The sequence below is a fragment of the Loktanella agnita genome, assembly GCF_046640325.1.
Taxonomy (GTDB): domain Bacteria; phylum Pseudomonadota; class Alphaproteobacteria; order Rhodobacterales; family Rhodobacteraceae; genus Yoonia; species Yoonia agnita.
Genome location: NZ_JBJMBF010000004.1, coordinates 171070 through 283998, shown reverse-complemented (window position 1 = coordinate 283998; position 112929 = coordinate 171070). Strand labels below are relative to the sequence as shown.

The 112929-nt window shown below is 58.2% G+C and carries 105 protein-coding genes, 1 tRNA gene and 3 pseudogenes (1 of these 109 only partly in view); 49 read left to right on the top strand and 60 right to left on the bottom strand.

What is annotated here, in order from left to right; all coding sequences use genetic code 11:
* Window positions 1–74: 74 nt before the first annotated feature.
* Window positions 75–332 carry a TRAP transporter small permease gene (locus tag ACJ5NV_RS06545; RefSeq protein WP_411642836.1) on the bottom strand — a complete coding sequence of 86 codons (258 nt, stop codon included), beginning with the start codon at window positions 330–332 and terminating at the stop codon, window positions 75–77.
* A 76-nt stretch (window positions 333–408) separates the two neighbouring features.
* Between ACJ5NV_RS06545 and ACJ5NV_RS06540 the strand changes: the two genes are divergently transcribed.
* The gene (locus tag ACJ5NV_RS06540) at window positions 409–573 is read left to right on the top strand and encodes a DUF3237 family protein (RefSeq protein WP_411642825.1); all 165 of its coding nucleotides are present in this window, start codon (window positions 409–411) and stop codon (window positions 571–573) included.
* A 129-nt stretch (window positions 574–702) separates the two neighbouring features.
* Here ACJ5NV_RS06540 and ACJ5NV_RS06535 read toward each other — a convergent pair whose 3' ends face one another.
* From ACJ5NV_RS06535 to ACJ5NV_RS06495, 9 genes and pseudogenes are all read right to left on the bottom strand, one after another.
* Window positions 703–1623 (bottom strand): SMP-30/gluconolactonase/LRE family protein, encoded by a 921-nt coding sequence (locus ACJ5NV_RS06535; RefSeq protein WP_411642824.1) that lies wholly within the window; start codon window positions 1621–1623, stop codon window positions 703–705.
* 79 nt (window positions 1624–1702) lie between these two features.
* Entirely contained in the window at window positions 1703–3496 is a 1794-nt protein-coding gene (locus tag ACJ5NV_RS06530; RefSeq protein ID WP_411642823.1) for an IlvD/Edd family dehydratase, read from the bottom strand.
* A 140-nt stretch (window positions 3497–3636) separates the two neighbouring features.
* On the bottom strand, window positions 3637–4587 hold the full coding sequence (locus ACJ5NV_RS06525) for an ABC transporter permease (protein ID WP_411642822.1): 951 nt from the start codon (window positions 4585–4587) through the stop codon (window positions 3637–3639).
* Window positions 4584–5627: an ABC transporter permease gene (locus ACJ5NV_RS06520; protein ID WP_411642821.1), complete on the bottom strand. Its 1044-nt coding sequence runs from the start codon at window positions 5625–5627 to the stop codon at window positions 4584–4586. Before ACJ5NV_RS06520 ends, ACJ5NV_RS06525 begins: the two co-directional genes overlap by 4 nt.
* Entirely contained in the window at window positions 5624–7138 is a 1515-nt protein-coding gene (locus tag ACJ5NV_RS06515; RefSeq protein WP_411642820.1) for a sugar ABC transporter ATP-binding protein, read from the bottom strand. The genes ACJ5NV_RS06520 and ACJ5NV_RS06515 overlap by 4 nt, the downstream gene beginning before the upstream one ends.
* A 67-nt stretch (window positions 7139–7205) precedes the next feature.
* Window positions 7206–8336: a sugar ABC transporter substrate-binding protein gene (locus tag ACJ5NV_RS06510; protein ID WP_411642819.1), complete on the bottom strand. Its 1131-nt coding sequence runs from the start codon at window positions 8334–8336 to the stop codon at window positions 7206–7208.
* 67 nt (window positions 8337–8403) lie between these two features.
* Window positions 8404–9120 carry a FadR/GntR family transcriptional regulator gene (locus tag ACJ5NV_RS06505; RefSeq protein ID WP_411642818.1) on the bottom strand — a complete coding sequence of 239 codons (717 nt, stop codon included), beginning with the start codon at window positions 9118–9120 and terminating at the stop codon, window positions 8404–8406.
* A gap of 631 nt (window positions 9121–9751) precedes the next feature.
* Window positions 9752–9910 (bottom strand): annotated as a pseudogene (locus ACJ5NV_RS06500) (acyl-CoA dehydrogenase family protein); the annotation flags it as partial.
* A gap of 118 nt (window positions 9911–10028) precedes the next feature.
* Window positions 10029–10463, bottom strand: coding sequence for a hypothetical protein (locus tag ACJ5NV_RS06495; protein ID WP_411642817.1), 435 nt, complete (start codon window positions 10461–10463; stop codon window positions 10029–10031).
* Window positions 10464–10679: 216 nt separating this feature from the next.
* Here ACJ5NV_RS06495 and ACJ5NV_RS06490 point away from each other — a divergent pair, with 216 nt between their 5' ends.
* On the top strand, window positions 10680–11135 hold the full coding sequence (locus ACJ5NV_RS06490) for a CreA family protein (protein ID WP_411642816.1): 456 nt from the start codon (window positions 10680–10682) through the stop codon (window positions 11133–11135).
* Here the strand turns inward: ACJ5NV_RS06490 and ACJ5NV_RS06485 are convergent.
* Together ACJ5NV_RS06485 and ACJ5NV_RS06480 are read right to left on the bottom strand one after the other, a co-directional pair.
* Window positions 11117–12337: a DegT/DnrJ/EryC1/StrS family aminotransferase gene (locus ACJ5NV_RS06485; protein ID WP_411642815.1), complete on the bottom strand. Its 1221-nt coding sequence runs from the start codon at window positions 12335–12337 to the stop codon at window positions 11117–11119. The two genes, ACJ5NV_RS06490 and ACJ5NV_RS06485, sit on opposite strands and share 19 nt — an antisense overlap.
* Before the next feature lie 81 nt (window positions 12338–12418).
* Window positions 12419–13081: an HAD-IA family hydrolase gene (locus ACJ5NV_RS06480; protein ID WP_411642814.1), complete on the bottom strand. Its 663-nt coding sequence runs from the start codon at window positions 13079–13081 to the stop codon at window positions 12419–12421.
* Window positions 13082–13205: 124 nt separating this feature from the next.
* On the opposite strand from ACJ5NV_RS06480, the gene glmU reads away from it, so the two are divergent.
* Genes glmU through ACJ5NV_RS06465 form a run of 3 tightly spaced genes read left to right on the top strand, consistent with a single transcriptional unit; the run spans window position 13206 to window position 17056 of the window.
* A complete protein-coding gene (glmU, locus tag ACJ5NV_RS06475) occupies window positions 13206–14549 on the top strand; it encodes a bifunctional UDP-N-acetylglucosamine diphosphorylase/glucosamine-1-phosphate N-acetyltransferase GlmU (protein WP_411642813.1) in 1344 nt (447 codons plus the stop codon).
* A 3-nt stretch (window positions 14550–14552) separates the two neighbouring features.
* On the top strand, window positions 14553–16376 hold the full coding sequence (gene glmS / locus ACJ5NV_RS06470) for a glutamine--fructose-6-phosphate transaminase (isomerizing) (protein WP_411642812.1): 1824 nt from the start codon (window positions 14553–14555) through the stop codon (window positions 16374–16376).
* On the top strand, window positions 16373–17056 hold the full coding sequence (locus ACJ5NV_RS06465; RefSeq protein ID WP_411642811.1) for a DNA alkylation repair protein: 684 nt from the start codon (window positions 16373–16375) through the stop codon (window positions 17054–17056). Before glmS ends, ACJ5NV_RS06465 begins: the two co-directional genes overlap by 4 nt.
* A 97-nt stretch (window positions 17057–17153) precedes the next feature.
* On the opposite strand, the gene ACJ5NV_RS06460 is transcribed toward ACJ5NV_RS06465, so the two are convergent.
* Window positions 17154–17600 (bottom strand): D-galactarate dehydratase, encoded by a 447-nt coding sequence (locus tag ACJ5NV_RS06460; protein WP_411642810.1) that lies wholly within the window; start codon window positions 17598–17600, stop codon window positions 17154–17156.
* A gap of 86 nt (window positions 17601–17686) precedes the next feature.
* Here ACJ5NV_RS06460 and moaA point away from each other — a divergent pair, with 86 nt between their 5' ends.
* The 4 genes from moaA (at window position 17687) to ACJ5NV_RS06440 (ending at window position 21776) form a co-directional block, all read left to right on the top strand.
* The gene (gene moaA, locus ACJ5NV_RS06455; RefSeq protein ID WP_411642809.1) at window positions 17687–18691 is read left to right on the top strand and encodes a GTP 3',8-cyclase MoaA; all 1005 of its coding nucleotides are present in this window, start codon (window positions 17687–17689) and stop codon (window positions 18689–18691) included.
* 251 nt (window positions 18692–18942) lie between these two features.
* Window positions 18943–20859 carry an outer membrane protein gene (locus ACJ5NV_RS06450; RefSeq protein ID WP_411642808.1) on the top strand — a complete coding sequence of 639 codons (1917 nt, stop codon included), beginning with the start codon at window positions 18943–18945 and terminating at the stop codon, window positions 20857–20859.
* A 177-nt stretch (window positions 20860–21036) separates the two neighbouring features.
* Window positions 21037–21564 carry a TylF/MycF/NovP-related O-methyltransferase gene (locus ACJ5NV_RS06445; RefSeq protein WP_411642807.1) on the top strand — a complete coding sequence of 176 codons (528 nt, stop codon included), beginning with the start codon at window positions 21037–21039 and terminating at the stop codon, window positions 21562–21564.
* Window positions 21459–21776, top strand: a complete 318-nt coding sequence (locus ACJ5NV_RS06440; RefSeq protein ID WP_411642834.1) for a TylF/MycF/NovP-related O-methyltransferase — start codon at window positions 21459–21461, stop codon at window positions 21774–21776. The genes ACJ5NV_RS06445 and ACJ5NV_RS06440 overlap by 106 nt, the downstream gene beginning before the upstream one ends.
* On the opposite strand, the gene ACJ5NV_RS06435 is transcribed toward ACJ5NV_RS06440, so the two are convergent.
* Genes ACJ5NV_RS06435 through argE form a run of 3 tightly spaced genes read right to left on the bottom strand, consistent with a single transcriptional unit; the run spans window position 21773 to window position 25478 of the window.
* Window positions 21773–22936 carry a M20 aminoacylase family protein gene (locus ACJ5NV_RS06435; protein ID WP_411642806.1) on the bottom strand — a complete coding sequence of 388 codons (1164 nt, stop codon included), beginning with the start codon at window positions 22934–22936 and terminating at the stop codon, window positions 21773–21775. The two genes, ACJ5NV_RS06440 and ACJ5NV_RS06435, sit on opposite strands and share 4 nt — an antisense overlap.
* A gap of 44 nt (window positions 22937–22980) precedes the next feature.
* Window positions 22981–24321, bottom strand: coding sequence for an NAD(P)/FAD-dependent oxidoreductase (locus tag ACJ5NV_RS06430; protein ID WP_411642805.1), 1341 nt, complete (start codon window positions 24319–24321; stop codon window positions 22981–22983).
* Window positions 24318–25478: an acetylornithine deacetylase gene (gene argE / locus ACJ5NV_RS06425; protein WP_411642804.1), complete on the bottom strand. Its 1161-nt coding sequence runs from the start codon at window positions 25476–25478 to the stop codon at window positions 24318–24320. Before argE ends, ACJ5NV_RS06430 begins: the two co-directional genes overlap by 4 nt.
* 212 nt (window positions 25479–25690) lie before the next feature.
* Between argE and ACJ5NV_RS06420 the strand changes: the two genes are divergently transcribed.
* The 6 genes from ACJ5NV_RS06420 (at window position 25691) to yghX (ending at window position 32563) form a co-directional block, all read left to right on the top strand.
* Window positions 25691–26695, top strand: a complete 1005-nt coding sequence (locus tag ACJ5NV_RS06420) for an ABC transporter ATP-binding protein (RefSeq protein ID WP_411642803.1) — start codon at window positions 25691–25693, stop codon at window positions 26693–26695.
* Window positions 26688–27746, top strand: a complete 1059-nt coding sequence (locus ACJ5NV_RS06415) for an ABC transporter ATP-binding protein (protein ID WP_411642802.1) — start codon at window positions 26688–26690, stop codon at window positions 27744–27746. Before ACJ5NV_RS06420 ends, ACJ5NV_RS06415 begins: the two co-directional genes overlap by 8 nt.
* Entirely contained in the window at window positions 27743–29473 is a 1731-nt protein-coding gene (locus ACJ5NV_RS06410) for a peptide ABC transporter substrate-binding protein (protein ID WP_411642801.1), read from the top strand. The genes ACJ5NV_RS06415 and ACJ5NV_RS06410 overlap by 4 nt, the downstream gene beginning before the upstream one ends.
* A 116-nt stretch (window positions 29474–29589) precedes the next feature.
* Entirely contained in the window at window positions 29590–30597 is a 1008-nt protein-coding gene (locus tag ACJ5NV_RS06405) for an ABC transporter permease (RefSeq protein ID WP_411642800.1), read from the top strand.
* Window positions 30590–31579, top strand: a complete 990-nt coding sequence (locus ACJ5NV_RS06400; RefSeq protein ID WP_411642799.1) for an ABC transporter permease — start codon at window positions 30590–30592, stop codon at window positions 31577–31579. The genes ACJ5NV_RS06405 and ACJ5NV_RS06400 overlap by 8 nt, the downstream gene beginning before the upstream one ends.
* Window positions 31580–31675: 96 nt before the next feature.
* Window positions 31676–32563 carry a YghX family hydrolase gene (yghX, locus tag ACJ5NV_RS06395; protein ID WP_411642798.1) on the top strand — a complete coding sequence of 296 codons (888 nt, stop codon included), beginning with the start codon at window positions 31676–31678 and terminating at the stop codon, window positions 32561–32563.
* 428 nt (window positions 32564–32991) lie between these two features.
* On the opposite strand, the gene ACJ5NV_RS06390 is transcribed toward yghX, so the two are convergent.
* Window positions 32992–35331 (bottom strand): hypothetical protein, encoded by a 2340-nt coding sequence (locus ACJ5NV_RS06390; RefSeq protein ID WP_411642797.1) that lies wholly within the window; start codon window positions 35329–35331, stop codon window positions 32992–32994.
* Between the two features lie 653 nt (window positions 35332–35984).
* Window positions 35985–36542 (bottom strand): annotated as a pseudogene (locus ACJ5NV_RS06385) (NAD(P)(+) transhydrogenase (Re/Si-specific) subunit beta); the annotation flags it as partial.
* Between the two features lie 101 nt (window positions 36543–36643).
* Between ACJ5NV_RS06385 and ACJ5NV_RS06380 the strand changes: the two are divergent.
* A complete protein-coding gene (locus ACJ5NV_RS06380) occupies window positions 36644–37222 on the top strand; it encodes a nitroreductase family protein (protein WP_411642796.1) in 579 nt (192 codons plus the stop codon).
* The gene (locus ACJ5NV_RS06375) at window positions 37219–37911 is read left to right on the top strand and encodes an EI24 domain-containing protein (protein WP_411642795.1); all 693 of its coding nucleotides are present in this window, start codon (window positions 37219–37221) and stop codon (window positions 37909–37911) included. The genes ACJ5NV_RS06380 and ACJ5NV_RS06375 overlap by 4 nt, the downstream gene beginning before the upstream one ends.
* A 20-nt stretch (window positions 37912–37931) precedes the next feature.
* Here ACJ5NV_RS06375 and ACJ5NV_RS06370 read toward each other — a convergent pair whose 3' ends face one another.
* Both ACJ5NV_RS06370 and mce read right to left on the bottom strand, forming a co-directional pair.
* A complete protein-coding gene (locus tag ACJ5NV_RS06370; RefSeq protein WP_411642794.1) occupies window positions 37932–38219 on the bottom strand; it encodes a DUF1467 family protein in 288 nt (95 codons plus the stop codon).
* Window positions 38220–38331: 112 nt separating this feature from the next.
* Window positions 38332–38736: a methylmalonyl-CoA epimerase gene (gene mce / locus ACJ5NV_RS06365; RefSeq protein WP_411642793.1), complete on the bottom strand. Its 405-nt coding sequence runs from the start codon at window positions 38734–38736 to the stop codon at window positions 38332–38334.
* 131 nt (window positions 38737–38867) lie between these two features.
* On the opposite strand from mce, the gene ACJ5NV_RS06360 reads away from it, so the two are divergent.
* Complete coding sequence (locus tag ACJ5NV_RS06360; RefSeq protein WP_411642792.1) at window positions 38868–39584, top strand: response regulator; 717 nt, start codon at window positions 38868–38870, stop codon at window positions 39582–39584.
* 13 nt (window positions 39585–39597) lie between these two features.
* Here the strand turns inward: ACJ5NV_RS06360 and ACJ5NV_RS06355 are convergent, their stop codons facing one another.
* Together ACJ5NV_RS06355 and aspS are read right to left on the bottom strand one after the other, a co-directional pair.
* Window positions 39598–40080, bottom strand: coding sequence for a DUF1993 family protein (locus ACJ5NV_RS06355; protein ID WP_411642833.1), 483 nt, complete (start codon window positions 40078–40080; stop codon window positions 39598–39600).
* Entirely contained in the window at window positions 40077–41861 is a 1785-nt protein-coding gene (gene aspS, locus ACJ5NV_RS06350; RefSeq protein ID WP_411642791.1) for an aspartate--tRNA ligase, read from the bottom strand. Before aspS ends, ACJ5NV_RS06355 begins: the two co-directional genes overlap by 4 nt.
* Before the next feature lie 237 nt (window positions 41862–42098).
* On the opposite strand from aspS, the gene ACJ5NV_RS06345 reads away from it, so the two are divergent.
* The 3 genes from ACJ5NV_RS06345 to ACJ5NV_RS06335 all read left to right on the top strand — a co-directional run bounded on the left by ACJ5NV_RS06345 (window position 42099) and on the right by ACJ5NV_RS06335 (window position 47594).
* Window positions 42099–42695, top strand: coding sequence for an SDR family oxidoreductase (locus tag ACJ5NV_RS06345; protein WP_411642790.1), 597 nt, complete (start codon window positions 42099–42101; stop codon window positions 42693–42695).
* Between the two features lie 234 nt (window positions 42696–42929).
* The gene (gene carB / locus ACJ5NV_RS06340; protein ID WP_411642789.1) at window positions 42930–46292 is read left to right on the top strand and encodes a carbamoyl-phosphate synthase large subunit; all 3363 of its coding nucleotides are present in this window, start codon (window positions 42930–42932) and stop codon (window positions 46290–46292) included.
* A gap of 183 nt (window positions 46293–46475) precedes the next feature.
* Window positions 46476–47594, top strand: coding sequence for a beta-ketoacyl-ACP synthase III (locus ACJ5NV_RS06335; RefSeq protein ID WP_411642788.1), 1119 nt, complete (start codon window positions 46476–46478; stop codon window positions 47592–47594).
* Window positions 47595–47727: 133 nt separating this feature from the next.
* On the opposite strand, the gene ACJ5NV_RS06330 is transcribed toward ACJ5NV_RS06335, so the two are convergent.
* The gene (locus tag ACJ5NV_RS06330; protein ID WP_411642787.1) at window positions 47728–48177 is read right to left on the bottom strand and encodes a hypothetical protein; all 450 of its coding nucleotides are present in this window, start codon (window positions 48175–48177) and stop codon (window positions 47728–47730) included.
* Window positions 48178–48324: 147 nt separating this feature from the next.
* Between ACJ5NV_RS06330 and ACJ5NV_RS06325 the strand changes: the two genes are divergently transcribed.
* Complete coding sequence (locus ACJ5NV_RS06325) at window positions 48325–48921, top strand: thymidine kinase (protein WP_411642786.1); 597 nt, start codon at window positions 48325–48327, stop codon at window positions 48919–48921.
* Here ACJ5NV_RS06325 and ACJ5NV_RS06320 read toward each other — a convergent pair.
* Both ACJ5NV_RS06320 and ACJ5NV_RS06315 read right to left on the bottom strand, forming a co-directional pair.
* The gene (locus ACJ5NV_RS06320) at window positions 48918–50462 is read right to left on the bottom strand and encodes a methyl-accepting chemotaxis protein (RefSeq protein WP_411642785.1); all 1545 of its coding nucleotides are present in this window, start codon (window positions 50460–50462) and stop codon (window positions 48918–48920) included. The genes ACJ5NV_RS06325 and ACJ5NV_RS06320 overlap by 4 nt on opposite strands.
* 82 nt (window positions 50463–50544) lie before the next feature.
* The gene (locus ACJ5NV_RS06315) at window positions 50545–52737 is read right to left on the bottom strand and encodes a primosomal protein N' (RefSeq protein ID WP_411642784.1); all 2193 of its coding nucleotides are present in this window, start codon (window positions 52735–52737) and stop codon (window positions 50545–50547) included.
* Window positions 52738–52821: 84 nt separating this feature from the next.
* On the opposite strand from ACJ5NV_RS06315, the gene fsa reads away from it, so the two are divergent.
* The 5 genes from fsa to ACJ5NV_RS06290 all read left to right on the top strand — a co-directional run bounded on the left by fsa (window position 52822) and on the right by ACJ5NV_RS06290 (window position 57188).
* Window positions 52822–53475, top strand: a complete 654-nt coding sequence (gene fsa / locus ACJ5NV_RS06310; protein WP_411642783.1) for a fructose-6-phosphate aldolase — start codon at window positions 52822–52824, stop codon at window positions 53473–53475.
* A gap of 521 nt (window positions 53476–53996) precedes the next feature.
* On the top strand, window positions 53997–54539 hold the full coding sequence (locus ACJ5NV_RS06305; RefSeq protein ID WP_411642782.1) for a glycine-rich domain-containing protein: 543 nt from the start codon (window positions 53997–53999) through the stop codon (window positions 54537–54539).
* 298 nt (window positions 54540–54837) lie between these two features.
* On the top strand, window positions 54838–55533 hold the full coding sequence (locus tag ACJ5NV_RS06300) for a DUF484 family protein (RefSeq protein ID WP_411642781.1): 696 nt from the start codon (window positions 54838–54840) through the stop codon (window positions 55531–55533).
* A complete protein-coding gene (locus tag ACJ5NV_RS06295) occupies window positions 55530–56444 on the top strand; it encodes a tyrosine recombinase XerC (RefSeq protein WP_411642780.1) in 915 nt (304 codons plus the stop codon). The genes ACJ5NV_RS06300 and ACJ5NV_RS06295 overlap by 4 nt, the downstream gene beginning before the upstream one ends.
* Window positions 56445–56489: 45 nt before the next feature.
* The gene (locus ACJ5NV_RS06290) at window positions 56490–57188 is read left to right on the top strand and encodes a CDP-alcohol phosphatidyltransferase family protein (RefSeq protein WP_411642779.1); all 699 of its coding nucleotides are present in this window, start codon (window positions 56490–56492) and stop codon (window positions 57186–57188) included.
* 58 nt (window positions 57189–57246) lie between these two features.
* Here the strand turns inward: ACJ5NV_RS06290 and ACJ5NV_RS06285 are convergent, their stop codons facing one another.
* Both ACJ5NV_RS06285 and ACJ5NV_RS06280 read right to left on the bottom strand, forming a co-directional pair.
* A complete protein-coding gene (locus tag ACJ5NV_RS06285) occupies window positions 57247–57693 on the bottom strand; it encodes a methylated-DNA--[protein]-cysteine S-methyltransferase (protein ID WP_411642831.1) in 447 nt (148 codons plus the stop codon).
* On the bottom strand, window positions 57693–58130 hold the full coding sequence (locus ACJ5NV_RS06280) for a PaaI family thioesterase (RefSeq protein ID WP_411642778.1): 438 nt from the start codon (window positions 58128–58130) through the stop codon (window positions 57693–57695). Before ACJ5NV_RS06280 ends, ACJ5NV_RS06285 begins: the two co-directional genes overlap by 1 nt.
* 58 nt (window positions 58131–58188) lie before the next feature.
* Here ACJ5NV_RS06280 and ACJ5NV_RS06275 point away from each other — a divergent pair, with 58 nt between their 5' ends.
* Window positions 58189–59217 carry an LLM class flavin-dependent oxidoreductase gene (locus ACJ5NV_RS06275; protein WP_411642777.1) on the top strand — a complete coding sequence of 343 codons (1029 nt, stop codon included), beginning with the start codon at window positions 58189–58191 and terminating at the stop codon, window positions 59215–59217.
* A gap of 133 nt (window positions 59218–59350) precedes the next feature.
* On the opposite strand, the gene ACJ5NV_RS06270 is transcribed toward ACJ5NV_RS06275, so the two are convergent.
* The 3 genes from ACJ5NV_RS06270 to ileS all read right to left on the bottom strand — a co-directional run bounded on the left by ACJ5NV_RS06270 (window position 59351) and on the right by ileS (window position 63845).
* Entirely contained in the window at window positions 59351–60136 is a 786-nt protein-coding gene (locus tag ACJ5NV_RS06270) for a hypothetical protein (RefSeq protein ID WP_411642776.1), read from the bottom strand.
* 374 nt (window positions 60137–60510) lie between these two features.
* Window positions 60511–60852, bottom strand: coding sequence for a hypothetical protein (locus ACJ5NV_RS06265; protein ID WP_411642775.1), 342 nt, complete (start codon window positions 60850–60852; stop codon window positions 60511–60513).
* 20 nt (window positions 60853–60872) lie between these two features.
* Window positions 60873–63845, bottom strand: a complete 2973-nt coding sequence (gene ileS, locus ACJ5NV_RS06260; RefSeq protein WP_411642774.1) for an isoleucine--tRNA ligase — start codon at window positions 63843–63845, stop codon at window positions 60873–60875.
* 411 nt (window positions 63846–64256) lie between these two features.
* Here ileS and ACJ5NV_RS06255 point away from each other — a divergent pair, with 411 nt between their 5' ends.
* Both ACJ5NV_RS06255 and ACJ5NV_RS06250 read left to right on the top strand, forming a co-directional pair.
* Window positions 64257–65324 (top strand): aspartate-semialdehyde dehydrogenase, encoded by a 1068-nt coding sequence (locus ACJ5NV_RS06255; RefSeq protein ID WP_411642773.1) that lies wholly within the window; start codon window positions 64257–64259, stop codon window positions 65322–65324.
* A 42-nt stretch (window positions 65325–65366) separates the two neighbouring features.
* Window positions 65367–66554: an FAD-dependent oxidoreductase gene (locus tag ACJ5NV_RS06250; RefSeq protein ID WP_411642772.1), complete on the top strand. Its 1188-nt coding sequence runs from the start codon at window positions 65367–65369 to the stop codon at window positions 66552–66554.
* Here ACJ5NV_RS06250 and ACJ5NV_RS06245 read toward each other — a convergent pair.
* The 5 genes from ACJ5NV_RS06245 to rpsD all read right to left on the bottom strand — a co-directional run bounded on the left by ACJ5NV_RS06245 (window position 66542) and on the right by rpsD (window position 71870).
* The gene (locus tag ACJ5NV_RS06245) at window positions 66542–67468 is read right to left on the bottom strand and encodes an extensin-like domain-containing protein (RefSeq protein WP_411642771.1); all 927 of its coding nucleotides are present in this window, start codon (window positions 67466–67468) and stop codon (window positions 66542–66544) included. The genes ACJ5NV_RS06250 and ACJ5NV_RS06245 overlap by 13 nt on opposite strands.
* Window positions 67465–68388, bottom strand: coding sequence for a prephenate/arogenate dehydrogenase family protein (locus ACJ5NV_RS06240; protein ID WP_411642770.1), 924 nt, complete (start codon window positions 68386–68388; stop codon window positions 67465–67467). Before ACJ5NV_RS06240 ends, ACJ5NV_RS06245 begins: the two co-directional genes overlap by 4 nt.
* Window positions 68385–69473 (bottom strand): histidinol-phosphate transaminase, encoded by a 1089-nt coding sequence (gene hisC / locus ACJ5NV_RS06235; protein ID WP_411642769.1) that lies wholly within the window; start codon window positions 69471–69473, stop codon window positions 68385–68387. The genes ACJ5NV_RS06240 and hisC overlap by 4 nt, the downstream gene beginning before the upstream one ends.
* 187 nt (window positions 69474–69660) lie before the next feature.
* A complete protein-coding gene (locus ACJ5NV_RS06230) occupies window positions 69661–71079 on the bottom strand; it encodes a homospermidine synthase (protein ID WP_411642768.1) in 1419 nt (472 codons plus the stop codon).
* 170 nt (window positions 71080–71249) lie between these two features.
* Window positions 71250–71870 carry a 30S ribosomal protein S4 gene (gene rpsD / locus ACJ5NV_RS06225; RefSeq protein WP_411642767.1) on the bottom strand — a complete coding sequence of 207 codons (621 nt, stop codon included), beginning with the start codon at window positions 71868–71870 and terminating at the stop codon, window positions 71250–71252.
* A gap of 411 nt (window positions 71871–72281) precedes the next feature.
* On the opposite strand from rpsD, the gene ACJ5NV_RS06220 reads away from it, so the two are divergent.
* From ACJ5NV_RS06220 to ACJ5NV_RS06205, 4 genes are all read left to right on the top strand, one after another.
* Complete coding sequence (locus ACJ5NV_RS06220) at window positions 72282–72665, top strand: hypothetical protein (RefSeq protein ID WP_411642766.1); 384 nt, start codon at window positions 72282–72284, stop codon at window positions 72663–72665.
* Between the two features lie 12 nt (window positions 72666–72677).
* Window positions 72678–73145 carry a DMT family transporter gene (locus ACJ5NV_RS06215; RefSeq protein ID WP_411642765.1) on the top strand — a complete coding sequence of 156 codons (468 nt, stop codon included), beginning with the start codon at window positions 72678–72680 and terminating at the stop codon, window positions 73143–73145.
* Window positions 73142–73591 (top strand): DMT family transporter, encoded by a 450-nt coding sequence (locus ACJ5NV_RS06210; RefSeq protein ID WP_411642764.1) that lies wholly within the window; start codon window positions 73142–73144, stop codon window positions 73589–73591. The genes ACJ5NV_RS06215 and ACJ5NV_RS06210 overlap by 4 nt, the downstream gene beginning before the upstream one ends.
* 94 nt (window positions 73592–73685) lie before the next feature.
* The gene (locus ACJ5NV_RS06205) at window positions 73686–73949 is read left to right on the top strand and encodes a hypothetical protein (RefSeq protein ID WP_411642763.1); all 264 of its coding nucleotides are present in this window, start codon (window positions 73686–73688) and stop codon (window positions 73947–73949) included.
* A gap of 42 nt (window positions 73950–73991) precedes the next feature.
* Here ACJ5NV_RS06205 and ACJ5NV_RS06200 read toward each other — a convergent pair whose 3' ends face one another.
* The 8 genes from ACJ5NV_RS06200 to infA all read right to left on the bottom strand — a co-directional run bounded on the left by ACJ5NV_RS06200 (window position 73992) and on the right by infA (window position 82334).
* Window positions 73992–74828: an NAD-dependent epimerase/dehydratase family protein gene (locus tag ACJ5NV_RS06200; protein WP_411642762.1), complete on the bottom strand. Its 837-nt coding sequence runs from the start codon at window positions 74826–74828 to the stop codon at window positions 73992–73994.
* 325 nt (window positions 74829–75153) lie between these two features.
* Window positions 75154–76359 (bottom strand): NAD(P)/FAD-dependent oxidoreductase, encoded by a 1206-nt coding sequence (locus tag ACJ5NV_RS06195; protein WP_411642761.1) that lies wholly within the window; start codon window positions 76357–76359, stop codon window positions 75154–75156.
* Complete coding sequence (locus ACJ5NV_RS06190; protein ID WP_411642760.1) at window positions 76356–78038, bottom strand: hydantoinase B/oxoprolinase family protein; 1683 nt, start codon at window positions 78036–78038, stop codon at window positions 76356–76358. The genes ACJ5NV_RS06195 and ACJ5NV_RS06190 overlap by 4 nt, the downstream gene beginning before the upstream one ends.
* A complete protein-coding gene (locus ACJ5NV_RS06185; protein WP_411642759.1) occupies window positions 78035–80110 on the bottom strand; it encodes a hydantoinase/oxoprolinase family protein in 2076 nt (691 codons plus the stop codon). Before ACJ5NV_RS06185 ends, ACJ5NV_RS06190 begins: the two co-directional genes overlap by 4 nt.
* Window positions 80111–80210: 100 nt before the next feature.
* Window positions 80211–80396, bottom strand: coding sequence for a DNA gyrase inhibitor YacG (locus ACJ5NV_RS06180; RefSeq protein WP_411642758.1), 186 nt, complete (start codon window positions 80394–80396; stop codon window positions 80211–80213).
* Entirely contained in the window at window positions 80393–81430 is a 1038-nt protein-coding gene (locus tag ACJ5NV_RS06175) for a ribonuclease E/G (RefSeq protein ID WP_411642757.1), read from the bottom strand. The genes ACJ5NV_RS06180 and ACJ5NV_RS06175 overlap by 4 nt, the downstream gene beginning before the upstream one ends.
* Window positions 81427–82032 (bottom strand): Maf family protein, encoded by a 606-nt coding sequence (locus ACJ5NV_RS06170; RefSeq protein ID WP_411642756.1) that lies wholly within the window; start codon window positions 82030–82032, stop codon window positions 81427–81429. The genes ACJ5NV_RS06175 and ACJ5NV_RS06170 overlap by 4 nt, the downstream gene beginning before the upstream one ends.
* Before the next feature lie 83 nt (window positions 82033–82115).
* Complete coding sequence (gene infA / locus ACJ5NV_RS06165) at window positions 82116–82334, bottom strand: translation initiation factor IF-1 (RefSeq protein WP_007205486.1); 219 nt, start codon at window positions 82332–82334, stop codon at window positions 82116–82118.
* 250 nt (window positions 82335–82584) lie between these two features.
* Here infA and ACJ5NV_RS06160 point away from each other — a divergent pair, with 250 nt between their 5' ends.
* From ACJ5NV_RS06160 to ACJ5NV_RS06120, 9 genes are all read left to right on the top strand, one after another.
* Complete coding sequence (locus tag ACJ5NV_RS06160; protein WP_411642755.1) at window positions 82585–82869, top strand: STAS domain-containing protein; 285 nt, start codon at window positions 82585–82587, stop codon at window positions 82867–82869.
* Window positions 82869–83237, top strand: a complete 369-nt coding sequence (locus ACJ5NV_RS06155; RefSeq protein WP_411642754.1) for a response regulator — start codon at window positions 82869–82871, stop codon at window positions 83235–83237. Before ACJ5NV_RS06160 ends, ACJ5NV_RS06155 begins: the two co-directional genes overlap by 1 nt.
* Before the next feature lie 2 nt (window positions 83238–83239).
* On the top strand, window positions 83240–85354 hold the full coding sequence (locus ACJ5NV_RS06150; RefSeq protein WP_411642753.1) for a chemotaxis protein CheA: 2115 nt from the start codon (window positions 83240–83242) through the stop codon (window positions 85352–85354).
* A complete protein-coding gene (locus ACJ5NV_RS06145) occupies window positions 85338–85805 on the top strand; it encodes a chemotaxis protein CheW (RefSeq protein WP_411642752.1) in 468 nt (155 codons plus the stop codon). Before ACJ5NV_RS06150 ends, ACJ5NV_RS06145 begins: the two co-directional genes overlap by 17 nt.
* On the top strand, window positions 85802–86713 hold the full coding sequence (locus ACJ5NV_RS06140) for a CheR family methyltransferase (protein ID WP_411642751.1): 912 nt from the start codon (window positions 85802–85804) through the stop codon (window positions 86711–86713). Before ACJ5NV_RS06145 ends, ACJ5NV_RS06140 begins: the two co-directional genes overlap by 4 nt.
* Window positions 86710–87096, top strand: coding sequence for a response regulator (locus ACJ5NV_RS06135; RefSeq protein ID WP_411642750.1), 387 nt, complete (start codon window positions 86710–86712; stop codon window positions 87094–87096). The genes ACJ5NV_RS06140 and ACJ5NV_RS06135 overlap by 4 nt, the downstream gene beginning before the upstream one ends.
* Window positions 87093–87476, top strand: a complete 384-nt coding sequence (locus ACJ5NV_RS06130) for a hypothetical protein (RefSeq protein WP_411642749.1) — start codon at window positions 87093–87095, stop codon at window positions 87474–87476. The genes ACJ5NV_RS06135 and ACJ5NV_RS06130 overlap by 4 nt, the downstream gene beginning before the upstream one ends.
* A 310-nt stretch (window positions 87477–87786) precedes the next feature.
* Window positions 87787–88779, top strand: a complete 993-nt coding sequence (locus ACJ5NV_RS06125; RefSeq protein ID WP_411642748.1) for a chemotaxis protein CheB — start codon at window positions 87787–87789, stop codon at window positions 88777–88779.
* Between the two features lie 137 nt (window positions 88780–88916).
* Complete coding sequence (locus ACJ5NV_RS06120; protein WP_411642747.1) at window positions 88917–89303, top strand: chemotaxis protein CheD; 387 nt, start codon at window positions 88917–88919, stop codon at window positions 89301–89303.
* A gap of 120 nt (window positions 89304–89423) precedes the next feature.
* On the opposite strand, the gene ACJ5NV_RS06115 is transcribed toward ACJ5NV_RS06120, so the two are convergent.
* The 6 genes from ACJ5NV_RS06115 to ACJ5NV_RS06090 all read right to left on the bottom strand — a co-directional run bounded on the left by ACJ5NV_RS06115 (window position 89424) and on the right by ACJ5NV_RS06090 (window position 96685).
* The gene (locus ACJ5NV_RS06115) at window positions 89424–90296 is read right to left on the bottom strand and encodes an NAD(P)-dependent oxidoreductase (protein WP_411642746.1); all 873 of its coding nucleotides are present in this window, start codon (window positions 90294–90296) and stop codon (window positions 89424–89426) included.
* A gap of 33 nt (window positions 90297–90329) precedes the next feature.
* Window positions 90330–92216 carry an acyl-CoA synthetase gene (locus ACJ5NV_RS06110; protein ID WP_411642745.1) on the bottom strand — a complete coding sequence of 629 codons (1887 nt, stop codon included), beginning with the start codon at window positions 92214–92216 and terminating at the stop codon, window positions 90330–90332.
* A 204-nt stretch (window positions 92217–92420) separates the two neighbouring features.
* The gene (locus ACJ5NV_RS06105; protein ID WP_411642744.1) at window positions 92421–94211 is read right to left on the bottom strand and encodes an ABC transporter transmembrane domain-containing protein; all 1791 of its coding nucleotides are present in this window, start codon (window positions 94209–94211) and stop codon (window positions 92421–92423) included.
* A 100-nt stretch (window positions 94212–94311) separates the two neighbouring features.
* A tRNA-Gly gene (locus tag ACJ5NV_RS06100) sits at window positions 94312–94385 on the bottom strand.
* 174 nt (window positions 94386–94559) lie between these two features.
* Window positions 94560–95120, bottom strand: coding sequence for a flavin reductase family protein (locus ACJ5NV_RS06095; RefSeq protein WP_411642743.1), 561 nt, complete (start codon window positions 95118–95120; stop codon window positions 94560–94562).
* A 155-nt stretch (window positions 95121–95275) separates the two neighbouring features.
* On the bottom strand, window positions 95276–96685 hold the full coding sequence (locus ACJ5NV_RS06090) for a styrene monooxygenase/indole monooxygenase family protein (RefSeq protein WP_411642742.1): 1410 nt from the start codon (window positions 96683–96685) through the stop codon (window positions 95276–95278).
* A 183-nt stretch (window positions 96686–96868) separates the two neighbouring features.
* On the opposite strand from ACJ5NV_RS06090, the gene ACJ5NV_RS06085 reads away from it, so the two are divergent.
* Window positions 96869–97840: an AraC family transcriptional regulator gene (locus ACJ5NV_RS06085; RefSeq protein WP_411642741.1), complete on the top strand. Its 972-nt coding sequence runs from the start codon at window positions 96869–96871 to the stop codon at window positions 97838–97840.
* Window positions 97841–98022: 182 nt separating this feature from the next.
* Here the strand turns inward: ACJ5NV_RS06085 and ACJ5NV_RS06080 are convergent.
* Window positions 98023–98349: pseudogene (locus tag ACJ5NV_RS06080) on the bottom strand (TonB-dependent receptor plug domain-containing protein); the annotation flags it as partial.
* A gap of 173 nt (window positions 98350–98522) precedes the next feature.
* The gene (locus tag ACJ5NV_RS06075) at window positions 98523–98840 is read right to left on the bottom strand and encodes a DUF2218 domain-containing protein (protein WP_411642740.1); all 318 of its coding nucleotides are present in this window, start codon (window positions 98838–98840) and stop codon (window positions 98523–98525) included.
* A gap of 175 nt (window positions 98841–99015) precedes the next feature.
* Between ACJ5NV_RS06075 and ACJ5NV_RS06070 the strand changes: the two genes are divergently transcribed.
* Genes ACJ5NV_RS06070 through ACJ5NV_RS06055 form a run of 4 tightly spaced genes read left to right on the top strand, consistent with a single transcriptional unit; the run spans window position 99016 to window position 102569 of the window.
* Complete coding sequence (locus ACJ5NV_RS06070) at window positions 99016–99933, top strand: siderophore ABC transporter substrate-binding protein (protein ID WP_411642739.1); 918 nt, start codon at window positions 99016–99018, stop codon at window positions 99931–99933.
* A 2-nt stretch (window positions 99934–99935) separates the two neighbouring features.
* The gene (locus ACJ5NV_RS06065; RefSeq protein ID WP_411642738.1) at window positions 99936–100874 is read left to right on the top strand and encodes an ABC transporter permease; all 939 of its coding nucleotides are present in this window, start codon (window positions 99936–99938) and stop codon (window positions 100872–100874) included.
* Entirely contained in the window at window positions 100867–101817 is a 951-nt protein-coding gene (locus ACJ5NV_RS06060) for an iron chelate uptake ABC transporter family permease subunit (protein ID WP_411642737.1), read from the top strand. Before ACJ5NV_RS06065 ends, ACJ5NV_RS06060 begins: the two co-directional genes overlap by 8 nt.
* Window positions 101814–102569: an iron ABC transporter ATP-binding protein gene (locus ACJ5NV_RS06055; RefSeq protein WP_411642736.1), complete on the top strand. Its 756-nt coding sequence runs from the start codon at window positions 101814–101816 to the stop codon at window positions 102567–102569. The genes ACJ5NV_RS06060 and ACJ5NV_RS06055 overlap by 4 nt, the downstream gene beginning before the upstream one ends.
* A gap of 89 nt (window positions 102570–102658) precedes the next feature.
* On the opposite strand, the gene ACJ5NV_RS06050 is transcribed toward ACJ5NV_RS06055, so the two are convergent.
* The 6 genes from ACJ5NV_RS06050 to scpA form a co-directional block, all read right to left on the bottom strand.
* Window positions 102659–103540, bottom strand: a complete 882-nt coding sequence (locus tag ACJ5NV_RS06050; RefSeq protein WP_411642735.1) for a hypothetical protein — start codon at window positions 103538–103540, stop codon at window positions 102659–102661.
* Between the two features lie 352 nt (window positions 103541–103892).
* Window positions 103893–104267: an AAA+ family ATPase gene (locus ACJ5NV_RS06045; RefSeq protein WP_411642734.1), complete on the bottom strand. Its 375-nt coding sequence runs from the start codon at window positions 104265–104267 to the stop codon at window positions 103893–103895.
* Between the two features lie 36 nt (window positions 104268–104303).
* Window positions 104304–105302 (bottom strand): endonuclease/exonuclease/phosphatase family protein, encoded by a 999-nt coding sequence (locus ACJ5NV_RS06040; RefSeq protein WP_411642733.1) that lies wholly within the window; start codon window positions 105300–105302, stop codon window positions 104304–104306.
* On the bottom strand, window positions 105299–105979 hold the full coding sequence (locus ACJ5NV_RS06035; protein WP_411642732.1) for a TerB family tellurite resistance protein: 681 nt from the start codon (window positions 105977–105979) through the stop codon (window positions 105299–105301). The genes ACJ5NV_RS06040 and ACJ5NV_RS06035 overlap by 4 nt, the downstream gene beginning before the upstream one ends.
* A gap of 197 nt (window positions 105980–106176) precedes the next feature.
* Window positions 106177–106767, bottom strand: coding sequence for a VOC family protein (locus tag ACJ5NV_RS06030; protein WP_411642731.1), 591 nt, complete (start codon window positions 106765–106767; stop codon window positions 106177–106179).
* 39 nt (window positions 106768–106806) lie between these two features.
* Window positions 106807–108933, bottom strand: coding sequence for a methylmalonyl-CoA mutase (gene scpA / locus ACJ5NV_RS06025; RefSeq protein WP_411642730.1), 2127 nt, complete (start codon window positions 108931–108933; stop codon window positions 106807–106809).
* Between the two features lie 90 nt (window positions 108934–109023).
* Here scpA and ACJ5NV_RS06020 point away from each other — a divergent pair, with 90 nt between their 5' ends.
* Window positions 109024–109497, top strand: coding sequence for a DUF4174 domain-containing protein (locus tag ACJ5NV_RS06020; protein WP_411642728.1), 474 nt, complete (start codon window positions 109024–109026; stop codon window positions 109495–109497).
* A 10-nt stretch (window positions 109498–109507) separates the two neighbouring features.
* On the opposite strand, the gene ACJ5NV_RS06015 is transcribed toward ACJ5NV_RS06020, so the two are convergent.
* From ACJ5NV_RS06015 to ACJ5NV_RS06005, 3 genes are all read right to left on the bottom strand, one after another.
* The gene (locus ACJ5NV_RS06015; RefSeq protein ID WP_411642830.1) at window positions 109508–110746 is read right to left on the bottom strand and encodes a Y-family DNA polymerase; all 1239 of its coding nucleotides are present in this window, start codon (window positions 110744–110746) and stop codon (window positions 109508–109510) included.
* 75 nt (window positions 110747–110821) lie between these two features.
* A complete protein-coding gene (locus tag ACJ5NV_RS06010; protein WP_411642727.1) occupies window positions 110822–112819 on the bottom strand; it encodes an acetyl-CoA carboxylase biotin carboxylase subunit in 1998 nt (665 codons plus the stop codon).
* Window positions 112819–112929, bottom strand: partial view of a hypothetical protein gene (locus ACJ5NV_RS06005; RefSeq protein ID WP_411642726.1) — the final stretch only. It continues 531 nt past the right edge of the window; 111 of the gene's 642 nt are visible here — the last part of the coding sequence; the start codon falls outside the window, past its right edge; its stop codon occupies window positions 112819–112821. Before ACJ5NV_RS06005 ends, ACJ5NV_RS06010 begins: the two co-directional genes overlap by 1 nt.

The following is a 112929-nucleotide window of genomic DNA, read 5'->3' as shown; positions in this document are numbered from 1 at the left end:
ATATCTGCGCCAAGCATAGGGAATCACATCATACGTGATCTGGGAATCCTGAATCTGAAAGCCCGCGACACGCTCTAGTGGGAGTGTTTTTGCTTGGCGCTTTCACCGGTGGTGACCAAGCGCCACAGCCGATCCAGAATGAACACAAGGTGCACCGCAACCGCCGCCGCAAAGACAAGCGAAAGCAACTCCGCCGCCATTTGCCCTTTCGGCCCGAACTGATCATACAGAACATCAACGTGAATGTGCTGCGCACGTTGTTCGATCCTGGCGATACCCAAGAGGACCGCCCAGACCAAAAGAAAAACGCAAACCTCGAATACCCAATTCAGCTGAACCTACGGCGGCACCAAACCCCAGCGGATTGGGTAGCGCGCGGCGACATTATACACCGGCAGCACAAAGGTGATGGCCAATGCCGCGCGCCGATCCAGCCGTTCAAAGGATCAGAGGATCAAGGAATGCGACGGCACGGTTCTTGCCGGCGGTGCAAACCGGCAAGTGCTGCGTCCTGACGGGATCAAGGAGCTTGATGCACTCTATGAAATGCAAACCAAAGACGGAACAATCTAAACCATCACAACCGTATCATCGTGGAGGAGACGCGCGAAACCGACCGATATGCCATGTCGGTCATCTCGGTCACCGCCCCGGCGGGACCCTGTGCATGTAAGCGGACGTACCAACGCCTTAGCTTTCTCATCAATGGGTCCAGCGTTCTGCGCCCTTAACATTCACAAAAATCTGAAAGACGGATGTAGTGGAGGTGATAAACATGCGATGCCCATCGCTGCCCCCGAAACACAGGTTTGAAACCGTTTCCGGCAAGAAGATTTTACCAAGCAATGTGCCGTCAGGCGCAAAGCAATGCACGCCATCACCAGCCGAAGACCAAAGGTTGCCCGCCGTATCAATCCGAATACCGTCAGGGATACCGCGATCAATGCTGGCAAAGACGCCGCGATCCGTCAGTGACGCACCAGCAACGTCGAATTGGCGAATGACAGCAGGCACATCGGGGTCATGGCTGGCGCCGCTTTCCGTGATAAACAGCCGCGTTTCATCGCCAGAAAACGCAAGTCCATTGGGTTGCACAAAGTCAGACACAACTGGCGCAACCTGCCCTGTGATTGGATCAATGCGAAAGACGTGGTGGGCCGCCTGTTCGGGCTCCGATTTGTAGCCTTCGAAATTCGACATGATCCCGTAAGTCGGATCCGTGAACCAGACCGCCCCATCCGAAGAGACCACAACATCGTTAGGGGAATTCAGGCGTTTGCCGTCATAAGATGACGCAAGCACGGTGAGGTCGCCGTTCACCTCGGTGCGCACAACATCCCGTGTGCCGTGACGACAGCCAACCAGCCGCCCCAAATGATCGCGCGTGTTGCCGTTGTTAAAGGCAGAGGGGCTGCGAAAGATAGAAACCCCATGTTGCGCGCTCCACCGTATCAGGCGCTGCGATGGGATGTCAGAGAAGATCAAACAATCATGATCCCCGAACCAAACTGGGCCTTCGACCCAGGTGAACCCATCGGCAATTTTGGAAAGCTGTGCAACGGGATGGACCAATTGCAGGAACCGGTCGTCACGAACGTCTAAATGCGCAGGCATCGTTTTCATAATATCTCCAATCTAAGTGGCCGCATGCGACCTGTCATAAGCAATGCAATCCCCTGCCCCACGACAGGCAGATCGGTCATCAGTGGCTGTCGCGCGGCAGGGCATTCCGCAGCCTGTGGAATTTCGTGGCAAAGTCGAAACATCCGCCATCGGCCAATTGACCAACGTGATTGCGGTAGAGCTCTTCCCAAGGTGTCTGGTTTTCAAGTTCCGGCGGGGTCCAATTGTCTTTTCGCCGTTGCCATTCATCGCGATCAACCACCGCGTTGAGCGTACGCAGGTTCAAATCCAGCTTCACCTGATCGCCATTTTGCAAATAGGCCAAGCCACCGCCAACGACAGATTCAGGTGATGCATTCAATATGGACGGGCTTTCTGATGTGCCAGACTGGCGACCATCCCCGACCGTTGGCAAATGGGTGACGCCCGCTTTGACCAAAGCATCAGGCGGCTGCATGTTCACCACCTCAGCAGAGCCGGGAAAGCCAACGCAACCTGTGCCACGGATGAACAAAATGCAGTTTTGATCAATGCCCAGCGCGGGATCATTTAGAGTGGCGTGGTAATGCTCTGGCCCGTCAAAAACGATCGCGCGTGCGATAAATGTGTGTTCCGCACCGGGGGTCGATAGAAAGCGCTGGCGAAAGTCGTCTGATATGACGGACGACTTCATCAATGCGCTGTCAAACAAATTGCCCGATAGCACAAGGAAACCTGCCTTTTCACGCAGAGGGTCCGCAACGCTGCGGATCATTTCTGTATCTGCACTGCGTATATCGGCCAATGTATCACCCAACCGCATGCCCGAAACCGTCAGCACCTCGGTGTTGAGGTAACCCGCATGCATCAATTCCCCCATCACCGCAGGGACACCGCCTGCGCGAAAGAACCGTTCGCCCAGATATTTTCCGGCGGGTTGCATGTTGACCAACAGCGGCAGGTCAAATCCATAATCTTGCCAGTCCTGCATATCCAGTTCGACACCCACGTGACGCGCGATGGCTTGAATATGTGGCGGCGCATTGGTTGATCCCCCCAAAGCGGTCGCCACACGAATAGCATTTATAAAGGCATCCCGAGTTAACACTTTAGACGGGGTCAGGTCTTCGTGGACCATGTGAACAATGCGCTTACCCGTTTCATAGGCCATCGCCATGCGTTCGCGAAACGGCGCTGGAATGGCCGCACAGCCGGGCAAGCTCATGCCCAGCGCTTCGGCCATCGCGTTCATCGTACTTGCCGTGCCCATCGTGTTGCAGTGCCCCAATGACGGCGCAGAGGCGCAGGCACGACGAATAAATTCATCGTAGTCAATCAGCCCTTCAGCCAGTAATCGGCGGCTTTCCCAGATGATCGTGCCAGACCCGGCAAGTTCCCCCTTCCACCACCCGTCCAGCATCGGGCCACCGGATAAAACGATGGCTGGCAGGTCTACCGTTGCCGCCCCCATCAGCATGGCAGGCGTTGTCTTGTCACACCCCGTTGTCAAAACCACACCGTCCAGCGGATAACCGTGCAGAACCTCCACCAACCCCAAATAAGCCAGATTACGATCAAGCGCGGCCGTCGGGCGTTTGCCGTTCTCATGCAAAGGGTGGATCGGGAATTCGATGGGAATGCCACCAGCATCACGAATGCCCGCCTTGATACGCTCTGACAGAAACAGATGGATCTTGTTGCAGGGCGCAAGCTCGGACCCGGATTGCGCGATCCCGATAACCGGCTTGCCGGACTGAAGCTCTTCGGCCGTATAGCCGTTGTTCTGATACCGCTCCAGATAGAGCGCGGTCATGGCCGGATTATTGGGGTTATTAAACCACTCCTCCGAGCGCAGCTTACCATTTGCTTTGAATTTGGAGCGATAATCGGTCATGGGGCGACACCTCTTTTGTTCATCTGGCGAATGGCGCGTGGGTCAGGTGATCAGGAAGCCACGCACAGCATCCACGCACGACCAATCCAAGCGGCAGGCAGTAGCAGGGACATTAGGTTGCATTTCCATCTGCTGCTTCCTCAGTTTTGTTTGTTGCGCCCGTAGGCCAGCAACATGGTGACAATGACCACGCCGTAGATGATTTGACGGTAGGACTCTGGCATCTGCATGATCGACAAGACAGAATTCAAAAACACGATGAGAGTCGCACCAATCAGCGTGCCCAGATATCGGCCCCGACCGCCCAGAATATGGGTCCCGCCCAGCACCACCGCCGCAATCGCCGGCAGCAGATACGGTGTGCCCATGTCCTGATAGGCTTTAGCGGAATACCCTGCCAAAAGTATGCCTGCGGTCGCAGCACATAAAGACGACGCCACGAAAGACCCGACAATGACCCTGCGTGTCCGAATGCCCGAAAGATATGCCGCGCCTTCTTTGACGCCCACGGCATAGATCGACTTGCCAAACCCGGTGCGGGCCAAAATCGTCGCAATCACGACCGATACAAAAGCCCAAACAAAAATGGCGACAGGTATGCCCAAAATGGTATCCGCCGCCAGAAAGCGCATCAGGGGGGAGGCTTCGGTTTGCGGTGCGAACCCGCCGGTATGGGCCACCATCAAGCCGCGCAAAACGGAATCCACGCCCAAGGTAAAGATCATCGAGGGAATGCGCAGAACCGACACGCCAAACCCGTTCAAAAGCCCAACGGCCAGCCCAACCGACAACCCCGCCGGAATGGCCCACACGCCCCCCACCGTGGTTGCCATCATGGCAGCAGCGGTCATCGTCCACGGTATGGAAAGATCAATATGGCCGAGCAGTACAACCATCATCATGCCCGCCGCACAAATTCCCAAAAACGACCCGATCTGTAACTGTTGCAACAGATAGGATGGCGTAAATAGCGGCGCAGTCCCTTGCGTGCTTAGGGTATATCCGGTGCCAACCAGCAGAATTGCCAAGGTGGTCACCAGCGAAATCAGCAGCGGCCGGTCCGACGGGTTCGCGAAACGCAGGGTTTTCATCGAAACAGCTCCAGCTTGTTTTTGACGCGGAATGTCCGCAGCGCGCCAAGACTGACCGCAACCAACAGCACAACCCCTTCGATGAGCGGTTGCAGCAGCGGATCAATCGATAGGATGCGGAAAAAGAAGGATATGATGCGCAGGATGAACGCGCCGATCATCGACCCAATCGGCCCGCCGCTCCCCCCCATCAATGAGGTGCCACCAAGCACGACAGAGGCGATAGAGTTCAGCGTATACGTCCCCGCTTGCGTAATATCCGCATTGCCCGACGAAGTTTGCACCGCCAGATACAACCCGCCGCAAGATGCAAAAAAACCAGAAAGCGTAAAGGCCGCAATCTTGGCGCGCGCGATGGGCAAGCCAGACAAATGCGCCGCACTCTCGGCGCTGCCAATGGCGTAGATCGTGCGGCAGGTCACCGTGCGCTTGAACGGCAGCCAAACCCCAAGCACGATCACCAGCAAGATAATCAGCGGCACCGGGATATTGACAAAGGGCTGTATCCACGCGGCATTGCCATCATCGGCAAACCCATAGGTTTCGGCCAAATCAAACACCGCGTTTGTTGCCGCCCAATTCAGGTCACCGTCAATGTCGCCGCCAGGGGACGGGCGCAAAATCAAAGCCAAACCGATAGCAATCGCCCCTGTGGCCAGCGTCGCAATGATCGGCTGGATACGACCGTAAACGATGATCACACCATTCATCGCGCCGAATGCCGTGCCCGTTGCCAAGGTCAATAGCGCGCCCAGCAGCATTTGCAGGGGCGTGCCCGTAACGACATGCGACGCAACCGTATTTGTCAGTGTCATCACAGCCCCCACCGACAAATCCAGCCCGCCCATCAGAACAGGTATGGTTTGCGCGATGGCAACAAATGCTAGGGCAACAACTTCGTTTGAATTTTGCACCAAAACCGCCGTGGAAAATCCGCGCGGATGCATTGATTGATAGGTGATAAATAACACCGCAAACAAGATGAAGGCGCCGGTAAATCCACGGTTTCGTAACACGGCGGCTTTGGCTTTATGCATCATGCCACCGCATCCTTGTGGATATTCAAAGAGGCCGCGACGATGGCCTCTTCCGTCAGTGCATCGCCTTCAAGTTCTGACACAATGCGGCCATCATACATGACGCAAACCCGGTCGCAGCAGCCAATCAGTTCCGCATAATCGGTCGAATAAAACAGCACCGATTTCCCTGCCGCGACAAGGTCGCGCATCAGAAGATAGATCTCTTGCTTAGTGCCCACATCAATCCCGCGGGTGGGGTCATTCAACAGGATCACATCAGGGTTCAGCATCAACCACTTAGCGATAACGACCTTTTGCTGATTGCCGCCTGACAGGGTTTCGACCGGATCATCGGCACTTCCGACTTTGATCTGCAATAGCGCGATGGCCTTTTTGATCGCCGCACCCGCCTTGGCACTGTCAATCACCCCTGCTGTGGACACGCCCGCATAGTTGGGCAACAACAGATTATCGCCAATGGACATTTCCAGCATAAGGCCTTCGGTCTTGCGATCCTCAGGGACCAGTGCCAGGCCTTGCTGCTTAGACCGCGCAGGCGACGCGGGCTTGAACGGATGCCCCTTCAACGTCGCAGCACCTGCGACACCACGAAAAGCGCCAAACAGCCCCAGCAACAGCTCTTTATGGCCTTGGCCATCCAGCCCGCCCAAGCCTACAATTTCGCCTGCGCGCACCTCGATATCGACGCCGTTCAAGCTATCTTCCCACCGCAGATCAGAGACCGACAATGTGGTTTCGCCAAGCGCCTTGCACCGCTTTGGCGGGAATTGGGCCTTGATTTCACGACCAATCATCAGCTGAACGATTTCCGCCTCGCGCAACGCACCCTTGTCAAAGGTCTTGATATGCTGCCCATTGCGAAAGACAGACAGGCGGTCGCAAAGCACATCAACCTCTTGCATACGGTGGCTGATAAAGATGCAGGCCACCCCTTTGGCGCGCAGGTCGGCCATCAGCTCATAAACCGTTTGCACATCATTGCTGGTCAGCGCCGAGGTCGCCTCGTCCAAGATCAAAACACGCGGATTTTTGATCAGCGCTTTGGCGATCTCGATCATCTGACGGCGTGACAGGCTCAACTCTCGGATAGTGGCATCAGGGTCAACATCTTCGCATTTGATCCGCGCAAGGATGTCTTTGGCCATCTGGCGCTGTTTGCGAGTGTCGATCATGCCAAAGCGGCGGGGCGGGTTATTGATAAAGATATTTTCAGCAACTGACAGGTCAGGAACCAACGACAACTCTTGGAAAATGCAGACGATACCGTCTTCGGTCGCCTCGGCGGTGGAACGGTAAGACACAGCACGGCCATCAAAGGCAATCTGCCCTTCGCTCGGTTCAAGCACGCCGGACAATATCTTGATCAGCGTCGATTTTCCGGCGCCATTTTCACCAAGAATGCCGTGAATACTGCCCGCCCGGCACGAAAAATCTACCTTATCCAGCGCCGTGACACCGCCAAAAAAGCGCGAAACACCGTGCAGCTGAACAATCTCTGTGGATGTGTTCATGATTTATTTCTGAGTAAGAAAGAAAGGGTAACGGGCCGCCCGCCAAGAGGCCGCCCGGCGGATGATCTTAGTTCAAATCCGTTTCGTCCTGCGCCATAATGTCCGGACCAGAGATATTCACACCGCATGGTGGGAACTCATTGACGGTAAAGAAATTGTCGGGAAGATCGCTCCAAAAGTTCTTACCGTCTTCCAGCTCATCATGTGTCGCGACCGGTAATGGGACCGAGATTAGCTGCGGCATCACGTTGCCTTCCAGCGCGGACACCGCCGCTTTCATTGCGATGGCAACAAGACCCGGCGATTGTCCAATGGAAATCCCCGCCAACCCATCATCGGAATATTCCGACAACGCCTTGCGAAATCCATTCTCGGCCTCACCAGAGACCGGCACCCACGGATGACCGCTGTCCTGAATGGCTTGGATCATCCCGTTTGTGCCGCCTTGCGCAACAATAGCCGCGAATTCACCGTGCACCGCAATTGCATCAGCGACTACTTTCTGCGTGGAGCCATCGTCCCACATGCCAACAACCGACACCATCTCCCAGTCACCATCATGGGCGTCAATGACCTCATTGATCCCGATAGAGCGGTCCCGGTCGACAGAGTTCCCCGGCAGGCCGCGTACCTCAAGGATTTTACCCCCGGTCACGCCGTTCGCATCAAGTTCGCCAAGGACAAATTCAGAATACATCCGTCCCATCGCAAGCTGGTCTTCATTGATCTGCATCACTTTGTCCGTGTCCAACACGTTGTCAAACGGGACAAGAACCACATCGTTGCGATCTGCCAGTCGAATAACCCGATCAAAGCCATCCGGGCTCACGGCAATCGTGATGATCGCGTCATAACCTTGGTTGATAAAATCCTCGATCGCACCCAATTGGGCCGGGGCATCTGTGCCCGTCGAAACCACTTTGAACTCTGAAATCTGGTCAGCAATGGATGGGTCTTCGGCGAACGCTTTTGCCGTTTTGATCATTTGAATACGCCAGGTGTTGCCGACAAACCCGTTCACGACCGCAATACGAAACGGACCTTCGCGCGCCTCCCACTGCATAAAGCTTGTCTCGTCGCTCCATGGTGCAAAGCAAGCGGGATCAACGCCCGGGCCCTCCACGATTTCGGGACCAGCAAGCGCGGTACCCGCCAAAAGAACGGCACATGCCGTCATTGCTGCAAAAGCTCTCATCATAATTTCCTCCCTGGAAAGATAAATGTAGCGGCGGCTCCTTATCGGGTAGCTTCTTGAAAATTCTTGTTTAGCTCTGCTCGTCACACGTATTGAATTGCGATAACCCCATTTCGAGATGCGTCTTCATCCGATATTGATAGGCAAGACGATCACGCGCCTCCAACGCATCGATCACGCCTTCATGCTCATGAAAGGTGGCCGTTTTAAATGTATCACGGGTCTTGCCGTTCTTCATGATCCGCAAGATCACCGGCTTCATCAGCCCATAGACATCCAGAATGGCCTTATTACGCAGCACCCCGATCAGACGGGTATGAAATGCAAAGTCATATTCGGATGCAACATCAATTTCGCTGGGCTCTTTGAGCATGGCATTGATCCGTCGCAGGTCAGCAATGTCATCATCGGTGATCTTATCAAACACCGCCTCGACAGAGGACACCTCAAGAAGACTGCGAAATCCCTGAATATCGGAAAACGTCTCACGCGAAATGCTCATCACATTAAAAGAGAACATCTCAATCGCCGACGACATTCTGTTATCAACAATCGTGGCACCGACTTTTGGCCGCACTTCCACAACACCGTAGGTCTTCAGAATGCGCATGGCCTCCCGGACGGTATTGCGCGAGGCGCCAAAGGTATCACAAAGCTCCTTCTCGGTCGGAAGCTGATCCCCCACGGTCAGCCCCTGATCACCAATAAGCTGACGCATCTGCGCGACAACCTCATCAACAGCAGACCGACCCGTCGCCGATTTAAGAGAGCTATCCAACACAGTCACAATTGCCGTTCCTTACCCTGCCTGCACGAGATGAGCGATCACGAACACCCGATCACTCCTCGGTCATTCTTAACCTTTTGAGCAATTTTGTCCAACAAATAGAGTCGAAATCGGTTAAATATATTAATTTTGCTAATTTGAGTGGGTATTATACCAACAATTTAAAATCCTTCAGCCTCCTGTCCATTGCAAGCAAAGTAGATCAGCGCTGCCTTGAACGGGCAGAAAAACAGCGACGCCGGACCGTTGACACAAGGCCGCACGACGAAATCCGCCCCAGCGACACCCAAAGGAATGGCCACATCACAGCGTTACGCCCAGCCCCCAAACTACGTTCCGTAATCGCCGCCCTCGAAAAACATGTGTACTGGTCCCGTTACAGCCCGGAATCACAATTCGAGATGCCGCACATGGCGGGTCGTGAGGGTTACTTCCCATATGTCGCAACTGCAGAATCGGGGGGAATCTGGCCTTCGCTACAACTTAAAATAAGGGCGCTTGAGACTGGAACTGCGTACAGTTCCATTTCGCGTTCTAAGACACCAAGAATTTCATCTTGCACTATTTGGCGGGTGATCTCAGATCGTTTTCTTCCGCCCCAGAAGCCAGACAAAGAACACACCGCCGACTAGACCTGTAACGATGCCATCGCCCCCATCTCAGGCCAGTGTTCGGGTGGAAAAGCGTTCGTGCTATCAATCGCGGCTGCCATCGGCTTCACCCGAGTCTGCGCCCAGTCATGTACCATGTCGCGCAGGGCGTTCACATCCTCGCCCAGATCAAATGTCATCGACGCATGACGGAAGGAAAACCAGCTTAATAAGGTGATCGACACGAAAAGCACGCCTGACATCTGTGGTGCAAATGCCAGACGTGCGGATAATGAATAAGAAACGAAATCTAAAGGATCAGCCTTTGGTATATGTCACATGAGCTTTGAACGACCATGAAGGGGTCCCCGGCCCCGTAACTGGGAATTGGCCGATCAAGTTGTTGTTGTGATCATAAAATGACACACTGCCACCGAACAATCCGCCAGACGCCTTGACTGTGCCCGGCTTGCCAGCAAACTCACCCGGAGGCGGCAATTGCGCCAATGCTGAAGCATGAACGCCTGCAAAAAGACCTGTGTGTTCTATCAAATCTTCACTCTTGATGTGAACTTTCCCATATCCGTTGTCGATATAGGTAAACCAGCCGTCCAGATGCCCACCTTCGGGCCCAGTGGAAAGACTAATCGCAACAAACGCTGGGGTATGCGCACTACTCAAACTTGTATCGGACTCTTGAATAGATTTAACAGTCCGCTCGAGTGTATCGGTCATTTCTGTTGTCGCTTCCATTTTTATTTGCTCCATTAAAATTGAGCCGATCTTCCCTTGATCGACACGGACAATTAAAAACAGTCAGGCAGAACAAGTACTGAAAGCCGCCCGAAAGTATTCCGAAACTTTCGTGTAGATACGAAATAAAAAGGAAATCCACCCTCACCCTCCAATCCCGTTCAGCAGAAAATACCGCCCAGCGGAACCAAACCGCCGCCGGGGCGTTATCAGCCCATGAAATACTTACAACTTGCCGCCGCACTCGTCCTGACCCCCACACTCACCCTTACTGATGAAGTCGGCAAGGTGGGGGTCGACTGGGTCGGCAATGATATCGTAATCGAAGCCATTGCCGACCCAGAGGTACAAGGCGTCACCTGTCACCTCGCCTATTTTGACCGCTCGTTTTTTGACCGGGTGTCAAATGGCAATTGGTTTGAGGACCCATCGAACGCCTCCATCGCCTGCCGCCAGACCGGGCCGATTGTCATCGGCGATATCGACCGTGGCGAAGATGGCGAAAACGTTTTTCGCGAGCGTCAGTCGATCATCCTCAAATCGATCCGCGTCAAACGCATCTTTGATGAAGCCAACAACACACTGATCTATCTGGCCCACGCGACGGAGCTGACCGAAGGGTCGGCCAAAATGTCGATCTCAACCGTGCCGCTTTACACGCCCGCGGAGTGATCTGCCGCCGCAGACCTCTGCCAAACTGCGCTGACCTCTGCCCGAATGATCCGGGCGATCAGCGCGCAGTCTTCCAGCGAAAATGTCAGCGGCAAACGCATGTCCACGATCCCGGCCAGCACCCTGTCCGACGCGGGCATCGGCTCTGACGGCGCATAGCGCCAGCTGTCATAGCGCGAGGTAAAGCCGACAGGCTCTGCCCCGCCGAACCATTTCAGCTCCACCCCGCGCGCGGCGCAGCGACGCAATACTTCGGCCACCGCCGCGCCAGACCAATCCAGCAGCAGGAACTGAAACGATGAGGCGACGAATTGTTCTTTTTCAGCGCGCGGGATCAGATGCAGGCCGGGGGTTTCCGCCAGACCATTTTCCATCACCCTGTAACGCTCATTCCAGCGCTGCGCCTGCGCGGGCAAATCCCGCAATTGTGAGCGCAACACGGCAGCACGCAGATTATCCATCCGGCCAGAGATATTGGGCGTCTCATATTTAATCCGGGTAAAAACCTCCGGCGGGGGGGCAGCCCGATGCTTTTCAAACAGCATATAGCTGCCCGACAGCATGATCGCGCGGGCCATATCCTCTGCCCCGTCCCCGATCAGCAGACCGCCCTCGCCGGAATTTATATGCTTATAGGTCTGGGTGGAAAAACAGCCAAACCGGCCCCGGCGACCGCTCGGCACACCATTCCAGGCCGCCCCCATGGTATGGGCACAATCTTCGATCACCGTCACACCCGCCGCATCACACAGCGCCATCAGCCGATCCATATCGCAGATATGGCCACGCATGTGGCTGAGCAAAAGCACCTCCGCCTGATCCAGCTTGCTCGCCAGATCGTCCAGATCAATCACAAGATCCCCGGTCACGCCCACAAACACCGGCACCGCACCCACGGCGGCAATCGCGCCGGGCACGGGGGCGAGCGTGAAGGCATTGGTTAACACCCTGTCGCCATGCCCGACCCCGCAGGCCCGCAACGCGGTTGTCATCGCATAGCCGCCAGACGCCACGGCGAGGCAATATTTGCTGCCTGTCGTAGCGGCGAACTCCTCTTCCAGCAGCGCCGTTTCCGATATCTCGCCCGGCGCCGTGTTATAACGGTGCAGCCGCCCGTGTTGCATCACCTCCAGCGCTGCCGCGATGCCCGCATCGGGGATCGGCTCCTGTTGAGTGAAGCTGCCTTTGAATATTTCTGTCATGGGCGAACTCTGAAACTGGAAACCCCGCGCGTCAATCAGTCTGTTCCCGCTTTTCGAAACACCAAAGGTTCAGTTGTCAAATTAGCCAATCAGCCGGGTCACAACGGCAGGCAGTTCGTCATAATGATCTATCACCGCCTCCGGTTCCAACCCCTGCACCGCATCGCGACCGGGGCCAAAGGTCACAAGGACAGACGGCACCCCCGCATTGCGCGAAGTTTCGCGATCCGTCACCGTATCGCCCACCAAGAGCGACCGGGCAGGGTCGCCCCCGGCGCGGCGCACCGCCTCAAAATGATGCTCCGGATCGGGCTTGCGCACCGGCAGCGTATCCGCCCCCACCAGTGACCCAAACGCATCGCGGACACCCAGCGTCTGCAACAGTGTCTCAGCCAACCCTTCAGGTTTGTTGGTGGCAATGCCCACCGCATAGCCCGCCTCGGTCAGCCCTGCAACCGCTTCCATCGCGCCGGGATAAAGCAGTGTGCGGCTGGCGATGTCGCCTGCATAAGCCTCCAGCAGAACCGGATATTGGCCATCAACATACGTTTGACCAAAGCCTTCCACCCGGGAAAATCCCAGCGTCAACATCGCACGCCCGCCACGCAGCGCGGTCCCCGCATCCAATGTCGGGTCCAGCAGATCACCCAGCCCCAACCCGCGAAAGCACTGGTTCGCCGCAGCAATCAGATCGCCACTTGTATCGGCCAACGTCCCATCAAGGTCAAAAATCACTGTCCGCATGGCGCACCTTTTTCCAATCACTGCCACACCGTCTGTAACGCCCTGAAAACTGATGTGAAGCCCCTGCCCTTGTGATAATGCAAAACCCCGGTAGAAGTCAGGTAAACAAACGATTGAGGCATCAATGGCAACCGCACTGATTATCCTTGCCGCAGGCATGGGCACGCGCATGAATTCCGACCAGCCCAAGGTGCTGCACCAGATCGCTGGCGCGCCGATGCTGGTGCATGCGATGAAATCCGGCGCGGCACTGGACCCCGATCATACGGTGATCGTCGCAGGGCATGGGGCTGATGCGGTGGAAAAGGCCGCAAAAGCGCATGACCCAGAGGTGACCGTCGCCTTGCAAGCCGAACAGCTGGGCACCGGCCATGCGGTGGCCCAAGCACGGGGCGCGCTGGACGGGTTCGATGGGGACGCCATCGTACTTTATGGCGACACACCGTTCATCCGGCTCGAAACTCTTGCCGCGATGGCGGCCGCGCGGCTGACCCATGATGTGGTCGTGCTGGGGTTCGATGCGGCTGATCCGGGGCGCTATGGGCGGTTGATCATGAAAGATGATCAGCTTGACCGGATCGTGGAATTCAAAGACGCCAACGACGAAGAACGCGCCGTCAGCCTCTGCAACAGCGGGGTGGTTGCGGCGAAATCCAGCACCATGTTTGAACTGATCGACGCAGTCGGCAATGACAACGCAGCGGGCGAATATTACCTGACCGACATTATCAGCATCGCCCGGTCACGGGGGCTCAGCGCGACAGTCGTGCGCTGTGATGAGGCTGAAACCATGGGCATCAATTCCCGCGCCGAACTGGCCGGGGCCGAAGCACAGTTTCAGGCCCAGGCCCGCGCCGCAGCGCTGGATGACGGGGTGACGCTGACCGCCGCTGACACAGTCTTTTTCGCCCACGACACGGTGATTGGACGCGACACGGTGATTGAACCCCATGTGGTCTTTGGATCCGGTGTCACGGTCGAATCCGGCACCACCATCCGGGCCTTCTCGCATCTCGAAGGCTGCCATGTCTCGCGCGGCGCGGTTGTCGGCCCCTATGCGCGGCTGCGCCCCGGCGCGGAACTGGCCGAGGATGTGAAGATTGGCAATTTCGTCGAGGTCAAGAATGCCCAAATCGCCGAAGGGGCCAAGGTCAACCACCTGTCCTATATCGGCGACGCGGAAATCGGCGCGCGGTCCAATATCGGGGCGGGGACAATAACCTGCAACTATGACGGCGTGTTCAAACATAAAACTACCATCGGGGCAGATGCTTTCATCGGGTCCAACACCATGCTTGTGGCGCCGGTGAACATAGGCGATGCGGCGATGACAGGCTCTGGCTCTGTCATCACCCGCGATGTGGCGGCAGGCGATCTGGCCATCGCAAGGGCGCGGCAGGATAACAAAGCCGGATTGGCGGTAAAGCTTTTCGCCAAGCTGCGCGCTCTCAAAGCAAAAAGGACATAAACCATGTGTGGCATTGTTGGCATATTAGGCAATCACGAGGCCGCACCGACCTTGGTCGAAGCATTGAAACGGCTGGAATATCGCGGCTACGACAGCGCCGGGATCGCCACGATCAATGATCAGCGGCTGGACCGCAGGCGGGCCATGGGCAAGCTGGTGAACCTGTCCGATCTGCTGGTCCATGACCCGCTGGCGGGCAAGGCCGGGATTGGGCACACCCGCTGGGCCACCCATGGCGCGCCCAATGTCGGCAACGCCCACCCGCATCAGGCAGGCAAGGTCGCCGTGGTCCATAACGGGATCATCGAAAATTTCCGAGAACTGCGCGAGGAACTCGCAGGCCACGGCATCAGCTTTGTCACCGAAACAGATACCGAAACCGTCGCCCTGCTGACGCAGCATTATATGGATCAGGGGCTATCTCCGCGCGATGCCGCCGCACAGACAATTGCAAGGCTCGAAGGGGCCTATGCTCTGTGTTTTCTCTTTGATGGGGAAGACGATTTGCTGATCGCCGCGCGCAAAGGCTCGCCCCTTGCGATCGGCCATGGGGTGGGTGAAATGTTCGTGGGCTCCGACGCCATCGCGCTTGCCCCGATGACCGACAAGATCACCTATCTGGAAGAGGGCGACTGGGCCGTCGTCACTCGTACCTCTGTCGAAATCCGCGATCATGCGGGCAATATCGCCAACAGGGCAGTCAAGACCATCCAGATCAACACCGCGAGTGTTGATAAGGCGGGTTACAAACACTTCATGGCCAAGGAAATCGCCGAACAGCCCACTGTGCTGCAAGGCGCGCTGGCCCATTACATCAACGCCGATGCCACCGGCATCACCCTGCCCGAACCGGGGCTGGATTTCACCCAGGTCGAACGGATGACCATGGTCGCCTGCGGCACGGCCTTTTATGCCTGCCTCGTTGCGAAATACTGGTTTGAACAGATCGCCGGTATCCCGGTTGAGGTCGATGTCGCCTCCGAATTCCGCTACCGTGAGCCGCCCGTCACGCCGGGCACCGTGGCGCTTTTCGTCAGCCAATCTGGCGAAACCGCCGACACGCTCGCCGCGCTGCGCTATATGGAAGGCAAAGCCGACAAAATCGTCTCGGTCGTCAACGTGCCCGAAAGCTCCATCGCGCGGGAAAGCGACCTGCCGCTGCCAATCCTTGCAGGCACCGAAATCGGCGTGGCCTCGACCAAAGCTTTCACCTGCCAGCTTACCACAATGGCGATCCTCGCCCTGCAAGCCGCCCATGTGCGCGGACGGATTGATGATCAAGAGTTAGCGGATAAGCTAAGCAACCTGCGCGCCCTGCCGGGTGTCCTGAACCTCGCACTCGGGATTGAAGGTAAGACACAAGAAGTCTCGCGCAAGCTCGCCGAAACACGCGATATCCTGTTTCTGGGGCGCGGGGCAATGTATCCGCTGGCACTCGAAGGGGCGCTGAAGCTCAAAGAAATCAGCTATATCCACGCCGAGGCCTATGCCTCGGGAGAACTGAAACACGGGCCTATTGCGCTGGTCGACAAACATGTGCCAGTGATCGTCATGGCCCCGCGCGATGCACTATTCGACAAGACCGTTTCGAACATGCAAGAGGTCATGGCGCGCGGCGGCAAGGTGCTTTTGGTAACAGACCGCGAAGGCGCGAAAACGGCGGGTGACGGTGTCTGGGACACAATCCTGATGCCCGAAATCGACCCGTTCCTTGCGCCGATCCTCTATGCGGTGCCCGCCCAACTGCTCGCCTATCACACGGCCGTGGCCAAAGGGACCGATGTGGACCAACCCCGCAACCTTGCCAAATCGGTGACGGTCGAATGACCCCGAAAGCCGCCACCGCCCTGCTGCGCGCCGCCGGGGATCCGATCAAAGCAGGCGAGATGCACCGCTATCACAAGATCGACCGCCCTTATCTGGGCCTCGCCAACCCGCAAATCGACGCTTTCGTCAAAGAATGGCGGGCGGAGGTTGATCTTGATGCACGGCTGGCACTGGCCAAAGGGCTGTGGAACGGCAACACGCATGAAGGGCGGATTGCCGCCGCAAAACTGCTCACACAGGCGCGTATCCGGCCTGATGACAGCGGCGCATGGGATTTGATCAGCAGTTGGGTCCCTGATTTCGACGCATGGGCGATTGCTGACCATGCCAGTATCGCGGGGCAAAAACGGCTGGTGGCCGATCCATCCCGGCTCGACGCGGTGGAAGGCTGGACGCAGTCAGATCACATGTGGACCCGGCGCGCCGCACTTGTGATGACCCTGCCCTGGACCAAACAAAACCACCCCAAGCCAGCAGATCTGGCAATCCGGGACAGGGTGCTGGACTGGGCGGCATCTTATGTCAATGATCACGATTGGTTCATCCAGAAAGCCATCGGCTGGTGGCTGCGTGAACTGTCAAAGCATGACCCTGACCGGGTACGCGCCTTTCTGGATGCGCATGCAGACGCGATGAAACCCTTTGCAGTGAAAGAAGCAGGGCGCAAACTGCCCAAGTAAGGTGGATCAAGATCCACCTTACGGTTTGAAACCACAGCGTGCCGCTGCACCTTTTTCGGAAACAGACAAGTCACCGTAAGGTGGGTCTTGACCCACCCTACTTCGCAAACACAGTGATCTCTGGCAGCCCCGTCAACGGGGCGTCCAGCAAGCGCATCGCGGCCAGGCTGATCTGGCTGCCCGCCCCGGCCGCACCGCCCGAAGGGCGCAGCTCAACATTGATCGACTTGCCCGCAAAGGTAATCCGCCCTTCAGTCAACACATCAACCAGCGGTGTCTTCAACCAAATACCAGGCTCCGTCGGCGGCCCAAGCGAGGCGACCGTCACACCCAACGGCGCATCAGCACCGCCTGTCTCTGCAGCCGCCGCCGCCGCGCGCTCGGCCTCCGATGTTGTATCGAACTGCTCGACCGTTGTGGCCGTTGTAGGCGGCGGCGGCGTGGCATTCAGCGTCGGCGCAGGCGCGGCCCCGGGGGCCTGCAACGCGGGTGAGGTACAACCAGCAATCGCCAGCACGGGGAAGATCAGGATAAGATGTTTCATAACCGCAGACCTAGGCCGCACCCCGCTGTCATTCAATAGCAGCCTCGCCGCTTGCGCATATCAGCGCCCGGTCTTACCTTCACCCTATGACCGCACCACTGATTGACCCTTTCGCCCGCGCTATCTCTTACCTGCGTGTCTCTGTCACGGACCGCTGCGATTTTCGCTGCGTCTATTGCATGTCAGAAAACATGACCTTTCTGCCCAAGAAAGAATTGCTGACGCTGGAAGAACTGGACCGCATGTGCTCTGCCTTCGTCCGGCTGGGGGTGCGCAAGCTGCGGATCACCGGGGGGGAGCCATTGGTGCGGCGCGACATCATGACATTTTTCCGGTCCATGTCCCGGCATCTGGACAGCGGCGCGCTGCACGAACTGACGCTGACAACCAACGGCAGCCAGCTCGAACGCTTCGCCGATGAACTTTATGCAGCCGGTGTGCGGCGGGTGAATATCTCGCTCGACACGCTGGACGAGGCAAAGTTCGCCCAGATCACCCGCTGGGGCCGCCTGCCCCAGGTGCTACGCGGGATCGACGCGGCACAGCGCGCGGGGCTGCGGGTCAAGCTGAACACCGTCGCCCTGAAAGGCTTTAACCAAGATGAACTCTTCCCCCTCACAGACTGGTGCGCCGCCCGCGACATCGACCTGACCTTTATTGAGGTCATGCCCATGGGCGATCTGGGGAATGAGGACCGGCTGGGCCAATATTGGTCGCTAAAAGACCTGCGCGCACAACTCGAAACGCGCACGACCCTGACCGATTTGCCCGAAAAAACCGGCGGACCCGCCCGTTATGTGCGGCTTGAAAGCACCGGCCAGAAAATCGGCTTTATCACCCCGCTGAGCCATAATTTCTGCGAAAGCTGCAACCGGGTGCGGATCACCTGCACCGGCGAAATCTACACCTGTTTGGGTCAGGAAGGGCATTCAGACCTGCGCGGCCCCCTGCGCGGATCCGAAAGCGACGCAGAGCTTGAATCCGCTATCCGCGCGGCCATTGCACGCAAACCCAAAGGGCATGATTTCGACTATTCGCGCCAGCAGATCGACGGGCAAGTCAGTCGGCATATGTCCCATACGGGCGGGTAGACGCGAACGTTAGCGCCAAGCATCGAAACCTGCGTGACGCATCAAATTCATGCAGCTGCGTAACTTAATTGCGTAAAATGTGATTGAAAAACCACATGTCGCAAGCCAACCAACAAGCCTCCAACAGTTCCCTTGCGTAAGCCATTAACTATTGTAAATGGGATAACGTGTTGCTTTCGTGTGAAGTTTCCAATGTTTTGGAAACATTTGAAGGCAAATCGTTAACTAGTATTAAAGTAGAAGGTAACAAGGTGAGAAACACATTACTGTGCGCAACCAGCGCACTGGCCCTGTCTGCAGGCGCGCTTTCAGCGCAAGAAAACCAGCACACTTGGCACGGGCCCTATGTCAGCAGTCAGATTGGCCTGACACAGCATGCCGCCACATATGAAGATGTCGACTACGACTGGTATGGGAGCACGCTTGACCTGCTGTCGCAGGGTGGCTCCGCCGGTATCGGCCTTGGCTACAACTTCCAGTCACAAAACACGCTGATGGGCGTACAAGCCGACGTCAGCGCTCTTGGCAACTCAGAAGAGACGATCTTCGCCGCTGACGTTCAGATCCAAAATGATCTGGATTTGGTTGTAAAGCTACAAGGCCGGGTTGGTCATGCGGTCGACAACACCGTGATTTACGCGTCGGCAGGCCTTGCATACGCCAATTTTGAACGGTCCTGGATCGAATTTAATGATGTACCAGACAGTTGGCCTGATCTGGGTGACGAAAAAATTGGCGTCGCCCTTGGGTTTGGCATTGAACGCGCCATCAATGAACGCTTTTCCGTCAGCGGTGCTTTCACAAGCAGTCTTTTCGGTGAAAACACAAGCGTGAATGAAAACGACTTTCCGTTGCGTATCAATGACAAGATTGATGAACTGACGTTTGCCATAAACTACAAGCTGGGGAACGTCGGCAACGCGGCAGACAGCGTGACGCTCGCAGGGTCACCGGCGAGTTTTGCCGGTGCTTACGGCGGCGCACGCATTGGCGGTGGCTTTGCCGATATTGCGACCAGCGACATCGAATACGATGAACACGGTGGCACCTATGATATCGGCAACACCGGTGGGTTGGCCGCGGTTTCTGGCGGTTACAGCTGGCAACTTGGCGCAACCGTTGTCGGGGTTGAGACGCAGCTGACATTCTCCGATCTCGCAGAAAGTTATGAGGTCGATTCTGTTCTTGCTGAAACCGCGATGGAACAAAGCGCAAGCATTCGCACCCGTGCGGGTATGGCCGTTGGCGATACCATGCTCTACGTGCTGGGCGGCATCACGGCAGCAGATGTTGAAAGCATGAATGGCGGTGACACCAGCGGCACATATACAGGGTTGACCGTCGGTGCGGGTGTCGAACAATTCTTCACGGATCGCATGTCATGGACAGCCGAAGGCACATATACGCTTTTTGATGGTCAGGACGATGCCGATACGACCGATAACGGTTACTATAGCACGGCCGATCTCACCACCGTAGCCGCTGGCGTAAACTATTATTTTGGTGCGCAGCCTCGCAAAACCGGGTCCGGTGCCATGGCGGCGGCGCATGATTGGTCAGGTGGCTACTACGGTGCCGATATTGCAGCGCTCGCAAACGTAGGCAGCGTGCAAGACAGCGATTATTATGATTTCGGTGGTTCGTTTGATGTTGTCTCGCTTGGTGCCGGTTTGGGTGGCCACGCAGGCTATAACTGGCAGAACGGATCATTTGTGTATGGGGCCCTGCTCGATATTGCCGCCTATGCGAATGATGAGTCGCAAACGGCTGACAATTACCGCGAAGTTGCATCTTCGATTGCAGCGATGGGCACATTGCGCGCCCGTGCCGGTATCGCATCAGGCAATAGCCTGCTTTATACAACAGCAGGCCTGGGGGTGGTTCAGTCAGACCTGAGCTACGAATACCTTCCGACACCGAACGCCAGTAGCTTTGACCTAAGCGAAACGCGGCTTGGCGTCGTCGTCGGGCTGGGCCTGGAGCATGCGCTGTCAGACCAGATGAGCTTTAAGGTGGAAACCTTGTATTTCAGTTCCGATGCGGATGACTATGCACAAGATCCGGTCCAAACCTGCGGCGGCCCCGACGGGTTCGACGGTGGCGACTGCGAAATGACGGGTCAGGATTCCAACGTGTCCGTCAAGGCAGGTCTGTCCTTCAAATTCTGATCTGATACCAAAAGTAAAAAGCCCGCACAGAAATATCTGCTGCGGGCTTTTTTATGCCATCGATCACTTTCCAGCACTCCGCTGCATTTTTCATGATCGCTTTTGCGCAAACGTGGCGTAGACTCCTTTGTATTTCAAAGAACAGATTCAACCGGGTCATCATCAACGGAGATTCCATTGGATAATACATATGTCGCCACCCTATTCGCAGGGTGGAGCCCAAAGCCCCCCACCCGCAGCATGCGACTTTTCAACAAACTCTTTCGCCGGCTCGGCCTGTCGGTGCAGTTGCACCCACCAATCCAGACTGGCCGCATGATGAGCCTTGAGCAGCGCATCAACATGTATCACCTGATGAATCTAGTGCTGAACAACAAGGTCCCCGGCAGTTTCTTGGAACTGGGCTGCGCCAAGGGGCAATCAGCGGTAATGATGCAAAAGATTATGACCGATCAGGGCGACATCCGTGATCTGCATGTCTATGATAGCTTTACATGGGGCGGTCCGGGTGATCCGCCCGCGCCGGGACGTGAACCACCTGCCCAGATCAGGGCGGCGCTAATCGCGCATTTCGACATGCACGGTTTGCCCCGCCCCATATCCACGAAGGCTGGTTTCACGAAACCCTGCCCGCCACGATCCCCGATCAGATCGCCTTTGCCCATTTGGACGCGAATTATCCTGAGTCGACCAAGATCGGATTAGAATACCTCTACCCGCGGCTGGCCAAGGGCGCGATATGCCTGCTGGACGATTACGCCGACACAACGGTTTTTCAATCCGTCGACTTTTTCAAAGGCGTGAAACAGGCCTGCGATGCCTACTTGGCCGACAAACCCGAAGAGGTCACGCTGCTTTACGGCGGCTATGACAGCATCCACGGGTTTGGCAGTCATGGGTATTTCATCAAACGTTAAGCCGCAGGCATCCGTTGTTCCACGATCTCTGCCCACCAACTACAGCCCGCCGGGATGGCATCATCGTTGAAATTGTAATGCGGGTTATGCACGTCAGCGCTGTCGCCATTGCCGACAAGAATATAGGCACCGGGGCGTTCTTCCAGCATGAACGCGAAATCTTCGCCGCCCATGACCAGCGGGGCGTCCTCACAATCGCCTGACACCGATTTGGCCACATCCGCGGCAAAGGCCGTCTGGTCATCGTGGTTCACCATGCAGGGGTAGCCGCGATAATAGGTCACCTCTGCCTTTGCGCCGAATGTGGTGGCCGTGCCTTCGGCGATGGCGGTCAGGCGGGCCTCTGCCAGATCACGCATCTCCTTTGACATGGTGCGCACCGTGCCTTTCAGGTGGACCCGCTGGGCAATCACGTTGAACGCTTTAGAGGACGATTCAATCGACGTGACCGACACAACGATCTGATCCACCGGGTCCGCATTGCGGCTGGCGATGGATTGCAGGGCGGTGACCACATGGGCGGCGACCACAACCGAATCCACCGTCTGATGCGGCTTGGCCGCATGGCCACCCAGACCCTCGACCGTGATATCAAACTGATCGGTCGCGGCAAAGAACGCACCAGGGCGGATCGCGAAAGAGCCAACAGGGCGGCCCGGCCAATTGTGCATGCCGTATACCTCTTGGATACCCCAGCGTTCCATCATGCCGTCTTCGCACATCTCACGGCCACCGCCGCCGCCCTCTTCGGCGGGCTGAAAGATCACCACAACCTTGCCGTCGAAATTGCGGGTCTCAGCCAGATATTTCGCAGCGCCCAGTAGCATCGCGGTATGGCCGTCATGGCCGCAGGCATGCATCGCGCCATCTGTCTTGGATTTATACTCAAGGCCCGTCTGTTCATGGATGGGCAGCGCATCCATATCAGCGCGCAGCCCGATCACCTTGCCCGAAGTATCGGATTTGCCATTAATCACACCTACAACGCCAGTGCGGCCGATCCCGGTCACGATCTCATCACAGCCGAATTCTTTCAGCTTTTCCGCCACAATGGCCGAGGTCCGATGCGTCTCAAACAGGATTTCAGGGTTTTCGTGCAGATCACGTCGCCACGCGGTGATTTCAGGTAAAAGCTCGGCGAAACGGTTTTTGACTGGCATGGGTATCCTCAGGTTTTTCGGGTTCGGTCAGGTTTCCGGCATTGCTACAGACTGGGGCCTTGCACCAGCTTGCTGCCATCGGCGAACCGTGACAGCCGGAAACGAGTCAGTTCATGGCCGGCATCCTGCCCTGTCGCGAGCCGGGCCGCAATGCGCCCCATGCCCGGACCAATGCCAAAGCCGTGACCGGACATGCCAGTGCAAATGGTAACGCCCGGTAAAGCGGCACAGTGATCCACCACCGGCACAACATCAGGCATTGTGTCAATCATCCCGGCCCATGCAGTGGCGATTTCAACCGTCCCAAGGCTTGGAAAAGTGGCGCAAAAATCGCGGGCAAGCCGGGCGACACGGGCGTTGTTCGGGGTGGGATTCAGCACGCGCATCCGTTCAAACGGGCTGATCTGATCCCCCGACCAGCGGCGCGATGTCAGCCAGCCATCAGGATAGCCGCGCGGCGCGGCGGGCAAATAGCGCGTGCCCAAAGGATCGCCCATCAGCTGCGGCAGATATTTCGGCAGGGCGCGGAAGGCGTCGGGGCCGATGAACAACTCATGAAATCCTGACGGGGCAAGGGTATAGCCCCCGTCCTCACGTCTGCGCCACGCCAGTCTGCGGTCAACGGCTCCGCCAGAATGCACCTCTGGCAAAGGCGCGGTACGCGCCACGGTCGCCCGGACAGACAATTGCGGCAGCCACACACCATGCCTGCGCAACAGCAGTGACGACCACGCCCCGCCCGCTAGCACAACCGCCTGCGCCTTGATAATCCCCTTTTCAGTGACAACGCCAATGACACGCCCGCCTTCCATATCCAGCAAACGAACCGCGCAATCCTCGATGATTGTGGCCCCGGCGCGGGCGGCGGCAGCGGCACAGGCGGGCACGGTCACCCAAGGCTCTGCCCGCATATCACTGGGCGTATAAAGCGCGCCTTTCCACCGATACGCAGCAGCGGGCATGAGCGCGGCCACATCCGCCGAAGACAGCATACGGCTGCTCACGCCAAAGGGGGCCGCCTGCCCCAGCCAGTCCTGATAGCGCGCCAGATCAGCATTGCTTTGTGCCAGATACAGCGTCCCGGTCTGGCGCAGCCCGATATCCCCCGCCTCTGCGGCGATCCGGGGCCACATGTCTTGGGCTTCCAGCATGATCGGCAATTCAGCCATGTCGCGGCCCTGCGCGCGGATCCAGCCCCAATTGCGCGAGGACTGCTCACCCGCGATGCGGCCTTTTTCCAGCAGCACAACCGGGATACCCGCGCGGGCCAGTTCCCACGCGGTCATCACACCGATGATACCACCGCCGATCACCACCACCTCGGTTTTATCGGGCAGAGCCCCATTAAATGCGGCGGGCTGCGCCGCGCTGATCGGGAACGTCATGCGGCCAGCAAATCCACAAGACGCTTGATAAACAGCTCCCCCTGTCGGAACTGATCGACCGTAATGAATTCATTCGGCTGATGGGCCTGCGCAATATCACCGGGGCCACAGATTACAGCGGAATAGCCGCGTTCCTGAAACTGCCCGGCCTCCGTGCCATAGCTGACCACATCCGTGCCATTATCGCCGGTGATCTGACGGACCAGCGCCTCTGCCTTGCCGTCGACCTCCGGGCGCAGACCGGGCACACTGAAATATTGGGTCGCCGTGATACCCGCCTCTGGGCGGACCACTTTCATTTCGGCCTCAATCTCGGCCAGCTTGGCGGTAAAACGGACCTGCCATTCTGCAATATCTTCACCCGGCACAATCCGGAAATCGAACCCAAAATGGCAATCCTTTGCGGTGATATTATGGGCGGTGCCACCATGTATCGTGCCGACATGCAGCGTCGTATACGGGGGAAAAAATTCAGCCGCGACGGGCCCCGGCGTCATGGCCGCGTTTTCGGCGTTCACCTCATTGGCCCAGTTAATCAGCTTGGCCGCCATCATGATCGCGCTGACACCCGTGGGGGCAAGCGAGGAATGCACCTCGAACCCACGAAAATGCACCTTATAGCCAATCCCGCCTTTATGGCCGGTCACGATCTTCATCATCGACGGCTCGCCCACCACAACCGTATCGGCGCGGGGCAGCCCGTGGCTGACCATGTGATCAATCATCGGCGGGGCACCGATGCAGCCGACTTCCTCATCATAGCTCAGCGCGATCTGCAACGGGCGTTTAAGGCCCCGCTCCAGCGCCAGCGGCACGGCGGACAAGGCCAGCGCATCAAACCCTTTCATGTCGCAGGTACCGCGACCAAACAGCTTGCCGTTCTTTTCGGTCACTACAAACGGGTCCGTATCCCAAGCCTGCCCATCCACAGGCACAACATCCGTATGACCGGACAGCACAACACCGCCATCAACCTCAGGTCCGATATGGGCATATAGGGCCGCCTTTGTGCCTTCCTCATTTGGCACGCGAACCGTACGAGCGCCAAAGCCCGACAGGTATTCTTCTGCAAAATCAATAAGATCAAGGTTGCTGTCGCGGCTGACTGTCGGAAAGGCCACCAGCCGGTCCATCAGGTCTCTTGCATTCAATGTCATTCAATGTCCTTCGTGATTTGCCGCAAAATTCGCCTTCGCTTCAGACAACTGCGCAATGCTGCGGCATCTGCATAGTGGCGCGGCATTCGTGACCGGGCAAACAGGAATCGGCTTGCGGGTTCGGATTTTAATGCTACCGTCCGGGCAAATGCCGCAAAAATGCGCAAAGCAGCGGCTAAAAAACAAAAAACGAACCACCTGGGAGGTTCCATATGCCCGATGGGGCGCTGCCCGTCCTGGATGTCCGGGACCTCAAAACTGTTTTCAAGACGCGCGCCGGGGAAGTGCACGCCGTGAACGATGTCAGCTTTTCGCTGAAGCCTGGTGAATTGTTGGGCGTCGTTGGCGAAAGTGGCTCCGGCAAATCCGTCACCATGATGTCGCTTCTGGGGCTGCTGCCCTCGCCACCTGCTGACGTGCGCGGCGGGACCGTCGCCTTTGACGGCAAGGACCTGCTCAAGGTAGACCGCGAAACCCTGCGCTCTGTGCGCGGCGGCAAGATCGGCTTTGTCTTTCAGGACCCGATGACCTCGCTCAACCCGGTGTTCACTGTGGGGCAGCAGATTGCCGAACCCCTGCGCAAGCATATGGGGATGAACAAAAAACAAGCGGCTGCGCGGTCGCAGGAACTGCTGGAATTGGTCGGCATCCCCGACGCAAAGCGACGGCTGGCCGACTACCCGCACCAGTTTTCCGGCGGCATGCGGCAACGGGTGATGATTGCCATCGCGCTCGCCTGTGATCCGCAAGTGCTGATCGCCGATGAACCCACCACCGCGCTCGATGTGACGATCCAGGCGCAGATCCTTGAACTGATGAAAGAGCTGCGCAGCAAGCTGGGCATGGCCGTCATCTGGATCACCCATGATCTGGGCGTGATCGCTGGGATCGCGGACCGGGTCATCGTCATGTACGGTGGACAAATCGCCGAGCACGCGCCGGTACGCGAGCTTTTCGGCAATCCACAGCATCCCTACACCCGCGCGCTGCTCAAAACGATCCCCACCATCCACGGCGAACGGGCCGCACGGCTGACGGTGATCGAAGGGCAGCCGCCCCTGATGGTCGGCCCACCCGTCGCCTGTCCGTTCCGGGACCGTTGCGATGTGGCGTTCGAGCGCTGCACCCGCGAAAACCCGCCCCGCTATGACGTGGGGCCGGGCCATGATGCCGCCTGTTTTTACGATGCCAATACCGGGGCGCCCCGCGATGCTTGACGATCCCAAAGAACCGCTGGTCAGCGTCCGCGACCTCAAAATGCACTTTCCCATCTACAAAGGTCTGTTCCGCCGGCGCGCGGGCGAGGTGAAAGCCGTCGATGGCGTCAGCTTTGACGTGATGGAAGGCGAAACACTGGGGCTCGTCGGGGAATCCGGCTGCGGCAAATCCACCTGCGGCCGGGCCGTGCTGCGGCTATATGACATCACATCCGGCGCGATCAGCATCGACGGCAAGGAAATCGGCAATACGGCGCAGTCCAAGCTGCGCACAATGCGGCCCACCATGCAGATGGTGTTTCAAGACCCGCAAGCCTCGCTTAATCCGCGCATGACGGTCGAGGCGATCATCAAAGAACCGCTCGACGAACACACGAAACTGTCCGAAAAAGAAAAGCGCGACAAAGTGGGCGAGCTGATGGACGCGGTCGGGCTGAACCGGAAATTCGCCAAACGGTACCCGCACGCCTTTTCGGGCGGTCAGCGACAGCGGATCGGGATCGCACGGGCGCTGGCGCTGAATCCCAAATTTATCGTCTGCGACGAACCGATTGCGGCATTGGACGTGTCCATTCAGGCGCAGGTGGTCAACCTGCTGGAAGACCTGCAAGAACAATTCGGGCTGACCTATCTGTTCATCAGTCACGACCTGTCGATGGTGCGGCACATCGCAACGCGCGTCGCAGTCATGTATCTTGGCAAAATCGTCGAACTGGCCCCGCGCGAGGCGCTCTATGCGGACCCGCTGCACCCCTACACACAAGCACTGCTGTCCGCCGTGCCGGAACCGGACCCAAGCCTTGCAAGCCGGACAGAGCGGATCATCCTCAAAGGCGACGTGCCCTCCCCTTCAAACCCGCCCGAAGGCTGCAATTTCTGCACCCGCTGCCCGGCGGTCATGGATATCTGCAAGCGGATCGAACCAGACTACCGCGAGGTGAAGCCGGGCCATTTCACGGCCTGCCACCTGTATAACGACCCAAATGACACTGCCGAATTCACGGCAGGTCACGAGGCAAAAAAGAGCACCAACAAGGAGAGAGTAACATGAACATCAAAACAGCCCTACTGGGCGCTGTTGCGACTGCTTCACTTGCGCCAATGGCTTTTGCCGACGCGCATGAAGGCGAGCGGGGACGCGACGGCGAAGTCAAAATCATCTATTGGCAAGCCCCATCAATCATGAACCCCTATCTGTCCGGCGGGACCAAGGATATCGAGGCGGCCAGCCTCGTGCTTGAACCGCTGGCCCGCTATGACGAAAACGGAACAATGGTGCCATTCCTGGCCACCGAAATCCCCACCGTCGAAAATGGCGGCGTGTCCGAGGATCTGCAATCCATCACATGGACCATCGACCCTGATGTGACATGGTCTGATGGCACTGCCGTGACCGCCCGTGACGTTCAATTCACCTTTGAATACTGCACCGCCGAAGGCGGCGGCTGTGCGCAGGGCGCCAAGTTCGGCAACGTCGAAAGCGTCGAAATCATTGACGACAAGACGGTCAAGGTTAATTTTGACGGTCCGGCTCCGAACCCCTATCAGGCATTCGTCGGTCAGGAATCGCCGATCATTCAGGCCGCACAATTTGCCGAATGCCTTGGCCCGCGCGCACCTGAATGTACTGACGCGAACTTCCAGCCGATTGGCACAGGACCGTTCGTTGTCACCGATTTCCGCGTGAACGACGTGATTCAGTTTGCGGCGAATGAAAGCTACCGCGTTCCGAACAAACCCGCCTTTGCCACGGTGACGCTAAAAGGTGGCGGTGACGCAACCGCAGCCGGTCGCGCCGTGCTGGAAACCGGCGAATTCGATTACGCCTGGAACCTGCAACTGGCCCCCGATGTGATCGCATCCATGGCCGAAGCAGGTCAGGGTACGCCCGTATCGGCCTTCGGGACATTGGTCGAACGGATCGAAATGAACCTGACCAACCCGTCGCCCGATGTGCCCGAAGGTGAACGGTCAACCGTCGCCGCGCCGCACCCATTCCTGTCTGATCCCGCCGTGCGCGAAGCGCTGTCCATCGCGATCGACCGTGATCTGCTGGTGGAAATCGGCTACGGTCAGGCCGGTCGGCCCACCTGTAACCTTGTCCCTGCGCCTGTGCTTTATGCCTCTGACAACACCGCGTGTCTGACGCAAGACATCGACCGGGCCAATGCGCTGCTTGATGAAGCGGGTTACATGGACACCGATGGTGACGGCGTGCGTGAAACGCCCGATGGTTTGCCGCTGTCGATCCTCTACCAGACCTCGACCAACGCCGTACGTCAGGATTTCCAAGCCCTGATCAAGGAATGGTGGACCGAAATCGGCGTGGAAACCGAGCTGCGCAACATCGACGGGTCGGTCTTCTTTGGCGGTGACCCAGGCTCGCCCGACACGTTCCAGCGCTTCTATGCGGATGTGGAGATGTATGCCAACAACTTCCCCGGCACGGATCCGCAGGCCTATCTTGGCGCCTATCTCTGCGACAACATCCCAAGTCCGGACACACAGTGGCAGGGCGAAAACATCAACCGGTTCTGTGATCCGGAATATGATGCGCTTTGGGCTGAAATGGCAGCGACGGCCGATCTGGATGAACGTGGCCGTATCGGCAAACAGCTGAACGACATGGTCACCAAAGACAGCAACGTGATCGTGCCATTGGTTGATCGTGGCCGGGTCTCTGCCCACTCCAACACGCTGGGCGGCGTGATCCTGAACACATGGGATTCCGAGCTTTGGAATGTCGCCGACTGGTATCGGATCGGCGATAACCGCTAAGTGTACCGCAGCCCCGGACCACGATCCGGGGCCTCGCGGACAACCAAGAGGTCCCGGGTCAGGCCCGGGACTGCCTCCCTCTTTTTCTCCAAGCTATCAACTAAGGCGCCGCCGCAATGCTGACCTACACGCTTCGCAGATTGCTTATGTCGATCCCGACGCTTTTGTTCATCGCTTTTGTGATCTTCATGCTGCTCGAACTCGCCCCCGGCGATCCGATGGCCAGCATGCCGCTCACCATCCCACCCGAGGTTAAACAACAAATGCGCGAGGCGCTGGGACTGGGTCAGCCGTGGTACGTGCGCTTTCCGCTTTGGCTGAACCAGTTCTTCATCGTTGAACCGCAATACTGGTTTGATAATACTTTCGGCACCAACTTTGCTGATGGCGCACAGCGGATCATCAGCTTTCAGTCGCGCGCACCGGTGTTCGACGTGATCGCCGAACGGATTCCCCAGACGCTATGGGTGGTGGGCATGTCCTATGTGGTCGGCGTGCTAATCGCGCTGCCCATCGGGATCATCTCGGCCTACAAACAATATTCCGTCTTCGACCAGTCGGGGACCTTTATCACCATGATTGGCTTCTCGATCCCGCCGTTCTTTACCGGGCCGCTGCTGATCGTGATCTTCGCGGTCCAGCTCGACTGGCTGCCCTCAATCTATGACACAACGCATCAGGTGGTGGACTGGGAAACCTTCAAATTCCAGATGTGGCAGATGGTCCTGCCGGTGATGGTGCTGGCCCTGCAAACCACGGCCCAGATCGCACGTTACATGCGCGCCTCCATGCTGGATAATCTGGGGCAGGACTACGTGCGCACAGCGCGGGCCAAGGGGCTAACGGAAAGCGTCGTGGTCATGAAACACGTGCTGCGCAATTCGATGATCCCAGTGATCACCGTGATCGCCCTGGGTATTCCGTCGATCTTTGGCGGGGCGATCATCACCGAACAGGTGTTCAAGGTGAACGGGCTGGGCCAGCTTTTGATCCTTGCCCTGCAGGGGTCCGACATTCCGATGGTGATGACCATCACCTTCCTTCTGGCCGTATTGATCGTGCTGATGAACCTGATCGCCGATGTGCTCTACGGCGTCTTTGATCCGAGGATCCGCTATGACTAAGCGTGCCCCGCAAGCCTCTGCCGACAATCTTCTGCCCGCAGGCGACCCGGTCGCCCCGGCCCCAGCACCTGCCCGCAATCAGTGGTGGGATGTCTGGGACCAGTTCAAAACCCACAAAGGCGCGCTGATCGGCTTGGGCTTTTTGATCTTCATCACGCTTTTCGTGTTGATCGGGCCACTGCTCTGGGATGTGGACCCGACCAAGACCGATATCCGCAACAAGGATTACCGGCCAATCTACACCGCCCTCTGGGACAGCAGCGCCAAGACTGGCTGGCACAAACCGCTGGGCTCCGACAATCTGGGCCGCGACATCTTGGCCAACATGATGCAAGGCGGGCGGATCAGCCTTGCCGTCGGCTGGACCGCGATGATCTTGGCTGTCTTCCTTGGCACGCTGATCGGGGTCATGGCGGGCTATTTCCGCAGGCTCGACGGGCTTCTGATGCGCTTCACCGATCTGGTGCTGGCGCTGCCCCTTCTGCCACTCTTGCTGGTGATGATGCTGCTCTTCCGCGACCCGCTGCGGGCGGCATTCGGGCCGGAAAACGGGATCTTCATCCTGATCGTGATCGGCATCGGCATCACCAGCTGGATGCAAACCGCACGGATTGTACGCGGTGACGTCATGGCGCTGAAAGAGCGGGAATTCGTCCTCGCCGCACGCTCCATCGGAACACCGGCGCGGCGGATGATCACCCGGCACCTGCTGCCCAATGTGCTCTCCCCGATCATGGTTTCCGCCACGCTGGGGCTGGCCACAGCCATCATCACCGAAAGCGCGCTGTCCTTCCTCGGGCTCGGCTTCCCGCCCGATTTCGCCACCTGGGGCAAGATCCTGAACGACAGCGTACCGCGCATGGTGCAATTCCCCGAACGGGTCATCCTGCCCGGGCTCGCCATCTCGCTGACGGTGCTATCGGTCAACTACATCGGCGACGGGCTGCGGGACGCGCTCGACCCCCGGATCAGAGGGCACTGACGACCCGCGCAATTGTGATAAGTGAAAGGCCACCACAAACCGCATTCCCTGCTATGGTTAACGCGCGTCACGTCACATCAACGAATGGAGCCGCCGATGACCCGCATGACCGCCAAGGACTTCGATCAGGAACTGCTCGACCTCTACGACTACTACGCCCATGGGAAAATCTCGAAACGGGAATTTCTGGACCGGGCGGGGAAGTTCGCCATCGGCGGGGTCACCGCCGCCGCACTGCTCAGCATGCTCAGCCCCGATTACGCACTGGCCGAGCAGGTCTCCTTCAACGACCCCGACATCACGCCCGAATACATCACCTACCCCTCCCCCAACGGGCATGGAGAGGTGCGGGGCTATCTGGTCAAACCCGCCAACGCCACCGGCCCCCTGCCCGCCGTGCTGGTCGTGCATGAAAACCGGGGACTGAACCCCTATATCGAAGACGTGGCGCGGCGGGTGGCCAAGGCAGGCTTCATGGCGCTGGCACCGGACGGGCTGACCTCGGTCGGCGGCTATCCGGGGAATGACGCGGAAGGGCGAGACCTGCAACGCAGCGTCGACAGCACCAAACTGATGAATGACTTCTTCGCAGGCTTCGAACACCTGATGACGCGCGCGGACAGCACCGGCAAGGTTGGGGCGGTCGGCTTCTGCTATGGCGGCGGGGTCTGCAACGCGCTGGCCGTGGCCTATCCCGAAATGGGGGCGTCAGTGCCCTTCTACGGGCGGCAGGCAGCGGCAGAAGACGTCCCGAAAATCCAGGCCCCCCTCCTGCTGCAATATGCGGAACTGGACGAGCGCATCAACGCCGGCTGGCCCGCCTACGAGGCCGCGCTACAGGCCCATGACAAGACCTACGAGGCGCATATCTACGAAGGGGTCAACCACGGCTTCCACAACGACAGCACCCCCCGCTATGACGAGGCCGCGGCCGAGCTGGCCTGGACCCGCACCATCGACTGGTTCAACACACATCTGACATGATGGCAAAGGATGGGTGACATCACCCATCCGTCACGCCGTGTGGGAGGCGGGGAACAATTATGAGGGACAGAATTTAAGCGAAGCCAATCCCCCGATGGGTGTCGTATTTTGACATCTTTAGCGGAAAGACACTCCCTCGCTAAAGCGGTACAGGTCCAGACATCTGCCGATATCTACTTCGGACCAGCAGAACAAACCTTGAAACCGAGAGAGGAGATCAAAAGGAAAAACCATGACCAGGCCGCGCGCGCACCATCAAACCGAAAACGCATAAACTCAAGTAAAGGATGAGCCAGAGCCACCAATCCGAAAATGCACAGCTGTCCCAAACTATCTTACGACGAAAACTCTTGCGTGTTCATCAACCCGCTTTTTATTTTTTCTATAAACTCATTCATTTTTAATCCTATCGCTTGGCGTTATTATACTCATGTAACCACACACACTTCAGCAGGATCGCCGCCTGTGGTGTAGAAGTCGCCCGCGACCAGCCCACCAGCAATAGCGGCTGCGTTGTTAGCGTAAGTAGAAAGCGTTGCCGCCACCCCGCCTTTAATCAGCACGTCACCGCCAACGGTCAGCGGGACCGCCTTGATTTCGACCTCATCAATCATGCAAGCGCCCGGTGCAACGCCGCCAACTTGGAGTGTGATAAACAAGACCTCAGTTTCCGCAACAAGTGTTGTCTCGTAGCGCGTCCAAGACGCATTGTTGAGCGCAACAAACGTGCCGCCGGTGTAGTACCCATCAGCAAAGGTTGCCTTGCTGAGAAACAGCCTAGACGGGGCTGTCCCGTTCTTAAAGAAGATCGAAACGTTGTACTTCTTGCCTGTATCCACAGCAAGCCGCTGCCTACAATACCCTTGCGGGGCACCTATGCGCGTAATCTCAAGCGCATTACCTACCTGCCCGCCCGCGACAATCTCAAGCATTGTGGAACCGTTTACGTTGTCCCAGCCATCGGTTGATTCACAGTCGCCATCAATAACTATATTCTGGCCATCAGACAACAACAGCGCAGATTCGTTAATTCCGGTGATTGTCCCGGTGCCCGCCTCCAACGCAGCCGTTCCTAGCGTTTGTATTTCGCCGATTATGTTTATTTCGCCCCTGGCCAGTAAATGCCCAAAACCATCCGTCTCAGAACGTGGGTTCAGCAATTCAAGAGATCCGCCAGCGTTTGCGCGGAATGAATATTGCCTTGCATCAGTGAACTCAGCATCAATAAGGCGGATGTGGTGGCTATCTAAGGCATATGCTCCGGCCAGCGGGTTAGTCCCGCGCGCGTTGTAAACAGTGTTGCTTGACGTGCCCACGCCGTTGCCCAGAATGCAATAGCTATAGCATTCATTGATGGGGCCAAGGCAGTGAAGCGTGTTGTTCTCGCACGCAAAGCCAGACAGGGCATAGAACTCCCAGCCGTTAATTAGACCAAAAGACCCATCAATTGAAATGACATTGCCTGTGCAGTCCGCCGTTGCCGCCTCAAGACGCCCCGCATTTTGTTGGTATTGCGTGCGATCCGTTACAACAGGCGCGGTATGCTCAAAGTTCACTGAACGCAGAAAGTGTACTCGGTTGTCATTGGCAGCCGAATAGTTCTCAGACTTTAGCAAGCCCTGACCATACTTAAAGCACCGCTCGACCTTAACCGCTGCATATTCGCAATTGGATGATTTCAGCACCCACCCCGCACCGCCGAGGATCGTGCGGAACACACCGTGACAGATTGCGCCATCGTCATTTTCCAGCAAGGCTGCGTGCACATCTGACACATCGCCCGGGTCGGTGGGGTCCCAAAAACCGGGGCGACGTCCAGTGCCCTTACAAAGGATCAGCGCATCGCCCCGGTTTTTGCCCCCGATGCGTGGCGGCTCGTCTCCAATGGTAGGATATGCCGCGTACCCTGCATTATAGCGGTTGATCGAAATAAGGCCCTCTTGCGCCTCGCCGCCGTTGTTGGCAGCGCACCAATCAACCCCAACATCAATGCAAAGGTTCTGCCAATTGAAGTTGTCAGCGGCAAAGAACAATGACCCTTTCCAGATTGACCCATTCACCAAAGCTGTTGGGGTGTTTTCATCATTAACCTCACCCATCTTTTCGAAGATCAGGGTAATGTTGTCATGCGTCATTACAGGCGGTTCATCGAAGTAGCCTTCACCTTCTGGGGGGCGGTATGGGCTGTCATATTCGCCAATAGAGAAATATATTTCACCGCCGCCGCGCGCACCTACCCAGTCAAAGCAACGTTCAACTGAGTCAGCGTCTGTGCCGCCAAAGTGTTGCGGCCGGGGCGTGCCGTAAGGCACAATGCCATTTACGCCCTGAAAGTTGCGTGCGCTCAGCGCGCCGGTCGCCGTGCTGTCAACAAGATAGGCGACACCGGCAAGTGTACCGATTGTGCCATCTGGCAGGGCTGCAAGCTGGGTTGCCCCATACGCTGTATCCGGGAATGGTTCAATGCCGCGCGAAACCGCATCGTATGAAAGCGCCGTGAAAACCAACTCATCGGCAGATGTGCGCACCGTGATCGAAAATGGACCATCCGTAAATATTTCAGCCGCGCTTGACCCGCTGGCCGGGTAGCCTGAAATCGTGCGAATGGGCTGCGCCGCAGGTGACGACAAGTTCGCGTCAAAAAATACGGCCTTCGGATTACTTTCCGGGTCTTGCCCGTAATCACCGATGTATATTTTGCCGTTTTCAAGCGGCGCGCCATCAAGGCCCGCGAAAAACGAAAGTGGATTTAATACTCTATTCGCCATTTTCTTTGCCTTCCAATCCGTTGTTTGTCACTGTAATAGCCACACCTTTCATGGGGTTCGGCTGTGAAATTTTGTCTGTCGTCATATAAAGCTGGGTGTCAGAGCGGCTTGAATATTTGAATCTCTGGCCCGATTGTGTATTTGATTATGCCGCCTGTTTTTAATGTTGCAAGCGACGTTGTGGATTGTCCGCAGAGTGTGAGTTCGAGTGGGTCAGAATTTCGGCAGTACTGCCAATCTCTGCAAGGCACGCTGCGACCGCAGCATCTTGAACGGTAGGTTTTGGCCAATAATACCCAATTTTTGCAACCGACATCGCATAGAGATCACAACATATCCCCCGTGCGAACCACGGATGCCCTTGCCCGACACCAATCCGACCAAAATCCCCTCATATCCCCCACTACACACCGACCTGCCACCGGGGCGGCCCGGGGGCCACACCGCGTGTTAACCCGCCTGCCCCAGTGTCTTTCCTAACAAAACGCTGCGGCATAGCCCGTTGGGGTCCGACGCAAGTCCGACAACAGTCCGACCGGAAAAGCACCACCAAGGCACTGAAAGAACACTCTTTTCAGAACCCGCGTGCAAAACAAGAAAAAACCGCCCGCGCGGCGGCGCGGGCGGTGGGGTCAGACCTTGTTAGGAGCCGCTCAGTCGATCTTGGGCAGCAGCGCGTCCAGCGACGCCTTCGCATCCCCATAGAACATCCGTGTATTTTCCTTGAAAAACAACGGGTTCTCGATGCCCGAATAGCCCGTCCCCTGCCCGCGTTTGGACACGAAAACCTGCTTGGCCTTCCAGCATTCCAGCACCGGCATCCCCGCAATCGGGCTGTTCGGATCATCCTGCGCGGCAGGGTTCACGATATCATTGGACCCAATGACAATGGCGACATCCGTATCCGGAAAATCTTCATTGATTTCATCCATTTCCATCACAATATCATAAGGCACCTTCGCCTCTGCCAGCAGCACATTCATATGCCCCGGCAGTCGCCCCGCAACCGGATGGATCGCGAATCGCACGGTCTTGCCCTTCGCCCGCAACTTGCGCGTCAGCTCCGCCACAGCCGATTGCGCCTGCGCCACAGCCATCCCGTATCCGGGGATAATAATAACGCTATCCGCCTCATTCAGCGCCGTCGCGACACCATCAGCATCAATCGCCACCTGCTCACCTTCCACGGCCATCTGTTCACCCGCCGGGCCGATTTTCTCTTTCCTTCCCCCTCAACACCCCTTCCACATCCCCCGTTGTCTCCACCCCTGTCTCTGCATATTTATCAGGGATCATAGTGAAGGACCTGCCGATGCCCGCTCCGAACCAAGCTGCTCTTGATTTTCTGCTCACCCGCCGGTCGCGCCCGGCCAAGACCCTTGCGGCGCCGGTGCCCGACCGGGCCACGTTGGAAATCCTATTAACGGCAGCAGCGAGAACCCCGGATCATGGCAAGCTGGAACCCTGGCGCTTCGTCGTATTGGCAAAACCGGCCCTGACCCGACTGGCCACCCTCGTGGCCGCGCGGGGCGCGGCATTGGACATCGCCCCGGACAAGATCACAAAATCGCAGGCTGAATATGCCAATGCCGATCTGGCCGTCGCAGTGATCAGCAGTCCGAAACCATCCGAGAAAATCCCCGAAATCGAACAGGTCTACTCCGCAGGCGCGGTCTGTCTTGCGCTGCTGAACGCAGCCCTCGCCGCAGGCTGGGGGGCGAACTGGCTGTCCGGCTGGCCCAGTCATGACCGGGGGTTTATCCGTGACGGGCTGGGGCTGGCAGACCATGAAACCGTCGCCGGGCTGATCCATCTAGGCACCGAAACCTGCGCCCCGCCCGAACGCCCCCGCCCCGATCTGGCCAGCATCACCACCTGGATCGACACATGATCCTGTCCGATTTCGCCAAGGCGCTGGCACAACTGCCCGACCCGCGCTTCCGCTCCGTGCTTTGGCGCGGGATCGGGCTGACCATTGCGCTGCTGGTCGGCGTCTATGCAGCCCTACTGTGGCTGATTGATTGGCTCACCGCCGATCAGATCAGCCTGCCCGGCGTGGGCGAGGTCACATGGATCGGCGATCTGCTCAGTTGGGGGTCACTTGGGTTGATGATCCTGCTGTCGGTCTTTCTGATGATCCCTGTCGCCTCTGCCATCACATCGCTCTTTCTGGATGAGGTCGCAGACGCGGTTGAGGACAAGCATTATCCCGCCCTGCCCCCTGTCCCGTCGACCAGCTTCGCAGATGGGTTCCGCGACACCGTGAACTTTCTTGGCGTTCTGATGGGGGCCAATATCGCGGCGCTGATCCTCTATCTGATCTTCCCCTTCGCCGCGCCGTTTATATTCTACGGGCTGAACGGCTATCTGCTCGGGCGGGAATATTTTCAACTGGCCGCATCAAGGCGCGAAGGGCGCGCAGGCGCGCGTGCACGCTGGAAACAGCATAAAGGCACGGTCTGGGCGGCGGGCTGCCTCATGGCGCTGCCGCTGTCCTTTCCATTGCTCAATCTGTTCATTCCAATTCTGGGGGCGGCAACATTTACCCACCTATATCATCGGCTCAGCGCGCGAGGGTAATCCCCCGAAACCGCTTATGGTCAGTCCGCGCTCACCTCTGGCGTTGCCATCCGGTGAAACCAGTCAAGGTCGCGCACCGACAACATCCCTGACAGGATCACCCCGGCAATCACTACCCAGATCGGGACAGCCCATAGTGTCGTGATCTTGGCTTTTTTCCTGAGGTTGAAATCAGCCGGGGCCGACGCATGTGTGCCCGGCACCACCTCCCCCGTGTCGCCTTGGGTCGTCAGGCGCAGCGGCAGAACGATGAAAAACACCATGGACCAGATCACGGCAAGCAGAACGAGAGCGGATACAGGACCCATAAGATTTCCTTTCGATGCGATAGCCCCTACATACGCCTGCCGCCGGGGCTGACAAGTACGCGCGACAATGCGCCCCGTTCACGCGGCATCTGCAAAGGGTGACCTTGCGGCGCTAGACCTGTTCCAACTCGATCAGACAGCCGTTGAAATCCTTGGGATGCAGGAACAGCACCGGTTTGCCATGGGCGCCGATCTTGGGCTCACCGCCGCCCAACACCCGCGCGCCTTCGGCCAGCAGATGGTCACGGGCCGCCAAAATATCATCCACCTCATAGCAGATATGATGAATGCCGCCCGACGGGTTTTTGTCCAGAAATCCCTGAATGGGTGAGGCATCGCCCAAAGGATAAAGCAGTTCGATCTTGGTATTGGGCAGTGTGATGAAGACCACCGTCACCCCGTGATCCGGCTCATCCTGCGGCGCCCCGACATCAGCCCCCAGCATAGTGCGATACTGCGCGCTGGCGGCGTCCAGATCAGGCACGGCAATGGCCACATGGTTTAATCGTCCGATCATCTTTCTCTCCCCTTTTTTTTGGCAGAATGAGCACGCGTGGCCAAAGATGCAACGGCGACAACGATTAAGAAGCTGTTCACCTTGTCGTGCTTTGATCAACAGCAACTGCCACCAACCGGGGATAACTTGCCATGGACTCGCTGAACGAACTAATGATGTCGCGCGCACCGACCGCGCACAGACCCCTGCTAGGGTTAACACTGCTCGTCGTGGAAGATAGCCGTTTTGCCTGCGAGGCGATGCGCCTGCTTTGCATGCGCTCTGGCGCGCGGATCAGACGGGCTGACAGCCTTGAACATGCGCGACGGCATCTAAGTGTCTATCGCCCCTCGGTGATCTTGGTTGATGTGGGGCTGCCTGACGGGTCAGGGCTCGATCTGATTGGCACGTTGACCGGACTATCCCCGCGGATCGAGGTGATCCTTGGTATTAGCGGCGACACGGCGGTAGAGCCTGATGTCATGGCCGCAGGCGCAGACGGCTTTATCGCAAAGCCGATCCAAAACCTTAGCGCATTTCAATCCGCGATCCTGCGCCACCTGCCCGCCGAGCGGCAACCGGCCGGCCCGCGCCCCGTTACCGAAGAAGACATCAGCCCCGACCCGATCGCCTATCAGGATGATCTGGCCCACATCTCGCAGGTGTTGGAAAACAGCGTATCGGGGGACGAGATTGACTATGTCACCCAGTTCCTCGGCGGTGTGGCCCGCTCTGCCCATGATCACGATCTTGATCAGGCGGTCACGCGGCTTGCGAACCGGCGGACGACCGGCGCAAGTATAAAGCCAGAAATGGCTGCGCTATCGGAAATGGTGCAGATGCGGATCGCGGCAGGCGGGCTGCTCTAACACTGGCGGGCTGCTAATCCACCCAGGAAAATCCGGGTGGATATGCATGCAGCCTGTCGAAATCCGCCTTGCCAATATCGGCCCCTTGCTGACGCATGATGGCGAAAGCCATGCACAAGTGAAACCACAGGTTTGGCAGTGCAAAATGCTGCAAATACTCCTGCGCTGACTGATCCAGATCAGCAAATCCGGCACGATGCGCAATGCTCTTGGTCTGCGCATCGGTAAAATCAGCCTCGGTCAGGGACAACAGCGCATCGCGTGCGGCCTCCAGCGCGTGGCGCGGGTCACCTTCCGGCAGGTTAGGGGAGGTCTTGCCTGTCAGGGGAAAGCTCGCGCGCAAGGCAAAACCGGCAACCGTATGAAACTGTGCTGCACAGTCCAGTATGCCCGCCCGCAACTGCGTTGACAACATGGCGGGCGTGGCGTGATCTAACAGCGCCAGCGCCCGATCCAACGCCTGTAGCGCAACGGGGACTGACTGATCATACGTCAGCTTTCGGGCGGCAGGACCCGCAGGCGCAGCTCGCGCAACTGCTCATTCAATGGCTCGCTCGGCGCGTCCATCATCAGATCTTCGGCGCGCTGGTTCATCGGGAACATGATGACTTCGCGGATATTCGCCTCATCTGCCAGCAGCATCACAATCCGGTCGATCCCGGCAGCACAGCCCCCGTGCGGCGGCGCGCCATATTGGAACGCGTTGACCATACCGCCAAAACGCTTTTCGACCTCATCCTTGCCATAACCGGCCAGTTCAAACGCCTTGAACATGATCTCGGGCTTATGGTTCCGGATCGCGCCCGACACCAGCTCATAGCCGTTGCAGGCCAGATCATATTGATAGCCCAGCACATCCAGTGGATCGCCGTTCAGCGCATCCATCCCGCCCTGCGGCATGGAAAACGGGTTATGTTCAAAATCAATCTTGCCGGTTTCTGCGTCCTTTTCATAGATCGGGAAATCCACGATCCATGCAAAGGCAAAACGGTCCTTATCGGTCAGGCCCAGTTCATCACCGATCACAGTACGGGCCTTGCCCGCTACGCCTTCGAATGTCTTGGGCTTACCGCCAAGGAAAAACGCCGCATCACCAAGGCCAAGTCCTAGCTGCTGGCGGATCGCCTCGGTGCGTTCCGGCCCAATATTCTTGGCCAACGGTCCCGCAGCCTCTAACCCCGCACCCTGATCGCGCCAGAAGATATAGCCCATTCCGGGCAAACCCTCTTTCTGCGCGAAGGCGTTCATACGGTCGCAGAATTTGCGCGAACCACCACCGGGCGCCGGAATGGCGCGGATTTCCGTGCCGTCCTGCTCCAAAAGCTTTGCGAAAATCGCAAAGCCGGAATCGCGGAAATGGTCAGAGACCACTTGCATTTTAATCGGGTTCCGCAGGTCAGGCTTGTCGGTGCCATACCACAGGGCCGCATCACGATAAGAAATCTGCGGCCACGCGTCCGGCGCGTCGACCTTGCGGCCACCGGCAAACTCTTCAAACACACCGGCCAGAACAGGGGCAATCGTGTCAAACACATCCTGCTGCTCAACGAACGACATCTCCAGATCGAGCTGATAGAAATCCGTAGGCGAACGATCCGCACGCGGGTCTTCATCGCGGAAACAAGGCGCGATCTGGAAATACTTATCGTATCCGCTAACCATGATCAGCTGCTTGAACTGCTGCGGGGCCTGCGGCAGCGCATAGAACTTTCCCGGATGCAGGCGAGACGGCACGAGGAAATCGCGCGCACCTTCGGGGCTGGACGCCGTGATAATCGGCGTCTGATATTCGCGAAAGGCTTTGTCCCACATGCGCTTGCGCATGGACGCCACAACATCGGACCGCAGCTTCATGTTTTCCTGCATCGCCTCACGGCGCAGATCCAGATAGCGGTATTTCAGGCGAGTTTCCTCAGGATATTCCTGATCGCCAAACACCATCAGCGGCAGTTCTTTGGCAGCGCCCAGCACTTCGATCTCGCGAATGAACACTTCAACCTCGCCGGTCGGCAGCTTGGCGTTCACCAGCTCGGGATCGCGGGCCTTCACCTCGCCATCAATGCGGACACACCATTCCGACCGCACTTTTTCAACGTCAGCAAAGGCGGCCGAGTCCGGATCGCACAGCACCTGCGTGATGCCATAGTGATCGCGCAGGTCGATAAACAGGATGCCCCCGTGATCGCGCACGCGATTGACCCACCCCGACAAACGGACAGTCTGGCCGACGTCAGCGGCGGTCAGTTCGGCACAAGTGTGGCTGCGATAGGCATGCATGTCGGGATCCTTCGTCAAAGACCGGAATAACGGGTTCAGGCGGGGATACACCTGTCTGCGGCGGGGAAGTCAAGCCGCGACTTACCAAACGCGCGGCGCAATAGGGGTGGTCGCCCGCCAAAACAACCGCAAATTGGTCGAGTTTTTGTGACCAGTGCCCGGGGAACGCAAAGCCCAAGCAACGGTTGGTTGGGCAGAGCGGGGCAATCGCCCCAAGGAAAAATAAAGGAGCAAACCATGCGTATTCTCGTCGCCGGCGCGACCGGCAAAACCGGTCGCCGCGTCATCCGCGCACTGCAAGACCGCAATCACAGCCCCGTCGCACTGATCCGCGAAGGGTCCGATACAAGCCATCTGCCTGAAGGCGTGGAAACAAGAACAGGCGACCTGACGGACCTGCCGCAAGACGTCGCCGAAGGGATGCACGCCGTGATCTTCGCGGCCGGTTCGGGTAGCAAGACTGGACCAGAGGTCACCGATCAGGTGGATCGCGACGGCGCGATAAACCTGACAGACTTATCCAAGAAAGCAGGCGTCTCGCGCTTCGTTATGCTGTCCAGCGTCGGCGCAGGCGCGCCCGAAGGCACCGGCGAGATGGAGCATTACCTCAAAGCCAAACATGATGCCGATGAACACCTCAAGGCATCCGGCCTTGATTACGCCATCCTGCGCCCGGTCGCGCTGACCGATGACGACGGGCGAATGCAAGTGCGTCTTGGCGACGACGTGGATACTGACGGCGGGGCCGCCCGCGGCGATGTTGCCAATCTTCTGGCCGACGCGGTGACCAACCCCGAATGGTCAGGGCAAACCAAACTGATGCAATCGCTCTGATCCAAAGGTTCTGACGCCACCCAATGCCCCCGTTCACGCCGCTGAGCGGGGGCTTTCTTATGCGATCACGCTGTCGCGTCACGCAACAGTCGCAAGCATCCCCGCCGCTGGTGAAAAATGCATCTTTATAGGGGTTGAACCCGCCCGCCCCCCGTCTATAACCCACGACAATTTGCGGGTTAGTGGCGAGTCACTGACCCTCTTGCCCCCTGCTGCCCAGCCAAGAGGTCATCCATGCCCAGACGTACCGACATCAAGTCCATCATGATCATCGGCGCCGGGCCCATCATCATCGGGCAAGCCTGCGAATTCGACTATTCCGGCGCCCAGGCCTGCAAGGCCCTGCGCGAAGAAGGCTACCGGGTCATCCTCGTCAACTCCAACCCGGCCACAATCATGACTGATCCGGGACTAGCAGACGCCACTTATATCGAACCAATCACCCCCGAAGTGGTCGCCAAAATCATCGAAAAAGAACGGCCCGATGCGCTGCTGCCCACGATGGGCGGGCAGACCGGGCTGAACACCTCGCTGGCGCTGGCCGACATGGGCGTGCTGGAAAAATTCGGGGTCGAGATGATCGGCGCCAAGCGCGAAGCCATCGAAATGGCCGAAGACCGCAAGCTGTTTCGCGAAGCGATGGACCGGCTGGGCATTGAAAACCCCAAAGCCACAATCGTCACCGCGCCCAAGAATAATGGCAAATCGGACCTGAACGCAGGCGTTGCTATCGCGCTCGAGGCATTGGAAGATATCGGCCTGCCCGCGATCATCCGGCCCGCCTTTACCCTCGGTGGCACCGGCGGTGGTGTGGCCTATAACCGCGCAGAATACGAACATTACTGCCGGACCGGCATGGATGCCTCGCCCGTGGGGCAAATCCTTGTCGATGAATCACTGCTCGGCTGGAAAGAGTTCGAGATGGAAGTCGTCCGGGACAAGGCCGACAACGCGATCATCGTCTGTGCCATTGAAAACGTCGACCCGATGGGCGTGCACACCGGCGACAGTATCACCGTCGCCCCGGCCCTGACCCTGACCGACAAAGAATACCAGATCATGCGCACACACAGCATCAACGTGCTGCGCGAAATCGGCGTCGAAACCGGCGGATCAAACGTACAATGGGCGGTCAACCCGGACGACGGGCGCATGGTCGTGATCGAAATGAACCCCCGCGTCTCCCGTTCCTCGGCGCTGGCCTCCAAGGCGACCGGCTTCCCGATTGCCAAAATCGCGGCCAAACTGGCTGTCGGCTACACGCTGGACGAGCTCGACAATGACATCACCGGCGTGACCCCGGCCAGCTTCGAGCCGACAATTGACTACGTCGTCACCAAAATTCCGCGCTTCGCCTTCGAAAAATTCCCCGGTGCGCAGCCGGAATTGACCACCGCAATGAAATCCGTGGGCGAGGTGATGGCCATCGGTCGCACGATCCACGAATCCCTGCAAAAGGCGCTGACATCAATGGAAACCGGGCTGACCGGGTTCGACGAAATTGATATCCCCGGCGTACAGGCCGGGTCAGGCGCAACCGAACCCTCGGACGCCAACCGCGCCGCCATCACCAAAGCGCTGGCCCGCCAGACCCCAGACCGAATTCGCGTGATCGCGCAGGCGATGCGGCTTGGGCTGTCCAATGATGACATTCAGGTTGTCACAAAATTCGACCCTTGGTTCCTCGACCGGATTCGCGAAATCATCCAGAAAGAGGTCGAAATTTCCATTAACGGCCTGCCAGTCACCGAAGACGGGCTGCGCGCGGTCAAAATGATGGGCTTCACCGATGCAAGGCTGGCCAAGCTGACCGGGCGGGACGAAGACAACGTGCGCCGCGCGCGCCAAAACCTCGGCGTCAATGCCATTTTCAAACGGATTGACACCTGTGCCGCGGAATTCGAGGCGCAGACGCCTTACATGTATTCCACCTATGAACAGCCGGTGATGGGCGATGCGGAATGCGAAGCGCGGCCCTCGGACCGCAAAAAAGTCGTCATCCTCGGCGGTGGTCCCAACCGGATCGGTCAGGGGATCGAATTCGATTATTGCTGCTGCCACGCCTGTTTCGCCCTGACCGATCAGGGGTTTGAAACCATCATGATCAACTGCAACCCCGAAACGGTCAGCACAGATTATGATACCTCCGACCGGCTATACTTCGAACCGCTGACATTCGAACATGTGATGGAAATCCTGCGGGTCGAACAAGATAACGGCACGCTGCACGGGGTTATCGTGCAGTTCGGGGGCCAGACACCGCTGAAACTCGCCAATGCCCTGAACGAAGCAGGCATTCCGATCCTCGGCACGTCCCCCGATGCAATCGACCTCGCCGAAGACCGCGAACGTTTTCAGGACCTCGTGAACCGGCTGGGGCTGAAACAGCCAACCAACGGTATCGCATCAACCGATCAGCAGGCCTTTGACATCGCCGCTAAAATCGGCTTCCCGCTGGTGATCCGCCCCTCCTACGTGCTGGGCGGGCGGGCGATGGAAATCGTGCGCGATCAGGCCCAGCTGGAACGCTATATCAACGAGGCCGTGGTTGTCTCTGGCACATCCCCCGTGCTGCTCGACAGCTACCTTTCCGGCGCGGTCGAGGTGGACGTAGATTGCCTTTCCGACGGCAAGGCCACCCATGTAGCCGGCATCATGCAACACATCGAAGAGGCCGGCGTGCATTCCGGCGACAGCGCTTGCTCCCTGCCGCCCTATTCGCTCTCGGACGCGATGATTACTGAAATCCGCGCGCAGACTGAAAAGCTCGCGCTGGCGCTCAACGTCATCGGCCTGATGAACGTGCAATTCGCGGTCAAAGACGAAACCGTCTACCTGATTGAGGTGAACCCCCGCGCCAGCCGAACCGTCCCCTTTGTGGCCAAGGCGACCGACAGCGCCATCGCATCCATCGCCGCGCGGCTGATGGCAGGGGAACCGTTGTCCAACTTCCCGCTGCGGGACCCCTACCCGCCTGCGGATAACCCGATGGATGTGCTGCCGCTGGGCGACGCCTTCACCCTCGCCGATCCCAAAACCCCGTGGTTCAGCGTGAAAGAGGCCGTTTTGCCCTTCGCCCGCTTCCCCGGCGTTGACACGATCCTCGGACCAGAGATGCGCTCAACCGGTGAGGTCATGGGCTGGGACCGGTCCTTCCCCCGCGCGTTTCTCAAGGCGCAGATGGGCGCAGGTACGATACTCCCCGATGCGGGGACCGTGTTCGTTTCCATTCGGGATGCCGATAAAACGGCGGATATGTTGGATGCTTCCAGAACCCTCCTATCGCTTGGTTTTACAATCGCAGCCACGCGCGGCACCGCCGCATGGCTCAGTGAAAATGATCTTGCTTGCGAAGTGGTTAATAAAGTCTACGAAGGTGGGCTGACCATCGTTGATCGGCTCAAAGACGGGCATATCGCGCTGGTTTTCAACACAACCGAAGGTGCGCAAGCCGTTGAAGACAGCCGCGAAATCCGCGCCGTCGCGCTCTACGACAAAATCCCCTACTTCACCACAGCCGCCGCCGCCCATGCCGCCGTCATGGCGATGCAAACACGGGAAGAGGGCGATGTCGGCGTGCGGGCGTTGCAGGGCTAAACCACACAAAAACCATATTATTATACAATTGTATCGCCCTCCGCATGCGGAGGGCGATACCGGGCATTACTCACCTTTAGCCGCCGAAACCACTACCCTTTCCTAAGGTCACCCTTGCTTGCACCTTTGGGCTGTGGACATTCGGTGACCACGCGCCATAGTAAGACAGGAGACGAAAAAGACATGCATGACGTAGCCATCACCGGTACCGGAGTGTTTACCCCCGCCGAACGCATCACCAATGATGAACTCGTGGCCGCGTTCAACCGCTACGTCGATCTGTGGAACGCCGAAAACGCCGAAGAGATTGAGGCAGGGTTGATCAGCCCAAAGGCCCATTCCTCCAGCGATTTCATCACCGCGGCCTCCGGCATTGAAAACCGCTATGTGCTTGACAAAGAAGGGGTTCTTGACCCCTCTCGCATGTATCCCCGTCTGCCCGGACGCACGGATGACGAACCGGGTTATATGGCCGAAATCGGGCTCGACGCCGCACAAAAGGCGCTGTCAGTTGCGGGGCGCGCTGCGGAAGATGTTGATCTGATCATCTGCGCGGCCTCCAACATGGAACGGGCCTATCCGGCCGTCGGCGTGGAAATTCAACAGCTTCTGGGTGCCGGTGGATTCGCCTTTGACATGAATGTCGCCTGTTCCAGCGCCACATTCGGCATTCAGGCGGCTGCGGATATGATCCGCTCCGGCTCTGTCCGCACCGCCTTGGTGGTCAGCCCTGAAATCTGCTCGGCCCATTTGGAATGGCGCGACCGGGATTGCCATTTCATCTTTGGCGATGTGGCAACGGCTGTGTTCCTCGAACGGGATGAGGGGCTTGAAGGCGACCACTTCAAGGTGCTTTCCACCCGCTGCGCGACGCAGTTCAGCAACAACATCCGCAACAATAACGGCTACCTGCGCCGTACCCATGACCAAATGGAAGACCGGCGCGACATGCAGTTCATGCAAAACGGGCGCAAAGTGTTCAAAGAGGTGCTGCCACTGGTCAGCGCCCATATCGCGGATCACCTGACCGATACCGGGGTGGCGGCAGACGACTTACGCCGGCTCTGGCTGCATCAGGCAAATAAATCCATGAATGATTATATCGGGAAAAAGGTGCTCGGCCGCGCACCAGAACCGGGTGAGCAGCCCAATATCCTGCAGGATTACGCGAACACATCCTCTGCCGGGTCGATCATCGCTTTTTCGAAATACAACAGTGACATGGCCTCTGGCGCGCGGGGATTGATCTGCTCTTTCGGCGCGGGCTACTCTGTCGGCTCCGTAATTGTCGAAAAAGGCTGATACCACATGAAATACGCGCTTCCCCTGATCTTTCTTCTTGTAACCGCCTGTGATGTGCCCTTTGTCCCGCTGGTCTGACATCTGACGCCCCAAAGCGACCGCCTCACGGTCCAAATTGTACATCTCGCGCCTATCAGTCGTGGGCTTCGAGGTGCATCTTCATATCAATCAACACCTTTTGCAGGGCCGTCGTTTCCTGCAACAGGCGCTTGGTTTCATTCACCGAAATCACACCATCTTCAATCGCGCGGGTATATTCGGCCATTAGCAAGGCAAAGCGCTGGCTCAGGCGGATGACTTCGGCATTCACCCCGCCTTCACGGTTCTGCGGGGTCGTATCATGGGACAGGGTGATGCCCCGCAGATCAGCTAGCGCGCTGGTCACATGCGGATAGCTCGCCGCCGCTTCCAGCGCGGCCACCGTATTGACTGGCATGAACCGATCCGCATGATCCTCTGCCTCAGAATAATAGCGGCCCAGCGTCGCCTTGGATTTACCGGCCAGCGTGCAGGCGGCCTCGATGCCCACATCCTTGACCAGCGCCTCTGTGTGACGTTTCAGATAGCGGTTATGCGCTGTCATCGTATTCTTTCCCCGTCGCGCCCGCGTCAGAACGGCGGGGCCAATTTCATTACCCTCCGCAATATCTGGCAGCGCGCGGCTTGTCATCGGCGAATTGCCCGGCAGAGCCGCTTGCCATCCACGCCGCCCCAAGGGTAATCAGCCGGCATGGCCAAGCTCTATTTCAACTATTCCACCATGAACGCGGGCAAATCGACCGTGCTTCTGCAAGCATCCCACAACTATATTGAACGGGGGATGCAGACCTATCTGATGATCGCGCAGCTTGATAACCGGGCGGGCGCAGGGCGGATCGGCAGCCGGATCGGCATCGGGGCGGATGCAGACACTTTTGCCCAAGACGAGGATCTGTTCAGCAAGATCAAGACCCGGCTTGACCAAGCCCCTTGCGCTTGCGTTTTCGTGGACGAGGCGCAGTTTCTCGAACCAGATCAGGTCTGGCAGTTGGCGCGGGCCGTAGACGACCTGAAAGTACCTGTGATGGCCTTCGGGCTGCGGGTCGATTTTCTTGGCAATCTCTTTCCCGGCTCCGCCGCACTGCTGGCGCTGGCCGATGAAATGCGTGAAGTGCGCACGATCTGCCATTGCGGAAAAAAGGCCACGATGGTGGTGCGCAAAGATGCCGCAGGCAATGTGCTCGCCGATGGTGACCAGATCGCCATTGGTGGCAATGAACGCTACGTCTCGCTCTGCCGGCGTCACTGGCGGCAGGAAATGAGCGCGGCGCGGGGGAACGTGGATTAACCCGCGCGACGCCATTCCTCATTCTGCGCGAACCGGAAACCAGATAGCGCCCCGGACAACGCGTCAGACCCTTGTGACAATTGATGGCCCATCGCCGTCATTTGCTGACACATGGCCGCATTATGTTGGGTCGCCTTATCCAACGACTGGATCGCATCGTTCAACTCACCCACAATCGCGGCCTGATTGCCGACAGAGCCTGAAATGTCGCCAATCATCGCATTTGTCTCTGACACTTGTGCAACGATACCTGTCAACGCCTCACCCGCCGCGTTCACTAGATTAGAGCCCATTTCCACCTGCTGTGAGCTCCGGAAAATAAGCTGTTTGACGCTCTGTGCTGCCTCTGACGTTCGCTGCGCCAGCGCCCGCACTTCAGATGCCACAACGGCAAAGCCACGACCGCTTTCACCCGCGCGGGCAGCTTCTACGCCCGCGTTCAAAGCCAGCAGATTCGTTTGGAAAGAGATATCTTCGATCATGCTGATAATATTAGAAATCTCGCCTGACGACTCCTCGATCTTGCGCATAGCCTCAACCGCATCGCGTACAGTATCGCCATTCTTTATCGCACTGTCCCGCGCGCGCGCCGCCGTATCTTCGGCCTGCTTGGCCCCATCGGCGGTCTCACGCAGCTTACTGGTCAGCCCCTGAAGGCTGTCAGCCGTTTGGGACAAGGTACCGGACTGCGTTTCTGTGCGCTGCGCCAGATCATCGGCGGCGCCAGATAGTTCCCGCGAACTTGTCCGAAAATCAGCAGACGTGTCAGTGGCCGTTTCCAGCACCGCGCGCAAACTGACGACAAGATGGTTAAAGGTTTGCCGGATCTGGTCATATTCGGCTGGCAATTCACCCTCAATCGTCTGCGACAGGTCTTGATCAGCCAGTTGCTGCAAATGGGAATCCAGCACTGCCATCGCCTCTGCCGCGGCGCGGCGCTCGGCCTGCGCTATTTCTTCGGCCTGCTTGTTTGCAGCGCTCGTCTGTTCCAGCGTATTGCGCTGGCGCGCAATTTCTGCGTCCGTCGCCTGCCGCCCTATGATCGACAGGGCAAGAAAAGCCGTTTCCGCAACAACGACGCTCGCATGAAAAACCGTGCGCAGCAAAAAACCTTCGGTCATATCGGGATAAAGCATTTTAGGCATCGTCAGGCTCATGCCGATATGATGCACCGCGATGAAACCCGCTGCACCCAGCAGTACCTTCACATCATTCATGATGGCGACGACGGCCAATACGGCAAAATAGACCATATGCGTATCAATCTGCCAGGGGTGACCATTCAGCGATGCTGTAAAAGTCATATTCTGCAACAGCAAAACCCCGGCCAGCACCGGTTTTGTCAGCCTAGGAAATTGCGAAACTGTGACCAATGCAGCGACCCCAGCACACAGCGATATCAGCCCCAGCATGACATAGGCATTTCCGACCAAAATCGCACAGATTGGCGCAAGTGGTGTCATCGGGATCAGGCACCAAAGGGCCAGCCGCGTCCCCTGATCAATCTGGGTTCCGTCGGCAACGGGCGGATTTCGCGTCATCAGAGACACCTATGATTTGCTGGCATTCAAACCGCTGTAATGAACCAAACGATTTAACATGTGGTTAGTGCGAGAGGATCGCTCAATAAAAACTCTGCGGGTCGATATCCACGGCCAGTCGTAGATTGGTCGGCAGGCGAAACTGCCCCACCCATTGCGCCAGCGCCTGTTGCAACGGTGCAGTCTTGTCCGCTTTGACCAGAAGGCGCACCCGATGTCGCCCGCGCACCCGTGCAATCGGGGCCGGGGCGGGGCCAAAGACCTGCGCCCCGATCCGACGCAAGGGCATGTCCATCCGGGCCATCTCTGCGCCCAGATCGAACACTTCCTGCACGTTCGGGCTGCTCAGGATGATGCCAGCCATGCGGCCATAGGGCGGCACGCCCGCCGCCCTGCGCTCTGCCGCCTCCGCAGCCCAAAACGCCTCTTCATCGCCCGCAAGGATCGACCGGATCACCGCATGCTCAGGCTGATAGGTCTGCAATAAAGCCGCGCCCGGTTTTTCAGAGCGGCCCGCACGGCCCGCCACCTGCCGCATCAGCTGAAATGTGCGTTCCGCCGCGCGCAAGTCCGACCCCTGCAACCCCAGATCCGCATCAATCACCCCCACCAGCGTCAGCAAGGGAAAGTTATGACCCTTGGCCACCAGTTGCGTGCCAATGATGATATCCGTGCCGCCCTGCGCAATCTCTTCGATATGCGCCTTCATCGCACGGGCAGAGCCATAAAGATCCGATGACAGCACGGCGATCCGGGCCTCCGGGAACAGACCCGCGATTTCCTCGCCCATCCGCTCCACGCCGGGACCGACAGCGCTCAGCTTATCCTCTGCCCCGCAGGCTGGGCAAACCGTCGGCATTGGCTTCGTCTCACCGCATTGATGGCACATCAGACGTTTCAGAAACCGGTGCTCCACCATCCGCGCATCGCAATGATCACAACCGATCTGATGGCCGCAGGCACGACATAGGGTCACCGGCGCGTAGCCACGACGGTTCAGAAACACCAGCGATTGCTCGCCCTTCTCCAAACGGTCCGCAATGGCCGCGCGCAGCGTCGGGGACACCCATTTGCCGCCCGGCACATCCTCCATCCGCATATCAATCGCGGACATCTGCGGCATCACGGCGGCCCCGAAACGGGATGTCAGGGTCAGGCGCGTGTATTTCCCTGCCGCGACATTCGCCCAGCTTTCAAGACTTGGCGTGGCCGAGGCCAGAACCACCTGCGCGCCGTTGATCGCTGCGCGCAACACGGCCATATCGCGGGCATTATAAAGAACGCCATCCTCTTGCTTGTAGGATGTGTCATGCTCTTCATCCACCACGATCAGGCCAAGGTTCTGATAGGGCAGAAACAGCGCCGAACGGGCGCCTACAATCAACTGCGCATCACCCTGCCCCACCATACGCCAGCAGCGGCGGCGTTCGGTCATAGTGACGCCAGAATGCCATTCGGCAGGTTTCATACCAAACCGCGCCTCCACCCGGTTGATGAATTCACCCGACAGTGCGATTTCGGGCAACAGTACCAGCGCCTGACGGCCCATGCGCAAACATTCGGCGACCGCCTCCAGATAAACCTCTGTCTTGCCCGACCCGGTAACGCCCTTCAGCAAGGTCGTGCCATAAGCATCCGAACGCAACGCGGCGCGCAATGCTTCAGCGCCAGCAGCCTGATCCGCGCTCAACGCTTTACCACCATAATCCGGGTCCAGCCGGGGATAGGGCAAATCGCGCGGGGCCTCTTCTTCTGACACAGCGCCCAGCTTCACAAGACCTTTGACGACCGACGTGCCCACGCCCGCCATCTCTGCCAGTTCGCCCAACGTAAACGAAAGCCCGCCATAATCGCGCAGCACCGCCAGCACCTTTTGGCGGGCATCAGTCAGGCGATCCGGCGTGGTCGATCCCAACCGGTACACTTTGCGCATGGATTGCGGATCACCCAGCCCCGGCGCACGGGTGCCAAGGCGGAGCATCGCAGGCATCGGGGTCAGGGTATAATCAGCAGCACGGCCCAGAAATTCGCGCATCTCATCACGCATCGGGGCCAGGTCAAGCACGCGGATCACCGACCGGATCTTCGCCCTGTCATAATCACCTTTGCCAGGGGCCCAGACCACGCCCAACACCTTGCGCGGACCCAGTGGTACCTCAACAAAAGCCCCCAGATGGCAGCCGCCCTCAGGCGCCTTGTAATCCAACAGACGGTCCAGCGGCTGGGTGGTCAGCACACCAATCAGATCACCCTCGTGAAAGTAGCTGTCGGTCATATCCGCCTTTTCAGGGTTTCAGCATGGGTCGCCCTCAGGTAAACGCTGAAATAGCAAACACCAACCCATCCCCGGAGGGAAGTTATGAAATTCTTCGTAGACACAGCCGAGATCGACCAGATCAAAGAACTCAATGACCTTGGCATGGTCGACGGGGTTACAACCAACCCGTCACTGATCGCCAAATCGGGGCGGGATATCCTCGAAGTTACCAAAGAAATCTGTGGCATCGTCGATGGCCCCGTCTCAGCCGAGGTCGTGGCACTCGAAGCCGACGATATGCTCGCCGAAGGACGCAAGCTGGCCAAGATCGCGCCGAACATCGCGGTGAAAGTCCCACTGACCTGGGCCGGGCTGAAAACCTGCAAAACGCTCAGCGACGAAGGCACGATGGTCAACGTCACGCTTTGTTTCTCGGCCAATCAGGCGCTGCTGGCGGCCAAAGCGGGGGCCACCTTCATCAGCCCCTTCATCGGGCGTCTGGATGATTTGAACATGGACGGTCTGGAACTGATCGAAGACATCCGTACGATCTATGACAACTACGGTTTCGAAACCAATATCCTCGCCGCCTCAATCCGGTCGGCCAACCACATGAGCGAATGCGCCAAGATCGGTGCCGACGTGGCAACCGCCCCGCCCGCCGTGATCAAGGCGATGGCGAACCACGTTCTGACCGACAAAGGGCTCGACGCCTTCATGGCCGACGCCAAAAAGGCAGGCATCAAGATCGTCTGATCGTAACGTCGTCCCGGTTTATGATCCGGGACCTCTACGCTATCCGATGCCGCAGCTGCAAAAGCTGCGGCATTTTTAATTCCAGACCCCATTCCGGAATGCTGCAATTGCACAAATAAATGCTGCAATTGCACCGGGCTCAATTCACGTCAACGTGTTCAGAGATTAACCAAATTTCAAACATTTCGAATTGCATTCACAATTGACAACACGAATTAGAATTTGCAATGCTCAGCGCGTTCACCAGTATTTGTATTTAGTCGCGACATCAAATCGATTGATGCGGCATATGACAATCTAAAAATCTGGAGCATCGCTATGACCACCACTCAGAAAAAAGCGCTCGAAACCCGGATTGCCACAAAGGCTGCCGAACTCTCACGACAGGCGAATGTTGATATCTGGTGCCTCGTCGCCAAAGGCTGACATCCGCCCACTTCCCCAGTAAAATAAGGGCAGGCACACCACTCAGGCAGCGCCTGCCCTCCTTCGTTCACCTGCCAGCGAAAGGGGACCATTCCATGAAAGACATCATTCAATCCATGTGCCCAAACAGCCTCGAAGAGGTGATGGGCTTTCACAGTGACACCGTCGTTCTCCGGTTTCAGGAAATCTATGCAGTCGATTATGAAGCCTCACTTGAGATTTTCAACGAGGTGAAAAAATGGCTCTGGCTCTCAGCCCAGCGCAATTACGAAGAGGACGTTCTTAATCTCGACCCGCCAGTATTATCCATGTTTTCGGCAATGGCCGTATTAGATGAAATGTGGCATAATTTCATTATTTGCAGCGTGGATTATACCCGTTTCTGCGATACCCATTTCGGCCAATATCTGCACCATCAGGTGGTCCCCCGCGCAGGCCATGCGAAAATCTACCACGACGCGGGCAAAGACTATGATGTCCCACAATTCGACAATGCCCAGCTGCGGGCGATGATGATGTATGTCTATCGCAAGCTCGGCGAAGACACCTATCACCGCTGGTTTGAAACCTACCCAGAGATTTACACCCTGGATAAACTCAGGGCCCTGTCGCGACATCTGACATCAGAAAACCCTTAACGCCCCTTCACACTTTTGCGCGTACGCAACGTTAACCCAGCCTCTGGCGCGGTAGGGGTCCGACGCAAATCCGATCACAATCCGACACGATACTGATCCCTCATTCCCCTGCAAATTAACACGTTTACGCAAGCCGCGCCGCACTCCCGCGACCCCACCGTACGGTGGGGGTCACGCAACGCACGGCGACGGCAGGTGCGACCCAAAAAACACCCCAGCACATTTTGGCAAATTTTCAGGAGGCAAAGGCCAAAATCATCTGCTAACCTATCACAAAATAAAAAATCGAGGCAGGCACATGAACAAATCACCGATGGCGCATGATTTGCGCGAAAAGATCATCGCAAATCCCGACTTTCTCCTCGAAGATCACGACGTGATGCGCGCCCTCGTCGGCGCGAATGAAGACAAGATGGGCGAAAACATCGTCGATCTGCGCGCCATCGCGATGGAACGGCTGGAGGCGCGTTTTGACCGGCTTGAAGACACGCATCGCAACGTCATCGCCGCCGCCTATGACAACCTCGCTGGCACCAATCAGGTACACCGAGCGATCCTGCGCATTCTCGAAGCCGACACGCTGGCCGAGGTGCTGACCTGCCTCACGGATGAGGTCGCCGATATCCTGCGCGTCGATGCGATCCGGCTGGTACTGGAAAGCGAAACCTCTGATAACGAAGCAGATTTCGGTCCCGCTGTCGTCTTGATGCCCGAAGATTTCATCGACGGCTACGTCACGCTGGGCCGCAATGTGCCGGCCCGCACCGTCACCCTGCGCCCTGCGCATAAGATCAGCAGCACGCTCTATGCCGGGCTTGGTAAGAACATCCAATCCGAAGCCTGCCTACAGCTGGATCTGGGCCCAGACCGTCTGCCCGGTATGCTGGTCATGGGGGCCGAGGATCCGCAGCAATTCACACCACAACAGGGCACTGATCTGCTGACCTTCTTTGCCGGTGTGTTCGAGCGGGCCATGCGGCGCTGGCTGGCGTGATTTCACCCGCGCTCAGCACCGCGCTGGCGACCTGGCTTGATCATCAGCGCGCCATTGCCGGGGCCGCCGAAAACACCATCACAGCCTATCAGACCGATCTCTTAAGCTTTTTGTCATTCATGACCCAACATAATGGCGGCAGTCAGGGGCTTGGGCCAATCGCCCGGATCGACATCCGCGATATGCGGGCATGGATGGCGCATGAACGGGCACGCGGGGTCGGCGCACGGTCGCTGGCCCGCTCACTTTCTGCGGTAAAATCTTTCTACCGCTGGCTGGCCGAACGCGAAGGGTTCGAACCCACCGCCGTCCTGTCTACCCGCGCGCCGAAATTCCAGCGCAAGCTGCCCCGGCCACTGGCCGAGGGCGCAGCAACCGCGATGATCGACACGGTCGAACTGCAAGCGCGCGAACCCTGGGTCGCAGCGCGGGACGCGGCCGTTGTGACCCTGCTCTATGGCTGCGGGCTGCGAATATCAGAGGCGCTCAGCCTCACCGGCAGCGACGCGCCCCTGCCCGACGTGCTGCGGATCACCGGCAAAGGCGGAAAAGAACGGATCGTGCCTGTCATCGACGCCGCCCGTGACGCGGTTGACGCCTACCTGCGGCTTTGCCCCTACCCTGTCGAAACAAATGCGCCGCTTTTCAAGGCCATACGCAGCGGGCCGCTCCGCCCCCGCGCGATCCAAAAGGTAATGGAACAGGCCCGCCTCCAGCTTGGGCTGCCCGCCACCGCAACGCCCCACGCCATGCGGCATTCCTTTGCCACGCATCTGCTCACTGCCGGTGGCGATCTGCGGGCCATTCAGGAACTGCTTGGCCATGCCTCGCTTTCGACCACACAAGCCTACACCGCCGTCGACACAGCCCGGCTGATGGATGTCTACGACAAGGCCCATCCCAAGGCATGAGCAGCCCCCATTGCCACATCCCCCAATTTCAAGCATGAAGTTCCGATGACCTTACGCACCAAAGCCCTATTCGTGCATCTTCTCACCGGCACCGGTGCGGTCTTTGCAATGCTTGCCATGCTCGCCGCGGTCGAAGAAAAATGGAGCCTAATGTTCCTCTGGCTTGTCGTCGCCTTTGCGGTAGACGGGATCGACGGACCGCTGGCACGCAGATATGACGTGAAAACCAACGCCCCGGTCTTTGACGGGGTGCTGCTGGATCTGATCATCGACTACCTGACCTATGTCTTTGTGCCCGCCTATGCGCTTTTCAAATCGGGGCTGCTGCCGGGCTGGACAGGCTGGCTGGCGATCATCCTTATCACCTTCGCATCGGCGCTGTATTTTTCAGATACGCGGATGAAAACAAAGGACAATTCTTTTTCAGGATTTCCGGGCTGCTGGAACATGCTGGTGCTGGTGATCTTTGCGCTGGCACCGAATTTTTGGGTCTCGCTCACACTGGTCACGGCACTGGCCATCGCCATGTTCCTGCCACTGAAATTCGTGCACCCGGTGCGGACAGCGCGCTGGCGACCGATCACGCTGCCCATGGCACTGGCGTGGACCTTCTTTGCAGGCTGGGCGGCCTGGGTCGACTTCCACCCGGAAAGCTGGGCGCATTGGGGGCTTGTGCTGACCTCTGTCTACCTGCTGTTCGCCGGTGTCATGCAGCAGATCATCCCCGAAAGGCGCGGCGCATAAGGGTAAAACCTTCCCCATCGGGGATGAAAACTTGCGCGGGGCAATGATCGGCAACATGTCAGATCAATAACCCTGCCGCCCCTTCCAACCGCAACAGCGCGACCTTCGCCTCTATCCCACCTTCGCCGGAATAGCCGCCCAGCCCTTGTGCCGCCAATACCCGATGGCAAGGGATCAGAATTGCAATTGGATTGGCACCGCAGGCTTGGCCAATGGCCTGCGCGGAAACGCCCAATTCCTGCGCCAGATCGCCATATGTCCGGGTCTCGCCATAGGGGATCGCGCAGAGCACTGTGTAAAACCTTTGTTGAAACGCATTGCCGCGCGGGGCAAGCGGGACAGTGAAATCTTTCAGGTCACCGGCAAAGTAGCCTGCCATTTCCGCGCATAATTTTTGATGCAACGGCCCATCTGTCAGCGTGCCTGCCGCGCCCCAGACCAGGGCAGTGACGGCTTCGCCATAGGCATCCGCGCCCAAGGGGCCAACGACAGAGCTATCACGAATCACGTCAGCCCACGGACAGCCATCATCGTGGCCGTCAGCATGGCGATGGTCTTTTCCGTGCCATCCTTGATCGCAATCGCTCGGCCTTGCGTAAAGGTCAGGGTGCGACCGGATTTCACGATCTCGCCCTCAAACCGGAAATGATCACCCGCTGCGGGCGACATGAAGGTAGATTTGAATTCAACCGTCAGCACCTCGGCCCCTTCCTCCATCAGGGTGAAGGCCGCAAAGCCGCAGGCGCTGTCCATCGCTGTCGTGATCACGCCCGCATGCATGAACCCGTGATGCTGCGTGAAATCAGGGTTGAATGGCATCTCCAACACCACACGGCCCGGCACCACATCTGCCACGCTGATCCCCATAGCCGACATCGCCCCCTGCCGGGCGAAATCGGCGCGCATTTTGGCCACGGCATCTGGATTACGAAATTCAGTCATGATGTTCCCCCTTGGTATCACCCTGCCCCGTGCCTAAATCAGACACAAGGAGCCATATATGCAGCATTTTTCACTACTCGACCTGTCCCCGGTCCCCGAAGGCCACAGCACCGCCGAGGCGATCGCGAATACCGTCAGCCTCGCCCAAGCCGCCGAAGCCCAAGGCTATCACCGCTTTTGGCTGGCCGAGCATCACAATATGCCCGGTATCGCCAGCGCCGCGACATCCATCGTAATCGGCCATGTGGCAGCGGCCACGCAGACCATCCGCGTTGGTGCAGGAGGGATCATGTTGCCCAACCACGCGCCTTTGGTCGTGGCCGAGCAATTCGGCACGCTCGCCACGCTCTACCCCGACCGGATTGATCTGGGGCTGGGCCGCGCGCCGGGCACCGATATGATCACAGCGCGTGCCCTGCGGCGGCATATGGCGCCAGAGGACAGCTTTCCGCAGGATGTGACCGAATTGCTGGGCTATTTCGGGGAAGAAACCGGGGCCGTGCAGGCAATCCCCGGACAGGGGACCCATGTGCCGATCTGGATCCTCGGCTCCAGCCTGTATGGCGCACAACTGGCCGCGCATCTGGGGCTGCCCTACGCCTTTGCCTCGCATTTCGCCCCTGCCGCACTGGCAGAGGCCGCCGCGATCTACCGGCGCCAGTTCCAGCCGTCGCAATACCTCGCCCGGCCTTATTTCATGATGGCCGCCGGGGTCTGCGCGGCGGATACGGACGCAGAGGCAGCATTCCTGCGCACATCCCAGCAACTGGCATTCGCACGGCTGCGGACAGGCAACCCCGGCAAACTACCCCGCCCGGTGGACAACATCTCCGATCACGTTCCCCCGCATGTGATGCAGGGCGTAAATGCGGCACTTGGATGCTCCGCCACCGGATCACGGGAAACGGTGCACCGGCAACTGTCAGCCCTGATCGCCCAGCACCAACCAGACGAGGTTATGCTGACCGGCATGATCCACGACCACACCGCGCGGCTACGCAGCTTCGAAATCGCAGCAGAAGTCATGCGCGATCTGATAAAAACTGCCCCGGATGTGTCCGATGCTGCGATAGAAAAGGCCAGCTGACCAGCTGCGGGCAAGGCGAAGGTTTGCTGGGAGCATTTGAGAACATTTCAATTACTCCCAACGAATGCCCGCTGTGAGTCCAAATTGACTATTGCTACATACCGCATGAACGTTCGCTTCGGCGAACGTTGTACTAGCCCAGAAGCAGGTTGCCGATTGAAATGTCATTTAGGGTCACAAAGCGTGCGGTGCGTTCACCGGGAAGAGGCGGGGCAGCATCCGAGCGCCGGGGCCGGTTCCCAATGATCTCCATCTCCATGCGCTTGAAATGACTTGGCGAAAGAGTTCCGAAAGCGAGATTGCCGACAGGCGGCGCGTTTTCTGCATCTTTTGCACTTGGAGGATGCTGATGTTCCCACTTAAGGCGGAGCAGCTTGACCCAACTCAGGTACTCGAACTCCCAACCCACATCGTGCACTTGAACGATGCCCCAACCGTTGGGACGAAAATCTTCACGTGCGGGCGGAATGTAGGGATTTCGTGCTCCGCGATCTTGAATCGGAAAACGCACGTAATCGCCAGCTGATACTACGGTCGGCTGCGGCTTTGAAAGTGTTTTTCGAGGTTTTTCCGCGCGAGGATTCTTCAAGCGATCCAAAATCTTTGCATTCGACTTTGTGCGCGCCCTGACGTCTTTCTCCTCCATCTCGGATCCACGCAATATCTCAATGTCGATCCCGGATTCCAAAACCTGGATCGCTTCAGAGTAGGTTTCTGTGTGGTGAATGCCGCGCTTCTCAAACTGATCCGCCAAAATCAGGACAGTAAGATCCCGATGCTCCATTGCGTCTTCCGCTCCACCAAGCAAAAGGTCAACCAGTTCATCGACGGGCTTTGGCAGTCTCAATACAGCGCGAATGAGGTCAACGAAATCCGCTGCATCATCATCCGAGTACAAGCCAGCACCCCAGGTGCCCATCAAGTATTTCCTTCTGCGGGTGCTTCTTGCTGTCACTTTGCATTGGTCGGCAATCCCCGGCAAGAGTGTAGAGTCTTCCAGCCGCTCAGATAGTTTGCTTGCAAGCAAAGCTGACATTGGTGAAAGTGGAGCGAGTGCAACTTTGTCCGCACAGCCGACATTCACCCACCTTTGACCTCACCGCTTCCACGAATGGAGCGATCAATATCATCCCAGAACTGCATCACAGCGCACGCCCCCTGTGACCTTATGGGCAAGTTACGACACCCGCCATCCTCCGCGAGGCCTGCGCGCATGTCTTTGTCGGCAGGAGTCAGCAAAAAGCCCGCCTCAATAAGAGACGGGCTTTTCAAGGCGAAAGCGTCAAGGGGCGATCAGCAGGACAGTGGAATCCGTGTGATCCCCATGTCCCCCATGATCTGATTATCAGTGGGTGCCGCCCCGACGACATCGCAGCCTGTGGCGCGCTCGACTGCGGGGATGATATCGCGATTGATGTTCAGCCAGCCGAACATGCTGGGCACAGGGTCCGCATAGGTCAAAATCGCCGCTCCGGCGGCATCGGTCGGGTCATATTGAACGCGCAGGTTCACGCCGTTGACCGGCACCACAAGGGCACGCTCGGCCCCCGTCACGGGTGGTGGCGTACCATCTATGGAGCCTGAACAGCTCACCAATGCAAGGGTCGACAAACATATGATCGCAATAGATTTCATTCTGAATCTCCTTTTCAGATTCAACCTAACGCCGCATCACAGCGGCCGCAAACCCCTGCATGTTTGTGCGTGCCCACGTCTGGCAGGATCTTCCAGCAGCGCTGGCATTTCTCGCCTGTCGCGCGGGCGAAGACCACGGCGACATCGGCCACGTCGTCCAATGTGAACGCATCCGCAGGGGCCGCATCGGTGCTGACCGTGATGCCAGAGGTGATGCAAAGATCGTCGAAGGCCACGGTTTTCAGCAGCTCCGCGACATCTGCATTCACATAAACCGTCGGCGCGGCCTCAAGCGAGGCGCCGATGACCTTGTTGGTCCGCTCTACCTCGAGCGCGCCGGTGACAACGCGGCGCACCTTGCGGACGGTCGCCCATTTGGCTGCCAATGCGTCATCATACCACGCGGCAGGGGTTTCGGCGAAATCCTCAAGATGGACAGAGCTTTCATCGCCGGGGAAACGCTCTAGCCAGACCTCTTCCATCGTGAAAGTCAGCATCGGTGCTAACCATTTGGTCAGCCGGTGGAACAGGATGTCCAGCACGCTCCGCGCGGCGCGGCGGCGTGTCGTGTCGCCATCGCAATAAAGCGCGTCTTTACGGATGTCGAAATAGAAGGCCGACAGTTCCAGCGTGGCAAAGGTGAAAACCGCCTGAAACACACCTTGGAAATCGTATTTCGCGTAACCTTCGCGCACCTGCACGTCCAGCTCTGCCAGACGGTGCAGCACCCAGCGTTCCAGCTCTGGCATATCGGCGGGATCAACCCTGTCCGCCTCGGTAAAGTCGCTCAGCGACCCCAGCATAAAGCGCAACGTGTTGCGCAAACGGCGATAGCTGTCCGCCACGCCTTTCAGGATTTCATCGCCGATCCGGTGGTCGTGTTTGTAATCGGTCGTGGCCACCCAAAGCCGCATAATATCCGCGCCATATTGCTTGACCACCTGATCCGGCACGATGGTATTGCCCAGCGATTTCGACATCTTCTCACCCTTGGCATCAAGGGTGAACGCATGGGTCACAACCGCGCGGTAAGGCGCGTGGCCCATTGTTCCGCAGGCCTGCAACATAGAGGAATGGAACCAGCCCCGGTGCTGGTCGGTGCCTTCCAGATAAACATCGGCGGTGCCATCCTCGGATCCGTCGGCGCGGTCACGCAGCACAAACGCATGGGTCGAGCCGCTGTCGAACCAGACATCCAAAATATCAAAGACTTGTGTGTAGGCATCATGATCGACATCATTGCCAAGAAAGCGCGCCTTTGCCCCATCTTTATACCACGCATCCGCGCCTTCGGCCTCAAACGCCTCAAGAATACGGGCGTTCACGGATTCATTGCGCAGCAGGAAGTCCGGATCGGTGGGCAGCGCCCCTGTCTTGACAAAACAGGTCAATGGCACGCCCCAAGCGCGTTGGCGGGACAGCACCCAATCAGGCCGTGCCTCGATCATGGAATACAGCCGGTTGCGGCCGGTTTTGGGCGTCCAAGTGACCAGTTCATCAATGGATGTCAGCGCCCGTTCGCGGATCGTGGTGCCGTAAGTGTCATTGCCGTCACCCACCGCACGGTCAATCGCAGCGAACCATTGCGGGGTGTTGCGATAGATCACCGGAGCCTTGGACCGCCAGCTATGTGGGTAAGAGTGCTTGATGACGCCGCGCGCAAACAGCCCGCCAACCTCGGCCAGTTTGGCCATCACAGCGGTGTTGGCATCCCCTTCCCAAGGGTTGGTCTTGTTCTTCTTGTTTGGCTTGTCGCGCATGATCTTTTTGCCGCCAAAGAAGGGTAGATCTTCGCGGAATGATCCGTCTTCCATCACGTTATAGGTGATGACCTGCTGCAACATGCCCAGATCGCGATAAAGCTCAAATTCCTCCATCCCGTGGGAGGGGGCGCAATGGACAAAGCCAGTGCCTTCGTCATCGGTGACAAAATCGGCGGCGCGGAAATCGCGGGGATCATCCCATTCGCCGTTAGAACCCTCAGCTTGATCAAGCGGATGTCGCAATGCAAGATTGCTTAGTTCGTCAGAGCCAACATCTCTCAAACGACGATACATACCCTCTTCTAATCGGGCCTTCTTCATTGTCGCTTCTGCCAGTTTGTCGGCAAGGATCAACTTCTCGCCGACGGTAGCCCAGCATTCCTCCGGTACATTGACGACTTCGTAAAGGCCGTATGAGATGTTTTGGCCATAAACCACCGCCTTATTGGAAGGAATTGTCCAAGGAGTGGTCGTCCAGATAACCACGGATGCGTTCTGCAAATCCAAATTGAATGTTGGGTGTGGCTCACCTTCCACCACATCAAACAAACGATTCCCGGAAACTCTGAACTTCACCCAGATTGTTGCGCTTTCCTTGTCGTGATACTCGACCTCGGCCTCGGCCAGCGCGGTCTTTTCCACCGGCGACCACATCACAGGCTTGGACCCTTGGTAGAGCGTGCCATTCATCAGGAATTTCTGAAATTCCTCGGCGATGACCTTTTCGGCGTGGAAGTTCATCGTCAGATAGGGTTCATCCCAATTGCCCTGCACGCCCAACCGCTTGAATTCATCGCGCTGGATGTCCACCCAGCCTTCGGCGAACTTGCGGCACTCCTGACGGAAATCGACAACCGGCACGTCATCTTTGTTCTGGCCATTGTTGCGGTACTGTTCTTCGATCTTCCATTCGATCGGCAGCCCGTGACAATCCCAGCCGGGAATATAGCGCGCGTCGCGGCCCATCATCTGGTGTGACCGCACAACCATGTCTTTGAGGATCTTATTCAGCGCATGGCCGATATGCAGATGCCCGTTCGCATAGGGCGGGCCATCATGCAGGGTGAAAGGCTTGCGCCCCGCGGCCTTGGCCCGCAGGCGGTCATAAACCCCGATCTGCGCCCAGCGGGCCAGCCAATCGGGTTCGCGTTTGGGCAATCCGGCCCGCATGGGGAAATCGGTGCGCGGCAGGTTCAGCGTGTCTTTGTAGTCGGGCGTTTCGGCGCACATGGGTGGCGTCCTTTTGGTCGATCATGAATCCAGAAAATGAAGGAGCGGTGCGCAGAGGCAGACACCTTTTCCCGGCCGGCTCAATCTGATCAAGCCGCCGGGCAACTAATGCGTATCATCATCAGGCTCAACTTCATGAGCGGGCTTATAGGCCGGTGTTGCAGGGGGGTAAAGGGCGGTCTTGCTCGGCACGGCCTGTCATTGATTGCCTTTTGCCCCATTCCCTGCTATCCGCCCCGCCATGGCAATGCTGATGACCAAAACCATGACCAAGATGACCACCGCGACGGCGGGGGATTATCTGGTATGGGTGCATCACAGCTGACCTGATCCAGATAAAGCCCCGCCGGACCGGACGGGGCTTTGTTTTGCAGATCACCCCGTCTTCCGCCCCAATGAAGGAAGACCACCATGAACGCACCCTTACGCCAATCCCCGCCCGCCCCTGTTATCGCCATTGTTGGTGCAACCGGCGCTGTCGGTATCGCCTTGCTGGAAAGTCTCGAACGCCGTCAGTTCCGGGTGGGCGAGCTGAGGCTGCTCGCCTCTGCCCGGTCCGCCGGACGCAGGGTCCCCTTCCGGCACGCGCTTGTGCCGGTGGAAGAGCTGACCGAGAACAGCTTTGATGGTGTCGATATCGCTTTCTTTTCTGCCGGGGCCGGTATTTCGCGGGAATATGCCCCACTTGCCGTGGCCGCCGGGGCGCAGGTGATCGACAATTCCTCTGCCTTTCGGATGTCAGACGATGTGCCGCTGGTGGTGCCAGAGGCAAATGGGGCCAGCCTGCAAGACGCCCCGAGGATCATCGCCAACCCCAATTGTATCGCAGCGATCCTGACCACCGCGCTCGCTCCGATCCATCAGCGCTGGTCGATCACGCGGCTGAACCTGTCCACCTATCAAGCGGCCTCTGGCGGCGGTGCCGCGATGATGGAAGAGCTGCGCGCAGGCACAAGCGCCAGTCTGGCAGGCGAAGATTTCACGCCAAAGGTTCTGCCCCATTCCTATGCATTCAACATCTTCAGCCATAATTCCGACATCGACCCGGAGACGGGCTATAACGGTGAAGAGCTAAAGGTCATTGCCGAGACCCGCCGCATCCTGTCCCAACCTGCCCTGCCGATCAGCGTGACCTGTATCCGGGTGCCGATCCTGCGCGCCCATGGCATCGCCCTGTCGGTCCGTTTCGACGCGCATATCACTGCCGAGCAGATCCGGGGCGCATTGCAGGACGCCCCCGGCATCAGAGTTGTGGATGATTGGGCGGCCAATCATTTCCCGATGCCATCAGAGGCGTCAGGCGAAGAAGACGTACTGGTGGGCCGTATCCGTGAAGACCTTGGCGATCCGTCAGGTCGGACCATCACGATGTTCATCGTCGGGGATCAGCTGCTGAAAGGCGCGGCCCAGAATGCGGTGCAGATCGCCGAGGTTCTGATCAAGACCCACACCCTGCGTGAAAGCACAGCAAGCGCCTGATCTGGCTTGCCTTTCCCCCGGTTTCCGGCCACCGATATAGACATGAGTAAACCCATGCATATCGGGATCGCCGGGGCCGGGATCGGTGGGCTGGCGGCAGCGTCGCTACTGGCGGCTGACGGGCATCAGGTCACCGTCTTTGATCAGTTCGACGCGCCGCGCCCGGTGGGCAGCGGGCTGGTGATACAGCCCGTGGGTCAGGCGGTCTTGGCCGAGGTCGGGGCGCTAGACGCCGCGCGCGCCATGGGCAATCCAATTTCCCGGATGCTGGGGCACGAAGAACGTTCTGGCCGCCGGGTGCTGGATGTCTGGTATGATCGCCGCGCCGGGGGCCGCTATGGGCTGGCCATTCACCGGGCCGCGCTGTTTCAATCATTGCTGGACGCGGCGCAATCTGCCGGCGCCACGATCTACGCGGGCAAAGAAGTGTGTCGCGCGGATGGGCGCAACCTGTATTTCGCCGATGGTAGTCACGACGGCCCGTTTGATCTGATCATCGACAGCGCCGGGGCAACGTCACCGCTCAGCCCGATGCGGGCCCGGCCCCTGCCCTATGGTGCGGTCTGGGGCACGGTGGATTGGCCCGAAACCGAGCTCCCTTGGGGTGAGCTGCGGCAGCGCTACCGCAAAGCCGCGCGCATGGCAGGAGTGCTGCCCATCGGGCAATTGCCCGGACAAAGCGGTCGGAAAGCTGCGATTTTCTGGTCGCTGCCCGTGTCAGCCCATGAGGATTGGCGCACGGCCGGGCTGGCGGCTTGGACGGATGAGGCCTGCACGCTTTGGCCCGCATTCGCGCCATTTGCCCAACAGATCAGCGATCCTGATCAAATGACCATGGCGCGCTATAGCCACGGGACGCTGCGCAAACCTTGGTCCCCCGGTCTGGCCCATATTGGCGATGCGGCCCACCGCGCCAGCCCACAGTTGGGACAAGGGGCAAATATGGCGCTGCTTGATGCGCTCGCCCTGGCCCGCGCGCTGCGCCATGCTGATGGTGATGCAGCGCTGGCGCTTTATGCCCGCGCCCGCCGCTGGCATGTGCGGGTTTATCAAATGATGAGCGCCGCCTTCACGCCGCAATACCAATCTGACAGCCGCTGGCTGCCGGCGTTTCGTGACAACATCCTATTCCCGCTGTCGATGATCCCGCCGGTGCCGCACATCCTAACAGCGCTGGTTTGCGGCACCATGCTGCCGCCCACGGGCCGTCTGCGGGATCAGCGACAATAAGACCCGCTGCGATAGCGCGCCGTGTCAAAGTGGAAATGATCGCGGTGAAAGCGGTTCGCCTCTGGCCCCAGCACCGTCCCGAAAATCCCGCAGGCCGCGCGCCATATCCGGCGCAGCTGCGCCCCATGCGCGGCAGAGCCCCAGTCGCTTAGCACGGTGATTTCGCGCCCATCCTGCAGCTTGATCCCGGCGATATCAATGGCCCGCCCATAGGCATGTTCCGACAAGCGCGCCCCGGACTGATTGTTGCGGTTTCTACACGCATAATGCGACACCACCCGCAGCGAGGCCGCACCACCACCTTGACCGTCAATCGCAGGTCGCACACCGCGCTGCACCCATGATTTCAACGCCGTCGCGGTCTGGCAATCCATCGTGGCCCGTGGGGTCAGTGTCACGCCTGAGACGGATCGCACCCTGACCGCCTGATCAATCCCGCAAGCGCCAGCGCCCGCGACAGGCCCCAGCGCCTCACCCTGAATGGCGGGATCGCCACAGACCTGACCGCGCCTGCGCGCGATGCGCCGTGCCTGCGCCGCCGCTGCGACAGAGGCCGGGCGCAACTGTGGCCGCAACGAGCGAAGGATCGCATAAGGGCTGTAGGCAAAAAGGTTCTGCTCAGCCCGGTACAGCGCCCGCGTCTGTGCGCCATGGGCCAGATACGGGCGCTCATAAGGGCGCGGTTCGGGGCGCAGAGCATAACTGGCCGGCGCGACGATATCCCAGTGATCTGGGCGCAGCGCGGCTGGGGTTTGCTGTGGAAACGCAAGGGGCGCCACCCCGATGGCTTTCAACCCGTCCTCTGACCATGTGACCGCATGTTGGGGCGCTGCGCTGCGCGCGACCGGGCGTATATCCTGCGCCGCCAGTGGCGCAGTAACCAGACAGGCCAGCAGACCTGCCCGCAGCATCATCCCTTTTGCGCCTTGGCCCGGCCAAAGTCCGGCGCGTCGGTATCCTGCCCCGCATCAATAATCCCGCGCCGGATTGCACGCGTATGGGTGAAATAATCAAAAAGATGATCGCCGTCCCCCTGCCGGATCGCCCGTTGCAGCGCAAAAAGCTCTTCGGTGAACCGCCCGAGAATTTCCAGCGTGGCATCTTTGTTGTTCAGGAAGACATCCCGCCACATGGTCGGGTCAGAGGCCGCGATACGGGTGAAATCCCGGAAACCGGCGGCGGAATATTTGATCACTTCGCTATCGGTCACCCGGCGCAGATCATCGGCCACGCCGACCATTGTATAGGCAATCAGGTGGGGGGTATGGCTGGTGACGGCCAGCACCAAATCGTGGTGATCTGCGTCCATCTCATCCACATTGGCGCCCATCCCGCGCCAGAGCGCCGCAAGACTGTCCACCGCCGCCCGGTCGCTGTCAGGCTGCGGTACAAGGATGCAAAACCGGTTATCAAAGAGTTCCGCAAAGCCGGATCGCGGGCCGGAATGTTCGGTCCCTGCCAGCGGGTGCGCCGGGATAAAGTGAACGCCATCGGGAATATGTGGCGACACAGCCTCGATCACGGTGCGTTTGACCGAACCGACATCGCTAACAGTGGCACCGGGTTTCAGCACCGGAGCAATGTCGCGCGCGACGGCCTCCATCGCGCCGACGGGCACGCAAAGCACCACCAGATCAGCATCTTTTGCCGCCTCTGCCGCGCTGTCACAAATCCGGTCACATAAACCGATCTCGCGCGCGGTATCGCGCGTTTCAGCAGAGCGCGCATAGCCGGTGATTTCACCCGCAAGCCCGGCCCGACGCATGGCAAGCGCCATTGACCCCGCGATCAGCCCCAAGCCGATCAGGGACACACGTTTATAAATCACGCTCATCCAGCAGCGCCCTTGAATTGCGCCACCGCATGCACGACCCGGCGGCAGGCGCTTTCATCGCCGACGGTGATGCGCAGGCAATGGGGCAAGCCGTAGCCCGCCACCCGGCGCACGATGATACCCGCCTTGCGCAGGTGATCATCACAGGCATTCGCTTCCTCTGCGTCGGCGAACCGGGCGAGGATGAAATTCGCGGTGGATGTATCCGACGGCACGCCCAGTTCAGCCAGCGCTGTGGCCATCCATTCGCGCCATCTTGCATTATCAATCCGGCATTTTTCGGTATGTTCAGTATCACGGACTGCCGCCTCTGCCGCGGCCAGCGCGGGGGCGGACAGGTTGAACGGACCACGGATACGGTTCAACACGTCGATGACAGGCTGCGGCCCGTAGCCCCAACCGACGCGCATCCCGCCCAGCCCATAGATCTTGGAAAAGGTGCGGGTCATCATGACATTCTCGCGCGATTCCACCAGCGATTTGCCCGCGTCGAACCCATCGACAAATTCAGCATAAGCCCCATCAAGCACCAGCAAAGCTTGCGGCGGAAGGCCATCTGCCAGCCGTGCCACCTCTCCCGCGCCGATCATCGTGCCGGTGGGGTTGGCCGGGTTGGCGATAAAGACCAGCCGTGTGTTGTCGGTACAGGCCGCAAGGATCGCGTCCACATCAACAACGCGCTCGCGTTCGGGCACCACGACAGGGGTCGCGCCGCAGGCATGGGCATAAATCGGGTACATGGCAAACCCATGTTCGGTGAACACGACCTCATTCCCCGGACCGGCATAAGCGTCGGACAAGAGCTTCAGCACCTCGCCAGAGCCGACACCGCAGAACACGCGGTCCGCATCAACGCCCCAGACTTCGGCAATAGCGGCACGCAGGCGCGCATGATCGGTAGCCGGATAGCGGTGCAGATCATGGGTGGCACGGCGCACGGCCTCTTTCGCGGCATCGCTTGGCCCCAGCGGGTTTTCGTTGGACGACAGTTTGAGCACATTGCTCACCCCATCCAAATGCGACGCGCCGCCTTGATACAGCGCGATTTCCATGATCCCCGGTTGCGGTTGGATGCCGTCAGCCATGTGTCCTAACCCTAACTTGTTTGGCCTCTTCTAGCGCCCTGCCCCGGCGGTGACCAGCCGCAACCGCGATGCAGGGCGTAGCGCAGAGCTACGCATGTGTCGTCCCAACGCTATGATGCCAAATCAACCCAGCATCATTCTGTCTTTGCAGGTTATGCGTGTCAGTGCCGACCTTGCGGTGCGTGCTTCACGTCGCCAGCACGTTGCGGAATTGCCAGGGGTCGGTTTCGTCGATGTCTTCTGGGAAATGCTCCCACCGGTCTTGTAGCGGTGTCCAGTCTGTATAATGCGCCTCAACCGGACCCAGATAGGGTGTCTGCACTTCAAGACAGCGGGTATGGTCCATCTCATCCGTCTCGACGATCCCGGACAGCGGGTTTTCCAGCGCCCAGACCATCCCGGCCAGCACGGCAGAGGTCACCTGAAGCCCGGTGGCGTTTTGATAGGGGGCCAGCGCCTTGGTCTCTTCGTTCGACAGGCGGGAACCGAACCAAAGCGCGTTCTTTTCATGGCCGTAAATTAGCACGCCAAGTTCATCAATCCCGGTGACAATTTCGTCCACGTCCAGAATTTCATGCACCTGCTGCTGCTTGCCTGCGCCGAACATTTCATGCAGCGACAGCACCGCATCATCAGACGGGTGATAGGCGTAGTGGCAGGTGGGCCGAAAGTCAGGCTTTGCCGCGTCGCCAACGGTGAAATAATCCGAAATGCTGATCGCTTCATTATGGGTCACAAGAAAGCCGAATTGCGGGCCGGGGGTCGGGCACCAGGTATGCACGCGGGTGATTGCACCGGGGCGTTCCATCCAGATCGCAGCCTGACAGCCGGTGTCATAGCTATGCGCATTTTCGGGGGTCCATTTCTCATGGGTGCCCCAGCCAAGCTCTGCCGGTTGGAACCCTTCGGCGATGAAACCTTCGACCGACCATGTGTTCACGAAAACATCGCGGGGGCGCGGTTTGGCGCGGGCCTGCGTGTCACGTTCGGCGATATGTACGCCTTTCACGCCCAACGACTGCATCAGCTTTGCCCAGTCTTCGCGGGCGGTGGGGACTGGATCGGTGCGCCCCAGATCACGGGTCAACATCATCAAGCCTTCCTTGACGAACCAGCTGACCATGCCGGGGTTTGCGCCGCAGCAGCTGACCGCCGTCGTGCCGCCAGGATTGGCGGCTTTCTCATCGCGGACCTTCTGGCGCAGTGCATAGTTTGTGCGTTCGGAATTATTCTCGGTCTCGAAATAAAAGCCCGCCCAGGGCTCAACCACCGTATCAATATAAAGCACCCCCATCTCGCGGCAGAACTTAATCAGGTCCAGCGAGGATGTATCGACCGACAGGTTGACGCAAAAACCTTTACCTTCGGGAAACAGCTTGCCCAGCTCATCGCGATAGTTTTCGCGTGTGATGGCGATCTGGTGATGGGTGATTCCCTGCTCTGCCAGAAACGCGGCGCTGTCGGGGTTTGGGTCAATGACGCTGAACTTATCCGCATCATAGTCGAAATGGCGCTGGATCAGCGGGAGGGTCCCCTTTCCGATGGAGCCGAAGCCAATCATCACGACATGTCCTTCGATGCGGCCGTAGTTCGGATAAGTCGTCATGACAGGGTCCTTCATTTGTAAAAGTGGCGTTGCTGACAAGGCAGCAGCGCGCGAAAGAAAATGCAAGCGGAATAGATCAGCCGGGCCGAAACATCCTGTTCAAACACGAAAAAGGCCGCCCGGGTGGGGCGGCCTTTGCAGCATTGCCGGGCAATGCGATGTAAAACGGATTAGTTCTTGGCGTAGAATTCGACCACGAGGTTTGGTTCCATCGTGACCGGGTATGGCACGTCGCCCAAAGTTGGTGTGCGCACGAATGTGGCGGACATTTTGGAGTGATCGACATCCATGTAGTCAGGCACGTCACGCTCTGGCAGTTGTGCGGCAACCAGCACAAGTTCCATCTGTTTGGACTTGTCGCGGACAGCGATCACGTCGCCCTCTTTCACACGGTAGGAGGGGATGTTCACTTTTTTGCCGTTCACAGTCACGTGGCCGTGGTTCACGAACTGGCGTGCCGCAAAGACGGTGGGTACGAATTTTGCGCGATAAACAACAGCGTCCAACCGGCGTTCCAGCAGGCCGATAAGGTTTTCACCTGTGTCGCCTTTAACCCGCTCTGCCTCTGCATAGATGCGGCGGAACTGCTTTTCGGTCAGGTCGCCATAGTAGCCTTTCAGCTTCTGCTTGGCGCGCAGTTGGATACCGAAGTCAGACAGTTTGCCCTTGCGGCGCTGACCGTGCTGACCGGGGCCGTATTCGCGGCGGTTGACGGGGGATTTTGGACGACCCCAGATGTTTTCGCCCATCCGGCGGTCAATTTTGTACTTGGCAGCGGTGCGTTTGGTCACGGCTGATATCCTTCTTGTCTCGTGCTTTGCAGCCTGATTTCAAACCCATTCAGGTTTGAAAAAGCCACGCGGCGGTTTTGAAGGGCGTTGTCCTCTCCGTGGATTTTGCCACGTTGACAGGGTTCCTTTCGCAAGGTCCACCAACACCAATGAATGCGCGGCTTATAGAGAGGAATCAGGCGGTGTCAATCAATGTTCGGGAATGGACCTCAGGTTAACCATATATTAACCTTTCCTTAAGAAACTGTTAACCATTATGACCAAAACCGCGCGCTTCCCCCTCAGAAAGCACGCATTTGGCCCCATTATAACCACAACTGAAATTTAGATGGTTAATTGGGGCGCTGCAAAGGATCAGACGTGCCCATTTTAGTTAGTATATTGTTATTGAGTTTGGCAGCGGTGTGGTTGGTGTTTCATCTGAGCGTGCAGCGGCGGCTGCGTGATCTGGAACAACAGCTACCCGCTGCTTTTCAAGCAGCCGTTAACGCCGCGTCCGATGACGGCGGCCCCGATCAGTTGACCCTGCTGAGCATCGACCTGATGCGCAAATCCCGCAGCACCCTGCCATTTGATGCGCTATCCCCGGACGAGAAACGTATCGCGTTTTATGCCTATGCGGTGCAAGAGCTGCCGGTTTGGATGATCCCCGCCGCGACGTGGCGCCTGCGTGGGGCTGATCGTGCACTGATCGGGACGTTGCGGAAAATCCGGTCTTCCCGTCCGCAGCGCCGCGAAACTTATTTTGGCGCGGTCCGTGTCCAACAGCAATTGCGCCCGACCCGAAAAACGTGACACATCAGGGGCATGTCCCAACCGGCCCCTGCCCCGCATTTGTTTCACTTTGCCGCCGCCTTTGGTGCCGGTGGATTGCTGACGTTGATGGTCCTGTTCAATGGGACTCTGGCGATCAGCGGGTCGCTTTTCTTTGCATCATGGGTGCCGCATCTGACCGGCAGCGTTGCGGCGCTGATCCTGCTGGCGCTGCTGCGCCCGCGACGGGCCAGCCCTGACCGCGCACCGCTTTGGGCGTATCTTGGCGGCATCTCGGGCGGGATCACTGTGATGCTAACGTCTTTCACCGTGAACACCGCGCTAGCCTTGTCAGGCACCATTGCGCTGGGGCTGGCGGGGCAAATGCTGTTCAGCCTGTTTGCGGATATGCGCGGTCTGTTTGGGCTGCCAAAGCGGATGCCGGGCGCGCGTGATTTGCTGGCTTTGGCGCTGATTACCGCAGGCAGTTTGATCCTGATCTTTTTCGGGCGCGGCCCATGATTTTATTTGCCGCCCTTGCGGTTCTGGCCGGTGCGCTGGTGTCGCTGTCACGCCAGATCAATGGGCGGTTGGCCTTGTCCACATCGGCGATGGAATCGTCTTTCTGGAACCATATCGTCGGCTTTGTTTTCATCACGCTGATCGCGCTGGCGGTTGGCGGGTTGTTCGCGGGTGAGCCGCAGCAAAGCCCGTGGTGGGCGTATCTGGGTGGCCCGATTGGCGTGGTTTTCATTGCGGCGGGCAGCTGGTTGATCCCCCGGATCGGGGCGACGCAGACCGGGATGCTGATCATCTCTGGTCAGATGATTTCCGGCGTTCTGCTGGATATCGGAATGCAGGCCCCCGGTGCCGTGTGGGCGCGGGTGACGGGAGTTGCTATGATCATTCTGGGCATGTGGGTTGCCCGATCCCACCCGCCGAAAACACGCCCTGAGATTGAAGAATAGCAAGAATCTGCCGATCTTGAAAATTGTTCATGGACGTTGTTCACGATTTGAGAGATAGAGTGGTTGTTCGAAACACAAATAGGAAAAACCTAAAATGAACAACACATTGAAGCTCTCTGTAATTATCGCGATTGGCGTATTCGCAACCACTGCTTCTGCAGAATGCACAGAGTCCGACATTCAGGCGAAGACAACAGAGATCTCGACAGGCATGCAATCTCTGGCTGCATCCGATCCCGAGAAGATGATGGAAGTTTCAAACGAACTGCAGGCCGCAATGACAGCGGCAGCAGAGGCCGACGATGTTGAAGCCGTCTGCACATCGCTGGACGACATCCTGGCCGATATGAACAGCTAAGACACAATTGCGCGCCCCGTTATTTTCGGGGCGCGCGACCGATCAGGTTTGTTTGCGGTCATCCACTACGTTCAGAGCGGCGACGCCGGAATTGCCCAGTTCGACGGTCGCGAATGGCCCGCCGATGCACATATTCGCCGGATCCTTGTTATCCAGCGGTGGCGTGTCGGCCAGAATTTCGGGGGCGAAGATTTCGGCATTATCCTTGGGACGGTAGCCCAGATGGGCGGCTTTGGAATTGTCCACGACCACCCGATCATTGTTCGAAATCCCCCAGACCTTGGTGAAGCCCACCACGGGCGTGTCGATGGATCGCTGCACCAGTTGGATCAGGTCGTCATAGGACAGCCATGTGCCCAGCGCCCGCGCATTGTTGACCTGCGCGCAGGAAAAGATGCGCATGCAGACGGATTCGACCCCGCGCTTGTCCCAATAAAGACTGGCGAGGTCTTCGCAGAAACATTTGGCCAGCCCGTAATAGGTGTCGGGCTTATGCGGCGCATCAAGGGTGATCACATCAGTTTTGCTGTGCATCCCGACCGCATGCACGGAGCTGGCATAGACCACCCGGCGCACACCTTTGCGATGCGCGGCTTCCCATACATTATAGGCGCCGATGATGTTGGATTGCAGGATGTCGCCCCACGGTGCCTCGTCCCCGATGGCGCCGAAATGCACGACCATATCAGCCCCGTCGAGGATGTCTTCCATCGCGCCCAGATCGGTCAGATCGGCCTGCACAAAGCGTTCGCCCGGATAGGTTTTGCCGATATCTGCCACCCGGTCGGTGGAGACGAGTGCGTCGCACATCTTGCTGAGCGGTTCGCGCAGGTAAGATCCAAGGCGGCCCGCGGCCCCTGTCAGCACCAGTTTTTTCATGTCGTATCCTTTGCCGTCTTTTGCACCCCGCCGGGTCCGCATTATGCGCTGACCGCATCATGCATCGCCGGTGCGATCAACCCCATTTGCATCTGTGATTGGGCTGACCGATTGCAAATGTAAACGCATCGTTGTGGCACCGTGCGGCGGGGTGTTTCATATTTTGTCTGGCCTTCTCTGTAAGACGTTCATTTGATACAGAAAATACCGATTTTCAGGCTGTAGGACTGCCGTCGGATTTGCATCGGACTTTCGTCGGACCGCATCGGGCGCGGCGAAAGCGTTTCGTTAACGAAGACCATCGCGCGCTTTGGTCAAGGACCGCTTAGATCACCGCGCGCTCTGTGAATGGCTCTGCCCGGTTGATCCGGTCATAGTGGAATGGCGTCAGGTCAAGGCTCTGATAAGCCCCAGAGGCGATCCATTCCGCCATCCCCCGCCCGACCGCAGGTGATTGCTGCAAACCGTGCCCCGAGAAGCCGTTGGTGAAAATGAAATTCCCGACCTCTGGGTGCGGGCCGAGGATCGCGTTTTGATCCAGCGTATTATAGTCATAATGCCCGACCCAGGAATTGTGCAGCCGGAGTGCTGCGAATTGTGGGATGCGGTGGGCGATGGCGGGCCAGACTTTGCTTTCCCACAGGCTGTGGTCGGCGATGAAATCATCGTAATCGACCGCGCGATCATCATCCGGCGGGCAACCGGCCATGTAATATGTCCCGTCGCTGCGCATATGCACGCCGGAGGGGTCGATGGTCAGCGGCAGGTCTTGGTCGAGCGGTGTTTCTGCTTCAAAGATAAAGGTATAGCGTTTGCGCGGTTCGACCGGCAGGGTGATCCTGGCCATGCGGGCGGTCAGTGCAGCGCGGGGCCCAGAGGCGTTGACCACGGTGCCACAGCCCACCACTTCACCCGATTGCAGGATCACGCTGTCCACCTGCGTGCCTGCGGCGTTGCGGTGCATCGCGATGACCGTGTTATGGATGAATTCCACACCCCGTTCCCGCGCCATCCGTTTCCACCAGTCAAAGAGCGTGTTGCCGTCGAAATAGCCTTCGTCGACCAGATTATGGTTGCCCGCGATGATGTCATCGAGGTTGTAGAACGGGTAAGCGGCGGCGATTTCAGCGGTTGCCATATGCTGTGTACCTGCGCCGCATTGCGCCTGAACCTGCTGGTTGCGGCGCAATGTGGCGGCGAAATCTGTGTTATTCGCCAGATACATATAGCCAAAGCTGTGGAACCGGAGTGGCGGGATGCGTGGATCGCCCCCCATGTAGTCGCGGAAGTTTTTGACGTAATCTGCACCGAACTGCGAAATCTGGACGTTGATTGCTGCGCTGAACTGCTGCCGCATGCAGGAATTTGTGTGCGAAGTGGCGGCCCATTCATATGACGGGTCTCGTTCGACGACCAGCACGCTGCCGTCGAAACCGGGGTTATCCATCAGGAACCAAGCGACGGAGGCCCCCAGCATTGCCCCGCCGACGATCACCACGTCATAGTTGGATTTAGCGGGGGCTTGGGTCATGTGGGCGCGCCCTTTGCCACAGCGGCGAGGATCTTGGCGACCTGTGTTTCGCTGAGCCCGTAATCGCGGATTGCAGCGTCGGGTGAGATATAGCCCCGGATCAAATCCCGTCGGACAAGCGCCGGATCACGGTCGGACGCGGCCCCGTAGCCCGCCCCGCCGGGCAGGCCCAGTGCCACGCGCCGCCCCTCGCCCACATATTGCTTGCCTTTGCCGCGCATCGGCGTCTGGTCGTCCTGCGCAATGGTGGTGGGCGCGCCGTCTGCCCCTCCTTGCCGCCCACGTGCCGGGTGATCGACCCGGTCGAACATGGCGGAGAAGTCGAATTCGTAGCCTTGCCGTGCGCCGACCTCCATATATTGTCCCAGACCGCCGCGGAATTGCCCGGCGCCGCCGCTGTCGGGCCGTAGCTCTTTGCGCCAGATGATCACCGGGCCGGTGTGTTCTGTCGCTTCGACCGGCATGGTCATCACACCCGACGGGAAGGCGGTGGCGTTCAATCCATCGACACTGGGCCGCGCCCCGGCCCCGCCGGAATTGAAGGCCAGCACCTCTGCCCGTTGTCCCTGACCCGTCACAGGCCGCAGTGAGACCTGGAAGTTGCACAGGCATCCGGCCCCTTCGGCGGGGACGGTGGCGGGCAGGATTTGATCGAGCGCGTCATAGACTGTGTCGGGGATCATATGCCCGATGATGTGCCGCAGCGCGACGGGCGCGGGGTGTGTGGCGTTGACGATGCTGCCTGCGGGCGCGCTGATTTCAAACGGGGCGAGGGATGCCGCGTTGTTCGGAATTTCCGGCGCGATGGCGCATTTGAGCGCGTAGCAGGCGTAGGCTTTGGTATAGACAAGAGGCACGTTGATCCCCTTTTTGTCGACGCCGGAGGTGCCTGCGAAGTCGCAGAGGATGCGATCGGTTTCGATGGTCAGCTGGACCTTCAGGTCGATTGGTTGATCGAACCCGTCGATGGTCATGCCGCCGCTGGCGCTTTGCCGTGGCAGGGCGGCGATCCGTTCCAGCGTGGCCCGGCGCGAATTGTGAAGGATGTAATCGCCGATGCCGGACAGGTCCGTCAGGTCGAATTCAGCCATCATTTCGGCCAGTCGCCGCTGCCCGATGTCGTTACAGGTGGCCAGCGCATAGATGTCGCCGATAACCTGATCCGGTTCACGCACATTGCCCCGGATGATCTGGATCAGTGTGTGATCGACCTGTCCCTGATCGGCGAATTTCATGATCGGGATATACAGCCCCTCTTCATAGACGCTGGCCGCATCGGCCCCAAAGCCGCGCCCGCCGATATCGACCACATGGGCGGTGCAAGCAAAGAAACCCACGTGGCTGCCGTTATGAAAGGACGGGCTGACCACCGTGATATCATGCAGGTGGCCGGTCCCTTCCCATGGGTCATTGGTGATGTAGACATCGCCCACCCGGATATTATCACGCCCGATCCGCCGGATGAAATGCGGCACGGCGTCGGCCATGGCGTTCACGTGACCGGGTGTGCCGGTGACCGCTTGGGCGAGCATCAGACCTTCGGCGTTATAGACCCCCGCCGACAGATCGCCCGCTTCGCGCACGGATGTGGAAAAAGCGGTGCGCACCAGCGCTTGTGCCTGTTCTTCGACGACCGAGATCAGCCGGTTCCACATGACCTGATTGGCGACGGTGCTCATGGCGTGACCTCTGTGATGTCGATGGTGCCGTCGGGGCGTGCCATAGCACGGCGGCTGGTGGGGATGACGATTGTGGTTTCGTCTTCGGTGATCAGGGCGGGACCAGGGATGGTTTGCCCGGCGGTGAGCGTGTTGCGCAGGACCACGTTGGCTTGCATCGCTGTGCCAAGGGCGGGATCGAAGAGGCTGCGCTGGCTGTCGCGTGTCGCATCGGTTTCCGGCGGCGTGTCCACGAGCGGCGTGGGCGTTGCGGCGTCGGTCGTGGCGTTCACGGCCCAGACGGTGATTTCGATATCCATGCCCGCGACGGGCCGCCCGAAGAGGGTGGTGTAATCAGCCTCAAACAGCGATTGGAATATGGCCGCATCAGGGGTGGCGGCTTGCTCTGCATTGAGGCTGATGGGGATTTCCCAGCCTTGCCCGGTATAGCGCATATAGATTTTGTATTCCGCGTGGATTGGCGCGCTGGGGGCGCAATTGCGCACGAAGCCTGTCGCCTCTGCCGCCAGATCGCCAAGCAGGGTTTTGACCTGATCGGGGGCGAAGTCAGAGAGTTTCATATAGACGCTGCGCGTTGCCTCAAAACTGAACGGTGCCCGCAGGAAGCCGATGGCAGAGCCAACACCGGCCCCGGTGGGCACCAGCAGCCGTTTGATCCCCAGCTTTTCACAAAGCCGCCCGGCGTGCAGCGGGGCCGCGCCGCCGAAGGCGATCATGGTGTAGTCTGCCAGATCCTCGCCGTTTTCGACGGCATGCACGCGCGCGGCATTGGCCATGTTTTCATCCACGACCTCGGCCAGCCCGTGGGCGGCGGTGTGTGCGTCCATGTCCAACGGCGCGCCAAGCGCGGTGAGTGCGGTTTCAGACGCATCCTGGTGCAGTGGAATTGATCCGCCTGCGAAATTGTCGGGGTCCAGCTTGCCCAGCAGCAGGTCCGCATCTGTCACCGCAGGCCGGTCGCCGCCGCGCCCATAGCAGGCTGGTCCCGGCTCGGACCCGGCGCTTTCCGGGCCGACGCGGATTTGTCGCATCGCGTCTACATGCGCAAGGCTGCCGCCCCCTGCCCCGATTTCCACCATATCGATCACAGGGATCGAAATCGGCATGCCAGAGCCTTTTTTGAACCGATAGGTGCGCGCTACCTCAAAGACCCGCGCGGTTTTGGGAGTCTGATGTTTGATCAGGCAGATCTTGGCGGTGGTGCCGCCCATGTCAAAGGACAGCACCTTGTCCAGACCGTGCCGTGCGGCGATATCGGCGGCGAAGACCGCCCCGCCCGCAGGGCCGGATTCCACCAGCCGCACCGGAAATTCCGCTGCGTTTTCAAGGCTGATGATCCCGCCGCCCGAATGCATCAGGAAGATCGGACAGGATGTGCCCTGCCTCGCGAGCCGGTCGCGCAGCCGCCCGAGATAAGATTTGATCAGAGGCTTGATATAGGCGTTGGCGACGGTCGTGTTGAACCGTTCATATTCCCGCATTTGCGGCGAGACCTCTGACGACAGCGAGACCATCACGCCGGGCAGTTGCGCGGCCAGCACATCGCGGATCATGCGCTCATGTGTATCGTTCAGATAGGAGTGCAAAAGGCCCACCGCGATACTGTCGAACCCCATGGGCGCGAGCTGCTCGGCCAGTGCTGCGACCTGAGCGGGGTCCAGCGGGATCAGCACATTGCCCAGCGCATCGACCCGTTCCGCCACGGTGAACCGGTGCTGGCGTGGCAGCAGAGGTTCCGGCAGTTGCAGGTTCAGGTCATATTGTTCGAACCGGCTTTCGGTGCGCATTTCGATCACATCGCGAAAGCCCTGCGTGGTGATCAGCGCCGTCTTGGCCCCGCGCCGTTCGATCAGCGCATTGGTGGCCAAAGTCGTGCCGTGGATAATCTGGCCGATCTCTGACGGCGTGATTCGCCCCTTGGTGCAGACCTGCTGCATCCCGTCGATGATCGCATCCTCAGGCGCCGCGTAGGTGGTTAATACCTTGGTCGAGAACTGCCCCTGCCCGGTTTCGAGCACGATATCGGTGAATGTGCCGCCAATATCGACGCCCATGCGGATCTGGTTTTGCATGCCCTGCCTTCCCCCGGTGATAACAAGCGAAGCCTAGGCAGATCAGTTGCTGACATCAATCATTGCAAAAGAGCGCGGTGTAAATTGTCAGCCGCGCCCATTAGTGCGGTTTTGGGGTTTCCGCATGGCGCAGCTGCTCTTCCAGTTCATCAAGATCTTCGAGGTCATTTGACGGGATCGCGTAGCTGCCGGTCAGCCATTTACCCAGATCAATATCAGCGCAGCGCTTGGAACAGAACGGTTTGAACTTTGGCTCTGCCGGTCGGTTACAGATCGGGCAGCTCATGAAAAATCCCGGATCAGCTTTGTGGGTAGCGCCGGTCGCTCTCTTTTGCGTTGCAGCTCGAACAGCCCCATGGTGGTCCAGCCCACAAGCGAGGTTTCAATCGGGTCAGAACGGAATGCTGCCCGCAGCGATTGTTCGACCTGTTTGCGGTGCGCTTTGGAAATCGACACGAAATCAACGGCGATCTGCCCGCCAAGCCCGCGCAGCCGCAGCGCACGGGGCAATGCCCGGCACGCCGCCAGATTGGCCTTGAGCGCCGCAGCCGGTGACGTGTCGTTGCCAGTGTTCACATCCACCGCAATCAGCGCGCGGGTGGCTTCGACAAACATCGTCCCTTCGCCCAGCGCCACCATCGGGTCGGACAGCCCGCCGATCTGGTCCAGAACGCCGTGGGTTTCAAAACCACCCGGTTCCGTCACCACAGAGGCGCTGGCCGTCCAATCCCGCCATGCCAATGTATGCGGCCCGTCGCCTTCGGTCAGCGCTTCTGGCGTGCTGCCTGTCGCGTCGGCCAAAACGGCATCAGCCAGATCCGCCATAGCAAGGATATCATCCGCGATTTCGGCCTCATCCGCCCCGTCGCAAGACGACCGCAGGATCAACCCGTGCCGCGCGTCAAACACATCATGCGCAAGCGCCAGCAGGGTGTCGCGTGTCTCTTCCTCGATGATCTGGCGCGAGATATTCAGCCCCGGCTTGCCCGGTGTGATGATCGCGTAACGGCTTTTGAACAGCACCCGGTCGGTGACTGGCACCGCTTTGCCGTCTTCGGCGTAGCCTGTCACCTGCACCAGCAGCGCCTGCCCCGGTCGCAGCCCTTTGCCATGCCGCAGAAACCCGGTTTCCCCATCCGGCAGGCGCAGCATCATGCCCCCCTGCCCTTTGATTGGCCGGTCACAGATGGCCCGATAAATCGCACCCGGTCGCGCGCTGCCGGGCTGGTCGATCAACAGGTCGTCCAGTTTGCCATCCACCAGATAGGCGGCGGCCTCTTGCTCCCCGATATGGTCGAGGATGATTGTTCGCCCCTTCATGACGCCCCCTGATAAAGCGGAAAACCTGCTGCGGTCAGCAGGCCAGCGGTTTCGCAAAGCGGCAGGCCGACAATCCCAGTGTAGGACCCGTTGATCCATGGGATGAATGCCCCGGCGGGCCCCTGGATCGCATAGCCCCCCGCCTTGCCCTGCCAATCGCCGCTGGCGATATAGGCGTTGATTTCCATATCCGACAATTGCTTCATCGCGACGGTGCTTTGCACGTCTTTCTGCCAGTGGCGGTCACCCCGTTTGACCGCAACGGCGGTGATGACCTTGTGCCGCCGCCCCGACAGGGCGGCAAGAAACGCCGCCGCCTCGCCCGCGTCAGCAGGTTTGCCCATGATCCGCCGCCCCAGCGCGACAGTGGTATCAGCGCACAGCGCAACTTCACCGTCGCCGCAGGGGACCGCTGCTGCCTTTTCGGCGGCGATCCGTTTGACATAATCGCGCGGCAGTTCGCCCTTGCGCGGGTCTTCGTCGATATCAGGCGGGCGGATTGCGGCGGGGATGATGCCCAGCTGCGCCAACAGCTCTCGTCTCCGGGCGGAACCGGAGCCAAGAATAAGCGACAGGGCTGGGTTGGGTGCAATCGTGGTCATGCGGTCTCAGCTGCAGCCAGGCGACGGCCGAATTTTGCCGATGGCAAAACGCTTACCCGCGCTGCGTGAAGCGTTGCTTCACGCTACTTAAACCGATAGTTGATCCGACCTTTGGTCAGATCGTAAGGTGTCATTTCGACTTGTACCTTGTCGCCGGCCAGAACCCGGATGCGGTTTTTACGCATCTTACCTGCCGTATGCGCGATAATCTCATGGCCGTTTTCCAGCTCGACCCGAAATGTCGCGTTCGGCAGAAGTTCTTTCACGACACCTGGGAATTCGAGCAGTTCTTCCTTGGCCATGTGATCTCCTGTGTTTTGTTCCCGCAATGAGGCGCGGGCAGCGTCTAAATGCGCCCCCGGCGCATTTTTTTCAAGGGGAAACTCAAGTTGGGCTGGATTATCAGGAATGCCCGCGCGGGTATCCTGATCCGGACTGCAAAATTTTGGCCGCAGCCGGTGGCCTGTTTACGTCAAATTAATTGGGCGACCGCATAACCAGCCCGACAACTCGACGGCAGCCGATGCGGTTCAACAGACGAAATGTGAGAGCATGATAACTGACAGCGCGACCTTTTCACTACCACCTGTGATGACACTTGAGGATTGTGAAAACCTTCAGGCATTTTTCGAAACCGCGACGGATCAATCTGTGTCGCTTGACTGTAGCGCGGTGACCCGACTGAACGGTCTGACAGCGCAGATGATCCAGATGGCCAGTGGGGTCTGGGCGCGCAACGATATGCCCTTTACCCTGAAGGATCCCAGCCCGGACTTCAGACAAAACCTTGCGACACTCGGCTTTGACAGTCTGTTATCGGAAGAGGAGGCCGCCTGATGTCGGTGAAAATACTCGCGATCGACGATTCCCGCACCATCCGCAACCTGCTGACGATGGCCTTGGAAAAGGCCGGGTTTGAGGTATCGACCGCCGTTGATGGGGTCGATGGGGTCAACAAGTTCCAACAGGAACATGCGGATCTGGTGATCACCGATGTGAACATGCCCAACAAGGACGGGTTCGGCGTGATCGAGGATATTCGCGGTGGTGACAGGAACCGTGGGGTCCCTGTTCTTGTGCTGACCACGGAAAGTGGTGCCGCCCTGAAAGAGCGTGCCCGCAATGCCGGGGCAACCGGTTGGATTGTCAAACCCTTCGATGATGAGGCGCTTGTCTCTGTCATTCGTCGTCTGACAGGGGCGTAACCATGCCTGCTGATAGCTCCATCCTTGATACGTTTTTTGAAGAATGTGAAGATTTGCTGGTCGCGCTGACCGAAGGTCTGACCGAAATGCGCGAAGGCAATGCTGACGATGAAACCGTCAACGCTGTTTTCCGTGCTGTGCACTCGATCAAAGGTGCGGCTGGCGCGTTTTCATTGGATGATTTGGTCGGGTTCGCGCATAAATTCGAAACCGTGCTGGATGAGGTACGTTCCCACAAGCTGGAAACCGATGATAATCTGTTGCGCGTACTACAGCGCGCAGGTGACGTTCTTGCTGATCTGGTCGAGGCGGCGCGCGACGACATTCCCGCGAACCGTGAGCAGGTTGACCCTGTGCTTGCCGAGTTGCAGTCTTTTCTTGGGGACGAAGACGAACCCGAAGAGGAATTCGTTTTCGAGGCGATGACCCTCGAATTCGGCAATGACGCAGAGGAAGATCGCTTTCTCGTGACGTTCAAACCATCGCATGATTTCTACGCAAGCGGTCATGATCCGCTGCTTCTGATCGCGGCGCTCGCGGAATTGGGCACGATAGATGTCACTGCGGATGTGTCGGAATTGCCCGAAGATTACGCGTCGTTTCATTGGGATCACGGCTATGTCAGCTGGCGCGTCGAACTGACGGGCGTCAACAACGACCTGCCGATCCTTGATGTGTTCCAGTTCGTCGATGACCTGTGCGATCTGAAAGTCACGCGCATCGAAAGTGAACCATCAGAAGCACCCCTGATTGATCTGCCAGAGATCGAAGTTGAAGCCGACCTACCAGAAGTAGAGGCAGCGCCCGCCCCCATCGCTGCGGCACCCGATCCGCAGCCCCCCGCACCGGCGGAGAAAAAAAAAGATGATACTGCGGAAAAGCCGGTAAAACGGGCCGCGACAACGCTGCGCGTCGATCCGGAACGGGTTGACCGGCTGATTAACGCTGTGGGCGAGTTAATCATAAACCAATCGGTGATTTCCCAGCGTATAGAAGAGGCCGCTCTGCCGAATTCATCAGATCTTTTCGCTGACCTTGACGACTACAAGCTGCTCGCGCGTGAAATTCAAGAAGGCGTGATGGCGATCCGCGCCCAGCCGGTCAAACCGCTCTTTCAGCGTATGCTGCGCATCGCACGCGAGGCTGCTGATGCCACTGGCAAAGACGTTGAGTTGATCACGGAGGGCGAAGGGACCGAGGTCGATAAGACCGTCGTCGAACGCCTTGCCGACCCGCTGACCCATATGATCCGAAATGCGATTGATCACGGCATCGAGAAACCCGAGGATCGCGTCAAAGCTGGCAAGCCACAACTTGGGAAGCTATGTCTATCCGCTTTTCAGCGGTCAGGAAGTATCGTCATTGAAATTGTTGACGATGGCGCCGGACTTAATCGTCCGCGTATCCGCGAAAAGGCAATCGAAAAGGGCCTGATTTCCGATGATGCGCAGCTGTCGGATCAGGAGATCGACCACCTGCTATTCGCGCCCGGTTTTTCCACCGCATCAGAGGTCACCAATCTGTCCGGACGCGGCGTTGGTATGGATGTCGTGAAAACAGGTATCACGGCGCTTGGCGGGCGCGTCGCGATTTCCAGTGTCACGGGGCAAGGAACGACATTTTCGATCACTCTGCCTCTGACGCTGGCAGTTATGGATGGTATGATCATCAATGTCGGCGGTCAGACAATGGTGGTCCCGATTTCGAGCATCCTCGAAACTGTCAGACCTGCCGCGGCAGATTTGTCAAAGATCGGGCTGAACAGTGAATTGCTGCGTATTCGTGGCGAATATGTTCCCATCATCGACCTTGCCGAGCGGCTCGGGCACCCGGAACACACCAAGCAGATGACAGACAGGGTCCTGTTGCTGATCCAAACAGAGACAGTTCCACAATGCGCGCTCGCGGTGGATGATATCTTTGATCAGCGGCAAGTCGTCGTGAAAAGCATGCAAGGCAATTACGGCGCAATCGCCGGCATATCCGGGGCAACGATCCTGGGCGACGGCAAGATCGCTTTGATTATTGATCCTGACGAGATCGCATCAACAACCACACCCAACAGCATCGTGAATGCCAATATTGAAGGGGATCCACAACATGTCGCAGTCTGCTGAAAAATCCCAGACCAAACAGCTGGAGTTTGTGACCCTTGTTGCAGGCGGTCAGAACTTTTGCATCGAGATCACTCAGATTCGTGAGATCAGGCGCTGGACCCCGGTGACCATTCTCCCGCATTCTCCAAGCCATGTGCTTGGCGTCATCAACCTGCGCGGCGCCGTTATTCCGATCGTTGATCTGGCCGCTAAGCTGGGCTTTGAAAAAATCGCCCCGACCGAACGTCACGTCATCATTATTACTGCAATCGAGGATCGGATCGTAGGACTACTTGTCGAGTCAGTTTCCGAAATCCTCGGCGTTGGTGCGGATATGGTCCGCGAAACACCCCGTAGTCCGGAAGATGCGACCACCCGTGCTATTTTAGGCGTCATCCCCGTTGGCGACGACATGACAAAAGTCATAAATCTGAGCGCGCTGATGCCGAATGGCGAACAGGTTGCAGCATGAATATCGCCTCTCCGCCACCGCCTACGCAGGCGGATCAATCTGAATATGCGTTTTCTGACCGCGATTTCGCGCGGATTGCCGCCTTGGCCAATGCCAAGTATGGAATTTATCTTCAGTCATCGAAGAAGGCACTGGTCTACTCGCGCCTTGCGCGACGGTTGCGCGCTTTAAATCTGAGCGATTTCGAGACCTATTGTGATCTTCTGCAGCAAGCAGATAGTGGTGGCGAGGAAGAGCATCTGCTTTCCGCGCTGACAACAAATGTCACGCATTTTTTTCGCGAGAAGCACCACTTCGACTTTCTGCGAAACCAATTGCTACCGGATCTAGTGGCGCGTGCAAAGTCCGGAGCTGCGGTCCGTGTCTGGTCATCCGCCTGCTCTGCAGGTCAGGAGGCCTACTGCATCGCAGCGATGGTCCTCGATGCCTGTGCCGAAGCGGGCACGCTCGATATCCGAATATTGGCCACCGATATCGATCCGCAGATCATCGTAAAGGCCAAGCAGGGGATATACCCAAAAGATCAACAAAATGCGATCCCAGACCAATACCGCGCTATCATGATCGATACATCAAAGGGAGATGAAGCGCATTTCTGCATGCATAAGAAGCTTGGAAACCTGATATCTTTCGGTCAACTGAACCTCATTGCCGACTGGCCAATGCGCCGTCCGTTTGATGTCATCTTCTGCAGAAATGCGGCTATTTACTTTGATAAGAATACACAAAGCAGGCTTTGGGGGCGCTTTGCCGATGCGCTCACACCCGAAGGCCACTTGATGATTGGTCATTCCGAACGCCTTTGCGGGCCTGCGGAACAGCGCTTTGCAAGCGTCGATATTACGACATACCGAAAAACCGATGCCCCGGGCATAGAAATGTCCTCGAAAGGGAATGAGAAACCATGAGTTTGAAAGATACTTTGCGGGTTATGGTCGTCGACGACATGGGGGTCAGCAGGGGGCTCCTGATTCAGGCTATCGAAGAGATGGGTATCTGGAAAAACCAGGCCGAAAACGATGGCAGGGCCGCGCTGCAAAAACTGATCGCCGATCCGGTCCACCTTGTGCTTTCGGATTACAACATGCCGGGCATGGACGGGTTGGAACTGCTCAAGGCACTACGACAGAACAGATCGACGGCGCGCATCGGTTTCATACTGGTGACCGGCAATCCAACCGCTGACCTTGTCACGAAAGGCAAGGCACTGGGTGTAAACAACATCATCAAGAAACCGTTTTCTACTGCGAGTATGAAACAATGCATTGAAAGCGTTGTGGGCCGGTTATGACGAAGAAAAAAGACTTTAGCCAACGGTACGGTCTTCAGACTGTCATACGCAGTGTCGGCGAAGCCATGGAGGAACTTGGGCAATCGGTGGCAGGTCTTGAAGATTCAATTCTTGATGCCGCACTAGAAGAACATGGTGTAGAAGTCAGCCATACAGCGCTGCAGCGGTTTGATCTGATCATTCAGTCGATCGAGGAAATCAGATTGCTGTTAGACAGGTTAAGTGACGACACATCGACGACCGAAAAAGTCGACTATGCACGCGTGATTGCCCCAGTGAAGCTGGAAAAGATACGCAATAAGATCTCCGGATATGAGTGTACAGAGATGTCGGAGCGCGAGCAACAGCAGCAGATTCAGGAGCGTATCTCACTGTTCTGAACTGCGGCGACGGCGTGAACGATAGGCCGAAGAAGGGTCGGACCACCCGCGCTGTGCGAGCAGATTTACGTATCGATAAGGCCCGGCGGTGCCTGACTTTGATGGCGGGAACACTGTCCGGAGAAACATTGGCCGGGTAGCGGAGAATAAGGCGTGGATAAGCTGCCCCGATGCATAAGCAAATTCAGAACGGAAAACGGAGGCATCTTTGTAAATGATACACCTTTGCGCGGGTAGATATGTTTATGCGTCAAAGCAAGCCAAAGCGTTCTGATCGGGCATAGATAGATGAAGAAAAGAGAGCCATGACATGCGTATCATGATCGCCCACCCGTCGCCCATCGGCAAGGCGCGGTTGCAGGCGCAGGTATCAAAACTAGGCGGTGCTGAAATCGCGCGTATGGTGGCTGAGCTGACCGCGGCCTATGATTACGCTGAGCATCATAAACCCGATTGTGTTATTATGGCCAAGGAACTGGCCGATTGTCCGGAATTTGAATTACTTGCATCACTTTTTCGCATTCTCGGCATGGGATGCATATTGCTGTACGATGCCGATAGTGGCGGTCAAATTGCGCTTTCCTCGGACGCCGCGCGTCATATTGTGTGGCTACGCGTCGGGGCGACAGATGAAGAATTGGCTACCGCTTTGAAAAAGGCTGCCCGTCCCGCGCGCCCTCACGCCCGCGCGGTCCATGCCGTACCACAAAAGCGCCAATTCAACTGGAATCGGCTGATCCTGATCGGGTCATCGACCGGCGGTGTAGATGCCTTGCTGCAGGTGATCAGGCATTTTCCGGGCAACTGCCCACCGACGCTGATCGTGCAGCACACGGGTGGCGGTTTTGCCCAAAGCCTTATCCGGTTGCTTCACAGCGGGACTGCGGCGAATGTGCAGCAGGCGATTGAAGGAACGATGGTTGAGCCGGGGAATATTTATCTCGCACCGGATGATCAGGCCCATCTTAGCCTAGCGCGGAATGGCCCCTATCGTATCGCGATGCAGGCGAAGCCGCCGGTGACGGGCCATCGCCCCTCCGTCGATGCGTTGTTTCTATCTGCCCTGCCCCACGCCACACATGTGACGGCTGCGCTGCTGACAGGGATGGGCCGGGATGGGGCGAAGGGGATCACAGCGCTGCGGGGCGCGGGTGCGCGCACTTTTGGCCAAGATGAGGCGAGCTGCGTGGTCTACGGTATGCCACGTGTCGCGATGGAAATGGGCGGTATCGAACAACAAGTGCCAATCAACAAGATGGGCCAGTCGCTGCTGCGCGCATCCACAGCGAGGACATGCGTATGAGCAGTGCAGCGACGAAAACGATTACAGTTGTGCAGGGCGATTATGCTGTATCGGGCGACCCGAACGTTGTTATGTCAACGGTTTTGGGGTCATGTGTCGCGGTGTGCCTGTACGACCCGCAGGCGGGCGTCGGAGGCATGAATCATTTTTTGTTGGCAGGGTCCGGCACGACCCAAAGCCATGATCTGAAATACGGCGTCAACGCGATGGAACTGTTGATTAACCGGGTGCTGCGCGCCGGGGGAGACCGTCAGAACCTGCAGGCCAAACTATTTGGTGGCGCGCGCATGACCGAACATTCGCGCGATATCGGCCGTTCGAATGCTGAGTTTGCGCGCGAGTTTATTGAGCGCGAAGGCATCCCCTGCGTCTCGCAGAGTCTTGGCGGTGACAAGGCCCGCCGGGTGCAATTCACCCCCGCTACCGGCGCGGCGCGGCAATTGCAGATCGCAGGTCAGGCACCAGAGGTTCTGGAAGTCAGAACGCCACCACCGGCACCGACGAATGACATCACGCTATTCTAAGGCTTTGCGGCCAGTGCGGAGTATCGGACGCGTATCGGCCCCGCGCGGCAGCAATCTGAAAGCAGGCCCAATTACGCGGGCCCGCCCGGATGCCGCACAGAGAAGGGGTTGTATGGTGGGTTAGCCGATGGCTTGCAGCCGCTTGAGCAATGATGATGTATCCCAGCGCCCGCCGCCCAGTTTCTGCACATCTTTGTAGAACTGATCGACAAGTGCCGTCACCGGCAGGCTCGCGCCATTTTCATTGGCCGTATCCAGACAGATGCCCAGGTCCTTGCGCATCCAGTCGACGGCAAAGCCGTGGTCGAACTTATCGTCCAGCATCGTCTCAAACCGATTGGACATCTGCCAGCTGCCAGCGGCCCCTTGCGAGATCACTTCGACGACGGCCTGCCCATCCAGCCCGGCCTTTTGTGCGAAATGCAGCGATTCAGACAGCCCCTGCACCAGCCCTGCAATCGCGATTTGATTGCACATTTTGGTCAACTGCCCAGCACCGCTGTCGCCAAGACGCCGACAAATGCGCGCATAGGCGGCGATCACCGCTTCGGCAGTATCGTAGCTGTCTTGCGCTCCCCCGCACATGACAGAAAGCGCGCCGTTTTCAGCACCCGCCTGCCCGCCTGAGACTGGGGCGTCGATAAAGGCGATGTCCGCGCCAGCGGCTGTTTCGTGCAGCTCGCGCGTGACGGCGGCCGAAACGGTGGTGTGATCGACAAATATACTGCCCGCCGTCATCCCACCAAAAGCCCCGTCATCGCCAAGGCAGACCGCGCGCAAATCATCGTCATTACCAACACAGGCCATGACCATGCTGGCCCCCTGCACCGCTTCGCGCGGGGTTGGGGCAGACGCCCCCCCATGTTGGCTGACCCAGGCCTCGGCCTTGGACGCGGTCCGGTTATACACCGTGACGTCATGGCCCGCCGCCTGAAGGTGACCGGCCATAGGGTATCCCATCACCCCAAGGCCCAGAAACGCAAGTTTTGTCATTTTGGTCGTCCTTTGCTGTCGCGGGCCACACGCCTATTCAGCAAGTTGCCACGGGATTGTGTAGTCATTCAGCGCCTTGCCGATGTCTTGTTCACTCGCATCGCCCGTCTTTACAATATGGGCGACCAGCCCCCGTTTCTTGTCTTCGGTAACGGATTGCACCTCGGCCCCGATGTCGGACAGGGCGCTGTTATACACGCGCGTAATGGCCCGTTTGCGCAGATCGGGTTTGAATATCTTACCAACGGCAGTCTTTGGCAGTTCGTCCAGAATTTCAAGATGTTTGGGGTGTGCGGCACGTTCGTGGATGTGGTCCTTGGCATAGTCCCGCAGCTCATCCGGCGTGATCTCTGCACCGGCGACCAGTTCGACATAGGCGCAGGGCACCTCGCCTGAATGGGCGTCGGGCTGACCGATAGCACCGGCAAAGGCAACGGCGTCATGTCCGGCAAGCGCTTCTTCAATCTCGGCCGGGTCGATGTTATGGCCGCCCCGGATGATCAGATCCTTGGCCCGCCCGGTGATCCAGAGATAGCCATCCGGGTCCATACGCCCCAGATCGCCAGTCCGCAGATATTGCGCATCTGAGATGGAGCCGGGGTAGAACAGATCAACGTTCTTATCCGGTTCCGTATAGGTCTTGCCGCCATAAACGCCTGGGTTTGAAATGCAAATTTCACCGATTTCATCCGGCGCACAGTTTTTTCCTGTCGCGACAGAGACAATCCGCACGTCTGTATAAGGGAACGGCATCCCGATGGAGCCGATCCGCTTTTCCCCTTCGGGTGGGTTGATCGAGACAAGGCAGGTTGCTTCGGTCAGCCCGTAACCTTCGCAGATGGTCACGCCTGCGGCGGCTTCGAACCGTTTGTAAAGCTCAAGCGGCAACGGTGCCGATCCGCAGAAAGCCAACCGCAAGGATGAGATATCCGCATCCACCTTGCGCTGCATCAGTGCTGACATCGCGGTGGGCACGGTGATCATGAAAGTCGCCTTGTGCTTTTCCACAAGCTTCCAGAAATTGTCGAAAACGCCGTCACCCCGATAGCCCTGCGGCGTCGGAAAGACGATTTCGCAGCCCGATCCAAGTGAGGCCCCCAGCGACACGATGGTCGCAAAGACGTGGAACAAGGGCAGCGGACACATCTGCACATCGGTTTCCTTGAACAGCAGACGGTCGCCCAGCCACGCATTGTAGATGATGCCGGAATAGCGGTGCTGCACCACCTTGGGCATGCCAGTGGTGCCGCCCGTGTGGAAATAGGCCGCGACGCGGTCTTGTTTGCTGTCTTCGAATGTCAGCGTGGTGGGGTGTCTTGCCAGTTCCGCGTTGAAATCAAGCACCTTTGCATCATGATTTGTCGGGTTCTTTGGCCGGATCAGGGGGACGATCAGTTTCTTGATCCCCGTCAAATACCGATGCAGATCGACCTCGAGCACATGTTTTACATTTGGGGCAAAACGCACCGCTTCGGCGGCTTTCTGGGCAACATCGGTTTTCGGGAACGCCTTGAGCGTCACCAGCACCTTGGCATTGGTTTCGCGCAGGATGGCTGAAATCTGTTCTGCATCCAGAAGCGGGTTGATCGGGTTCACGATGCCCGCGACCTGTCCGCCCAGATACGTCAGGATTGTCTCTGTCGCGTTGGGCAGCAGGTAAGCGACAACATCGTCTTCGCCGACACCCAGCGACCGGAACATATTGGCGGCTTGGCTGGTTTTATCGCGCAGATCATCCCAGCTGAGCGTTTCGCATTTGGCGTTGGGGTCCGACAGCAACCGGAATGTGGTTGCGTTACGTGTCCCGAACTTGCCTGCTGTTTCGCTGAGCATTTGATAGGTCGTGATTGGTAGGCTGCGCGCATCCCACGGCATTTCATCCTGAATGGCGTCACGATCTGCGACGGTCGCGTATGTCATGCCGGTTTCCTCCACTGACATTGGCCGCACGTTTTTATCGTGCGGTCCTCCCTGAGGGCCTATCGTGAGCAAAGCAAAGGATAATCGCAAGACTGACGCTGCGAAATTTTTTACGAAAGCACTTCGGCTTACACGCGGGTCACACCTTCGCTAACTTTTGCTTGCAGCGCAAACGCGAAAAGTGATGCCCAACGTCGCAATGCTTTATTCCGCGGCAACGCCTTCGGTGAACTGCAATCGGGCCAGTCGCGCATAGAGCCCGCCCTGCGCCACAAGGCTGTCGTGGGTGCCTTCGGCGACGATCTGTCCGTTGTCAAAGACGACGATCCGGTCGGCCTTTTTCACCGTCGCCAGCCTGTGGGCCACGATCAAGGTTGTGCGTGACTGCGCCAATTCCTCGACCGCGCGCTGCACGGCGTGTTCGCTTTCAGCGTCCAAGGCGCTGGTCGCCTCGTCCAGCAGCAGGATCGGCGCGTCCCGCAGGATGGCGCGGGCGATGGCGATCCGCTGTTTTTGCCCGCCAGACAACATCACCCCGCGTTCGCCCACATAGCTGTCATAGCCATCGGGCAGCGCGCTTAGGAAATCATGTGCGGCGGCGGCCTTGGCGGCTGTTTCCACCTCTGCATCCGTCGCAGTGGGCCGACCAAAGCGGATATTTTCGCGTGCGGTATCGGCAAAGATCACCGGGTCCTGCGGCACAAGAGCCACATGTTTGCGGAAATCCGGCCGGGCCAGATCGCGCAGGTCGATCCCGTCAATCCGCACGGCGCCTTCCTGCGGTTCATAGAACCGCTGCACCATCTGGATGATCGTGCTCTTGCCCGCCCCCGAAGGCCCCACCAGCGCCACCGTTTCACCGGGCCGGATATCAAGGTTGATGCCGTCCAGCGCCGAAATTTCGGGCCGCGAGGGGTAGCTGAAACGCACATTATCAAAGGTCAGCGCGCCTTGGATCTTTGCGGGAAGCGTTTTTGGCGTGTCGGGATCCTGTACCGGGTCTTCGGCGGTCAGCAGTTCGATCAGCCGCTCTGTCGCGCCTGCCGCGCGCTGCAATTCGCCCCATACTTCGGACAGGGCGGCGACGGCGCCGCCGACCATGATCGTATAGATCAGGAACTGGACCAACCCGCCTTCGGTGATTTCGCCCTGCCCCACGTCTTGCGATCCCATTTGCAGGAACAGCACGATGGCCGCGAAGACCATGAAAATGACCATCGCGGTCAGAAAGGCACGGGTCAGGATGCGCCGCCGGGCAGAATGATAGCTTTGTTCAGTCACCGCATCGAATTTTGCGCGGCTCAGGTCCTCATGTGTAAAGGCCTGCACCGTCTGGGCCGACAGCAATTGTTCCGAGGCCCCACCGCTTGATTCCGCGATCAGGTCTTGGTTTTCCTTGGATAGGCTGCGCACCCGCCGCCCCAGAAACATGATCGGGAACAGCACAACGGGGATTGGCCAAAGCACCATGATGCTCATCTTCACCGAGGTCAGCATCATCAGCACCACGCCGCCGCAGAAGATCAAAACATTGCGCAGCGCGATGGAAGCAGAGCTGCCAACAACCGACAGGATCAACGTGGTATCGGTGGTGATCCGGCTGAGCACTTCACCGGTCATGATGCGTTCATAGAATGCCGGGCTCATGCCGATCATCCGGTGAAACACCGCCTTGCGGATATCCGCAACGATCCGCTCCCCCAGCCGGGTCACAAAATAATATCGCGTCGCCGTCCCTAGGGCGAGCAGACCAGCAAGCAGCAGCAGCGTCGCAAAATGCGTTCTGATCATGTCACCGTTCGCGCCGAAATTATCGACGACCAGACGCGCCGTGATCGGAAGCGTGAGCGAGATCGCCGCCGTGAAGATCAGCGCAAAACAGGCGACAACAATGAATAATTTGTAAGGCCGCGCAAAGGGCCAGAGCGCCCGCAGAATGCCAATCTTTTTACCAACCGGGCGTTCGACGGCAGCTTTGCGGGGGGTCACAGCCATGGGGCATCCTTCGTTTCTCTGGCCCGACACATAAATCCGGGTCCATCAATGCACAAGCCAAGCGATTGTAAACGGCCTGTTTTCATTTGCGTGAAAGATGTGGAGCGGGCGACGGGAATCGAACCCGTATCATCAGCTTGGAAGGCTGAGGTCTTACCATTACACAACGCCCGCTTCGATGTTCGACTAGGTATTTGACCTTTCAAGCAAGGTCAAGATGCCGGAGATACCCTCAAGCCGACAGATCGCATGATTTGGAAGGTATCGGTCATTTGACACATGCGTAAAGCCCAATTTTTCGCCATGTGAGACCAGACATCATGTGCGCATTTTATGGCTGACATGCTGTTAAAGCTCTAGCAGTCCGCAAAAGGTGCCGTCGTGATAGACAAGAGGCGCAGCGCGTATTGATGGTGTGACATGTACAATATCAGCAATCAGCAATGCATGGGTGCCGCTGTCAATGATTTCACAAAGTGCGCATTCAAATGTGCAGCACGCATCCTTCAACAGCGGCAGACCGAGTTCAGAACTTTGGTCCCAGTCGCCTGCTGAACACCGGTCCAGATCACCATTCACCGCGCCACCAAAACTGCTGGCAATTCCTTCCTGACCGACGGCCAGCGTATTAACCGCAAATGCCCCCTTGTCCTGAATTGCCTTAAACGTTGCGCCTTTCATGTTCACGCAGGCAAGAAGGCGTGGCGGTTCAGCCGATAAGGAACACACAGAGGTTGCGGTCAGACCGTAAGAGACGCCCTCGCAGTTCACGGTGATAATATTCACGGCCCCCGCAAAACGCCGCATCCCTTGTAAAAACTGCTGTGTGCTGACGGTGTCGGTAGACGGTTGCGGGTTAACCCGATGATGGAACTGATCCATTTCGGGTTGTTGCAGTGCGATATTCATTTTGTTGCCCTCGATCTCGTTCGTCGTGCAGCGCTGGCATCAGGTCGGTGCTGGGAGGCGTATCCAGCCCCTTGCGTCCACCGGCCGACAAGCAGCAATCCGATCCAAGTTGATGCACCGGTGCCTCGCGCCACCTTGCCGTTCAATTCCATGTCTTAGACGTCTTCCAACACAGAGGTTTTATACCCTGGCGACGGATAGTTATTCTTTGCAAATAGCGATTTGGCCGCGATTTCGACCTTCAGGGCGTTTGTCCAGATTGGCAGATCGGCACGCAGACGTTCAGGTGGCGTCGTTTTGTATGCCTTCACGATTTTACGCGCCTCTTTGAAGTTCTCAAAGTAGGGGAAGAACGACTTGGGGTTCGTGAACCCATTAAAGAAACGCTCTGTCGCAAATTTCTCATTACGGGCCACTTCCATCAAAAGCGCCTTGCCGGCGACGGTGACAGGTTCAAGCAGCGTGTTGTTGAAGGCATAAGCGTATTTTGCGTATTCATTCCACCAATCATGGTTTGCCGCTGTCATCCATGCCGCATCAAAGGCTTTGTCGCCACGTGCGATGACGCGGTCGGCCAGCCATTTTGCGTGTTTCGCCGCATGGTTGCCGCCTTGCCCGCCGATGGGGTCGAACAGAACCGCGGTGTCGCCAACCGGGATAACTTTGCCCCCCGATGGCATGGTGCCAAATGGCATGCGGACGGTGGGGGGGAAACGCCCGGCGACCCAACCATATGGGTCATCAATGGCTTGCAAATCATCGACAATATCGTGTTCCCAAGGGCACAAATCGCGAATGACGGATTTGCCTGCGTTCAAAATGTCCGCGCTCGACTTTGCCCCGTCAAACTTATCCATCCGACGGCCTTCCTTGGCTTCCCAAAGCAGGCAGTAAATATGCCCTTCGTCCTTGTGGTAATAAGGCACCCAAAAACACTCGCCTTCTTCTGCGAAAAAGTCGAACTTGGCGGCGTTCATCCCATTTGCGCGCGCATTGAACCATTCTTTGGGATGCCGACCGGATTTGGATTTAGCAAATGTCATCGCCAATTTGCGTTGGGGGTTACTATAATGACTGCGCGACGGATCGCGTGCGATGGCCTTGTTCAATTCCCCCTTGCCAGCAGCCAGCACGGTGAGATCGGCCTTGAGACTGATTTCATCCAGCCGTTCGGCGGTTACGGTTTCGATGACGAGTTTGCCGCCACGTGATTCAAAATCCTCCAGCCAGCGTGAAACACGCATACGTTGATCGATTCCGCATCCCGGGCGTCCGTGTTCAAAAAGGCCGGTGGCGGTCATGGGTTTCATGCCAACTTTGGGAACAAAATCAAGCAGGACGCCATGTCCTTCGAACATGTCATCACTCCAATAGTCCATGCCGAGATCACGCTCGATATCGATGGTTGAAGCGTAAAGAAAAGCCGTTCCTGTCGGTGCCGATTGGTTCAACCACTGGTCCGGTGTTCGATCCGAATAAAGCGTGACGGCATAGCCTTCGTTCAACAGAGCATACGCAAATACGCAACCCGCAGGGCCTGAGCCGATTATGGATACATTTCTCATTTCTTAATTCTCCCGGTGACTGCCGTCTTTTCACGGCATGCGGCGTGGCAAGCCGCGTTTTGCTCTGCAAGACTGGCGCAGCCTGTGGGTATAAAAAAGCCAATTTGCGCAGCGCATATCCGTAATACGAACTTCTTTTTCCGGTTTCGCTTGTGCTAGGTATGACTTTGGATTTTCTGGAGAATGATCGTGCAATTAAATCGATACCGCGTTTATCATTCTGAGAATCTCGAAGAAATCCGGCGATTAACGTCGGCAAAGATTCGAGATCATCGCATTGAGGCAGTCGGCCAAGGCGAACCTATTGGTGCGACACATAATGTGGCCGAACTTAATGGGCTGTCAGTGCATGTTATCCAATATGCCATGCGCAGTTTGATCCGCTGCGATCCACTAAAACAATTTTATCTCGTCGTATTGCCACTGCATGGAACAGTCCGGATGGTGGCGGGCGATCACGACAATAAATGTGACCCGAATTCAGCGATTATTATTCCAAACGACTTGCGGTTTGCGCTGCACTGGGAAGCCGGTGCAACTGCCGTTGTTTTACAAGTCGAAAAGAAGCGACTGGAGCGAAAGCTGGAAGCCTACCTTGGGTTTCAGGTGGAACGAAGAGTTCGGTTTAAACAATGGGTTGATACCAGCTCCGGTGCTGGTGCCTTTCTCAGAGCGACGCTCTGGATGGTGATTGATCAGCTCGACAAAAATCCATGGGAAGAAATCACGCCGCTATTGAGCAATGAATTTGCAGAAGCCCTGATGGCGACACTCTTGCGGTCTGACTTTCACAATTACCAACATCTCGTTGGGGGTGTCAGTCACGGGTCGTTACCCACGACCATGAAAGACGCGATGCGGTACATTCGCCAAAATCTGAAGGAAGACTTCCAAGCGGGCGATATTGCTGAAGCAGTCGGCACCAGCCCCCGGTCTATTCAGGCGAGTTTCAAAAAGTATCTCAGAATGTCACCAATGCACTATGTCCGCGCAATGCGTCTGGCCGAAATCAGACGCGAGTTGTTAGATTCAAAGCGATCAGACCTGCATTCCTTGACCGCACTTGCGCAGGAATACGGATTCAACCATCTGGGCCGCTTTAGTGCCTATTACCGTCAAGCCTATGATGAGAACCCATCGCAGACGATACGATAAGATGACCGAAACTCTACCGCCAAAACAACCAACACCGCACCCCATCGCCCTGCCCGATGCAGGCAGGGTGATGGGTTTACCTTTTCGCGCGTGCTTTAAAACTCTACCCTTACGCCAACCCATAGATTGCGGCCGCTGATGACCGTGCCGTTGTCATCACTGTTCGTGATCGCGATTGGTGGTCAGATAGTAGTCTTCGACCAATTCGCGGATTTCGGGGGTTTTGTAACCGGTCGATACGCCACCGGACCGCGCACGATCTCAATCCGTTCAATCGCGGACACCGGCGACATAAAGTATTGATCGACCCCGCCCGACCCATTGGTGCGTGACTGGCGGGTGTTGACCCGTTTGCCGTCGATCAGGATCAGCGAATATTCCGCCGGAAGGCCCCGGATAAAGATGTTCTGGCCATCGGCGGCCCCGCCGACCGAAAGACCCGGCACATTGGACAAGGCCTGCGTCAAAGCGGCTTGACCTGCCCGTTCGCATTCTGCCGTTCCGTATCGCGCGGACGCTGCGTGCGTCTGCTGCCGTCACGCGGCACATTAACGTTACGCAGGCGCATATCCAGATCGCATAGCGAGGCAAAGCCCGGAACCGCAGCATACGCCGCGATGCCGCGTGCTCTTCCGCCGACAATTGATCTTGGGCCACCTAAACGTTAGTGCCAAAATCGGCACTAAACTTGATTTGCTACCGTTGTGTCTTTGACCGGTTGCCAGTCAAATCCGTCGAATTCCTCGCGAAAGGCAAAGCGTTTCAGATGGTCGTCAACGATGTGATGCGCGCGGTCCAGATCTTCGCCTTCTTCGGCCTGGATCGTGACTAACAGCGCGTCTTCTGTCGCCGTCAGATGCAGCGGGCCGATGGGCAGGGCAACGGTCCCGGACAGCGAATCATATGTCACTTCGACCTTGTGGCCAAAATGCTTGCATAGTTGCTGCAAATACTTTGACCCATGCGGCGTTTCAAACCGTCCACACTCGTGCTTAATCATACCTTAATCCTTACCATTTTTATCGTCTTAGTGACTTCACCCCTTACTCACAACGGTTTTTTGCCAAAAGAAAACGGTTGCGCGTGCGGAATAACCTACGCTAGACGACCTTCAATCATGCGAAGCCAACCCGTTAACCTAGCCACGCATCACCCTCTGAACCAGGAGCCTTGTTATGCGTATGCTACTTCTCGGAAGCGCCTTTGCAGTATTTTCCACATCCCTTCTCGCCGATGATATCGCGATTGAAACCGCCACCGGCCCTGTAACGGTCGCCGACACACCAAAGAGCATTGCGGTCTTTGATGTGGCCGCAATCGACACGCTGAACGCGCTTGGGGCGGATGTCACAGGGATCCCTGACAAGCTCTATGTGTCCTATCTGGACGCGGTGCTGGACACAGCAACCGTCGTCGGCACATTGTTCGAGCCAAACTATGAAACACTGGCCGTCATGGGCCCGGATCTGATCATCATCGGCGGCCGCTCTTCAACCTTGAGCGAACCGCTGGCAGAGATCGCGCCGGTGATCGACATGACCATTTCCAATGAAGCCCCCTCTGGTGACAGCATCGTCGCGCAGGGCCGCGCACGGATCGCCGCCTATGGCGCGCTGCTCGGCAAAGAGGATGACGCCGCCGCTTTGATCGCTGATCTCGACGCCAAAATCGCAGAGGCACAAGCCGCCGCCGAAGGGCGCGGCAATGCGCTGATCGTGCTGACCAACGGTGCCAAGATTTCCGCCTTTGGCGCAACCAGCCGTTTTGGCTGGCTGCATGACACCGTGGGCATTCCGGTCGCCGCCGAAGGGCTTGACGCAGAAACGCATGGGCAATCCATTTCGTTTGAATTCATCGCCGAAACCGATCCTGACTGGATCTTTGTCGTGGACCGTGGGGCCGCTATTGGCCAGGACGGCGTTGCTGCCGCCGCGACCCTTGATAACCCGCTCGTGAACAACACCCGCGCGGTGCAAAATGGTCAGGTTGTCTACCTTGGGTCCGCGCCGCTTTACATCGCAGGTGGCGGGGCCACTTCGATGATGACAACACTGGATGAGATCATCGCAGCCTTTACCGAGCAGGCCGGCTAACTTTGCGGCTCTGGATTGTGATCTGTTTCGGGCTGGTCGCGCTATGCGCTGCCAGCCTTTCAATTGGTGCTGCGTCCTTGCAAGACGGGGACGCAGGCTGGTTGCTGATGGTAAGCCGCTTTCCCCGCACCGCAGCCGCGCTCTTGGCTGGGGCCGGATTGGCGCTTGCAGGCGTGGTTGTGCAGCAAGTGGTACAAAACCGACTGGTCGAACCCGCAATGACTGGCACGCCAGAGGCCGCAATGCTGGGGCTGCTGGGCGTGACATTGATCGCACCGGGAATGGCCGTTGCTGGCAAGATGTTCGTCGCGGCATTATCCGCATTGGCAGGCATGGCAGGCTTTCTGGCGCTGGCCGTACGGGTGCCGCGCCATGATCCCATGCTCCTGCCCATCGTGGGGCTGGTTTACGGCGGCGTCATCGGGGCAACCACGCTTTATCTGGCGTGGTATTTCGACTTGGTGCAATACCTTGGCATCTGGCAACTGGGCGAGTTTTCGGGCGTCATGCAAGGACGTTACGAATGGCTGTGGTCCGTGGTTGCGCTTGGTGGGGTGCTCTATGTTGTCGCGGATCAGATCACGATTTTGGGCTTGGGCGAAACGCAAGCACGCTCGCTTGGGCTGAACTATACACAGATGCGCGGGCTGGGGCTTGTCATCGTTTCAATGCTGACCGCCTTCGTGCTGGTCACTGTGGGTGCATTTCCCTTTGTCGGGCTGGTCGCACCAAACCTGATTTCACGCTGGCGGGGGGACAATCTGCGCGCTAACCTGCCGCTGATTGCGGTGTCAGGCGGGCTGTTTGTACTGGCGGCCGATGTCATCGGACGCGTCATCCGCTACCCCTTCGAAATTCCGGCCGCGACGGTCTTTGCCGTCTTTGGGGCGGGTATATTCCTGTGGCTGCTGCACGCCGCGCCGAGCCGCGCCCATGGCTAGATCACGGCTCTCTCTGATCGCGTTGACGCTCACTTTGTTGGTACTGGCGACAGCCTTCCTGACATGGCAGTTGCGCGCGCCCATGGCGTTCATTCTGGAACTGCGCACGACGAAACTGGCAACCTTGATCTGTGTCGGCGCGGCCTCTGGTGCGGCGACAATCCTGTTTCAAACGGTCGCGATGAACCGCCTGCTGACCCCGTCGCTTGTGGGGTTTGATGCGCTGTTTGTATTGATGCAAACGCTGCTGGTCGCGCTCATCGGCGGGGTCGGCGTGGCACAGATCCCGGGGGCCGCGCGGTTCCTGATCGAGGCCGCGGTTCTGATGAGCGCCTCCACCGCGCTGTTCTGGGTGCTCTTGCGACGCGATGCAGGCGACATCACACGGATGATCTTGACCGGGGTGATCCTTGGTGTGCTTTTGCGTGGTCTGGCGTCAATGATCCAACGGATGCTTGACCCGTCCGAATTCGCCGTTGTGCAACAAGCAATGTTCGCCAGCTTTGGGGGCGTGGACAGCGATATCATGATGGTGGCCGCTGTGGTCCTACTGGTCAGCATCGGCATGGCCCTGTGGCTTGCCCCTTCGCTTGATGTGGTGGCGCTGGGGCGGGGCACCGCGCGCGGGCTGGGGCTGGATCACAGTCGCATCGTCCTGATTGCGCTGATCCTGATCGGAGCGATGGTTTCCGTGTCAACGGCACTTGTGGGGCCAATCATATTCCTCGGCTTGCTTGCCGCCAGTTTTGCGCGGCTGCTCACCGATACGCATCGCCACATTGTGTTGATCCCTGCCGCAGCACTGATCGGCGCGGTGATCCTTGTGGCGGGTCAATTTGTGTTTGAACGGCTGCTTGGCAGTCAGTCAGCGCTTGCCGTCGTGGTCGAATTCTTCGGCGGGCTGATGTTCCTGTTTCTTGTTCTTCGGAAGGCTCCGCGATGATTAACGTCACAAACCTATCTTACGCGGTAGACGGCACGCAAATCCTTAACGATGTCGATCTGTCGATCAAACGCGGCGGGATCACCGCGTTGATCGGGCCAAATGGGGCCGGAAAATCAACCTTGCTGCATTGCATCTCCGGGCTCAACACATTGTCCGGGGGCAGCGTGCAGATCGACGGGCATGACCCCGTCCTGATGCCCAGTCGCGCGCGCGCCAAACTCGTCGCGCTGCTGCAACAAACGCCCCATGTGGTCAGCCGCCTGCGCGTGCGCGATCTGGTGGCCTTTGGTCGCTGGCCCCATCACAGGGGGCGTGCAACCGCGCAAGACAGCGTGCTTGTGGATGAGGCGCTGCATGCCTTCGCCTTGGAAACCTTCGCGGATCGCCCGATCGAAACACTGTCAGGCGGCCAACGGCAACGGGCGTTTCTTGCGATGACCTACGCACAAGACACACCATGGATGTTACTGGACGAACCGCTGAACGCGCTGGATCCGAAACACGCGCGCGACCTGATGGTCCGCCTGCATGGTATGACACGCGAGACGACGCGCAGCATCGTCATCGTGCTGCACGACATCAACGCCGCAGCAGGCTGGGCCGATCATATCGTCGCCATGAAAGACGGGCGCGTGGTGGCCCATGATGCGGCCACAACATTCCTGACGCCCGAAAATCTGAACACTGTCTTCGACACCCCGTTCGAGGTCATCTCGCACGGCACCCGCACAGTTGTCGCCGCCATCTAAAGCGTTTGACGAAATACTTGATTCAGGTTTTCGCATAACGCTTTAAAAACAAACAACCTTAGAAACCAGCCGGGCTGCGGATATCAGCCTCAGGCGAAAGGCAGCAGCAGGGTGACCCCTTCCATTGCAGCGATGCGGTCCAAATCTTCATCATACAATTGCGTCATACGGGCGACCAGATCCGGATGCAGCTCAGGCAGATCAATTTCATCTTCAACAGCATCGGCAACCGCGTGATCTTCCCAGATGGCAGCAATCAAATCATGCCGGGCTGCCTCGGTCTGTGGCGGTGCGGTCTTGAGCTTCTGTGTCAGCACCGCAATCCCTGCGGGGGTCAGGATGGCAGACAGCATATCCATGCGGCCCTTGATCGGCGTGTCCGGGGGCACATCCGCGAAGCGACGGATCAGCGTCTCCCACAGCAGCGGCGTATCCTCGTTACACCAGACAGTCAGCGGCGTGTCCGGGGCTGTGGTCTTGATCCGGCGGACCACATCAGACCAACGGATATCCTCGGGGCGCAGCAACCCAAGATAGGCGCTGACCGTATCAGCATCCGCGCGCCGCTGCGTTTCCTGAAGAAAGCTCACCGGGTTGCGAATGCCCATGAACAGCGAAATCTCATCCTGCGGAAACAGGCGGTGCAGCCCGCGCACTTTGGGTTCAGCCTGCGCATAGAACAGGCCGCTTTCGAAAATACGATTGGGCACACACATAAAATTGTCGTTGCTCAGCAACACTCTGCGCACGTCATCCTGATCAATAATCGCATCCAGCAGCGCGTCGCGTGTATCCGCATCAGGGCGGTTACGCTCCAGCCCTTGGATCGTCTCGCGGATCAGACGGCGATACCGGCCCGGACCGGGCACCGCGATCTTGCTTTGCAAGAACGTATCCGCATTCTTGAGCACTGACTTCAACAGACGGTCTTCGTCTGTGCAGTTTGCGCCGATGTGGAATGCGATCTGCATAGATGATTGCGCCTTCGCCGTGACAAGTCCCGGCATCATAGGTGGATTTTCAGCCAGCGAAACCAGTTTTGACCGAACGCGCCGCGCGATGCATAGCAACTGCGAACCAACGCAGGTTGGCGGGGTTCAAGTGACATATTTCCCGCAGCCGTCCCCCTGCCGCAACCACGCAACGCCCGCAGCGTTAATGCAGGGTGATACACCACAAAAGTCCGACGCAATTCCGATGGGTTTCCGACGCCAATCCGGTGGCGCATTTCCCTTGGTCACAAAGGTTAACCGATGATTCGACAGCGCGGGACCGTCCCCACCGTACGGTGGGGGTCAGGCAACGCCCAAAATCATGCTGTGGTCAAAGTTCGATTTCGCCCAAATCCCCATCAGGGATCCAAACCGGCGCATCGGGGCTGCGGCGGATGATGATATCGCCGTTGGGTAGAAATTCCGGTGTCTCGTAATTGCGGAAATCATCAACCTGCGACAAAAGCTCTGCAAAGGCCGGGCCGATCTCGCGCGCAAATTCCCCCATCACCGGGGCAAAATCTTCCAGTGATTTGCGCATATCATCCATCGCCGGTTCCATCTCGGCGATAAGGCCACGCATCAGCATCTTGGCCCCTTCTTCCATCAGGCTAAAACCTTCATCCAGATCGCCTGTTTCCTCCTGCGCGGTGGCGGGGCTCAGGCTGAGACCAAGGGCGAATATTGCTGTGATGATGCGTTTCATACCCTTATTATAAAGGATATGGGCATCCCGCACAAATCACAAATCGATGTCCAGCACGACCGGGAAATGGTCTGATGCCAGTAGCAGCGCCTCGCGCAGATCGGCATTGGCATAGCAGTCCGGATGGTCGAACGGATGCCAGATTTGCCATGTGGGGCCACGGTCCCGCAATCCGGGCGAGACCATGATATAATCCAAAAGCGCCTGTAGATAAGGCTGCCCCGGTCGCTTGAACCGGGCCGTGACTGGCATGGCACCAACACGACGGCCCAGCGCCATGCGCGCATGCGGATCAAAAAGCTGCGCGCCACTGCCTTCGCCCAGCACGATCTCGACCCCCGACCGGCCAAAGAGCTTTTCATATTCATCCAGCCCCGGACCGTCATTGAAATCGCCCAGCACAATCAGGTCGTCACCCGCCGCAAGATGCGTTTCAACCCGGCGGCGCAGCCAGATGCATTGGGCAAGCTGTTTGCGTCTGTTTTCAATGGATATTCTTGTGGCCGCCACCGGATTTCGCGCCCCATGCGGTGCCTTGGATTTGGCGTGCACACCGATCAACCGCAGCACCCCGCGCGGGGTTGTCACGGCCAATTCCAGCGGCGGCTTGGACCAGCGGATCACGTCAGGGGCCGCGTCTACATCCACATCCATGCGGAACTTACCGTCAAAGCGCGGGGCGCTTTTATCGCCTTGCGGGTCATGCGCGACCTGTATCACATCCGGGTCGTAAAGCAGCGCGATTTCCTGTTGTGTCTCGTTAGGGAACCCAATGATCGCAGCGCGGGTCCGCAGCCCAAAATACTTGGCAAACGCCACCAGCGCCCGCACGCCGTCCCGCTTGCGGCTGGTATCGGGGGCCTCGATAATCATCACTGCATCTGCGTTCAGCGCGGTGAAAACCGCCCCCAAAGCATCAGTCTGCTGTGCCTTTGTCACATCCCAGCGACTGGACCAGCTGCCATCCGCAATCAGTAACCCATTGTCATCAAACAGACTATTGAACCATTCGACATTGTAGGTTGCGAACCTCACCCGCGCGCACCCTGGATATCTTCCCACGCGCTGTTGATCGCGACCATGCGCCGTTCGGCCAGTTTGATCGCCTCTTCGGGGACACCCCGCGCGATCATGCGATCAGGATGGGTGTCGCGCACCAGACGGCGCCAGGCCGCGCGGACCTCTTCCATTGAGGCATCCGGGGTGACGCCCAGCACGTCATAAGGATCACGCTCTGCCTGAGGCACAAACTGCGCGCGTATCCGTTTAAATCGCCGTTCCTCAAAGCCGAAAATCTCTGCAACCTCGCGCAGGAAATCATCCTCTTTCGGGTGATAGACCCCATCGGCCATGGCAATATGAAACAGCCCTTCCAGCAGATCACAAAGCGGCGCGGTATCCGTGCCATACATCGCCTTAATCCGGCGGGCATAAATGTCGAAACCGGCCACATCCTGACGGGCCAGATTGAACACCCGCGCCGCGTTCGCCTCTTCCTCGGGCGGGATGACAAAGACCTCGCGGAAGGCGACGACTTCATCCTTGGTCACCACGCCATCCGCCTTGGCCATCTTGGCCCCCAATGCGATCACCGCAATGGCAAAGGCGACCGTCCGGTCCGGCGACGCGCGCATCTTGTCGAATACCGCTGACAGGCCCTCGCCATTGGCAAGCGCCGAGATCGCCTCTGCTATGCGCGTCCAGATGGACATCAATCGCCGCCTTTCAAAGCTGACTGTGCCGACCCAAGATTGGTCGAATGCGCGAACTTGAACCGCAGTTGCGTGCAGGTTGCAACCTTTTGCGTGCCGGGTGCAGCACGATATCACAGCTTGCGCAGATTTTGCCGCAACAAACGGCGTTTATAGCATTTAAGGAAATACCTGATTCAGGTTTTTCGCATAGCGCTTTAGCCCAATTTGCGGACACCCTGTGGCGTATCAAATACCGCGTGAAATCCGGCAGGACCCGTCGCAAATGACACACGCGGATCACGTAATGTCATCAGCGCCTGCACATCCGCCACCTGCGGGTGGGTGATGGTAAACTGCGTCAGGCGGCAACCGCTTTCGGGCAGCTTTGTCGCGGGGTGCACCGCATTTTCTGGCCATTGAATCAACGTGGGATAGGCCCCATCGAAAGGCAGGCTGCCATCATCGGGCACCGTCAGCTGCCAGTGCAGATCCCCGCGTTGCAATGCGCGCGGTGGACCTGCGACCGGGTCAAACCTGTCCGTCCGGCAAATCCAATTTGCCAAACGCGGCGGGCCGCTGAAATCATCCAGTGCGAACCAGCGCGGGCCATCGAACGGGGCCGCATCCGGGTCGGGGGCGATCACCTCTAGATACAGCCCGTCGGCCAGCCCCAGCAGCACGTTATGCGTGCCATAGCGCAGATGTTTTCCGCCGGGCTGCATCATCACGCCCAGCTTGGATTCGACCCAAGCGACGCCTTCGTGCAGATCGGTGCAGGCAACGGCTAAGTGATCAAGTTCCAGCATTCGGCCTCCAAAGTCACAGTTAAACTCTGCAGCGTTGATCTAACGCTGTGCCTGACGGATCAACCCCAAAATATCCTGCGCGGCCTTAGGGATATTCGTGCCAGGGCCAAAGATCGCCTTCACGCCCGCGTCGTAAAGGAATTGGTAATCCTGCTGTGGGATAACGCCTCCGCAAATCACGATGATATCTTCGGCATCCGCATCTTTAAGCGCCTGCACCAGTTTCGGCGCGAGCGTCTTATGCCCTGCCGCCTGACTGCTGATCCCGATCACATGCACGTCGTTGTCGATGGCATCCTGCGCGGCCTCTTCCGGGGTTTGGAACAGCGGGCCGACATCCACATCAAATCCGATATCGGCAAAGGCGGTGGCGATGACTTTCGCGCCCCGATCATGCCCGTCCTGGCCCATCTTGACGACCAGCATCCGGGGGCGACGGCCTTCTTCCTCGGCAAAGGTTTCAACACTTTGCTGGATCGCGGCAAAGCCTTCATCGCCTTCATAAGCCGCGCCATAAACCCCAGCGAGGGTTTTGACCTCTGCCCGGTGCCGTCCGAATGATTTTTCCATTGCCATGCTGATTTCTCCAACTGTGGCGCGGGCGCGGGCGGCTTCGACTGCGGCCTCCAGCAGGTTGCCGCCTTCGCTGGCGCGGCGGGTCAGTTCCGAGAGCGCCACATCACAGGCCGCCTGATCGCGCGCTGCTTTGGTGGCAGTGATCCGTGTGATCTGCCCTTCGCGCACCGCGTTATTGTCGATATCAAGGATATCAATCGGGTCTTCCTTGTCCTTGCGGTATTTGTTGACCCCGACGATCACCTCGGTCCCCCGGTCGATATCGGCCTGGCGGCGGGCGGCGGTTTCTTCGATCCGCAGCTTGGGCATGCCGCTGGCAACGGCCTTGGTCATGCCGCCCATTTCCTCGACTTCCTCGATCAGCGCCCAGGCTTTTTCGGCCAGCTCATGGGTCAAGCTTTCCACGTAGTAAGAGCCTGCCAGCGGGTCGACGACATTGGTGATGCCGGTTTCCTCTTGCAGGATCAGCTGGGTATTGCGGGCAATCCGGGCGCTGAATTCCGTGGGCAGGGCAATCGCCTCGTCCAGTGCGTTGGTATGCAGTGACTGCGTGCCGCCCAGCGCGGCTGCCATCGCCTCATACGCGGTACGGATCACGTTGTTATAGGGGTCTTGTTCTTGCAGTGACACGCCAGAGGTCTGGCAATGGGTGCGCAGCATGGTGGATTTGGGGTTCTTGGGTTCGAATTCCTCCATGATCCGCGACCAAAGCAGCCGGGCCGCGCGCAGTTTGGCCGCCTCCATGAAGAAATTCATGCCAATGGCGAAAAAGAAACTGAGCCGCCCGGCAAAGCGATCCACATCCATGCCCCGCGCAATGGCCGTGCGCACATATTCACGCCCATCGGCCAGCGTATAGGCCAGCTCTTGCACAAGGTTCGCCCCCGCCTCTTGCATGTGGTAACCGCTGATACTGATCGAGTTGAACTTGGGCATGTAATCAGCGGTGTATTCGATGATGTCCGCAACGATGCGCATGGATGGCTCCGGCGGGTAGACATAAGTGTTGCGCACCATGAATTCTTTCAGAATGTCATTCTGAATGGTGCCAGCCAGCAGGCTTTTATCATGACCCTGCTCTTCGCCAGCCACGATGAAACTGGCCAAAATTGGGATCACCGCACCGTTCATTGTCATGGACACGCTGACCTGATCCAGCGGGATACCGTCAAAGAGGATTATCATATCCTCAACGCTGTCGATGGCCACGCCCGCTTTGCCGACGTCGCCCTCTACCCGTGGGTGGTCACTGTCATAGCCCCGGTGGGTCGCCAGATCGAAAGCGACCGAGACACCCTGCTGCCCGGCGGCCAGTGCCTTGCGGTAAAACGCATTCGACGCCTCGGCGGTTGAAAACCCGGCATATTGGCGGATCGTCCAAGGTCGGCCTGCATACATTGTCGCCTTGACCCCACGGGTAAACGGGGCCGCGCCGGGCACACCACCCATATGCGGCAGGGCGGCGGTGTCATCTGCCGTATAGAGCGGCTTGACCGCGATCTCTTCCAGCGTGTCCCAATTCAGTGTGTCCAGCGGCTTGCCGCGCAGCTCTGCCTTGGCTGTTTCTTCCCAGATTTTCTTGTTGGTCATGGAAACCTCCGATCGGGACGGGTGAAATAATTCAGGCTTAGGGGCAGTTCGCCCTTAGCTTTTTGGCAACCCGCCTCTATATCTTTGTGGATGATGAAGTTTTTACAGATGTGCGGTGCCACTGTTGCGCTGTTATGTGGGGCCAGCGCTGTCGCGGCGCAGGACTTAACGGTGCTCGAACAGTGGGAGACCGACCATACCCAGGTGTTTGATGCCACGGACGTGACATTGGCAGAGCTGCAATGGATCGCCCGGCCGCTTGTCGTCTTTGCCGATACGCCTAATGATCCGCGCTTTCGCCAGCAGATGGACCTGTTGACCGACCGGTTTGACGATCTGGCAGAGCGTGACGTGATCGTCTTTGCCGATACCGATCCTGACGGGGCGTCTGAACTGCGGCTGCGGCTGCGCCCGCGTGGGTACATGATGGCGCTGGTAGCCAAAGATGGCACCGTCGCATTCCGCAAACCATCCCCTTGGAGCGTGCGCGAGATCACCCGATCCATCGACAAGATGCCCCTCCGGCAGCAGGAAATCGAAGACCGGCGGTTGATTGGACAGTAGATCCTCGCCCCTATTCGAAGAAATCTTCGCGGTCGGGAATCCGACCAAAGGCGATTTTGGCCCCGGTATAGGGCACTTTGTAGGGGGGTAATTCCCCGAACCTGATCGTATCCTGACCAAAGCGCTGGTTCAGCCCGTCGATGGCGTTGCACAGTTCTTCGCGACCGGTTTTTGTGCCCGCGACCCTGTCGGAAAACAGATCGCTCATGCTTGTGTCCACAGGCTGAAGGTGTCCCAGCATCACGCTGACTGATTTCAGGTGCCGCGCTGAAAACTGCCCCCAGATATCGCTGAGCTGATTTAGCAAAAAGAATGAATCCTGCGTCGGGGCGAATGTGATCGCCCGGCTGTCCCGCCCATAACGGGTACACTGCATGCCGACATGCAGTGTACCGGCAAGATTGCCTTCGCGCCGCAACCGCGCAGCCGCCTTGACCAGCAATCGCCGCGCAACGAGGAAGGCCCCGTGCGGGCTGCAATTCGGCCCGGTCAGGCGCTGGCCATGGCCCAGTGAATTGTGCCGCTGTGGCGGGCGCACCACCGTTTCGCCGTGCATCTGACGGATGAAGTATTCGCCCTCGACGCTGCCCCATATCTTGCGCGCGGCCCTGGGCACCAGATGATAAAGTGTTGGCACGTCGTGAATATCTGCCTTGGCCAGCCGTACCAGCATGCCTTTGGAAATACCCGAAAGATCGTCCAGTGCCAGATGGGCGATCCTGTCTGGCAATACCTCTGGCGAGAGCCAGTTCAACCCATTGGGTTTTTCCAGCTCTGCGGCGATTTTGGCGAGCAGTTTGTTCGGCGCGACCCCCACGGAACATGTCAGCGCCGGGCTGACTTGTTCCCTGATGACGGCCTGTAGCGCACGGCCAAGCCCAAGGGCTGTGTCCAGCTCTCGCTGCCGCCCCATCAGATGGCAAGAAAATTCGTCTACGGAATGAGCCTTGTCTATCGGGATTACTGTATCGGCAGCCGCCCTGATCCGGTGGTGATAATCGACGAACACATCGTGCTGCGCCGGTCGAAACACGATGCCGGGGCACATCTGTTGCGCCTCGGCAATGCGTACCCCCATGCCGACGCCTTTGCGCTTGGCCTCGATACTGGCGGCGATGCAGGCCGCATTCCGCGCCATGGTTGTGACAACGCCAATCGGGCGGCCGCGCAATGCAGGTTCCTCTGCCTGGATGACCGAGGCAAAGTAGGAGTTCATATCGAAGAAGAGCGTGTTGACCCTTATACGCATCACCTGAATCGCACTGTTCACCCATTAAAGAATGAGAACATAAAGAGAACAAATGCGAAGTCAACGACATTGGTATTACTCGAACTCCATAATCACGTCATCCACGGCAAGGCTGTCGCCCGCGCCTGCATTGATCTTTTTGACGATCGCCTTCTTCTCGGCCCGCAGGATGTTTTCCATCTTCATTGCTTCGACCGTGCAAAGCGCCTGCCCTTCCTGCACCTCTTCCCCTTCGGCCACATCAACCTTTACAATCAGACCGGGCATCGGGCAGAGCAGGACTTTGGACGTATCGGGCGGCAGTTTTTCGGGCATCAGTGCCGCCAGTTCCGCCTGTAGCGGGGTCCGCACATGTACTTTGATATCCGCCCCGCGATAGCGCACGCGAAAGCCGCCGGAAATCTTTCCGACCTTCAGGACCAACGGTTCGCCATCCACCATCAGGCGGGCCAATGGGTCGCCCGGTGTCCAGTCGCTTTCCACGCGCAGGCTGTCGCCGTTGATTTTCACATCTGCGCCGCCCTTGTCCGCGGTAATCACCACGGCACGCGACTGAGCCTGCATCGTGACAACCCAATCTGCGCCCACATGGTGTTCGTGATTGTCCATCCGGCCCGAGATGCGCGCGCGCCGGATTTCACCCACCCGGTGCATTGCTGCCGCAGCCGCCGCAATCCGATTGCAGGTGCCGTCGTCTAATGTGACACCTTCGAACCCGTCGGGGTATTCTTCGGCGATGAATGCCGTGGTCATGTTGCCGGAGGTGAATTTGGGGTGGTCATAGACGGCGGCCAAGAACGGCAGGTTGTGCCCGATCCCTTCGAGTTCAAACCCATCAAGCGCCAGCCGCATTTCAGCAATGGCGCTGGCCCGGTCGGGGGCCCATGTGCAGAGTTTGGCAATCATCGGGTCGTAATACATGCTGATCTCGCCGCCTTCGAACACGCCGGTATCATTGCGCACAGCGCGGGTTGGCGTCGTCTCTTCCACAGGGGGGCGATAGCGGGTCAGGCGACCAATTGACGGCAGAAACCCACGATAGGGATCTTCCGCATAAAGCCTGCTTTCCATCGCCCAACCGTTTATTTTCAAATCAGACTGCTGGAATGGCAGCTTTTCCCCCGCCGCGACGCGGATCATCTGTTCGACCAGATCGACGCCAGTGATTAACTCAGTGACCGGATGTTCGACCTGCAACCGGGTGTTCATTTCAAGGAAATAGAAATTGCGGTCGCCATCGACGATGAATTCAACCGTGCCTGCGCTGGTATAGCCTACGGCCTGCGCCAATGCGACGGATTGCTCGCCCATTGCCTTGCGGGTGGCTTCATCTAGGAAAGGGCTGGGCGCCTCTTCAATCACCTTCTGGTTCCGGCGCTGGATCGAACATTCGCGCTCATGCAGATAGACCGCATTGCCGTGTTGGTCGGCCAGCACCTGAATTTCGATATGTCGCGGCTGGGTGACGAATTTTTCGATAAAGATGCGGTCATCGCCAAAGCTGTTGGCCGCCTCATTCTTGGAGCTTTGGAAGCCCTCGCGGGCCTCTGCATCGTCCCAGGCGATCCGCATCCCCTTGCCACCGCCCCCTGCGCTGGCCTTGATCATCACCGGGTAGCCGATTTGATTTGAGATTTTCACCGCCTCATCGGCATCCGCGATCAGCCCCATATAACCAGGCACGGTGGAAACATCCGCCTCTTGCGCCAATTTCTTTGAGGTGATCTTGTCGCCCATCGCCTCTATCGCGCCTTTAGGCGGGCCGATGAAAGCCACGCCAGCGGCTTGCAGCGCATCGGCGAATTTGGGGTTTTCGGACAGGAAACCATAGCCGGGGTGTACCGCTTCGGCGCCAGTCTGTTTGATTGCATCCATCACCTTGTCGATGACGATGTAAGACTGGTTGGCAGGTGGCGGGCCGATATGCACCGCCTCATCCGCCATCTTCACATGCAGCGCGTTGCGATCCGCATCGGAATAGATTGCAACCGTCTGGATCCCCATTTTACGCGCGGTCTTGATGACACGGCAGGCAATCTCACCTCGGTTGGCGATCAGTATTTTCTTGAACATCAATATCCCTCCCCAGAACGCAAAACCGCCGCCGGGGTGATACCCCGACGGCGGCTGTCGTGATGTATGGCCTTCGAAAAGGCGAAAGGCTTAGCGTGCGCGGCGGCAGA

What these genes read in the sequence shown, in the direction of transcription:
- ACJ5NV_RS06185 (WP_411642759.1), bottom strand. Translation starts at nt 80,110, where the DNA reads ATGCAAAACCAGATCCGCATGGGCGTCGATATTGGCGGCACATTCACC.
- ACJ5NV_RS06255 (WP_411642773.1), top strand. Translation starts at nt 64,257, where the DNA reads ATGAACGCACCCTTACGCCAATCCCCGCCCGCCCCTGTTATCGCCATT.
- ACJ5NV_RS06315 (WP_411642784.1), bottom strand. Translation starts at nt 52,737, where the DNA reads ATGACCGACAGCTACTTTCACGAGGGTGATCTGATTGGTGTGCTGACC.
- ACJ5NV_RS06300 (WP_411642781.1), top strand. Translation starts at nt 54,838, where the DNA reads ATGAACAAATCACCGATGGCGCATGATTTGCGCGAAAAGATCATCGCA.
- ACJ5NV_RS06105 (WP_411642744.1), bottom strand. Translation starts at nt 94,211, where the DNA reads ATGGCTGTGACCCCCCGCAAAGCTGCCGTCGAACGCCCGGTTGGTAAA.
- ACJ5NV_RS06520 (WP_411642821.1), bottom strand. Translation starts at nt 5,627, where the DNA reads ATGATGCATAAAGCCAAAGCCGCCGTGTTACGAAACCGTGGATTTACC.
- ACJ5NV_RS06230 (WP_411642768.1), bottom strand. Translation starts at nt 71,079, where the DNA reads ATGACGACTTATCCGAACTACGGCCGCATCGAAGGACATGTCGTGATG.
- glmU (WP_411642813.1), top strand. Translation starts at nt 13,206, where the DNA reads ATGGCAACCGCACTGATTATCCTTGCCGCAGGCATGGGCACGCGCATG.
- ACJ5NV_RS06035 (WP_411642732.1), bottom strand. Translation starts at nt 105,979, where the DNA reads ATGTCCATCTGGACGCGCATAGCAGAGGCGATCTCGGCGCTTGCCAAT.
- ACJ5NV_RS06095 (WP_411642743.1), bottom strand. Translation starts at nt 95,120, where the DNA reads ATGAATATCGCACTGCAACAACCCGAAATGGATCAGTTCCATCATCGG.
- ACJ5NV_RS06110 (WP_411642745.1), bottom strand. Translation starts at nt 92,216, where the DNA reads ATGACATACGCGACCGTCGCAGATCGTGACGCCATTCAGGATGAAATG.
- ACJ5NV_RS06030 (WP_411642731.1), bottom strand. Translation starts at nt 106,767, where the DNA reads ATGCTGGAACTTGATCACTTAGCCGTTGCCTGCACCGATCTGCACGAA.
- ACJ5NV_RS06240 (WP_411642770.1), bottom strand. Translation starts at nt 68,388, where the DNA reads ATGAGCGTGATTTATAAACGTGTGTCCCTGATCGGCTTGGGGCTGATC.
- ACJ5NV_RS06525 (WP_411642822.1), bottom strand. Translation starts at nt 4,587, where the DNA reads ATGAAAACCCTGCGTTTCGCGAACCCGTCGGACCGGCCGCTGCTGATT.
- ACJ5NV_RS06435 (WP_411642806.1), bottom strand. Translation starts at nt 22,936, where the DNA reads ATGCCAGTCAAAAACCGTTTCGCCGAGCTTTTACCTGAAATCACCGCG.
- ACJ5NV_RS06410 (WP_411642801.1), top strand. Translation starts at nt 27,743, where the DNA reads ATGAACATCAAAACAGCCCTACTGGGCGCTGTTGCGACTGCTTCACTT.
- ACJ5NV_RS06275 (WP_411642777.1), top strand. Translation starts at nt 58,189, where the DNA reads ATGCAGCATTTTTCACTACTCGACCTGTCCCCGGTCCCCGAAGGCCAC.
- ACJ5NV_RS06415 (WP_411642802.1), top strand. Translation starts at nt 26,688, where the DNA reads ATGCTTGACGATCCCAAAGAACCGCTGGTCAGCGTCCGCGACCTCAAA.
- fsa (WP_411642783.1), top strand. Translation starts at nt 52,822, where the DNA reads ATGAAATTCTTCGTAGACACAGCCGAGATCGACCAGATCAAAGAACTC.
- ACJ5NV_RS06085 (WP_411642741.1), top strand. Translation starts at nt 96,869, where the DNA reads ATGATCGTGCAATTAAATCGATACCGCGTTTATCATTCTGAGAATCTC.
- ACJ5NV_RS06540 (WP_411642825.1), top strand. Translation starts at nt 409, where the DNA reads ATGGCCAATGCCGCGCGCCGATCCAGCCGTTCAAAGGATCAGAGGATC.
- ACJ5NV_RS06270 (WP_411642776.1), bottom strand. Translation starts at nt 60,136, where the DNA reads ATGGGCACCTGGGGTGCTGGCTTGTACTCGGATGATGATGCAGCGGAT.
- ACJ5NV_RS06250 (WP_411642772.1), top strand. Translation starts at nt 65,367, where the DNA reads ATGAGTAAACCCATGCATATCGGGATCGCCGGGGCCGGGATCGGTGGG.
- ACJ5NV_RS06120 (WP_411642747.1), top strand. Translation starts at nt 88,917, where the DNA reads ATGAATCATTTTTTGTTGGCAGGGTCCGGCACGACCCAAAGCCATGAT.
- ACJ5NV_RS06190 (WP_411642760.1), bottom strand. Translation starts at nt 78,038, where the DNA reads ATGAGCACCGTCGCCAATCAGGTCATGTGGAACCGGCTGATCTCGGTC.
- ACJ5NV_RS06115 (WP_411642746.1), bottom strand. Translation starts at nt 90,296, where the DNA reads ATGACAAAACTTGCGTTTCTGGGCCTTGGGGTGATGGGATACCCTATG.
- ACJ5NV_RS06160 (WP_411642755.1), top strand. Translation starts at nt 82,585, where the DNA reads ATGATAACTGACAGCGCGACCTTTTCACTACCACCTGTGATGACACTT.
- moaA (WP_411642809.1), top strand. Translation starts at nt 17,687, where the DNA reads ATGACCGCACCACTGATTGACCCTTTCGCCCGCGCTATCTCTTACCTG.
- ACJ5NV_RS06070 (WP_411642739.1), top strand. Translation starts at nt 99,016, where the DNA reads ATGCGTATGCTACTTCTCGGAAGCGCCTTTGCAGTATTTTCCACATCC.
- ACJ5NV_RS06515 (WP_411642820.1), bottom strand. Translation starts at nt 7,138, where the DNA reads ATGAACACATCCACAGAGATTGTTCAGCTGCACGGTGTTTCGCGCTTT.
- ACJ5NV_RS06335 (WP_411642788.1), top strand. Translation starts at nt 46,476, where the DNA reads ATGCATGACGTAGCCATCACCGGTACCGGAGTGTTTACCCCCGCCGAA.
- aspS (WP_411642791.1), bottom strand. Translation starts at nt 41,861, where the DNA reads ATGCATGCCTATCGCAGCCACACTTGTGCCGAACTGACCGCCGCTGAC.
- argE (WP_411642804.1), bottom strand. Translation starts at nt 25,478, where the DNA reads ATGACATTGAATGCAAGAGACCTGATGGACCGGCTGGTGGCCTTTCCG.
- ACJ5NV_RS06495 (WP_411642817.1), bottom strand. Translation starts at nt 10,463, where the DNA reads ATGGAAGCGACAACAGAAATGACCGATACACTCGAGCGGACTGTTAAA.
- carB (WP_411642789.1), top strand. Translation starts at nt 42,930, where the DNA reads ATGCCCAGACGTACCGACATCAAGTCCATCATGATCATCGGCGCCGGG.
- ACJ5NV_RS06055 (WP_411642736.1), top strand. Translation starts at nt 101,814, where the DNA reads ATGATTAACGTCACAAACCTATCTTACGCGGTAGACGGCACGCAAATC.
- glmS (WP_411642812.1), top strand. Translation starts at nt 14,553, where the DNA reads ATGTGTGGCATTGTTGGCATATTAGGCAATCACGAGGCCGCACCGACC.
- ACJ5NV_RS06050 (WP_411642735.1), bottom strand. Translation starts at nt 103,540, where the DNA reads ATGCAGATCGCATTCCACATCGGCGCAAACTGCACAGACGAAGACCGT.
- ACJ5NV_RS06490 (WP_411642816.1), top strand. Translation starts at nt 10,680, where the DNA reads ATGAAATACTTACAACTTGCCGCCGCACTCGTCCTGACCCCCACACTC.
- ACJ5NV_RS06180 (WP_411642758.1), bottom strand. Translation starts at nt 80,396, where the DNA reads ATGAGCTGCCCGATCTGTAACCGACCGGCAGAGCCAAAGTTCAAACCG.
- ACJ5NV_RS06405 (WP_411642800.1), top strand. Translation starts at nt 29,590, where the DNA reads ATGCTGACCTACACGCTTCGCAGATTGCTTATGTCGATCCCGACGCTT.
- ACJ5NV_RS06530 (WP_411642823.1), bottom strand. Translation starts at nt 3,496, where the DNA reads ATGACCGATTATCGCTCCAAATTCAAAGCAAATGGTAAGCTGCGCTCG.
- ACJ5NV_RS06150 (WP_411642753.1), top strand. Translation starts at nt 83,240, where the DNA reads ATGCCTGCTGATAGCTCCATCCTTGATACGTTTTTTGAAGAATGTGAA.
- ACJ5NV_RS06200 (WP_411642762.1), bottom strand. Translation starts at nt 74,828, where the DNA reads ATGAAAAAACTGGTGCTGACAGGGGCCGCGGGCCGCCTTGGATCTTAC.
- ACJ5NV_RS06280 (WP_411642778.1), bottom strand. Translation starts at nt 58,130, where the DNA reads ATGACTGAATTTCGTAATCCAGATGCCGTGGCCAAAATGCGCGCCGAT.
- scpA (WP_411642730.1), bottom strand. Translation starts at nt 108,933, where the DNA reads ATGACCAACAAGAAAATCTGGGAAGAAACAGCCAAGGCAGAGCTGCGC.
- ACJ5NV_RS06175 (WP_411642757.1), bottom strand. Translation starts at nt 81,430, where the DNA reads ATGAAGGGGCGAACAATCATCCTCGACCATATCGGGGAGCAAGAGGCC.
- ACJ5NV_RS06125 (WP_411642748.1), top strand. Translation starts at nt 87,787, where the DNA reads ATGCGTATCATGATCGCCCACCCGTCGCCCATCGGCAAGGCGCGGTTG.
- ACJ5NV_RS06290 (WP_411642779.1), top strand. Translation starts at nt 56,490, where the DNA reads ATGACCTTACGCACCAAAGCCCTATTCGTGCATCTTCTCACCGGCACC.
- ACJ5NV_RS06060 (WP_411642737.1), top strand. Translation starts at nt 100,867, where the DNA reads ATGGCTAGATCACGGCTCTCTCTGATCGCGTTGACGCTCACTTTGTTG.
- ACJ5NV_RS06430 (WP_411642805.1), bottom strand. Translation starts at nt 24,321, where the DNA reads ATGACGTTCCCGATCAGCGCGGCGCAGCCCGCCGCATTTAATGGGGCT.
- yghX (WP_411642798.1), top strand. Translation starts at nt 31,676, where the DNA reads ATGACCCGCATGACCGCCAAGGACTTCGATCAGGAACTGCTCGACCTC.
- mce (WP_411642793.1), bottom strand. Translation starts at nt 38,736, where the DNA reads ATGATCGGACGATTAAACCATGTGGCCATTGCCGTGCCTGATCTGGAC.
- ACJ5NV_RS06400 (WP_411642799.1), top strand. Translation starts at nt 30,590, where the DNA reads ATGACTAAGCGTGCCCCGCAAGCCTCTGCCGACAATCTTCTGCCCGCA.
- ACJ5NV_RS06305 (WP_411642782.1), top strand. Translation starts at nt 53,997, where the DNA reads ATGAAAGACATCATTCAATCCATGTGCCCAAACAGCCTCGAAGAGGTG.
- ACJ5NV_RS06170 (WP_411642756.1), bottom strand. Translation starts at nt 82,032, where the DNA reads ATGACCACGATTGCACCCAACCCAGCCCTGTCGCTTATTCTTGGCTCC.
- ACJ5NV_RS06140 (WP_411642751.1), top strand. Translation starts at nt 85,802, where the DNA reads ATGAATATCGCCTCTCCGCCACCGCCTACGCAGGCGGATCAATCTGAA.
- ACJ5NV_RS06135 (WP_411642750.1), top strand. Translation starts at nt 86,710, where the DNA reads ATGAGTTTGAAAGATACTTTGCGGGTTATGGTCGTCGACGACATGGGG.
- ACJ5NV_RS06460 (WP_411642810.1), bottom strand. Translation starts at nt 17,600, where the DNA reads ATGAAACATCTTATCCTGATCTTCCCCGTGCTGGCGATTGCTGGTTGT.
- ACJ5NV_RS06390 (WP_411642797.1), bottom strand. Translation starts at nt 35,331, where the DNA reads ATGGCGAATAGAGTATTAAATCCACTTTCGTTTTTCGCGGGCCTTGAT.
- ACJ5NV_RS06510 (WP_411642819.1), bottom strand. Translation starts at nt 8,336, where the DNA reads ATGATGAGAGCTTTTGCAGCAATGACGGCATGTGCCGTTCTTTTGGCG.
- hisC (WP_411642769.1), bottom strand. Translation starts at nt 69,473, where the DNA reads ATGGCTGACGGCATCCAACCGCAACCGGGGATCATGGAAATCGCGCTG.
- ACJ5NV_RS06195 (WP_411642761.1), bottom strand. Translation starts at nt 76,359, where the DNA reads ATGACCCAAGCCCCCGCTAAATCCAACTATGACGTGGTGATCGTCGGC.
- ACJ5NV_RS06465 (WP_411642811.1), top strand. Translation starts at nt 16,373, where the DNA reads ATGACCCCGAAAGCCGCCACCGCCCTGCTGCGCGCCGCCGGGGATCCG.
- ACJ5NV_RS06325 (WP_411642786.1), top strand. Translation starts at nt 48,325, where the DNA reads ATGGCCAAGCTCTATTTCAACTATTCCACCATGAACGCGGGCAAATCG.
- ACJ5NV_RS06090 (WP_411642742.1), bottom strand. Translation starts at nt 96,685, where the DNA reads ATGAGAAATGTATCCATAATCGGCTCAGGCCCTGCGGGTTGCGTATTT.
- ACJ5NV_RS06265 (WP_411642775.1), bottom strand. Translation starts at nt 60,852, where the DNA reads ATGAAATCTATTGCGATCATATGTTTGTCGACCCTTGCATTGGTGAGC.
- infA (WP_007205486.1), bottom strand. Translation starts at nt 82,334, where the DNA reads ATGGCCAAGGAAGAACTGCTCGAATTCCCAGGTGTCGTGAAAGAACTT.
- ACJ5NV_RS06330 (WP_411642787.1), bottom strand. Translation starts at nt 48,177, where the DNA reads ATGACAGCGCATAACCGCTATCTGAAACGTCACACAGAGGCGCTGGTC.
- ACJ5NV_RS06045 (WP_411642734.1), bottom strand. Translation starts at nt 104,267, where the DNA reads ATGAAACGCATCATCACAGCAATATTCGCCCTTGGTCTCAGCCTGAGC.
- ACJ5NV_RS06205 (WP_411642763.1), top strand. Translation starts at nt 73,686, where the DNA reads ATGAACAACACATTGAAGCTCTCTGTAATTATCGCGATTGGCGTATTC.
- ACJ5NV_RS06015 (WP_411642830.1), bottom strand. Translation starts at nt 110,746, where the DNA reads ATGCGTATAAGGGTCAACACGCTCTTCTTCGATATGAACTCCTACTTT.
- ACJ5NV_RS06215 (WP_411642765.1), top strand. Translation starts at nt 72,678, where the DNA reads ATGTCCCAACCGGCCCCTGCCCCGCATTTGTTTCACTTTGCCGCCGCC.
- ACJ5NV_RS06320 (WP_411642785.1), bottom strand. Translation starts at nt 50,462, where the DNA reads ATGACGCGAAATCCGCCCGTTGCCGACGGAACCCAGATTGATCAGGGG.
- ileS (WP_411642774.1), bottom strand. Translation starts at nt 63,845, where the DNA reads ATGTGCGCCGAAACGCCCGACTACAAAGACACGCTGAACCTGCCGCGC.
- ACJ5NV_RS06020 (WP_411642728.1), top strand. Translation starts at nt 109,024, where the DNA reads ATGATGAAGTTTTTACAGATGTGCGGTGCCACTGTTGCGCTGTTATGT.
- ACJ5NV_RS06210 (WP_411642764.1), top strand. Translation starts at nt 73,142, where the DNA reads ATGATTTTATTTGCCGCCCTTGCGGTTCTGGCCGGTGCGCTGGTGTCG.
- ACJ5NV_RS06480 (WP_411642814.1), bottom strand. Translation starts at nt 13,081, where the DNA reads ATGCGGACAGTGATTTTTGACCTTGATGGGACGTTGGCCGATACAAGT.
- ACJ5NV_RS06130 (WP_411642749.1), top strand. Translation starts at nt 87,093, where the DNA reads ATGACGAAGAAAAAAGACTTTAGCCAACGGTACGGTCTTCAGACTGTC.
- ACJ5NV_RS06370 (WP_411642794.1), bottom strand. Translation starts at nt 38,219, where the DNA reads ATGGGTCCTGTATCCGCTCTCGTTCTGCTTGCCGTGATCTGGTCCATG.
- ACJ5NV_RS06380 (WP_411642796.1), top strand. Translation starts at nt 36,644, where the DNA reads ATGCCCGCTCCGAACCAAGCTGCTCTTGATTTTCTGCTCACCCGCCGG.
- ACJ5NV_RS06245 (WP_411642771.1), bottom strand. Translation starts at nt 67,468, where the DNA reads ATGATGCTGCGGGCAGGTCTGCTGGCCTGTCTGGTTACTGCGCCACTG.
- ACJ5NV_RS06145 (WP_411642752.1), top strand. Translation starts at nt 85,338, where the DNA reads ATGTCGCAGTCTGCTGAAAAATCCCAGACCAAACAGCTGGAGTTTGTG.
- ACJ5NV_RS06155 (WP_411642754.1), top strand. Translation starts at nt 82,869, where the DNA reads ATGTCGGTGAAAATACTCGCGATCGACGATTCCCGCACCATCCGCAAC.
- ACJ5NV_RS06420 (WP_411642803.1), top strand. Translation starts at nt 25,691, where the DNA reads ATGCCCGATGGGGCGCTGCCCGTCCTGGATGTCCGGGACCTCAAAACT.
- ACJ5NV_RS06010 (WP_411642727.1), bottom strand. Translation starts at nt 112,819, where the DNA reads ATGTTCAAGAAAATACTGATCGCCAACCGAGGTGAGATTGCCTGCCGT.
- ACJ5NV_RS06485 (WP_411642815.1), bottom strand. Translation starts at nt 12,337, where the DNA reads ATGACAGAAATATTCAAAGGCAGCTTCACTCAACAGGAGCCGATCCCC.
- ACJ5NV_RS06360 (WP_411642792.1), top strand. Translation starts at nt 38,868, where the DNA reads ATGGACTCGCTGAACGAACTAATGATGTCGCGCGCACCGACCGCGCAC.
- ACJ5NV_RS06345 (WP_411642790.1), top strand. Translation starts at nt 42,099, where the DNA reads ATGCGTATTCTCGTCGCCGGCGCGACCGGCAAAACCGGTCGCCGCGTC.
- ACJ5NV_RS06535 (WP_411642824.1), bottom strand. Translation starts at nt 1,623, where the DNA reads ATGAAAACGATGCCTGCGCATTTAGACGTTCGTGACGACCGGTTCCTG.
- ACJ5NV_RS06375 (WP_411642795.1), top strand. Translation starts at nt 37,219, where the DNA reads ATGATCCTGTCCGATTTCGCCAAGGCGCTGGCACAACTGCCCGACCCG.
- ACJ5NV_RS06075 (WP_411642740.1), bottom strand. Translation starts at nt 98,840, where the DNA reads ATGATTAAGCACGAGTGTGGACGGTTTGAAACGCCGCATGGGTCAAAG.